Consider the following 86,240-nt stretch of genomic DNA (forward strand, 5'->3'; position numbering starts at 1 on the left):
TTTTTGCTTCGGGTGGCCTGTCGCACTTCGTCAATGACGAGGAATTCGATCACAACATCATGAAGATGCTGGCCGGTTACGACTACGACGGCCTCGCTGCGGTAGATAACCGCTCGTACCAGTCGGGCACTTCGGAAATCAAACTCTACGTCAGCGTGATGAAAGCGGTGCAGGAAACGGGCGCAGAGATGACGCTGGTGGACTACGTGCCCTGCTGGCGCACACCAGCCGGTACGGGTGAGGGTATGGGATTCATGTACTGGAAAGCGGCTGACTGATCTGGCTGGATGCAACCACTCAGTGCAGTCACTTAGGTACCCAATCAACGAGAGAGAAACACCATGAGCGATACCCGTCTGAACAGCATCATTCGCGCCTTCGAATCCGGCAAGCCCGCTTTCGCCGCGTTTTCAAAACTGGACAAGCAGAACGCCATCGAGATGAGCGACGCGCCGTACGACGGCCTCATCTTCGAGATGGAGCACAACCCCTACGACGTATCGGCGCTGGGTGATGCGTTGCAATACATGCTGAGCCGCAAGCAGATCGCCGAGTCTGGCTCGGTTGCGCCGCGTGTCACCCCGATTGCGCGTATTCCGGCCAACGGTGCGGAGATGAACCAGTCGTTCGCCAAGCAGGTGCTCGATCGTGGCGCTTATGGCGTGGTATGGCCGCATGTGTCGACCGTGGAGCAGGCCTATAACGCCGTGGCATCGTGCCGATATGCGCGACCCAAGGGTGCACCGCTGTATGAGCCAAAGGGCATCCGCGGCGACGGCCCGGCTAACGCGGCGCGCTACTGGGGTTTGAGCATGGCGGATTACTACAGGAAGGCCGACGTGTGGCCGTTGGCCCCGGAAGGCGAAATTCTGGTCGGCCTCATGTGTGAAAGCACCGAGGCGATTGAAAACCTCGACGACATTCTCGCGAACGTGCCGGGTATCGGTTTCATCCTGATCGGCGAGGGCGATCTTAGCCAGCAGCTGGGCCATCCGCGCGATTACGAGCATCCGGTCGTGGTCGACGCAATGCGCCAGATCGTCGAGACGTGCCACAAGCACAACGTCGTGGTTGGCAATCCGCACGTCAATGCGAAGAACCATAAGCGCCTGCTCGAAGAAGGCTATCGCTTCCTGATCTCGGCTCCGCTGAAGAGCTACGGCGTGGTCGGCATGGCGCGCGAGATGGCGGGGTACTAAACAATGAACGGAGCCGAAAGCCTGGTTCAGACGCTCACCGATCAGGGCGTCGACATCTGCTTCGCAAACCCGGGCACCTCGGAGATGCACTTTCTGAAGGCGCTTGAGAACCCGCGTATGCGCAGCGTCCTTTGTCTGTTTGAGGGCGTGTGCACCGGCGCTGCGGATGGCTATTACCGGATGAAAGAGACGCCGGCCTCTACGCTGCTGCATCTCGGACCGGGCCTCGCGAATGGTCTGGCCAATATCCACAATGCGAAACGCGCATCGTCGGGTATGGTCAACATCGTGGGAGAGCACTCGGCTTCGCACCTGAAGTACGATCCGCCGCTGACGTCTGATATCGAGGGCCTCGCGCGGCCGTTGAGTCACTGGGTGCGCCGTGTCGAGTCGCCGCAAGCGGTGGCCTGGGACGTTGCGACGGCGGTGAGCAAGGCAAGCGGACACCCGGGGCAAATCGCAACGCTCATTCTGCCTGGCGATACCTCTTGGCAGGATGCGGGCGAACAGGTCAAGCCGCCGCGCGCGGTTGCCAAGGCGAAAATACCGGACGCCGCGCGTATCGAGCACATTGCGAAGGTGCTGCGTTTGGGCGAACCGACACTCATCGTCCTGGCTGGTGGGTCGACACGCGGACGCGCAATCGAGCTGGCGGGCAAAATCAAGGCGGCGACCGGCTGTCGCATCGCGACGCAATTCTTCAGTTCGCGAATCGAACGCGGAGCAGGGCGCGTTACGCTCGAACGCATTCCTTATGCGGTTGGACTGGCTGTTGAGTATTTGAAGGAATTCAAGCACATCGTCACGGTCGAGACGACCGAGCCGATAGCTTTCTTCAGCTATCCTGACAAACCGAGTTTGCTTAAATCGCCCGCCACCAGCGTTCACTCGCTGGTGGAAATTGGCGAGGACGGTGCTGCTGGTCTTGAGATGCTGGTTGAAGCGTTTGGCGCAACGAATACGGCAGCGGCTTTTCAGTCACGTTCCGACGCCCCACCGCCGACCGGCGCATTGACTCCAGCGACGATTGCCCAGGCGCTCGCCGCGGCGCTGCCGGAAAACTGCGTCCTCGTCGACGAATCGCTCACCACTGGCCGCGAGACGATGGGCCTGACTGTTGGCTCTGCGCCTCATGACCTGATCAATAACATGGGCGGCTCGATCGGCTATGGCACTCCGGTTGCCACCGGCGCCGCGCTCGCCTGCCCTGAGCGGCGCGTGTTCTGCATGGTCGGCGATGGCAGCGCGATGTACACCATCCAGTCGCTGTGGACCCAGGCGCGCGAAGGCCTGAACATCACAACGATCATCTTTGCCAACAACAGCTACGCCATCCTCAAGGCCGAGTACACCAACATGGGCGCCGGCGCACCCGGTGCGCGTGCATTGGCGATGATCGATATCGATCGTCCCCGCATCGACTGGCTGGCGATGGCAAAAAGCATGGGCGTTCCGGCTGTCGCAGTCGATACGGCCGAGGCCTTCTACAAGGCCATGGCTGACTCGGTGAACGAGGCTGGCCCCTGCCTCATCGAGGTCAGGCTGTAAATCTATTCAAGCGTAAGGAGAGACATCAATGACAACGACGCGGACCGACGTGCCGACGCTGCGCACCAATCTGGCCGATTATCCGGTAACGAAGGCAATGAAAGACGGCCGTGTGAAGTCGGACCTCGTCAACCTCGACTATTGCGGACCAACGCCGGCCCATAACGGCTTCAAGGCGATGGTTCGCGAGAACAAGTTCGACGCGGGCGAACTGGCCATCGTCACCTTCCTGCAGGCCAAGGCGTATGGCAAGCCCTATGTCTTGCTGCCGACGCCGATCTCGGGACGCTTCCAGCATCATTGCGCCGGCTACAACATCGACTTCGGCGAGTTGAAGCCGAAAGATATCGAAGGCAAGAAAGTCGGTGTACGCACCTATACCCAGACAACAGCGCTCTGGATTCGCGGTATTCTGCGCCACGAATATGGTGTCGATCTCGACAAGGTGACGTGGATGACGCTCGGTGACGGGCATCTCACTGAGTATCGCGATCCGAACAACTGCGAGCGCCTGCCCGCTGGCTCGTCGATTCCGCAGATGATGCTCGACGGTGAATTAAGCGCGGCGTTGCTTGGCGAGGACATGCCGAAAGACCCGCGTGTGCGCACGCTGGTGCCGGACGCACAAGCCGCGGCCAAAGGCTGGTTTGCGCGTGAGGGCGTTGTGCCGATCAATCACATGTTTGTGGTGCACGCCGACATTTCGAAGAAGCACCCGGAGGTGGTTCGCGAACTGTACCGGATGATCGTCGAAAGCCGTGCGCTCACCGAAGGCGGTGTGCCGGCTATCTTCCCGCCGATCGGACTCGAAGCGAACCGCAAGGGGATCCAGTTGGCGATCGATTGGGCGCTCGATCAGAAGATCATTCCGCACCGACTCTCGGTTGACGAACTGTTCGACGACGTTACTGGCAGCCTTGGCTGAACGACTGCGGGGACAGCGGGTAGACGCGGGATGCATAGGTAAGCAACGGAAGCACAATGCGTCGACGAAAAGCACGGCGCAGAAGCAGTCAAGCGGTTGAGCGGTTCCACGCCGCTCACCTACGCATAATTAATGGAGGCATTTTGCTGTGTATCTAACTACGTCTTTGAAGAAACTCATGGCTTGTGCGGCCATCGGGGGGGCCTGGATTCTCATGCCGACGGGAGCAGGCGCGGCGACGAAAGGCACTTTGCTGCTCGATCGCGTGGGGCCTGTTACATCCGAGCTGTATATCTCCAATGCAGACGGTAGCGGCGAGCACAGGCTGCTTTCAACCGATGGTTTCGATTACCACGCTTCGTTTTCGAAAGACGGACAGTGGATCATATTCACATCGGAACGCGACGGTCTCGGTCAGTCCAACCTTTATCGTGTGAAGGTGGATGGCACGGACTTGCAGCGGCTCACCGATCACCCCGGCGTTTCGGATGCGGCCGTTTTTTCGCCGACGAACCCGAATATCATCGCCTTCGTTTCGTCGCGCCGAGGCGAGAAGGACTACGGTACGGTCAACATCTGGACGCTGAACATCGCGACCGGTGCCCTGAAGAACGTTACAGGTGCGCTGAAATTCGATCCGAGCAAGCCGCATAGCTATTTCAGGCCTTCCTGGTCCCCGGATGGCAAGTGGCTCGCCCTTTCTTCCGATACGGGCTCCGATTGGCGCGGCCACAATCTGCCGGTCGGCTGGGAGCGCACGCAGGAAAGCAGTATCTACCTCATCAAGCCGGATGGCTCGGACTTGAAGAAGATTGCCAGCAATCCCGGCTTCGATGAAGGTTCGCCTTCGTGGTCGCCCGATGGCAAGCACGTGGTCTTTTACGAAACGCCCGTGGAGTCGACCTGGGGCGTACACCGTCCCGAAGGAATCAATAAGGTCAGCTCGCAACTGGTATCGGTGGATGTGTCCACGCTCGAGCGAAAGGACTTGACCTCGACCCCCGGTTTCAAGGTGTTTCCGCAATACTTGAGCGATAACAACATCGCGTATCACGTGAAGGGTGGCGACACCGAAGGCTTGTACACCACAGCTGGCACGTTCCGCTCGACGGCCAACTCGGGTATCCGCTCGCCTCACTATTCGTCGGACGGCAGCAAGGTGGTCTACGAAAAAATCACGATGCGTCCGGCACATACGAATGGCACGCCGTTGTATAGCTTCGACCCGGAGTGGAACTATCGATACATCGATGTGTTCCCGCAGCTGTCGCTGGATCGGCAGAAACTGGTGTACACGGAGAAGGCAGTCAACTCTTCCATTGCCATCATGAACCCCGACTTCACTGGCTATCAGCGGATTTACGATCCTGCGAACAGCGGGCTGGATCCGGTCATGATCAAGCAGGGTCTCGCCGGTGCATTCCAGCCGACCTGGTCGCCGGATCGTCAATGGGTCGCCTTCGGCGTAGGGGACTGGTTCTTTACGCGTGGCATGGGCCCCGGCCGCATCATGCGGATCAAGACCGACGGCAGCATGAACGGCAAGCCGGAAGTCCTGACCGATGGCTCGATCAATGCGGGTTTCCCGAGCTACTCGCCGGATGGCAAGAAGATCGTCTACCGCGTCTGGAGTCCGAAGGTGCAGGGTCTGCGTATCATCGATCTGGATACGCACGCTGATACGGCCTTGACCACCGAGCCGGACAACCTGCCTGGCTGGTCGCCCGACGGTAGCAAGATCGTGTTCACGCGCAAGGAAGTTAACCCGGCGGATCCGAACAAGTTCCACTATGACGTGTACACGATCCACCCGGATGGCACGGGCCTGACCCGTCTGACGACGCCGGGCGCGAACCAGGGCCATGCTGTCTGGACTTACGATGGCCGTATCGCGTATAGCTCAGGCGTGTATGGCTTCCGCGATGAACTCGCGCTGTACGACAACAGTTTCCAGCCCGATGGCCAGAACTGGGTGATGAACGCTGATGGTAGCGATCAGCATCCGATCACCGATACGCTGTGGGAAGAAGCGATGCCGCTTTATATTCCGAACCCTTAGGGCGGATATTGGATCGGCGTGGTGAAGGCGCTGTGCGGAAGCACGGCGCTTTTTTATTCGTGGGTCAACCAGTTCTGTCGTTGGCGGAAGACGCTGCCGACCACATCTACAGGCAACGCTTATCATGTCGGTCTGGGTAACCTACAGAGACATCATCGATGAGCGACACGCGGCGCGACCTTACCGGGCATCGTAGCCAGACGGCAACGTTCCTGAGCGACTACGGCTTCTGGGCGCTAACCTTTAGCTACGTGTTGAGCCAGTTTTTCCGCAGCTACGTCGCGGTCATTGCGACTCAGGTCATTGCCGATTTCCGTTTTTCATCGGAGATGTTTGGCTGGTTTGCCGGCGCTTTTTTTCTTGTATTCGCGTTCGCGCAAATACCAGTCGGCCTGATGTTCGACCGCTATGGCGTCCGTGCGCCGACCGCAGCGCTGATGGCCATAGGGACGCTCAGTGCCGGCGTGCTGGCGTGCACCGCTGATCCATGGACCGCCATTGCTGCGCAGGCCGGCATAGGGTTGGGCTGTGCTCCCGTTTTCATGGGGCTGCTCAACTACGTGCTCAGCAGCGGCGCTGGACCGCGGCAGACAAGTGCGGTCACGACCGCCAGCGCCATTGGTATGGCGGGGGCATTGCTTGCAGCGTGGCCGCTCAGCCGGGCCACTGCTGAAGCAGGGTGGCGTACCCCCTTGCTGATTGCCGCGGGGGCGATGCTTTGCGCTACGCTCAGCGTCGTCTTGTTCGTGAAGCGCCGGGATCCTGAGTCGCATGCGTTGCGCGTCGCAGGTGCGAACGGTACACCGCGCTCGGGAGTTGGGCGCTTCTGGGCGCTGGGGCCTGCGTGTCTCGCGATGTCGGTAGGTGCAACGTTTCGCACGTCATGGGGAGGCCCCTATCTGGCGGACGTGTTCGGCTTTGACCTGTTGGCACGCGGCAACGCGATGACGATCACCAGCCTGGCCGGAATCGCCGCGTCGTTCTCCATTCCTTTGATGGTTCGGCTCTGGACGCCCAAATCCATTTCCTTGCTATGGCTGATAGCGGGGGCACTTGCGGCCGTGTTGCTCGCTGTTCTCCCTGGCGCCAGTAGCGTCCTCGGCGTGGGATTGATCTGTGTCCTGTTTTCGGTAGGTGCGATTCATCCGTTGGTCATGTCACAGGCGCGCGCGATCACACCTGCTAAGAGGCTGGGACTCGCCTTGGGTCTGCTCAATAGTCTCGTCTTCCTGGGGGTGGCGTTAGCTAGCGGCTGTTTCGGCTGGATCGCGGGACATGCAAGGCTGGCGAACGCTTCGTCCGCTCAGGTCTATGCGTTGCTGTTCGCGGTCACCGCATTGCCGCTCACGGTCGGGGCAATCGTCTATGTTTTTAGTCCTCGCACACGGGCGCCGCGCTCGGCCTGATTCATACCGCTGGGTGCAAACGTTGCCGCGCGCCTAAATCGAAGTCTGCGTTTCTGTCTGCGGCGGTTCGAGGGCGATGTCGTTGACTTTCGGCGCCCATTTACGTTGAAGCAGCACCAGCGTGCTCGTTGCGCCCATCAGCAGGAAGGCGAAGATCGCCATCATCGGCAGTAAATAGCTGCCGCCTAGATGGAGCAACCAACCTGAAAGGCTGGCCGATACGCCACCTGCGAGGCTGGTGGCAACCTGCTGTAGTCCGGTGTTCAATCCAACCGCTTGCTTGGGGATCAAGGTCAGCTTGCACAGCGCCAGATTGTTGGCTGTGACAAGGCCAAGCAGCGAAAGCGATAGCACGTTCCAGAACAACGCCATCTCGAGCGACGGCGCATAGGCACCGAGCAGCACGGTGGTTCCACCAATAAAGCCGGCAACGATGAACGCTTTACGCACAACGACGGCGTCGTTGCCACGCGCGATAATCCGGTCTGCAGCCCATCCCGCTATGGCCGCAACGATCGCGATTCCAGCAAAGCTAAAGAAGGTATAAAGACCCGATCTCTCAAGAGAAAGACCGCGTTGCTCGACCAGATAGGCTGGCATCCAGGTCATGCAATAGAAAGCGAAATAGCTGTAGCAGAAGTTATTGATCAGTCCGCCCCAGACGACAGGGCTCGCCAGCAGGTTCTTAAGGGGTACAGAGGAAGCCCGGTGTATTGCTGCCGCAAGTTGCTCCCTGGACGGATAGTCGTTTTTGACCATCAGCAACCATGGCACGAGCCAGACCAGGCCAACGAGTCCCGTCGCAACGAACATCATCTTCCACGAATACGCGACGATCATCCAGGCCGCGATCGGTGCGCCCAGCGCGGGGCCCATCTTGCCGCCAATCGAAAAGATGCCTAGTGCGGTGCCTTTTTGGGTTTCTTCGAAGTTGTTGGCCAGATAGCGATAGGTAGCGGGAATCACAACGGATTCGGCCACGCCGATGAGCAGACGCATGATGATCAGGGCGGACAGCGTTGTCACGAGGCCAGTGACTGCCGCAGCGATGCACCACAGCGTGAAGCAGATCGTGTAAGGCCATTTCACGCCGTAGCGGTCGACGAGCCAGCCCATGGGCATCTGGACGAAACCGTAGGACCAGAAGACCGCTGAATTAAGCCAGCCGCGCTCGACGCTCGTCAGTGCAAATTCTCGAACGAAGCTCTTGTCCGCCAGAGCAGCGGACAGGCTCGTACGGTCGACAAACGAAATCAGCAGTCCGAGCGCGAGGAGCACGAGAATGCTCCAGGGATTCTCGGCTGCCGGTCGTTTCAATTGATACGTCTCCATGAATTCTCTCTTTTCGACCGTGCTCAAAAAAATACACAATCTTATCGGTCGAAGCTGCTCGGACTGAGACGCGCCATGCCTGTCAGCATTATTACTCTAAAAGGATAGCAGGCAACATCAAAGCGTTCTCCAGAACGACGATTGGCGACCCGCCTGACGGGTCGCCAATGAGCGCATTCACGAGCACTGCTGACTAGAAATGAACCTCGGCTACAAACATCGGTGCCGACGTTATCGTGCCGACCGTTTCGTTAGTCGGCGATCCATACATGTGATACCAGTATTCGTAACCTACACCGGCATAGACCACACGCGGATGACCGGCAAACGAACCCAGATCAGCCAACAGCGAAGCGCGAGCGAGAAACTCTGTCGTAGTCGGCACGCCGAAGCCGTCCCGGCCTTTTGGCCCGGTCACGCTGGCGAAGCCCTTGAAGACCAAAGGCACAGGCCCCGCCTGAAACGGAACGAGCCACGAGCTCTCGATGTGCCACGCGGGGTTGAAATGCACGTCCACGCCCGTGATGCCATTGTGGTTGCTCTCGGTACGAACGCCGGCCGTGATGTTCCAGAAGCCACGCGGCACGGCGAACTCGATGGTTGGGCCGAACACCAGCATCCGGGCACGTTCGCCGTACGCGTCGTTTTTGGTGCCGAACTCGTAACCGCCGGTGATACCAAAGTCGCGGATGAAGCCGTAACCCATGTAGTGGCCGAGAATCTTGCCGGCGCTCAACTCGACCCGGCCGATGCTATAGATTTCCTGAGCTCCGCCATTGGACGGCCCACCGGCTTCCGGGTTGGCGGAGTTCGAGACAAGGTAGTCCACGTTGAATGCGTAACTACCGTATTTGAAACCGCCGATGGTCGAGAGATAACCGATGTTCTGCACAACCTTGTCTGGCACACCGGGGTAGTGAAAATCGCTGCCATAACGGTAGCCGACATACGTATCGTTCCACGAAACAGGTGGCGCGCCGAACTGTTCCGCCGATTTCAAATCCGGAGCACTGAGAGCCGCTGCACCGTTCTTGTAGGTACCAGGGGCGCGTTGGCTCTGCGTCTGCTGGTCCTGCGGGTTCTGCTGGGTCGGCTGCGCTTGCGGCGGAGCGGAATCGCTCGGTGCGGTGATAACCTCTTCCGCATGACTCACTCCGCTCAAACAGCAGAAGATGGCTGCACCGAGAAGCGGCTTGCGCAAAGCTACGGATAATTTTTGCATGTCTCCTTCCATATGGTTTTTTATCGGCTCTGCTGCTGTTTAGTCTTCTTGGAGACGAACAGAGAGGCAGATGCTCGGGGCGAAATTGTCAAAAGCCGTTCGACGTACGATTGCTACGAGAAGCTAAGGCAATAGCAGGGCTTGGCGCGGTGCGCCAGATTGAAGTGGTTGTGCGTGTCTCCGTCCAGATTGGATCTGTGTTGATATGGGCGGCGTGGTCGTTTTTCGACTCTCAATCGCGCCGCACGGCCGGCAGCTCGCCGGGTAATCCAACACAGAAAATTCTTGTTGCGGTGATGAGGATAGTATTTGAAGGTCGAGCGCGTGCCTCTACACAAAAACTAGATTCGCTTGCATTTTTTGTTGCAGCGGTCGTGGCGCGATGAGATGGATCGGTTCGAACCATATCTCACCACTCAGACGTGCAGCACGTTGTTCCCACTACCTCCACGTCATCGCGGAAACGGAACGTTCCGCGTTCATCCACTAATCGACGAAAAATGCCAGTGAATCTAGTTTTTGTGTAGGGACGCACGGCCGGGCATCCAATACTCTTATTTCTCATCAAGGGCATTCGGCCCAAGCAGTCCAATTCAAAAAGAGCAACGGAGACTTTCATGGGACGGAGCATCGCTCTTGTCTTTTCGGCGCGATGAATGCCGCCGCCAGATTCGCTCGTCTCCCCCTCGTATCTCCTGGCACATGGTGGCCCGAAGTGCCAGGCTTATCGGCGCTTTGAGCGCGTTTCGCTACACGGTATGTGGTTGGAGGAATCTGCCGATTTTTAAAAATTAGGCATACGAAGTACATAAATAACTAGACGTTAAATCGGAGACTGCATGAAAAAGCTGACAGTTTTTGTGTCTGGCGCGGTATCGGCATGTGTTTTCAATGCCGCATACGCCCAGTCGTCAGTCACGCTCTACGGCGTGATCGATAACGGTGTGGAATATCAGAACCCAGGCTCTGCCCCTGCGACGATCCGCGCCATATCCGGCGGGCTGTTTGCAAGCCGATACGGCTTGAAGGGCAGCGAGGACATCGGCGGCGGTCTTCACGTCAACTTTCAGTTGGAGCAAGGCTTCTCGGGCGCGACCGGTGCTGCGTCGAATGCCGCTGATGCCTTTAATCGTCAGGCTTGGGTGGGCCTGTCCGGGAGCTTTGGTGAGGCGCGCTTTGGGTTGCAAAATACGCCCCAATACATATTCATGAACCCCGAACTCGACCCTATGGCAGTGATGAGCATCGGGTCCCCAATGAACAATTTCAACAGCCTGACCATCCGGGTCAATAACGCGATTTCCTATTTCACCCCCACGGTATACGGCCTCACCGCGCAATTTATGGTCGCGATGCGCGATCAAACGACCAGACCGAGTGACGGATTGCAGTTCTACAACGCGGCAGTCCGCTATGTAAACGGGCCGTTTCGCGCGGCGGCCGGCTATGAGCAGGCGGCCAATGCAACCGGGACGTCTATCCTGAAGGTGTTTAACGCAGGGGCTTCGCTCGGCGTGGGCGCTGCCCGGTTTTATCTGGCCTACCACACGGAGCGCCAGACCGACGACAGCGAGAAGCGTGACGTCTATGAGGCATCGGGTTCGTACTCGTTCAGTAGCGCTGACCAGCTGTCGCTGATGTACGGCTATGCGCATGACAGAACAGGGCAGGGGAACAACGCGCAGCAGGTTGGTTTGACCTATGAGTACTTCCTGTCGAAGGCCACCACCCTCTACGCGGCCACCGGTTTCATTCAGAACCGAAACGAAGCGGACTTTACCCTCAACGGTACTTCGTATGCAGGCGTCACTGTCGCGCCGGGTTCCAACACGCGCGGCGTAACGCTTGGAATGGTGCATTCGTTCTGAGTACGCGGCGCCCGCGTCTCGAGACCGGCGCCGCCCGTGGGGGTAAGTCGCAAGTTACCCCTTCGGAAATCTATGGAAAAATATGCCCTGTTTCCGCGATCTTGCGAGACGGTTAAGATTGCGTGCTGCACGGGGCGATTCCAGCGACGAGATACGCTGAAAACAGCGGATATTCGAGCTCGGCAGAAGATCTTCAAGACCTTCGGCGGCAGGATGGCCATTGGTAAATACCCTCCTGTAACTGCCGCAGATTCGACGAGCGGTTGGCTTGAAGTCAGGTTGGAATCCGTTCTCAACGTCAGTGAACGAACGTAGAGGCGGTTTCATAAATTCCCCGGGACTGTTAGCATTTCTGCAATCGCGATCGGCGCGAACCGTCATGGTGTCGTGCAACTTCGGCCCGCGCTCGGTGCGCCACTGTGTCGTGTGCGCTTCGAAGCCGATCGCTTCAAGAGCCAAGGTGCTCTACGCCGGTATATGGCCTGCGCGGAATTCGCGTCAGAAATCTTCCGCGTGAGGCCGGAATTTCAAGGACGGCCGTACGCATCGATACGGCCGCCAAGGAGACGTTATGACATACAGTACCGTGGCAAAGTACCCGCCCAAATCTGTCCCCAAAGCGAAGCAGACAACCGTTCCGAAAGTCCGCCTGTACGTTGAGCGCCCTGAAAAAGAGAACTGGTTTGTTCACGTTGGACATGTCACCGACAGGGGCCGCTGGAAAACGGAGCCCCACGCGCATCCCGCTTATGGTCAGGTGATATTCGTTCGTAGCGGCCGCGGCGTCATGAATCTCGAGGGAAGCAGCGTGCCGTTCGAGGGCCCATGTGCCTTGCTATTGCCTACTGAATGCGTTCACGGTCTCGACTATGAAATCGATGTGGACAGATGGGTCGTGACAATCGAGGTGGCGTATCTGACCCAGGTTAACGCCAAACTTCAGGAGTTCATCTCGCTCTGGGCGGCGCCCCGGATGATTCCGCTTTCCTATTCGGCCGAGGCGGGAATCGAGTTCTGCAACCTGATCAAGAGCCTCAAGCACGAGGTCGAGTCGGACGCGGTTGGTCATGTGGTGGGCACAGAAGCATTGCTGACGAGTCTTCTGCTCATGCTGGTACGCGAAACACGCCTGGAAGAAACCGGCAACGAAGGTGCAACACGCAACGATGTCCGCCAGGTCGACCGGTTCCGCAAACTGATTGACGAACATTTCCGCGAGAACCTGCAACTGCAAGACTACGCATCAATGATGGCCGTGTCCCTAGTGCAATTGCGTGCAGCATGTGCCTCCGCTACTGAGCAAAGTCCTACGAAAATGATCCACGCGCGCATTATTACCGAGGCAAAGCGTAACCTCATTTTCGGAGACATGTCGGTGGAGCAGATCGCCTTTGGGCTTGGCTTCGCGGACGCCGCGTACTTTACGCGTTTCTTCCGGCGGGAAGTCGGACAAGCGCCGAGCCAGTTTCGCGTCGCTGCCCGGCAGCAGCCTCATCGCAAAGTCGTTTCGCAGTAAGCGAACTCATGGTGCCGTTGGAGCGTCTATGACGCCAGCACCGGACCCCCTTTTTTGCCAGCGGTGGAATCGACTCCCTTGCCCGGGTCGCCTCCCGCGGCGATTCGTTCCCATTCCGCGCGACCCCATCGTCTCAAGCCCACGTTGTAGCTGAGCACATCAAAAAAGTGCAAGTGAATCGGACTTTTGTGCAGGGACGCGTGATTGCAACTCCGATACTCTTGACCGGCACGGTCACCGCATCGACGATCTCGAGACCGATGATTGACCGTTTGCGCGCTTTGAACGAATTTTAAAAAAACACACTATGAGACAGCCTCTCCCGAGAAACAGGCTGACGCGGTACGGAGCTGCCGCGATGCTTGTTTCGCTTGCGTCAATCGCAGGAACATACAGCACGCCTAACAATGCTGCCACGTTACCGGACAGTGCAACGACAGAACTCGTCTACGTGGGCACGCAGAGGAGCCAGATCGACGCGCTAAGCCTCGACACGGCCACCGGCAAGCTGACGGCAATCGGCCCGGTTGCGGAAGGACCTAAATCGACATGGGTCGCTGTACATCCCCATCTGCCGATCCTCTACGCGGTCGATGACGACAACGCCAGAGAAGGAAGCATCACCGCATACGCGGTGGATCGCGGGACGGGTGCGCTCACGAAGATGAACGCTGTTCTCACGGGGGGAAACGGAAGCACGTATCTGGGGTGGGACGCACCCTCGATGACCTTGTTCTCCGCCAATTACGCAAGCGGTTCCGTGTCCAGCGTCTCCGTCAACCCCGACGGAAGCCTGGGCTCACTCGTGTCGACGATCAAGGAAACGGGGTCCGGGCCGAACCGTCGACAGGCGAGCGCGCATGCGCACAGCGCTGCAGTCGATCCGTCAGGTCGATATGCGCTCGTCCCCGATCTGGGTGCCGATCGTGTGTTCGTTTACGGTTTTGACCGCGCAACTCATACTTTGTCGCCAGGTGACGAGCCCAACTCACGTGCCTTCGTCGTTCCACCTGGCAGCGGCCCCCGTCACATCGCTTTCGGTATGAGCGGCGAGTTTGTCTATCTGCTGACCGAACTGAGCGCGAATCTCATGGTGCTGCGCTGGGACGCATCGCAAGGACACCTGATGTTAGTGCAATCGGTGCCGACAACCAGCCCGGAATTCCAGGGGGCGAAGAGCGGAGCCGAGCTTGCGATCAGCGGTGACGGGCGTTTCGTCTATGTGGAGAACCGCGGTGAAAATGCGCTGGTTGTTTATAGCGTCAACCCTGAATCGGGCGAGCTTTCGCTTGTTCAGCGCACGTCCGCAGGCGGTGAGAAACCATGGGGATTTGGAATCGATCCGTCGGGAAAGTGGCTGCTAGTTGCCAACCAGCAAAGCGGCACAGTCAATGCGTTCAATATTGACCCTGTGTCTGGCATGGTTTCGAACACCGGGCAATCGGTTGACGAGCCGACTCCGGTCAGTGTTGCCTTCGTGAAATAAGGTACTACATCGCGTCGCCCCTGCACGCTTTTCGCTGTGAAGAAAAAGACGGCCGCTCCGGAGACGAAGGAGGGGATCCGGAGTCCGGAGCGGCCGTGAGAGGAACAGACGACTACTTCAAAGTGAACTTGCTGCGCTTTAGAACTTGTACGTTGCGCCAACCTGCAGATAACGGCCCATGTACGTGTACAGCGACTGGTCGTAACCGGTCTGGTCAATCTGGTTGACCCACAGCGGATCGTACGGAGGCGCCTTGTTGAAGATGTTGTTCATACCACCGTAGATCGTCCAGTGCTTGAAGCCCGTGTACGCTACGTTCAGGTTGAACACGCTATAGGAGGCGGTGGAGTAGTCCAGACCCAGCGCGTCCGAGTACGGCCCGGTGTATTGCCATTCCAGATCGGCATTCCACTGGTGGAAGTTCCACGACAGGTCCGTGTTGCCCTTCCAGCGCGGGAACGAACCGCCGAACGGCTGAGCGAGCGTCAGGTCGTTACCTGCGCCATCAACCGTCGAGGCGAGGCCGCCAATGCCGTTCATCTTGAAGTGCCAGATATAAGCCCAGTCGGCCGACAGCTTGAACGTACCGACCGGGGTCGGCAACGACTGCGAGAACGTCGTTTCGAAGCCGTCCGTATCGAACGAACCCAGGTTCTCGTACGTGTTGACCATGTACGCGATCGAGCCGTCCGCGTTGAAGACCGTGGCCGACGGATCGAGTTGGGTGCCGATCGCCTTGTCGACGTGAATCTTGTACCAATCGAAGCCGATGTCAGTCGTACGCGTCGGCGACAGTTCGAAGCCGATGTTGTAGTTCTTCGTGCGTTCCGGCTGCAGATCCGGGTTGCCCTTGGTAATAACGTTTTCGTCCTGACCGTTCGGACCGATCGGCATGATGCCGATGTTCGACGAATTCGTATTCTCGAGGAATTCCGGTGCGCGGAAGCCACGGGTGTACGAAGCGTAGGTGGTCAACTGCTGGATCGGTTGGAAGCGCAGGGCGAAACGCGGCGAGAACGCACCGCCGAAGTCGCTGTAGTGGTCGTAACGGCCCGACTGGCTGAACGTCAGCATCTTGTCGATCAACGGCACATCGACCTGGTAATACACGGCCGCCACGTTACGCTCACCAGCCACTTCCTGGAGGTTCGGGTTCAGTACGTTACCGCTCAGGTAGTTGCCGCCTTCCTCGATCAGTTCGCTTTCGTGCAGGAACTGGGCACCGAGACCGAGGCCCACATCGCCGGTGGGCAGATGGAACAGGTTTGGCGTTGCCAGCGTTGCGTCGAAGGCATCGAGCTTGGAAATACCGAGGTTGTCGGCCGTCGTCAGGATGCTGTTCAGCGCACCGGGTGTAGCCGACGGATTCACGAAGTTAAGCGTGCCGTTGTTGAGCGCAGTCTGCAGGGCGTTCGGGTTGATCACACTGCCGAGCGTGTTGCTCACCGTGCTCATGGAATGGGTGTAGCCCACATTCCAGTCCCAGTCTTGCTTGCCGAGCTCGTAGCTGCCCTTCAAGCCCATTGCCGCGCGCCAGAAATTCGAATCCGTGGTCGAGCTATACGTGGTCGGGAGGTAGCCAAACAGTTCCTGCGCTACGCCGGTCGTGTTGTACGGATTGTTGGCCGGAACGGTAAAGCTGAGAGGGCTGACGGTCTTGGTGGTCGGGCTGTACGCAAGCCCGTTGCCGACCACTACAGGGCCATCGTTTGTGGTGGTCGTGTTGTTGCTTTCCCAAAGGTCGGCGTAGGCGGTCGTCGTGTCGTTGATCTTGAAGTCGGCGTGAACTTTAGCGTTGAGACGCTCGGTCATCGGCTCGATCGAAACGTCTTCAGCCGTATTCTTCAGGCACACGTTGCCGCTACTGATTGCGCCGGTTTGTGACGCAATAATGCTGTTGCCAGCCGGCACAGAAGTCGCGCAGCCGTAAGGCGTCGCTGCACCCGTGTTGGGATTCAGGAGGTATGACGGTTGCTGGATACTGCCGCCAAACGGCTTGTTGCTGAAATCCTGGTTCTCGGTCGTGTCGCGATCGGCAAGCGTATAGCCGTTCGACTTGTAATAGCTGGCGGTCGCAGTGACGTTGAAGCCATCCGACGCGAGATTACCGAAGCCGCCGAGGACGCCGAACTTGGTCGTGCCGCCGCCGCCTTGCGTGGCGCCGCCAATGCTGCCGTCGAGTTGCAGGCCCTGGAAGTCATGCTTCGTGATGATGTTGACCACACCGCCGATAGCGTCCGAACCGTACTGCGATACAGCACCCGTCTTCACCACTTCAATCCGGTCCACCACGTTTAGCGGCAACGTATTCAGGTCGAAGAACTGGTCTGAACCGTTGACGGCAAATGCGAACGGCGCGACGCGCTGACCGTCCACGAGCACCAGCGTGTATTTTTCGCTGAGGCCGCGCAGTGCGATGCCCGAACCGCCTGCAGCAAAACTGTCGGAGGTGGACTCTCCCCAGCTATTAGCCGAGTTGGCCGAGATCTGGCGCATGTAATCGGACACGTCCTTCGCACCCGAATCCTGGATTTCCTTCGAGTTGATGACCTGGACCTGATTGAACCCGGTCTTGTCCGCCTGACGGATCAGCGAACCTGTCACCTGGAACGTCTGCAGTTGCTTGACGTTCTTGCCGCCCGTCGCTGTAGCGCCCGATGCTGCCGCCGGAGCGGCTGCTGCAGCCGTGCCCGACGCCGCTGCTGCCGGCGTCGCCGGCTGGCTTTGCGCGAATGCCGGAACGGCGATCGCCGTGGACAACGCTAGTTCAGCCCAAATTATTCTTCTGATGGCAATCGCCAATGCCCTTTGCTTCATCTCACCCCTCACACTTGTCAGTAAGGCCACACGTTGTTATGCGGAGAGTGGTTTTATGGACCTCTCCCCGCGGTTCGCGGCGTCGATGCGCCGTATTCCGCCGAAACGCTGCGCGCAAGCGTCTCCACACGCACTCCATGTATGAGGTGCACGCAGCATGGATAAACCGATGGTGATATCCCCGATGTCTGTCGGACTACTAACGGTTATGTCTTGATTTGCATAGCAATTAAAATTTTTTTCGTGAGAGCGTCAGACGCCCGGGTCTATGACACGCTTGCCGACAAATGCTTGTACTTCTCTCTGCCCCAGCACCTTTTTTGTGCTTTCAAAAAGGGTGCACAGATTACGCTCATTGTCGTGCACCGCCTATGTGCGAGCTGCGCAAGCCCGTTGCTTGGGGTTTTTACCTAACACAGCCATTACAGGGTGTTGCCAGATGTAATCTAGCTAAGATACATATTTCTAAATTTGTTAGATACAAATAAAAATGTTTTACCTAGAGGAGGACGTCGGTGTGGCGTAGCAACGACAGCGGTGTGGAACCCGCTAGTCGTTGCGTTAGGGCTTCCCCTCATTTCGGATCACGCTCAAATCTTTGCCGGCTGCCCCGTCGCGCTGCCCGCTGCCTGGCCTCGTCGCGCTGGCGCCGCATTGCCGCTTGCTTGTCCTCAAAGAACTCTGCTTCGCGCTGTAACTTCTTGTACGAGTTGAGGCGTCTTAACGTTAGGCGACCTTCGTCCACGGCCTGCGTGACCGCGCAACCTGCTTCCCCGTTGTGCCCGCAATTGCGAAATGCACACTGGCTCATCAAGTGCGCGATGTCTTCAAAGGCGTCGCTCAGGCTATCGGCGCTAGCGCTTACGCCGACGCTCCGGATGCCCGGGGTGTCGATGATCACGCCGCTTTCCGGCAGCATGAACAGTGATCGGCTGGTGGTCGTATGCGATCCGCGCGCGCCCTTAGCGCTTACGCCTAGCGTCAACTGCCGTTGTGATTCGGTCAAGGCGTTCACGATGGAACTCTTGCCAACGCCAGACGACCCGACGAACACGCAGGTTTCATCCTCCGCGATCATGAGCTTGAGTTGCGTTACCCCCGGTTCGCTAAAAGTGCTTAGCACACACACGGGGATTTCCGGTCCGAGTTCCGCGATCTGTTCGAGATAGGTGTTTGGGTCCATCGCCAGATCGGCCTTGTTCAGGACAAGAACGGGTGAGATGCGGTTCGCGCGGGCCAGGAGCAGATAGCGTTCGAGTCGCGACAAGTTGAATTCGTCCGTGCAGGACGTGACGATGAACAGCTTGTCGACATTGGCCGCCAGCAGTTGCACGCGGTCCTCGCCTGTACTGCGCTGGAAACAACTACTGCGCTCGAGGATGTCGATGAATTCGACTTCACCAGTTTCAGTCGGGGTGCCAAGTATCCAGTCGCCGATGATCGGCGCTCGTTCGCTCTTCCTCGCAAAGGTCAGGTTGAATGGTCGCAGTTGTCCTCCTGCGTCGCCGGATACGACAAAGCGCAAGCCGAAGTCCTCGGTGACGCGATAGGGTTGGCCGATGCCGTAGCGTGCGGCGTGTTCTGCGAAGTGATCGTTGAAGCCCAGTTTTCTTAAGGAGTTGGACAAGATTGTTAGTTCCTGAATGATCTATAGGTCGGGCATTCGCATAGGGATGCTTCAATGCCACAGGCACACACGGTGGCGTGCCACGCTGAATGAAATAAGCATGACTAACGAGACCCGATGCGTTCGCCGCCGGAATGTATGGGACGAGCGCGAGCCACCGCGACGACTGACGCGACGCGGTTTAGGCCTGCATGAGGTCTGGAGAGCGTGCTAGAAAACGCAACGCCTGGAAGGAGGGGGATCGTGGAGCAAGCGGAATCCGTGGACTTGCGCAAGGCACGCTAGTCCGACACCAACGCTGCCGAGGCGCGGGTTATTTCGCTGGAGAAGGAAGACGCGCAACCGGCGCGTTAGATCAACGATTGCAGACCCATTAGGGCCGAGTGTCCTGCTTGGACGTTGAGGACTTGGAGGATGAAGGCTAAGACGCGCAGACGCGGTCTTGCAAAGCAGGTTGGATTCGAGCGTGGTCATGATCCCAATGCATGGAAGAATTCAGAAGAAAGTCGCCTGAAGCTGCGGTGTAAAGATCTTTCATATCCAAACCTCCTGATTGCAGTGGGTCCGCCCTGAAACAAAACAATAGCCTGACGCCAAGTGGGACCGAGTGTTGACGGTGTACGACGGCGCCTATGATATCCGAGAATAAAAATTCTGGAGGAGGAATCTTTGCATTGGGATACGAGGCTGCCCCAGCAGCCTCATTCTGATGCTTTCTCATCCCCCGCCGCAGCGAGCAAATGCGCAATAAAAGTCGCCAGCAGCGGCGGCTGCTCGCCGCTGTTCCTAAGGCCAATATAGAACTGGCGAGTTGCCCACCCGTCGAGCAGGTGGATAGCCCTAAGACCATAACGGCCGAGATAGGAAGCGGCAATCAGCTCCGGCATGATGCCAATGCCGATCTTTTCGCGGATCATGCGGCAGCGTGCTTCGTAGTTCGAAACTTCGATGCGAACATTGAGCGGTCGCGACAACCCGTCTTCAGCGAGCGACAGAAACGCCTCATATGAGTGTCGCGGAAAATAGCCGACGAACGGATAGTCCTTTGCCGCTTCGAGCGTTGTTTCGTTGTGCGTGGCGAGTGGATGGTCGAGCGGCACGACCAGCACGACACGATCGCGGTGGTAGGCAATCGAATGAATGCCTGGCGCGGGCGTGACGGCATGATAAATACCGATGTCCGAATCGGCATCGGCGATCAAGCGCGGAATGTCGTAACTGTAGCGTTCCTGCAGTTCGATCTGAACGTTGGGCTCGCTCACGTAATAACGGCTAAGCGCTTGCGGCAGGAACTGGATGATCGACGAGCGGTTCGCGGCCAGCCGGATTTTCGGCTGCCCGCTCATGCCGAACTCCGCTACCGAGTTTTGCGCCAGTTCGACGCTGCGCAAGATCGCCTTCGCGCGATGATAGAGCGCCGCGCCAGCGGGTGTCGGCTCGACGCCGCGTCCATGGCGCACGAGCAGCGTCGTGCCGAGCCGCCGCTCCAGCTCGGCGATGCGCTTGCTCGCCGCCGACGTAGCCAGATTCTCGCGTTCTGCAGCTTTCGAAAGGCTCTTCGCCTCGATGGCGGCCACCAGCATCTGGAGGCCGGGCAAATCCATTTTCATGCGTGGGGCGATCCATGGGATGACGTGGGCCGGCGTTTTCGCCACGCCCGCAAGGGTGGATGCATGATACGCGAGGTCCCCGGCTTGCCGCGCGCAGTGCGCGAGGATCAAAGCGGGAAATCGTAAAGGCGCACCGGATTGCTTACCAGTATGGCTTGTCTCGACGCAGTATCCGGCACGGCGCGCAAGAAATGCTCGATCAGTGTGCCGTCGTCCGGCATCCTTGCGGACTCGAAGTAATTGACGTGCGGCCAGTCGCTGCCCCACACCACATGATCGGGGTTGGCCGCAAGAATCGCGGCCTCGAAGGCGAACACGTCTTCGTACGGTGCCCCCGTTGCGGAAATCCGATCCGCGCCCGATATCTTGGTCCACGCGGCGCCGTCGGCGAGCAGGGCGACAAGCGTCTGAAAGCCGGCGTCATCCGTGCCGCGTGAAACATTCATGCGCCCCATGTGATCGACGACTAGCGGGATCGACAGTGCACGCAACGTGGGCGCGAGTTCCGGCAGGTCGGGCGCGTGAACCCATATCTGCGCGTGCCAGCCACGCGCTGCAAGACGCGGGGCAAGGGCGCGCAGATCGTCGAGGCCGGCGCCGTTGCGGTACACCTTCTGCCCGTGCTCCTGATAGAGATTGAAGCGGGCGCCGCGCACCCCATGCAGCGTGAGGCTGTCGAGCTCGGCCTCGGAGGTGCTGCCGTCGATTACCGCCACGCCGCGCAATCGCGTAGGGGCTTGCTGGAGTGCGTCGACGAGAGAGCGGTTATCGGTGCCGTACACGCTTGCTGTTACGACTACGCCGCGCGCGAAGCCTGTGGCATCGAGTTGTTCGATGAAGCGCGTCACGGGGTTTTCCGGTGGTGTATAGCTGCGTTCGTCGGCCAAAGGAAATTGCGTGTAAGGGCCGAACACGTGTGCATGGCAATCACACGCGCGCGGTGGAATGGCGGCCGGCACAAAGGCCGGGGGCGGCAGGGGACCGAGGCAGGGTTTCGTCATTGTGAACAGGTGTTTAGTCGGGCTGAACGGAAGGCGGGAAAGCGCAGCGCATACTTGCATGGTACGGATCGTTTGCCGCTCGAGCGTTATCTAAATGGAAACGCTGCATTCGCCAAAATGCACAGCAGCCCTATCTGGGGCGGCCACAATCTGAACAGGAGTGTGCCGGTTTTCCCGGCGGAGGTACCCCACCCATTCGAACAAAAGACGGAGACTGGCTTTGGATATTCTACTTTCGCGCTCGGCGGCCGAACGGTTGGGTGGCGCGATCGCGAACGTGCTTGGCGATACCGCTTACCGCATCGTGACGCCCGACGAGCCGCATCGCGGGCGAGCCGACATTGCGTTCATCAGCCGCGATGTGACGGGTCGCTCAACCAAGACCGACCTCACCGCGGAACTGCAAGCTTTCTACAAGGTACTGCGTGAATCGCCTCGTCTTGCATGGGTCCATACGCATTCGTCCGGCGCCGACCGGCCAATCTTCCCGGAATTGCTGCAGCGCGGTGTGACCGTCACGACATCCTCGGGGGCGAACGCGGGTGTCGTGGCGCAGTCGGCGCTCGGCGGAATGCTTGCGCTCGCGCGCCGCTTCAGCCATCTCTACGAAGCTCAACACCGTCATGCGTGGGAGCCTTTGCTTGGCGAGGCCTCGCCAAGCGACCTCGCGGGCCAGAATGCCCTCATCGTCGGCTATGGTCCGATCGGGCAGCGGCTCGCGCGTTTGCTCGGGGTTCTCGAAATGAACGTCACCGTCGTTCGCCGCGACAGCGGCGCGGGCGGAGCGGCGGGTGCAGAGACGAACGGGACTGTACGTACGATCTCGTTCGGACAACTCGACGATGCGCTTCCGCACACCGATTGGCTAATCCTCGCGTGTCCGCTGACGCCGCTCACAACACGCCTGATTGACGCACGTCGAATCGCATCGCTGCCTTCACGTGCTTACCTCGTCAACGTGGCGCGTGGCGAGGTGGTGGCGCAGTCCGCGCTCATCGAGGCCCTTGCGCGCGGCGCGCTCGCCGGCGCATGGCTCGACGTGTTCGAACGCGAGCCGCTCGATGCGGCTTCGCCGCTATGGGATTTGCCCAATGTGCTGATCTCGCCGCACACCGCAGGGCATTCGGACAGCTACTACGACGCCGTCGGCCGCATCTGGCTCGACAACCTGGCGCGCTGGCAGCGCGGCGCATCGCTCGTCAATGCGGTCCCGCCGCAGTTCGCCGTCGTCTGATCACACTGGCAGCCCACCAACTGGAGTTACCGCATGGCGTTGAGTATCGATTCGCCCCCCGCAACTCTCGACACAGGCGCGACGGCTGACGCGTTCGAGCGGGCGGTCTATCGCAAGGTCGCGCTGCGTATCCTGCCCTTGCTGGTGTTCGGCTACATCCTTAATTATCTCGACCGGATCAACATCGGCATTGCGCAGATCCAGTTCAAGTCCGACCTTGGTTTCAGCGATGCGGCCTACGGTTTCGGCGCCGGTCTGCTGTTCGTCGGCTATGTGGTGTTCGAGATTCCGAGCAATCTGATGCTCGACCGCATCGGCGTGCGCAAGACCTTCTTGCGCATCATGGTGGCCTGGGGAATCTTGTCGACGATGACCATGTTTGTTCGTACGCCGATGCAGTTTTACCTGGTGCGTTTTCTGATCGGTGTGGCCGAGGCCGGCTTCACACCCGGTATCTTTCTTTACCTGAGCTACTGGTTTCCGGCGCGGCGTCGTGCGCGCATGACGTCGATCTTCTACCTGAGCATTCCACTGGCGGCGACGCTCGGTACACCGCTCTCGGGATGGATCATGCACGCGTTCCAGGGACAACTCGGGCTGCATGGCTGGCAATGGCTCTTCCTGCTCGAAGGCATGCCCTCGGCCGTCTTCGGCGTCGTGCTCTTCTTCGTGCTGAGTGACCGGCCCGATACAGCGCCCTGGCTGGCAAGCGCCGAACGCGCATTCATTCTCGCGGATCTCGACCGTGACGAAAGCCACAAGACACGCCGCTCGAAGCACGCGCCGTTTCGCGCGATTCTGTCCGACCCGCGCGTATTCTGCGCGGGCTTCACCTTCGCGTGCAGTTTTTCGCTAGGCAACACGCTGGCCTTCTGGGCGCCGATGGTGATCCGTAATTCGGGCGTGGCGCAGGTCGTCAACGTTGGCGTTCTGGCGGGAATCCCGGCGTTCATCGGGACCATCGTGATGCTGCTGGTGGGGCGCCACTCGGACCGCACGCTCGAGCGGCGCTGGCATGCGGCTATCGCACTCGTTTGTGCTGCCGCGGCGCTTGCGATGCTGCCGCTCTTTCACAGCAACACGGTCGTGGCGATCGTCCTGCTGGCCGTGGCGTCGGCGGGTCACTATTCCTGTCTTTCAGTGTTCTGGTCGATTCCGCCGACTTACCTCACACGCGAAACCGCAGCCGGCGGTATCGCGGTGATCAACGTGATCGGCTCGCTTGGCGGTGCGTTGAGTACTGCCGCGCTGGGCTGGATGAGTCATGGCGCGGCCGGCTTCGGCAGCGGCCTGGTCGTGCTGGGCGCGATCATCGGTTGCGGTGCTGTTGTATTGCTGGTGGCGTTTCCGGCCCGGACGATCCGTTCGGCGCCGGCATGACTTAAGGCCGCACAGAAGGCCATCACACAAAACTACAGGAGACAAACGTCCATGAACGACATACACGCAACGGCCGCCGCCCCTGATGCTGTGCCGGGTATCCACGCGGGGTCATCAACGCGCCATGCGGCGCGTTCGATAGTCGGCGGCTCGATCGGCAATCTGATCGAGTGGTACGACTTTCATGTGTACACGACGTTTTCAATCTATTTCGCGGCGTCGTTCTTCCCGCGCGAGAACCGCACCATCCAGCTTCTCAGCGCAGCCGCCGTGTTCGCGCTGGGCTTCCTGCTGCGTCCAATCGGAAGCTGGATGATCGGCCTTTACGCAGACCGGCGGGGCCGGCGCGCCGGCCTCACGCTCTCGGTCATCCTGATGTGCGGCGGCTCGCTTGCGATTGGCCTGTGTCCGACCTACGTCCAGATTGGCGCCCTCGCGCCGCTGGTGTTGCTGCTCGCGCGTCTCGTGCAAGGGTTTTCTCTCGGCGGCGAGTACGGTGCAAGTTCGGTCTATCTAAGCGAGATTGCCAAGCCTGGTCGTCGCGGCTTCTACAGCAGCTTCCATTACGTCACGCTGATCATGGGCCAGTTGCTCGCCACGCTCGTCCAGGTCCTGCTGCAGGAGTTCTTCTTTTCGCGCGCTGAGCTCAACGCGTGGGGTTGGCGTGTACCGTTCATCACCGGTGCGGCGTTGGCGCTAGTCGCCTATTGGGTGCGCCGCAATATCGACGAAACGCCCGACTTTCGCAACCTCTCCGAAGCCGCCAAGGAACGCACCGGACTTTCCGAGCTGCGCAAGCACTGGCGTCCCGTGATTCTCGTGTTCGGCCTCACCACAGGCGGCACGCTCGCATTCTTCACCTACACGGTTTACATGCACAGCTACCTCGTCAACACGGTGGGGCTCTCGGCACGTGCCTCCGCGTGGGTGTCGCTATCCACGCTGACGTTGTTCATGCTTGTGCAACCGCTGTTCGGCGCGCTTTCGGATCGCATTGGACGACGGCCTCTGCTGATCGCGTTCGGCGTGGGCGGGACATTCGGTACCTGGCCGCTGCTTGCTGCACTCGCGCACACCCACAGCGAATCCACAGCCTTCCTGCTGCTTGCCGTGGCGCTGCTGATCGTATGCGGCTACACGTCGGTCTGTTCGATTGCGAAGGCGGACCTCTTTCCTGCGCGCTTGCGTGCGCTCGGCGTAGGCGTGCCTTATTCGATTGCGACCGCATTGTTCGGCGGCACCGCCGGCTATGCGGGTCTTTGGTTCAAGAGCGTCGGCTACGAACAGGGCTTCTACCTGTACGCGTCGGCCTGTATCGCCTGCACGCTGGTGGCCGCCTTATGCCTGCGCCGCAGCGATTCGCAGATGACCGCATGAAGCACGTATTCCTTTGTTCACTTCCTTTATGACCTGCAGGAGCATTCCATGAAACCGATTCCCGAATTCGACATCCCCTCGATGCGCGAACACTGTTCCGAGGAGGAGTGGCAGGTGCGCGTGGACCTGGCCGCGTGTTATCGCCTCGTCGAACACTACGGCATGTCCGACATGGCGGCCAACCATATCTCCGCGCGTGTGCCTGGCGAAGAGGCGTTCCTGATCAACGCCTACGGGATGCTGTACGAAGAAGTCACGGCGTCGAGTCTCATCAAGATCGACAACGATGGCAACATTCTGACCAAGCCTGCATTCGTCGGCGCGGACTATGGAATCAACCGCGCCGGCTACGTGATTCATGGCGCGATTCATGAGGCGAAGCACGAGCTTGTCTGCGTGATCCATACGCATAGCTGGCCGGGGATGGCCGTGTCGGCGCTCAAGTGCGGACTGCTGCCGATGACGCAAACCGCCATGCGCTTCTACAAGATCGGCTATCACGATTACTGCGGCGTGGTGCTCGATACGAGTGAGCGTGACTCGCTGATCGCGGACCTCGGCGACAACAACGCGCTGATCCTGCGCAACCATGGGCTGCTGACCGTCGGCCGCACGATTCCGGAGGCGTTCAACGCGATGCATCGACTGGAGCTGTCGTGCCGCTCGCAACTGGCGGCGCAGGCGTGCGGTGTCGAACTCAACGAAGTCTCGCCCGAAGTGCTCGAACAAACGTACATGAACTACCAGCCGCAGACGCGTCGTCCGTACGGCCTGCTCGAATGGCCGGCGTTGCTGCGCAAGCTGGACCGGATCGATCCGAGCTATCGGGAGTGAGCTGCAGAGGATGGGCGCTGCGGCGCCTATCCAAGGGTTAGTTCTGCTCCAGACGGAGAGGGACGCCCACGGTCTCTGAAGACAGGAGAGCTGCGAGCAGGTTGTCTGGATTGATCAGTCATCCGTAAGGCCGACCCGGTTCGGCTGGCGGCGCTCGATTGCCCACTTGAGCAACGCGGCCGCGCGTAGCGGTCCGTGAACGAACTTGCCGTAAGGCATGGTCAGGAACAAGGCGATCACGGCGCCGAGATGCAGCGCCAGCAAACTGGGCATCGCAGCGCTGCTACGCAGCACCATGAGTGCGAGGCCACTAAGCGCGACGATTAGCAGCAGCGCGATGAAGCCGAGATCCATCGGCTTTTGCGCGGCGTCGCCCTGGTTGGGATGGCGTTGCAGATTCAGCCAGCCAAGGCCGAGTGTACCCACAGCGATGCCAATGCCACCGACGGTGCCGAGTAGTGTCGGCAGGCTCGTATAGGCATACGGCGCCTCGAGCCGGAACACATAGTGATAGAGCGTGGCGACGCATGTCGACAGGAAACATAACGCGAAACCGTAGGCGGTCGCATGGTGGCAATGCCGGCGCGCGAGCGAAAAGCGGTCGTCCTCGTTGTTGCAGCCTTCACCGTGTCCACCACCCAGGTACCGAAGTGTTGCGACCGCGCTGGTGGCTTCGGCAAGCGCCGCGCCACTGGCCGAGCCCGGCACGGCTTCGCGCCAGAAGCGACGCACACCGATCCCCAGTGCACAGATAGCGAACAGAAAGACCGGCGCGAAGATACCGACCATCAGCGTGTGTGGGAACACATCGTAGAACGAACCACTCACAGAGGCCTGCCACAGGTTACCGCTCATCGCGAGCGCGAGGATCAGGAACAGTGCGACGCCGCCCGCAAGCGCGAGGGCGACCGCGAGGCCGTTGCGCTCGTACAGCGCCGCGAACGAACGGGGCCATGCAAACAGGCGGTACGTGCGGCCGCGCACGCTGGCCATCGTCTGCGGGACGTTGACGGCAAACTCATGCGGCGGCGCGTACTGGCACGCGTGCAGGCAGGCCCCGCAGTTGTGGCACAGGTTCGCCAGGTAATGGACGTCGGCTGTGCCGAACTCGAGGCGCCGTGTCATGGCCGGAAAGACGGCGCAGAAGCCTTCGCAGTAGCGGCACGCGTTGCAGATCTGCAGGATCCGGGCGGCTTCGTCCTCCGGCACGGAGAGAAGCGGCGCCCTTGCGACGGTCACGGCGACGGGCGACCACTCGTCGCTGGCTTGCTGGATCAGTTTTTCAAGAGCTTGCACGACTGCTTTCCTTATGTACCGAAGCGACGGCATGCGCGGCGGCGTTGGTGCCGGCGATGCGGCCGAATGCCGTGCCGATGCTCATGCCGACGCCGGCCGTATAGCCTTTGCCGAGCACGTTGCCGGCCATCATTTCGCCGGCGACGAAGAGATTTTCGCTAGGCTCGCCGCCAAAGCGAACCGCGGCCGTCTGGTCGGTTTTCAGGCCGAGATAAGTGAACGTGATACCCGGACGCAAGGCGAAGCCGAAGAATGGCGGCGTATCGAGCGGGAGCGCCCAGTGAGTCTTCGGCGGAGCGAGCTCATCGGTGCGGCAATCGTCGAGCTTCGTGTGATCGAACGTGCCGGGGCGGCAGGCGGCGTTGTACGCGTTAAGGGTCTCCATGAAACGCGCGGGGTCGAGTCCGAGGGCCGTTGCAAGTTCAGGCAAGCTGTTCGCCCGCACGCCCGGAAACACCGGCGGCATGAAGCGTCCAATGGCCTTCGCATCGATGATCGACCAGGCGGTCTGCCCCGGCTGCTGGGCGACGAGACGCCCCCAGATCGCGTAGCGCTTCGGCCAGAAGTCCTCGCCTTCGTCGTAGAACCGTTCGGCGTCCCGATTGACCACCACGCCGAGCGACACGCAGTCGACGCGCGTGCAGATGCCGCCGTCGTAGAGCGGCGCGCGTGCGTCGATTGCCACCATATGTGCCTGGGTCGGGTCGCCGATGCTGTCCGCGCCCGCGTCGATCATGAAGCGCAGCAGCGTGCCCATGTTGAAGCGCGTGCCGCGGATCAGGAAGTTGTCGGCGGGGTGTTCGCCGCGCTCGTTGACGCCCCAGGCATCGCGCAGCCACACGCGGTTCGACTCGAAGCCGCCCGCCGCGAGCACACAGCTGCGCGCCGTAATGCGTTCGCTGCCCGCCCACGCGGCCACGAAGCGCGGGCCGTCGAGCTCGATGCGCTGCACCGGCGTTTCATAGCGGATCTGCACGCCGAGTTGTTCCGCGCTGCGGTAATAGGCGTTGACGAGGGCCTTGCCGCCGCCCATGAAAAAAGCGTTGGTGCGGGCGGTGTGCAGCGCGCCCGAGAGCGACGGCTGGAAGTGCACGCCATGCTGGCGCATCCACGGCCGGCAGGTTGACGACGCGCGGATCACTAGCCGCGCGAGCGCCTCGTCCGTAAGGCCGCCGGTTACTTTCAGCAGATCCTGCCAGTATTCCTCTTCGGGGTAAGCATCGACGAGCACGTCCTGCGGCGTGTCGTGCATACAGCGCAGATTGCGGGTGTGTTGTGAATTGCCGCCGCGCCATTCGCGCGGCGCGGCCTCCAGCAACAGAACGGAAGCACCGGCTTCCCGAGCCATGAGGGCGGCGCATAGCGCAGCATTGCCGCCGCCGATGACGAGAACATCGACCATCGAGTTGTCTCCTTTGGCTCGCACTGTACGGGCGAACGCGCCGCACCGCCATGGGCGGCGGGGCAAGGGGGCTTCAGTTTTCGTGAAGGGTCGCGCTGGCGCGGAGCGCCGCGCCGGGCCAGCGCCCGGCGGCCACGATTTCGCGCGCGACATCGAGGAGCACGACACGCGCGGCGAGGCCAGCCGGCGACAGCTCGTCGTCGGATGCGCTGACGATCAGGTTGGGGCGCGTCACGTCGGTATCGAGGATCGGGATACTGGTGAGCTGGGCGTTTTCAGGGCGAGCCAGTGCGGCGCCCGGCTGGATCGTCGCGCCAATGCCGGCGCGCACGGTGTCCATGAGCATCGCGAGGCCGTCGATTTCCGCGGCTATCAGCGGTTCGTAGTGCGCGCGCCTGAAGGCGGCGCTCAGCAGCGCACGCAATCCGTGCGATCCGCTTGGCAGGACGAGCGGCAAGCGCTCCAGTTGCGCGAGCCATACCGACGCGGTGGCCGGCATGCCGGCCAGCGTCGGGTTGCCGATCACGAACAACTGCTCGTCGAGCAACGGCAGGCTGCTCCAGCGCTGAGCCGGTTCTTCCTGAAACAGAATCGCGAGGTCGATCTGACGCGCGTCGAGCATCGAGCCCAGATGACCGGACAGGCTTTCTACCATGTGCAGCCGAACTTCCGGATAGCGCTCGCGCATGGCCTGGATGAAGGGCAGCCCGAGCACGCCCGTCGTACTCGGTGCGAGCCCGACGCTGACATGCCCTGATAGGCGCGCTTCCTGCGCTGCCAGCGCGGCCGCATCCACGTGACGCAGCGCGAGTTGCGCCTGGCGCCAGAAGGCGAGGCCGGCATCGGTCGGCACCACGCCGGACGAGGTGCGCCGCAGCAGCCGAGTGGAGAGTTCGCTTTCGAGTCGGCTGATCTGCTGGCTCAACGCCGATGTGACCACGCCGAGCTCGAGCGCCGCGCGCCCCATGCTGCCGTGGGCAACCACACTGACGAAATAGCGTAACTGCCTGAGTTCCATGGGGAGGGCGCGGGTGGGGATCGGCTGATTATAGGGCGCGTCGCGTCGTTCCTAGTCAGCAATCGCCGTGACGGCCGGCCACACCCGCTCCTCAAACTGATCGGACGGAACCGGCTCGGAGTACAAAAAGCCCTGCGCAAAGTCGCAACCCACGGCGGCGAGAAAGTCGCGTTGATCTGTCGTCTCGACCCCTTCGGCGATCACCTGAAGCCCAAGCTTGTGAGCCAGCATGACCATCGCTTCGCAAAGCGCCTGGTTGCCGCCGTCGAAGCCGAGGTTCTGCACGAATGAGCGGTCGATCTTGAGATAGTCGATATCGAAGCGCTTCAGATACGCCAGGGACGAGTAGCCGGTCCCAAAGTCGTCGATCGAAATCCCCATTCCCGCATCACGGAAACTCAGCAATTTCTCGTTCAGTTCCGCGTCCAGTAACAACCCTTCGGTTATTTCAATGGCCACGCTTTGTCTGGGCATCCCTTCCTGTATGAGGTATTCGGACCACTGGATACACACCAGATTGTCTTGACGAATCTGCACCGGTGAAATGTTGACGCTGATCTGGAACGACGGATGGAATCGTTGGCGCCATTGATGCGCCTGGCGCACGGCCTGTTTGAATACCCAGTCGCCAATTGGAACGATGAGCCCCGTGTCTTCGGCCAAGGCGATGAAATCTAGCGGACTGATCGTGCCGCGTTCGGGATGCATCCAGCGTATCAGTGCTTCGGCTTTGTAGATTTCGCCCGTCGCGAGATCGACGATGGGCTGGTAATAGACCTGGAACTGTTCTGATTGCAGGGCGGTACGAAGATCGCTCGTGAGACGCCGGCGCTTTTCTGCCGCCACCTGCAACTCGGACGTGAAATAGTGGACACGGTTGCGTCCAGCGGCTTTCGCCGCGTACATGGCCTGGTCGGCATTCTTGAAGAGAACGTCCAGTTCGCTGGCGTCGTCGGGGTATAGCGTGACGCCGACACTCGCAGAAATGAAGGCCTCATCCGCGCCGAGCTTGAACGGCTCGGCGAGCTTGGCGATGACCGTCTTCGCGATCTGTTCGATGCGTCCGGTGTCGTCCAGCCCGGACAGAATGACCGTGAACTCATCGCCGCCAAGACGAGCGACCGTGTCGGTTTCACGCACGCAAGAGGTGATGCGTCTCGCCGCCTCGATCAGCAGAATGTCGCCGGTATCGTGTCCGAGTGAGTCGTTGACTTCCTTGAAGCGGTCCAGATCGATCAACATCAGGGCCATGGGCCGCCCAGAGCGATCCGACACGCCAGCTTCGTGGTCGAGACGCTCATGAAACATCTGGCGATTCGGAAGATGGGTCAGCGCATCGAAATTGGCCTGTTTCCAGATCGTTGCCTCGAACACCATCCGGTCCGACAAATCACGGCCTACCGCCAGCACGGAGTTCACCTTGCCCGATGCATCGATCTCCGGCGTGAGCCGGATATGACTGCACTGTTCCTTTCCATCCTTGCCGAGCCATCGCAGTTCAAACTGATGACTTTTGCCGGTTGTAATGGTTTCTTTGATCTTCCTCTCATAGGTCAGCGCGTTGGCGCCGCCCGGGACTTCTGAGGGCCGCTTGCCGAGCGATTCGGCGAGGCTGCGGCCCGCTGAAACACAGAACGCGGGATTGGCGTAGGTGCGGCGAAGATCGCGGTCGTAGCGCGTAATCGTGTCGGGCGAGTTTTCGATCAACGTGCGCGACTCCTGCTCGCGCGCGACCAGTTCCACTGTGCGCTCGATGACGGTTTGCTCGAGAGAGGCGTTGATCTCGTTGATCTTCTGGATTTTCTGTCTGATCGCCGCACTCATTCGTTCGAACCGCTGCGCCAGTCTGCCCAGTTCATCCCTGGCGCCAAGGTCGCTGTGTGCGTCCACCGGTATCTCTACCTCGGCGCCCGCGTCGCTGCCTGTGTCGTGCATCTTTCGCACCAGTTCCTTGAGCGGGGCGGAGATGCTGTGTGAAATGAAGTAGGCGAGAAAGATGGAAAGCAGAAACCCCGAGATGCCCACCAGGATGATCTGGTTGCGCACCGACTGTGCCTCCCCAGTCAGCTTCTGCTCCGGGATGGTACTGACCACAAACCATGGCGTTCCGGCGATGGCGGTGTACGCGGCGAGATATCGGCCGCCGCTTGTGCCCTCGAAGTCGACGAAGCCACTCGGCTCGCCGTGCGGATCGGCTTGTGTGATCTTTTCGATCAGGCCCGGCTCGGCCCTGCCGTCGGTGGTCACCGAAGTGCCGTCGGCGCCGACAATCCGCTTGTCGGTACTGGCGTCGACGACATAGATCTCCGTTCCGCTGCCCGTAGCGACGTCATCGAAAATCGCCGAGAAATGTTCGGGACGAATCACCAGAACCAGATTGCCGATCTGCTGATTGTTGCTCTTGCCGATGATGGCGCGCACCATCCCCAGGTCCTGTTGACCGGCTCCGTTGTCGTAGCTACCCCAGTAAGGCCGGCCATTGCGGTTGGGCGCCTGCTGGACCAGACGCACGACACCCCGCGTCAGTTGCGCGAACGCCTGGGTGTCCATGATCCGGTTGTTCCGGTCGAGCAGATATTTCTGGTTGATGTAATCAACCGCGCCGTAGTGCTCGAGGAGCAATCGGGTCATATCCTGGCGCGCTTCGCTTTGCTCCTTTTCATTGCCGCTCGCGACGCGGGTCAGCGCGTCCTGAACGCGATCGGAGAGCACCAGCAGACTGCTCTCCGTCTCGATCTGCTCCATGCGCAGCGAGATGTTTTTGGCGACCTGTTTGACCACCTCTTTCGAGAATATCTCCGCCTTCTGCTTGATCGCCGCGGTCGACTCTACATACGATATGTAGCCCGAAACAAGTATCGGGATCAGCGAAAGCAGGATGAACGCGGTTATCAGCCGGTAGCGAATCTCGACACGGCGCAGCAGATCTAACGAGAAGTAGGCGAATGCGTTTCGCAGCCAACCGAGCAGGGAAGTCATTTGTAGTGCATCTTCGCTTCATTCTTAACCGACTCATCCAGGAGTTTCGCCGCCTGTCCTGGCGTGATTTTGCCAAACAGCACATCCTGCATCAATCGATGCAAACGCTCGATGGAATTGGAGGGTAGAAACGAATAGTACGGGCTTCCGGTCACCGCATAGCGACTAACCGTGTTGGTGTAGTCGATAATCTTCGGATCGCTAACTGCTGTCCCCGAGACCTGCTTGAAGGGGGAGATGTTCTGGCGTTTTGTCTGCAGAATGGAAAACCCCTGCCCGGCGATAAACTCGAGAAAACGCATCGCAGCGGCCTTGTTCGGCGTCTCGGACACCGCAAAGCCGGTTTCGCTGCCGATTACCGGCACGACCCGCTCACCAGGCGCGTTCCACGGTGGGATGAATACGCCTACCTTGAAGGGGTTCCCGTGCAGTAACAGACCGGCGGCCCAACTGCCGTGAAAAGCCATCGCGACCTTGCCTTCCTTGAAAAGCCGTATGCCATCGTCGTAACCGGTCGTCATGAACGAGTCCTGGACGAAACCACGTTCGGGTATCAGCAACATCTTGGCGAAAATATCCGCTACCTGAGGGGTGTTGAGATCCAGCGTGCCGTCGCTGATCCGGTTTTTCCAGTCTGGCTCGTGCGCTACAACATTGTTGGCAAAGCCTGAACTGAAAGGGCCGTTGCCGAGCATGTTCGGAAAGCCGCCGTTCCACATGATAGGCGTAATACCCGCCCGTTTGAGCTGTTCGCATACCGCCAGGAATTCGTTGAAACTGGTCGGCAGTTCCTTGATCCCTGCCTTCGCGAACATGTCCTCGTTGTAGTAGATCAGCGTCGTCGCCACTCCACCCGCTATTCCAAAGTGCCTGGACTGGCGATTGGTCCAGTCCTTCTTGAGCGGATCGAGCATGTTGTTCCAGGCGGACGTCCTGCTCACATCGGCCAGGAGCCCTTGATCGGCCAGGTCGGCCGCGTAGGCATTCGGGTTGATACTTACCAGATCGGGCAAGTTGCCGGAGGCGACCCGCGGCTTGATGTTTTCCTCCACCGAGTTGCCGATCATGAACTGCACATCCACGTGTATGTCTGGATTCAGCTTGCTGAATTCGGCGGCAATCTGCAGCATTTCCTGCGGCCAGTCGGGAGCCCAGATCAGGGCGGTGATCGTGGTGCTGGCGGGCGCGCCCGTGCTCGAAGAAGTCTGGTCCTGCTGATGGCAACCGCACAACGAAAAAACAATCAAACAGGCCAAGATGGACAGCAAAGACGCAAACGCAGTTTGTCGCACTTGGGGTTCACTTTTCGACGTCGATCCGATCGGCACCTGATTCTTTGCAAAACAGGGCTGCTTGGGCGCCCCCTGGAGGGCTGCTACTCACACAGCATATCGGCAGTCAGCGCAGATACTTTAACTGGACGACCCGAGCCCGAATCTTGCTGGCGTCGGGCGCAGGCGGCCCGGAGAACTGTATGTGATGGGCGTTTGATACACTGACCGTATTGAGCACTATGTCCCGACTGGGCGTGCTGGTCCGATTTCCATTGTCGAAAAAGGGAGCAAATCGTGGCTGATGAGAAGATGCTGACGCAAGTTCGTGAAAAACAGGGATTTTTCGCGGCCCTGGACCAAAGCGGTGGGTCGACCCCCGGTGCCCTGAAGCTTTATGGCATCCCGGAGAGCGCCTACAGTGGCGACGCCGAGATGTTCAAACTGATCCACGAGATGCGGGTGCGCATCATCACGGCGCCCGCCTTTACCGGGGACAAGGTCATCGGAGCTATTCTGTTCGAAGCCACCATGGACGGGCAGGCTCAGGGGAAGCCGGTTCCGGCCTTCCTGTGGGAGGATCGCGGCGTCGTGCCGTTCCTGAAGGTGGATAAGGGCCTGCAGGACGAAGCGGACGGTGTCCAGCTGATGAAACCGATTCCTGGGCTGGACGCGCTGCTCGAGCGGGCGGTGAAACTCGGTATCTGCGGCACGAAGATGCGTTCGGTCATCAAGCTGAATTCGAAAGAGGGTATCGCTGCGATCGTGAAGCAACAGTTTGAACTGGGTGCGCAGATCGACGGCCACGGTCTCATGCCGATTCTGGAACCCGAGATTTCGATCAAGAGTCCGGACAAGCCGGGCGCGGAAGCCACGCTGCTCGCGGAGTTGACCAAAGGTCTCGACGCGTTGCCGGAGAGCCGTCAGGTGATGCTCAAGCTGACCATACCTGACGTACCGGACTTCTATCGTCCGCTGATCGATCATCCGCGTGTGGCACGGGTCGTCGCGCTTTCCGGCGGTTATACGCGCACCGACGCGTGTCAACGGCTCGCTAAAAATCACGGCATGATCGCCAGCTTCTCCAGGGCCTTGATCAACGAACTCAAGGTATCGATGAGCGATAGTGAGTTCGACTCGACGCTCAAGGAAGCCATCGAAGAGATCTATCAGGCCTCAGTCGCCAAGGTCTGACGCAACTTGCAGGAGGGCGCCCCTGGCGGATCAAGATCTTGGGGCGCCTCCGAAGACAATCCACATCCCATGCCACTCGCGCCGAAGCCCGCGCTTCCCGTCACAGACCGCATTCAGCAAGCCATTTCACGCTATTCGGAGAGGAAATTTTCCGAAGCGTTGTCCATCGTTCAGCCAGCACTCGACTCGACCGTAAGTGTTCCTCCAGGGCTTCGGGCTGAGGCGCTCAACATCGCTGCGGCGTGCTCGCTCGGCCTGAACCGGCTGGCGGATGCGGAAACGTATTGGCGCCAATGTATCGACCTGCAGCCTGATTTCGCTGCGGCCTATGACAGCCTTGGTACGTTGCTGATGTCGCTCAAGCGTCCTGCGGAAGCCGTGGCGATCTACAAGGAGTTGCAAAAAATTCGGCCCGGCGTTGCCGAGGTTCACCACAATCTCGGCGCGGCTCTGCATGATCTCCGCTATTTGCTCGAGGCGGAGACGGCATACCGGCAGGCAATTGCAATTCGCCCCGGCTATGCGCAGGCCCACTTCAATCTGGCCCTCGCACTTCACGAGCTTCGCCGGCTCCACGATGCCGAGACCGCATACAGGTTTGCTGTGGCGGCGCGTCCCGATTTTGTCGAAGCGCACCACAACCTCGGCAACGTGCTCAAGGAGCAAGGACGCCTTTCGGAGGCAGAGGTGGCTTACGGGCAAGCGCTGCGGCTGAAGCCGGACAATCCCGCTGCCTTGAACAGCCTGGGCGGAGTATTGCTGGGGCTCAACCGGCTCCGCGAGGCCGAACTCGCGTTTCGGCTCGCATCGACCATTCAACCCGACTATTCGGAAGCACACGCGAATCTCGGTGCTGTGATGCTCCAACTCAAGCGTCTGCCCGAAGCAGAGGCCGCTTTCCGGCAAGCTATCGCATCCAATCCGGACTATGCCGAGGCTTACCATAACCTCGGGAATGTGCTCTATGCGCTCAATCGGCTAGCCGAGGCCGAGGAGGCTTATACGCAGGCGCTTCGCTGCCGGCCGGGAATCGTGGAGGCGCATCACAACCTAGGGTGCGTGCTCGGAGCACTCGAGCGTCTGCCCGAAGCCGTTGCGCACTTTCAGCAGGCGGTCGCCTTACGTCCCGCATACGCCGAGGCTCACTACAATCTCGGTAGCACGTTGAAGCGCCTCAATCGTCTGCCGGAGGCCGAAACCGCATTCCGGCAAGCGCTCGCATTGCGTCCCAACTATCCCGATGCCAGCTTCTATCTGGGAACGCTGCTGCTGGGCACGGGACAGTACGCGCAAGGATGGGAGCTTTACGAGTCGCGCTACGAGCATCCTGGATTTGCTCACCACAATTCGCGCGTCCTGCTACGTTGCCCACAGTGGCAAGGGGACGATCTGGCAGGCAAATCCCTGCTGGTCTGGCAGGAAGACGGCCTTGGCGACATGATTCAGTTCGGCCGTTATCTCGCGCTGCTCAAGGCGCGAGGGGCTGCGACCATTGCGTTTGCGTGTGCGCCTGCCTTACGCAGGCTGATGGCCACCGTCGATGGTGTCGACGAGGTCGTGGATCATGAAACGGCGCTCTCGCAATCCGCGCGATTCGACTGCTGGACGAGCCTGTTGAGCGCACCCTGGCATCTGCGTACGACCTTGGAAACGATTCCGCCGCCGCTTCACCTGGTGCCTGAGCCGTCGATCGTCGAGCGTTGGCGCTCGCGGCTCGCAACGCTTCCGCCTGGCCGCAAGGTCGGGCTGGTGTGGAAGGGCAATCCGCAGCACCACAACGACGCGAACCGGTCGCTGCCTTCGCTGGCTACGCTGACGTCTCTCTGGAGCCTGCCTGACGTCAGCTTCGTGAGTCTGCAAAAAGGGCAGAGCGAGGGCGAAGCTCAATGCCCGCCCGCGGATCAACCGCTTCTGCACCTCGGGTCGGAGGTGGACGATCTCGCCGACAGCGCCGCGATCATCAGCCAGCTGGATCTGGTCGTGTGCGTCGATACGGCGATAGCCCATCTGGCTGGGTCCCTGGGTACGCCCTGCTGGATACTGCTTCCCACGACGGGTGTCGACTGGCGATGGATGCAGGAACGAGCAGACTCGCCCTGGTATCCGGATGTGGTGCGTCTGTTTCGGCGAGCCGAAGGGGAGTCCTGGCTCGCTACAGTCGAAAGGGTTCGGCAGGCGTATATCGAGCAGTTTGTCAGTCCTGTCCAGCAGGGCTGACCTCCGCCTCGAGCCTGGGTTGACGGAGCAGCACACCATCGCCTAGCATCCGGATTGGCGGTGCAGGCCGCTTCCGGGTCCGCGGAAAGGGTTGAACCCACCTGTTGCAGCGTGTCAGATATCTCACCATCCTTTGTGCTGGCGGTATTGCGGACCTTCGGCCATCAATGCACGAGGATCCGCCATGAACAAGCTGCCTCCCAAGGCCAATCTCGACCATCTCAAGAAGCAGGCGAAGGAGTTGTTGCGTCTTTACCGCGACGGCAACGCAACAGCGATCGCCCGCTTCGTCAATCATCTTCCCGCCGCCGCGCACCGCTCGGATAGCGAAGCGATAGCGCTTCAGCTTCGTCTACACGACGCGCAGTCCTGCATCGCGCGCGAGTACGGTTTTTCTTCCTGGGCGGATCTCGCGCTGTACGTCGAGACGAGCGCTTTCGCGCAACACGATCAGGCGGCTCTGATACGCCGCTGGCTTGGCCTCGCCTATGGTGGCGATGTCACCGGATCGTATGACGCGGCACGGCCACGCGTTGCGGTTCAGCTTCTGCAGGAACACCCCGGCCTTCTGGCCACGGACGCGTACGTTGCCTGCGCTGCGGGGCATCTCGAAGTGGTGTCGCGAATGACCGCGGCTGATCCCGGGTGGGTCAACCGCGCGGGGGGACCGCTAAGCCTCCCGCCGCTCGTCGCGGTGACGCACTCGAGGCTGGGTCAACTGCCGGAGTTCATCGAACCGCTACGCGAATGCGCCCAGCACCTTCTTGCGGCCGGGGCCGATCCTAACCAGCGTATCGGTAACCGCTTTCCACCGGCTTCTCTCGCAAAACCCAACGAGTCGGAGCCGCTGTCTGCGCTTTACGGTGCGGCCGGCGTTGTCCGCGATCTGGCGCTCACAGAGATGCTTCTGGAGGCGGGCGCGGATCCCAATGACGGTGAATCGCTCTACCACTCGCTGGAAAATCCGGACTGCACGCGCTTGCTGTTCCGGTACGGCGCGCGTGCCGCCGGGACGAATGCGCTGCGGCGAGCGCTAGATATGCCGGACCCGGCTGCCCTCGAACTGGTGCTGGCGCATGGTGGCGACGCCAACGAGCCGGCGGGAGAGGGGCCCACGAAAGTCTGGGGGCCTCCGTTGCTGCGTGCGATCGCCGTGAGCCGATCGACTCGCCATATTGCCGCACTGCTGGCGGCCGGCGCCGATCCCACCGCGCAGACGCCCGCCGGCATCAGTGCTTATCGGCTGGCGAGCCAGGTCGGTCTACCGGAAGTCGTAGCACTCCTGCGTACCTACGGAGTGCAGGAGACGCTAAGCGACGATGATGACTTCGTGGCCGCTTGTGGACGTGCTGACGCGATCGAGGCGCGTCGTATTCAGGCCCGACGTCCGGATCTGCCAGGCGCGTTGCCGGAGGACCGGCTGCGCTTGCTGCCCGATGCCGCGGCATGGGGATCGATCTCTGCGGTCAAGCTTATGGTCGAACTCGGTTGGCCGATTGCCGCGCGCGGAGGAGACTGGGATGCGACGGTGTTAAACCACGCTGTCTTTCACGGTGACGCGGATCTCACGGCCTTTCTGCTTTCTCACGGAGCTAGCTGGCGTGAGACGCAAGGCTTCGGAGACGACGTGCTCGGTACGCTTTCCTGGGCCTCTGTCAACGAGCCGGTTTTGGCGCGGAACCCGGACTGGCCAGGTTGCGCGCGCGCGCTCCTGGCTTACGGGCTTCCCAAGGTGGAGCGGGATCCGTCGAACCCGGAACGGGTAATGATCGAGGGCCGGCCGAAACGGTTTTCGGAGGCAGTGACGGAGGTCTTGCTGGAAGGTGGGGGCGTGAGCTCCGAAGCGAGCTGAGCGGGGGGAGTGATATATCGCGCTGAGTTTCGGCAATATAGCGGTGCATTCATCGCAAGGGGCGAAGAACGCAAAGCGGGGCGAAGAACTCGAAGCGCAATAAAAAAGAGCGAAGCCTCCAAAGGCTTCGCTCTCAAGCTCACGCTTACACCTACACGTCACACCGCGTCGGTCATCAACCGCAAGCGGGCGCTGCCTTCTTGCAGGCATCGGCCAGTTGCGGCGGCGGGTCCTTCTTGAATACCGTCTTGTACGATTCGAGCACGTTGGACTGCACGACGGGCAGCGATTGCACGCCGATCCACGCCGGCGGCGTCTGGCCGATCAGCGCTTTCATCATCGCCATCGCTTCGGCTACGCCCTGATCGTACGGACGTTGCGAGCCCGTTGCCTTGAGCGGGCCGCCCTTGGCAATTTCGATTGCAGACTCAAGGCCGAGGTCGACCGTTGTCATAGGCGTATTGAGGCCCTGCGCGCGCATCGACGTCAGCGTGTCGAGCGCGGGCTGGTCCCAAACGGCAAACACACCCTTCACGTCCGGATTGGCGGTGAGGAAGTCGCCGGCAACCTGACCGACCTTCGACGGGTCCGTGAAGGCGACCTGTTTGATCTTGATGTCGGGGCGATTCTTCTTCATCCAGTCGTTGACGGCCTTCGTGCGCTCCGTCGTGCTGAAGTAATCGACGCCGAAGTTCACAAGACCCACCGTACCGCCCTTCGGCACGCACGATGCAAGCACCTTCGCCGCGATCTGGCCGTTGCCCTCGCTATCCGCCGAGACCATTGCCGAGTACTCCTGCGGATGCTTGAGGCCGGTCGGCACGTTGTCCATGAACACCAGCTTGATGCCGGCCTGCGAGACTTTCTTGTACGTCGCAGCCGTCGCCGTGCCGTCGACCGGAATCGAGATGATGCCGTTCGGATGGCGCTGGATCGTGTTCTCGATGTCGGCAATCTGCTTGTCGACCTGATACTCGGCCGACGCCGTGCCGATCACTTCCACGCCGTATTTCTTCAGCGTGTCGGTGATGCCCTGCACCTGCAGTTGCGACCAGTCGAGGTTCATCGTCTGCATCGAAATGCCGACCTTGAAGTTGCCGGCCTTGACCTTGGCGGCCTCGGCATCCGTCAGCTTGACGGCATCCACGGACGCCGCCTTTTCGCCATTCGGTCCCTGCCCGACGATACCCTTCGGTCCAATCGAATTCACAGGCAGATTCGCGCATGCCTGCGCAAATGCCTGCGAACAGCACAGGGTCATGGCAGTGATTGCCGCGACACTCGCCAGCCTCGCTGCTGATCCACGACGATAGTTCATGATCTTCCTCCGGTGGTCTTGTTGTACTGCGTCTCCAGCTGTTTTTGAACTTGCCCTGCATGGCCTGCCGTGCAACGTCGCATGCACGGGAGACCCATTTACTCCGACCGCTATGTGCCTATTTGCGGGTGAACGCGACTGCCGCGACGATGATGACGCCCTTGATGACGAGTTGCAGCGACGAGCTCACGCCGAGCAGTACGAGTCCGTTATTCAGCGTGCCGATGATGAGGCTGCCGAGCAGCGTGCCCAGAATGAAGCCGCGTCCGCCGAACAGACTGCAGCCACCGAGCGTAACGGACGCGATCACGTCGAGTTCCATGCCCTGCACAACGTCGGGCCGCGCCGCATGCGAACGCGCGGACAGCACGAGCGCGGCCAGGCCGGCAAGCGCGCCCGTCAGCACGAATGCGAGCGTCGTCACGCGGCGGATGTTGATGCCCGAATAAAGCGCGGCCGTGGGATTGCCGCCGGCCGCATAAATCTGCCGGCCGAACACGCTGTAGTGCAGCAGCAGAATGCCGCCGATCACGGCGAGCAGTGTCCAGAGGATCGGCACCGGCACGCCAAAAATAGTGCCCTCGCCGAAGATCGCGATGAAGTTGTCGTTGGTGATGATCTCGGGGCGCGTCGTCGTAACCATCAGCGCCAGACCGCGTGCTGCGCTCAAGCTTCCGAGCGTGACCAGAAACGACGGAATCGAGAGGCGCGTCGTGACGAAGCCGTTGATCGCGCCGACGATCGCGCCCGTGCCGATGCCCGCAATCGCGCCGAGAATCCAGTTATCGCTGATGTGCGACATCGCGAGCGCCGCCGACATCCCCGACAAGGCCAGCGCCGATCCCACGGAAAGGTCGATCTGCCGCGCAATGATCACGAACGTCATGCCGATCGCGATGATCGAGACAAGCGCCGTTTGCCGTCCAATATTGAGGAAGTTGTCGATCGACAGGAACCACGGCGACGCAAAGCTGAACACGACCAGCAGAATCGCAAACGCGATATACAGCATGTACGGGCGATCGCCTTGCAGCAGAAGCTGCGCGATGCGCCACGTGCGTCCATGACGCGGGGTGCTCTGTTGCTCGGCGGGCATCGGCGAAGCGGAGTCGTTCATGTTGCAAGCTCTTCCATAGGCCGGGGAAGTTGAATGAGATGGTGAAGTTCCTCCGCGTGGCGAATCTGCGCGCGCTCGACGGTCCGTTCGATCGAGCCGTCCACCACGATGGAAATGCGATCGCATAGCCGCAACAGTTCGTCCAGATCCGACGACACCACTACGACGCCTGTACCCGCATGTGCCGCGTCGCGCACCACGCCGTAGATTTCTTCGCGTGCGCCTACGTCCACACCGACCGTCGGCTCATCGAGCAGCAACAGCTTCGGCCGCGGATGATTCCATTTGGCGAACACGACTTTCTGCTGGTTGCCGCCGGAGAGAAACTTCACTTGCGTCGACGCATCGGGCGCTTTTACGGAAAGCTGCTTCATCGCCGTGCGCGCCTGTTGTGCAGCGGCTTTCGCGAGCAGCCAGCCGCCACGCGAAAACTGCGGCAGACGCGGCAAGGTCAGATTGCGTTCGATCGAGTGATCGAGCACGAGCCCTTGCAGATGCCGGTCTTCCGGGACGAGCGCGATGCCGCGCCGGATGGCATCGGCGGGTCGGCGCGCGGCGAGCGGTTCGCCGTCGAGCTCAATCGTGCCTGCGTGCGTCGGCAGCAGGCCGAAGATCGTCTGCAGAATCTCCGTGCGGCCGCTGCCGATCAGTCCTGCGAGGCCGTGCACTTCGCCTTTGTGCACGGAGAAGTTCACGCCGGAAAGACGCGCATTGCTTACGTTCGATAGCGTCAGCACGGGCGCATTGTGTGCGACCTGTGAGGCGGCTTGAGCATCCACGCCAAGCCCCGGCTGCGTCACTACGCCCCCGGTGGTTTCCTGTCTGGCCTGCATCGCCGCATGACGTGGGCCGACGATGGCAGCGACCAACTGCTTCATGTCGGTCTCGGCCGTGGCGAACTGGCCGGCGTTCGCGCCGTCGCGGAACACGGTCACGCGCTGCGAGATACGAAACACCTCGTTCAGACGGTGCGTCACGTAGATCACACCAACGCCGCGCTCCGTCACCGCGCGAATCGCGTCGAAGAGAATCTGTTCTTCGCCGCCCGTTAGCGCAGACGTCGGCTCGTCGAGGATCAGCACGCGCACGTCGCCCATCAGCGCCTTGCAGATCTCCGTCATCTGCCGGTAGGCAAACGGCAGCGAGTCGACTGGCACGCGTGGATCGAGTGGAATATTGTGTTCGCGCAGAAATGCGCTGACCTGCGCCATCAGTTCGCGTTGCCTGACGAAGCCAAACCGCGTGCGCGGCTCACGCCCAAGCATCAGGTTGGCACCAACGGACAGCGATTCGACGAGACTCAGGTCCTGATAGACGACGGCGACGCCCGCCTCGCGCGACTTCGCCGGCGATTCGAACGCGACCTTCTGGCCGGCGATTTCGATCGAACCTTCGTCGTAGGTATGGACGCCGCTAAGTATCTTGATGAGGGTGGATTTGCCCGCGCCATTTTCGCCGAGCAGTGCATGCACTTCACCCGGCAGAACCTCCAGATCGACGCCGCGCAACGCCTGCACGCCACCGAATTTCTTGGTGACGCCAGTAACGCGGATCAATGGCGGTCGAGGCGATGAAGCGGCCGCGACCGCAACCGGCTCACTCATCCTGATGTCTCCTTCGTCGGTATGACGAATGCTTATGCTTCGCGATCGGGCGCGAACTGTCTTGTGATCTTCGCATCATGCATATGATGCGTCAATAACATTTAGCCCCTATTCGACCGGCATTCGGCAGGAGAATTGCGACAATTGTCGCGCTGTTTGTGATGATCCTATCGTTCTCACCGATTTGAGCTGTGAGGAAAGTTGCGCTGTCACAGGTGGCCGCGCCAAAGATATGGGTCAAGGCGCGGCGGGCCCCGTTTCGATGACGCTGGACGAAGCGTTGGTCAGAACGACTCGCCAACCATCTCTTCGCTCTTGCGCCAGAGTGCGTCGGCATTCGCAACGTCGAGAGCGTAGCGGCGAACGCCCTCGCTGACGGGCGTGATGACAACATCGTCCGCCACGACTTCGCTTACGTGGCAGTTTTCGCAATATCTGCCTCCCACGTCTTCGGCTGCCGCCACCGCCGCGGCCCATACCGAAGTCGCCGCACCCTGCGGGATCGTCTTGAACTGGAACGGTCCTTTCCCCTCCGATGCCAGCTGACTGTTGATCCTGTCCACGAGTGCAGTCAGCTGGCTCTCGTCCATATGGCGGGCCAGCTCCGTGTGAATCCCGCCAGGATGAACAGCGGCTGCCCGCACTCCGCGCGCGCGATGTCGCTGATCGAAAGCAACCGCGAAGAGGATGTTCGCGGTCTTGGAGCGGCCGTAGGCGAGAAACGACTCGTAAGGCGTACGCTCAAAGCCGGGATCGTCGAGATCCACGTCCGCGAAACGGTGCCCGGATGACGCCAGTGCGACCACTCGACCACCAGACGGAATCAGCGACGCCAGGCGATTCACGAGCACGAAATGCCCCAGATGATTCGTGCCGAATTGCGTCTCGAATCCGTCTGCGGTTTTGCCGAAGGGCGTCGCCATTACGCCGGCATTCGTAATGATGACGTCGAGCGGTTTGCCCTCGGCCAATAGCTTGTCGGCGCAAGCCCGGACGCTCTCGAGGCTTGCGAGGTCGAGTTCGACCAGGTCGATACTGCCGCCTGCCGCGGCGGCATCGCGCCGCGCTTCGGCAATCGCCAGCTCCGCTTTTGCCAGGTCTCTGGCCGCCCCGATCACGCTCGCTCCGTGCGCTGCAAGCGCCCGGGCGGTCTCCACACCGAGTCCCGCCGAAACACCGGTGACAAGAATTCGCTTGCCGTGAAGATCGACGCCTGCAAGCACGTCGTCTGTCGTTGAAGTTGCTCCAAATTTCTCAGCCATTTCCGCTTCTCCATCACAATAGCGTTGACGCCATTCCCCGTCCGGGATAAAACGGAGACTCTCTCCGCTTTTTTCAGTATATCAACCGGAGAAATTCTCCGCTTGCAAGGATTCAACCTGCAGTGAGTCACTCGACGCCAAAAGAACGAAAGCCCCGGGCCGACGCGCTACGCAATCGCGAGCGCATCCTCGAAGAAGCAAAAACGGCGTTTACGCACGCGGGAAGCGACGTCAGTCTCGATGACGTGGCACGTCAGGCGGGCGTCGGCGTAGGCACGGTCTACCGGCACTTTCCCACGCGTGAGGCGCTGCTGGAGAGTGTCTACCGTGCTGAGGTGGGCAAGCTTGCGGAGGAGGCGCGAAGGCTGACCGAGTCATTGCCTCCGCTTGATGCGTTGCGATCCTGGATGATGCTTTTCGTCGACTACATCGCCACCAAGAAGATCATCGCGCCTGCATTGAACTCAATCGTGGGAGGGTCGACGAAGCTGTTCGAATCGTCCGGGACCCAGATCAAGGACGCGATCCAGTCGCTTGTGACGCGCGCCGTGGACAGCGGCGACATTCGCGCCGACCTCGTGCCGCTGGATCTGCTGCGCGCTCTCGTGGGCGTTTCCAACGTCGCGTCTGCGCCGGACTGGCAGCAAAGCGCGAAAAGGCTGGTTGACATACTTCTGCTCGGATCGCGGCCGCCGGGCTAGTTTTTGCAGTCGACCTCGGGCGTCGGTCCGGAAATCGTCACAATAGCGGCCCACAATAGCGCACCCCCATCCCTCCGAATCGACATCAGATGAACAGATCAATGGCCGCGGCCTTGCTTATGACAGTTTGCTCCATCGCACACGCGAGTCCGGCGTCCGATATCAACAACGGATTTCTCACGGGCAAATCCTTTCAAAGCGGAAGCCAATCGATGCGTACCGCTTACGTGATTGGTGTGCTCGACGGATTCTCTTACGCTCCTGTCTTTGGCGCGCCAGATGCGAAGATCGAGAAACTTCGGCAGTGCATTGGAACGATGCATGCCGACGCGCGACAAGTGGGCACCATTGTCGATAAGTACCTTGAAGCCAATCCCGATTCGTTGAGTCTGCAGATGCAGCCGATCGTCCTGCGCGCGATGCGGCAGGTTTGCGCGACTCATGGCATGACGGTCGACTGAAAGGCTGCCGGCCAATTCGACCAGCGAACGACGCCGATCAGTCTGTGAATACGTACTGACCGGGCACTTTCCTGGCGCCTATAAAAGCAAAGCGCGGGAATAAGCGCTGGCGGACAAACCATACGTACGCGACGATCCGCGTGCTTGCGGTCGCCGGCTCGTGATTATTAGCTAGCGAGTTTGAAAACCGAGACGACTTGTACCAGCTCGTGAGACTGACTGCGCAGGCTGCTGGCCGCGGCCGCCATTTGTTCCACCAGCGCTGCGTTCTGCTGGGTCGCCTCGTCCATCTGCGTGACAGCCTCACCGACCTGAGCGACGCCCAACGATTGTTCGTTGCTGGCGGCACTGATCTCACCCATGGTATCGGTGACGTGGCGAATGGAACGGACGACTTCGGACATGGTGAGACCGGCCTGCTCGACCTGGGCCGAGCCTTGTGCGACGCGTTCCACGCTGGCGTTGATAAGCTTTTTGATTTCCTTGGCGGCATCGGCGGAACGCGCGGCCAGGCTGCGCACTTCGTTGGCTACTACCGCGAAGCCACGGCCTTGCTCGCCGGCCCGGGCTGACTCCACCGCTGCGTTCAGGGCGAGGATGTTGGTCTGGAAGGCAATGCCATCAATCACGCCAATGATGTCGGCGATTTTCCTGGAGCTGTCGTTGATACCCTTCATGGTCTCCACGACCTGGTTGACGACTTCGCCACACTGGACGGCGACTGTGGAGGTGTTCATGGCCAACTGGTTCGCCTGACGGGCGTTGTCGGCGTTCTGGCGCACGGTGGAGCCGAGCTCTTCCATGGAGGCGGCGGTTTGTTCCAGGGCGCTGGCCTGACTTTCCGTGCGAGCGCTGAGGTCGTCGTTGCCTTGCGCGATTTCGGCGCTGGCAGTGGCCACGTTTTCCGATCCGGAGCGCACGTTGGAGACAACGCGCACCAGGCTGCTTTGCATGTCTCTCAGGCTGCTGAGCAACTGGCCGACTTCGTCGGTGCTGTGATTGTCGATACGGGCGGTCAAATCGCCTTCGGCGACCTGACGGGCCACCGCGGAGGCCTTCACCAGCGGCCTGGTGATACTCCCGGAGATGAGCCACGCGCACACCACGCTCAGCAGCAGGCTGACCACTCCCAAAGCAATCATCAGCGTGCGGCTGAACTGGTAGTTGGCGTCGATCTGCGTTGCCACCGTGTCAATTTCCTCGCGCTGATGGTTCACCAGGGCATCAATTTTCGTCACGAAGAGCCGGGAGGCCGGTATGAACTTTTGCTCCAGCACCTGGTTCGCCTCGTCGGCTTTGCCCGCCTTTTTCAGCGCGTAGATCTCGTCGCGGGTAGAAATGAAAATCTTGCGCTGTTCGCCAATGGCGGCAAACAAGGACTTTTCCTCGTCCGAACTCATCAAAGCTTCTATCGACTTTTGCAACGCTCCCGACACCTTGGACGAAGCTGCGGCTTCCTCCACGAAGTAACTGGCGAGGCTTGGGTCAGCGCTCTTGGCGATCGCGGTTGTGCGGGTGACAGCGGTATTGATGTTGCGCGACCAGTCGTTGATAAGCCGCTCGGTCCGGATTGGACTGGCAACCATATCGCGGGTTGCCTGCGCCACAGACGAGAGGCGCGCAAGCCCTATGACGATGCTGATCAACGACATGATCAATACCAGCACAAAACCGGCACCCAGTCGTTTGGCGATGGGCAAGTTGGACATAAAGGTCGGCATAGTGGCTTTCTTCAATGACTAAAGGGCGAAGATGCCCATTAGCGGTTTCGGAGTTCGGTCACTACAGGTATACGGCTGAAACGGCGGAGACTGAAGGTGCTATCCATAGGGTGTTGCTGAAACTGATGTAGGGATATCCTGATGTGACGAACCATGCATGATTCGCTAACGGACACCAGTCTGGTGTATGCGTGGTCGCCGCGCGTTACGTCAACTGTTCGGCTGGTCCTTGACCGCTTCGATTTTCCCGATTTCTGCGAAAGAGATTCCCCTTTCGGCTCTATGTCTCCATCGTTGACGAATATACACTCGGGCCAGAGTCAAACGAGAACGACGATGGAGACGCGCCTTACCGCAAGCAGCCCCAGCTTGGTGATCCCCCTGTCCTTCGACCAACCGCACTCAGCGAACGCGTTCAGCAACCGCCTGGATCTTGTTGTTGTCGAACGGCTAGCAACTGCAACAAGCGAGCGCAACTGAACCAGCAGGATAGTCGGCAGACCTGATTTTCTTTGAACCGGATTCGGGAGAGCGTGGCATCTCCGTGCGAGTCGCTGATGGCACGCGCTCCCACCTGGATCTGAAATTGCCGGCAGCATCAAATCGCCGTAGTCAGGTTTACATTGGACCGGCGATTAAAATAGTAGTACTACATATATAGGAGATGTGATGAGGAAGGTTCTGATTGGGATGTTTGCAATGACAGCGGCGGCGTCGGCGATTGCGCAAAGCAGCGTCACGCTGTATGGCATCGTAGACAACGGGATCGCATACGAGACCGGTATGCCGAAGGGGCACGTGTTCGGCGCAGAGAGCGGGGGATGGGCCCAGTCGAGATTTGGCCTCAAGGGCGCAGAAGATATCGGCGGCGGTACCCAGGCCATTTTCCACCTTGAGTCTCGCCTCAACACAGTCAACGGTAGCTTTGCCAACGGCAGCTTCTTCGAGGGGCAGGCGACCGTCGGTTTGCATAACGACACGTGGGGTCAAGTGAAGTTAGGCAATATGGGCTCGGCTGAAATCAGCCAGTATTCGGGCGATGTCGATCCTCAACAGACCGAGAAATATGCGATCGGTACACTGGTGCGTGGCCGGATCTTTTCGCAGGCGGGTAACGGCATAGAGTATCTGTCGCCGCTGGTAGGCGGATTCACGGTGCAAGGCCAATACGACCTGACAAACTCGACGAAATGGAACTCCGGAAGTCCGGGAAGCGCGCCGGGCCAGTTGGGAACCTCAAGCGGCTTGGGTAGTGCGCAGGGGAGAACGGACGGCATCAAGCTTTCGTATCAGACCGGCAGCCTTTTCTGGCAGGCGACATACGATGAGGTGCGCGATCCTAACGGCCAGTTCAGCAATGTGTACCTGGCCTCGCGCTCGATCCTCACGGGTGGAACGTACGCAATTGGCCCGGTCGTAGCGTTCATCGGCTATCAGCACCTCAGCGCACCCGATGCGTCCAATGCCGGATACTATGGGACGGCCACTCCAAGCACGCTGCCGGCAGGCACATCGCTGCCGACAGCGGTCAATCACGAGTGGCTTGGGGCGATCTGGCACACGACGACGGCGCTTTCGGTCACCGGTGCGGTTTACCACGCCAATGCCAACCGGGGTAATGGCAACGCGACGCTATACACACTGGGTACGAACTATTCGCTGTCGAAGCGCACGCTTCTGTATACCGAGCTCGGTTACGTCCGCAACAGTTCGACGTCCAACCTTGGGCTCGACAGTGGGCTGTACGGTGCGAACAGCAACGACGACCCGACGAACAGCAACGCGTCCAGCACCAACCCGAACTATGGCAAGAGCCAGTTCGGCGTAATCGCAGGTGTCGCCACCCAGTTCTAGGAGACACGCAAGGGTTCATGTCGCGGTGGCGGTCACATCTGGTTTGCCTGACGGAAAACCCTTTCCGTCAGGCGTTTTGCCGCGTATTCGCCCCATGAAGATGGCGACACCGCTGACGCGGGCCGGAATGGGAGAAAATTCCTGAGGTGTTTTTGATGTGTTTCCGCTGCCCCGGCGATGGTTCCTGGGACTATGCTTGGCCTATAAATGGAGAGAGACACTGTGCAAGGCAGTTTATCCGGCGTTGCGCGAGCGATCGCATTGGGGCAAGCAGGTGAAATCGAAGCCACCCAAGGCCACCGCAGCAATTGCATTCCGAGCTGATAAGAGATGGATCAGTTCAAGGAACTACGGCTTTTTGTCGAGGTTGCCGAGTCGGGCAGCATAAGCCGCGCCGCGGAGGTCGTGGACCTTTCCATCTCTGCGGCAAGCCGGTACCTGATCGCGCTGGAAACCCGGCTTGGCGTCCAGCTCGTGCGCAGGACGACACGCAATCTTTATCTCACGCAAGCTGGGGCAGAGTTCCATCGACGTTGTAAGTCCATACTCGCAGATCTGGGTGAAGCCGAGTCCGTTATCAAGGAGGCGACAGTTCGACCGAGTGGCGTACTGCGTGTTACGGCATCGCTCTCGTTCTGCATGCTGCACGTTGCACCGATGCTTCCGGAATTTACAGCGCGTTATCCAGACATTACGGTAGATGTGGTGGCGGCGAATCGCTACCACGACATCATTGAAAATGGCATCGACGTCGCCATCCGTACCAAGGTTCTTGAAGCAGACAGCAACATAACGGTAAAGCGGCTTGCCTCGACCCGGCGAATATTGGCCGCGGCTCCTTCGTATCTCGAAGCAAATGGCTCGCCACGCCTTCCCGCGGAACTGACCCGGCACAAGGTATTGAATTACGCACTCGCCGACAATCCGCGCGAGCTCGCGTTTTGCCGAACGGGCGAATCAGTTCTCGTCAAGGTCAAGCCTCTCCTCGAATCCAACGACGGCCAGATATTGCGGGTCGCGGCCCTCGACGGCATGGGCATCCTCGTGCAGCCCAAGTACATCGTCTACGACGACCTCAAAGCCGGCCGCCTCGTCCCTGTGCTGAATGACTGGGATTTGCCGCGGCTGACGATCAACATTGCCTTTCAGACACGCGCGCATATGCCGGTGAAGGTTCGGCTGTTTATCGATGCACTCGTCGAGCGGTTTCAGCAGAACGAGTACGAGCGTCACTGGACAGCGTAATAGTCACGTGGCCAGGGTAATCCCGGCTGCTGTTTCCCAGTTTCCCATTCATCGCGAAAGAGATTCCCTTTTTAGCTCTGTTTTGCCGGCTGCGGGGAATATAGACTCGTCTCAAAGCGGTACGAAAACATTGAAGGAGACGCTCCATGCAATCTGCAGCACCCTCTGAATCGCCATCCCCATCGCCGTATTTCGATGAAACGCACTCGGCCGACGTCGTCAACGCGCGCATGGCGCCGAATGTCGACGAACGGCTGCGGCAGGTCATGACAGTTCTGGTCAAGCATCTGCATGCAGCGGTGAAGGAAATCGAGCCGACGCATGAAGAATGGTTCACCGCCATCCAGTTCCTGACTGAAACCGGTCATATGTGTACCGACTGGCGCCAGGAGTACATCCTGCTGTCGGACATCCTGGGCGTCTCGATGCTCGTCGACGCGATCAATCATCGCCGGCCGAGCGGAGCGACGCCCAACACGATTCTCGGCCCGTTCTATGTTGCGAATTCGCCGGAGTACGAAAACGGCGCCAACATCTGTCTCGACGGAAAGGGCGAACCTCTGGTCGTAGCTGGGCGTGTGACGGACATTGACGGCACATCGATTCCGAACGCGAAGCTCGAAGTCTGGCAGACCAATGACGATGGCTTCTACGACGTGCAGCAAAAAGGGATTCAGCCCGATTCGAATTTGCGTGGCGCATTTACTTCGGATGCGGAGGGCCGCTACTGGTTCAAGTCCGTCAAGCCGCGTCACTATCCGATTCCGTCGGACGGCCCGGTCGGCAAACTCCTTGGTGCAATGGGGCGCCACCCGAATCGCGCGGCCCACCTCCATTTCATTGTGACCGCGCCGGGCTACGAGCCCGTCATTACCCACATCTTCACGCCGGACTGCCCGTACCTTCCTGAGGACGCGGTCTTCGGCGTCAAGCGTGAACTCATCGCCGAATTCAACAAGGTTGACGACCCGGAAGCCGCCAGGCGTGTCGGGTTCTCATCACCGTTCTGGTCTGTGTCGTGGGACTTCACGCTCGCAACGTCTACCAGGCCCACGCGGCCAACCCCGTAACCGTTTGGCACGCGGGAGCGTGTGCCGTCGACGAACCGATGAAACTGAGAAACAGGAGTACTACACATGAGCGCGAAGAAAATTGAACTGCTGGCGGCGTACTGGACCATTGCGGGCGATGTCTATCCGTGTGGCCCGGTCGAAGTCAGCCCGTTCCCGCTGCGAGATCGTTGCGAAGCGGCATCGCGTGCTGGCTGGAGCGGCGTCGGCCTCATCCTCGATGACCTCGAGCATAGCGTCGAGAAATACGGGCTCTCTGGCGTCAAGCGTATTCTGGACGACACCGGCATGAAGTACTTCGAGCTCGAAATTCTCATGGACTGGTACCTCGATGGCGAGGCGCGTGTCAAATCGGATAATTTCCGTCGCCGTGTCATCGAGCTGGGCGGCGAGCTTGGCATGCGCAATCTGAAGATCGGCGCGAGCCCCTTCGATGAAAGTCCGGCCGACTTTGCGCGCATGACCGACGAATTCGCGAAACTTTGCGAAGACGTCGCGACGGTTGGCGCGACGGTTGCAATCGAGTTCATGCCTTTCTCCCCCATCCGAAACATCGGGGAAGCGCTGAAGATTACTGAAGGTGCCGACCAGCCCAACGGTGGCCTGATGGTCGACCACTGGCACGTCGCTCGCGGTGGCAGCCCCTATAGCGAAGTTGCCAAAATCCCGGCGCGCTTCATCACCGGTGTGGAACTGAACGACGTAGCCGCGCAGATCAAAGGGACGCTGTTCGAGGACTCGAGCTTTAACCGTCAGCTTTGTGGCGAAGGTGCAGGCGACTGTCCTGCCTTCATTGATGCTCTGCAACACGCGGGGTGCACGCTTCCTTACTACGGCGTGGAGCTTATCTCCGAGACGCACCGGAAGTTGCCGCTCGACGAGATGGCGAAGCGCGCCTATGACACTACCGTCGCTCAGTTCTCGGCAAAGAGCGCGGCTTCCGTCTGACGCGCCTGACCTTAAACCCACAAAGTACTTCTGGAGACTCACATGATTCGAATCGCCGTACTCGGTGCTGGCCGCATTGGTCGCATTCACGCTGGCAACGTCGCCGCGAGCCCGAACGCAAAACTGGTCGTCGTCGCGGATCCTGTTGAGAAGGCCGCGACCTCGCTTGCGGAAAGACTTGGCTGTGAAGCGTCGACGGATGCCTCGGCCGTGCTCGATCGCGATGACATCGATGCTGTGGTCATCGGCACGCCGACGGATACCCACATCACATTCATGTTGAAAGCCGTGGCGAACGGCAAGGCTGTGCTGTGCGAGAAGCCTATCGACCTCGACATGGAAAAGTCGCTCGCCGCGGCTAACACGGTCGAACGCCTCGGCGGCCGTGTGATGCTCGCGTTTAATCGTCGCTTCGATCCGACGTCCCAGGCCTTCCGCAAGGCGATCGATGCAGGCGATGTCGGCGAAGTGCGCCAGGTCATCATCTCCAGTCGCGATCCGGGCATGCCGCCGCGCGATTACGTCGAGCACTCCGGCGGGATCTTCCGCGATATGGTGATTCACGATCTCGACATGGCCCGCTGGCTGCTGGGCGAAGAGCCGGTCGAAGTCATGGCAACCGCAAGCCGGCTCGTCGATCCGTCGCTGGAAGCGCTCGGCGACTTCGACACGGTGATGGTGCAGCTTCGCACCGCGTCGGGCAAGCAATGTCACATCAATTGCTGTCGCGAGGCGCTGTACGGCTACGACCAGCGTATGGAAGTGTCCGGCTCCAAGGGCATGCTTCTGCAGGAAAACCTTCGCCCCTCGACGATCCGTCGCTGGACGAAGGACGCAACCGATGTTCGCGAACCGCTCCTGAACTTCTTCCTCGAGCGCTATGAAGCGGCTTACAAGGCCGAGCTCGAAGCATTCGTCGAAGCGCTGCGTACGAATTCGCCCCTGCCGACCTCGGTGCAGGACGGCCTCAAGGCATTGCGTCTGGCTGAGTGTGCGCTCGAGTCCGCGGTGTCGGAGAAGACGGTCAAGGTGTAACGGGAAATCCGGAGGAGATAAGACATGACACGAAAGATTGGTGCCAACGAAACGTTAGGCGTGGCGTGCCTCGGTATTACGCATCCGCACACGTCCGGTCGGGTCAAGGCGATCCAGCGTCGTACCGACGCGAAGATGCTCGGCGCGTGGGACACCAGTCCGCTGCTCGAGCCATTCGTGGATGCGCTCGGTCTGGAAGTGCGCACGAAAGACGATATGCTCGCTGACGACAACGTGCACGTGGTGCTCGTGCACTCGAAGAGCGAGAAGATGGCCGACCTGACCATTGAAGCACTCGAGGCCGGCAAGTCGGTGCTGTGCGAAAAGCCCGCAGGCCGCAGTTCCGCGGATGCCAAACGGATTGTCGAGGCGGTCGAGCGTACCGGCGGTCTCGTGCAGGTGGGCTATTGCTGGCGCTTTGCTCCGTCGGTTGACGCCATGCAGGCAGCGCTGAAGAGCGGCCGCCTCGGCAAGGTCGTCCAGGTGCGTGCGCACGGCGGTTGTTCGCATGACGAGGCAGGCACGGCTCACATGACCCAACCGGGCGACATCGGCGGCGCTGTCTTTGTCATCGGCTGCCATCTGGTAGACCGCATTCTCCTGCACTTTGGCTTGCCGCGATCCGTCAATGCCCGCATCACGAAGTTCCCGAACTTCCATGGCGACGAGTCTCGCGAAGATGCTGCGGGCGCTGTGTTGAACTACGAAGACAAGATCGTCGTCATCGACTTCATGTCGTGGGACGTGCTGCCTTGGACGGAAAGCTGGGACATCACGGCGTACGGCACCGAAGGCATCATGTCCTCCCGTTCGCTGCCGTCGAGCTACAAGATTTACGACGCGGGTAAGGGCGCCCATCCGGAAGGATGGACCGAATGGCAGGAAACGAGCTTCCCGGAAATCTGGGCCACGAAGAAGACCGAATATTCCCCCGACATTGCTGAAATCGGCAATCCGGTTTACTTCGACCGCGAATCGAACGCGTTCTTCGACGCGCTTCGCAACGGTACCCCGTCGGTTGTCCCCGCCACACAGGCATACAACATCAGCCGCGTCATTGAGTCGATGTTTGCTTCTTCGAAGCAGGCCGGAGCCGAGATCTTTATCGACTAGGAAGGAAAACGGCCGGTCTCTTTTCGGGGCCGGTCAGTAGAAACTGGCTAACGATAGTCAGACGTTAACTATGTAGTCCTTATCAGGAGACAAAACGATGAACATGATCAAGAACGTTGCGGTGGCTTTGGCCGCTTCGATTACATTGTCCGCGGTGTCGGTATGCGCTTACGCCCAGGACAAAGGGGTCATTGGGATTTCCCTCCCCGACAAGACGGAGTCGCGGTGGATCACCGATGGTAAGAGCATGGTCGACGCGCTGAAGGCGAAAGGCTATTCCTCGGATCTCCAGTACGCCAACTATGACGTGCCGACGCAGGTCAACCAGGTCGAGAACATGCTGGCCAAGGGCGTCAAGGTGCTCGTGATTGCCCCGATTGACGGTAAGACCTTCTCCGACGCGCTGGCGCTTGCGCAACAGAAGGGCATCAAGGTTATCTCGTACGATCGCCTGATCAGCCAGACCAAGAACGTCGACTACTACGCCACGTTCGACAATTATGGTGTGGGTGTTCTGCAGGCGCAGAGTATCGTTGCCGCCTGGCAGAAGAGGGGCAGCAAGACGCCTTTCGACATTGAGGTATTCGGCGGCTCGTCCGACGACAACAACGCTCATATGGTCTACGCCGGCGGGATGTCGGTGCTCAAGCCATATATCGACAGCGGCAAGTTCGTGGTTCGCAGCAAGCAGGTGGAATTCGACAAGGTTGCTACGCGCAACTGGGACGGCGCTACGGCGCAGTCGCGTATGGATAACCTGCTGAGCGCTTTCTACGGCAACAACCGGCTCGATGCCGTTTGGACGCCGAACGATGCCATCGCGATCGGTGTGATCTCGTCGCTCAAGGGTGTCGGCTATGGCACACCGCAACAACCGATGCCGATCGTCACGGGACAGGACGCCGACCTGCAGAACGTCAAGGGCATTATCCGCGGCGACCAGACGACCACGGTATTCAAGGACACGCGCAAGCTGGCCAGCATCACGGCCGACATCGTGGACGACGCGCTGACCGGAAAGCCCGTACCTGTGAACGACACGAAGAGCTACAACAACGGGGCCAAGATCGTTCCGACCTACCTCGTGAAGCCCATCCTCGTCGACAAGGACAACTGGCAGCCGGAACTGGTCACGAGCGGGTACTACACGCAGGCGCAGTTGAAGTAACAAATCGCAGGCCAATGAGGGTGCCGGCGGCGCATTTGCAGCCGGCACCGAACAGAGGTCTGTTGCAGTTGATCGACCTGAGGAGTACGACGATGGAAACCATTCTGGAGATGAGCGAAATTCAGAAAAGCTTTGGCGCGGTCAAAGCCCTGAACAACGTCAATCTTAAAGTCCGAAAAGGCGAGATTCACGCCATATGCGGCGAGAACGGCGCGGGTAAGTCGACGCTGATGAAGATCTTGAGTGGCGTTTATCCGCACGGCTCTTTCGCAGGAAATGTGGTCTACGACGGTGAAGATCGCGCGTTCTCGGATATCTCAGACAGCGAGCAGGTCGGGATCATCATCATCCATCAGGAACTCGCACTCGTGCCCATGCTCTCGATTACCGAGAACATCTTCTTGGGCAACGAGCAGTCGAAGCGAGGCGTGATCGACTGGCAAGACTCCCGGTCCAAGGCAAAGGAACTGCTATCGAAGGTCGGTCTGACTGACTCTCCCGATACGCCCGTAGGCACGCTCGGCATCGGTAAACAGCAGCTGGTCGAAATTGCCAAGGCGCTGTCGAAAGAGGTCCGTCTGTTGATCCTCGACGAACCCACGGCAAGCCTCAACGAAAAGGACAGCGATACGCTGCTCAATCTCCTGCTGGAGCTGAAGGCGCGTGGCGTGACGTCCATCATCATTTCGCACAAGCTCAACGAGATTTCACGCGTTGCCGATGGCATCACGGTCATCCGCGACGGCTCCACGGTCGATGCGCTCGACTGCAAGGCGGAAAGTGTGAGCGAAGACCGCATCATCAAGGCGATGGTCGGCCGTGAGATGTCGGACCGCTACCCGAAGCGTGTGCCGAAGATCGGCGACGTGATCTTCGAGGTCAGGGATTGGCGCGTACAGCATCCAACCCAGCGGGACCGCGCTGTCATCAAGGGCGTCAATCTGAAGGCACGAAAAGGCGAAATCGTGGGTATCGCCGGTCTGATGGGATCCGGGCGTACCGAGCTTGCCATGAGTGTTTTTGGCGGAACGTACGGGCAGGACATTTCCGGAACCGTGCTCATGCACGGAAAGCCGGTAGACGTTTCGTCGGTGCAGAAGGCCATCAAGGCAGGCCTTGCGTATGTGACGGAAGACCGGAAAGGAAACGGTCTGATCCTTGACGACAACATCCAGCGAAACATCACACTGGCGAACCTCACGGGCGTGTCGAAACTCGGGGTTATTAACGAACACGAGGAAATGACGGTTGCGGCAGATTTTCTGAAGAAGCTCCGTATCCGCGCCCAAGGGGTAACCCATGTGGTCGCCAATCTGTCCGGCGGCAATCAGCAGAAAGTGGTGCTCAGCAAATGGCTGTTTTCGGGGCCCGAAGTACTCATTCTGGATGAGCCCACGCGAGGCATCGATGTGGGCGCGAAATACGAAATTTACAGCATCATCAATCAGGCGGTTGAAGCGGGCAAGTGCGTGGTCATGATTTCTTCGGAAATGCCGGAGCTTCTTGGCATGTGCGACCGCGTTTATGTGATGAACGAAGGCCGCTTTGTTGGCGAGTTCACCGCGGAGGAAGTCTCGCAGGAGAAGATCATGCGGGCAATCATGCGAAATGGAGGCATCTAAAATGCGTAAGGTACTTTCGCCGGCGGCGCCGCAGGAAGCCGGAGTTGAAAAAAGCGAAATCGTTCGCGCGTTCAAGCGGGGCGCGAGTGAATACGGACTGCTGATTTCGCTCATCGTCATCATGGCATTCTTCCAGGTGTCGACGAACGGTGTGTTGATGCAGCCGCTCAATCTGACGAATCTGGTGCTTCAGAACAGTTATATCGTCATCATGGCGCTCGGTATGCTGATGGTGATCGTCGCAGGCCATATCGATCTCTCGGTCGGTTCGACCGCCGGACTGGTGGGCGCGCTCGCGGCGGTTCTGATGGTGCAGTTCAATGTCAACTACGTGCTGGCCACTGTCATCTGCATCATCACCGGCGCGCTGATCGGAGCCATTCAGGGTTACTGGATTGCGTTCTGGCGGATGCCGTCGTTCATCGTCACGCTGGCCGGCATGCTAGTGTTTCGCGGCCTCACCAACCTCGTGCTTCAGGGCCAGTCCATTGGGCCTTTCCCGGACGCGTTCGCTACGGTCAGCTCCGGCTTCATTCCCGACGTTTTTCACGGCCAGAATCTGCACATCACGTCCATCCTGCTTGGAATTCTGGTGGGCGTGCTCTTCTTCGTGATCGAGCTTCGGCACCGCGCGAGCGCAACGAAATACGGTATGACCAGCGGATCGTTTTCGATGTTCATCGCGAAGAACGTTATCCTCACCGGCCTGATCGTCTTTCTCTGCTACATCCTCGCGTCGTATCGCGGTCTGCCGACGGTTCTCGTCATCATGGGCGTGCTGATTGGTGTTTACACATTCATCATGAATCGCACCACCATTGGCCGTCGTATCTATGCAGTGGGGGGCAACGCGAAAGCAGCCAGATTGTCGGGGGTCAGTGTTCCTGCAGTCAGCTTCATGACCTTCGTGAATATGGGTGTGCTGGCGGCGTTGGCCGGTCTCATCTTCGCGGCTCGCCTGAACAGCGGCACACCGAAAGCAGGTACGGGCTTTGAACTCGATGTGATTGCTGCGTGCTTTATTGGCGGTGCGTCTGCTTCTGGCGGTGTTGGGAAGGTGGTCGGTGCGGTCGTGGGCGCTTTCATCATGGGCGTGATGAACAACGGGATGTCCATTATGGGCATTGGCGTCGACTATCAGCAGGTGATCAAGGGGATAGTGTTGCTCGCGGCGGTTTTTGTGGACGTCTACAACAAGAACAAGGCTTGAGCATTGTGTTTCGGAGGTGCCGTCAGATGACGTGCACCTGGACCTGGAAAATTTCAGCGGGCAAGTGGGCAGTCGATCTATGTGGGCAAGTACCCGCAGGGACGCTCGCGCATGGTTTCCCAAGGCATTGGAAGTTAATACGGAATCGACATGATCAAGCACATCGTTATGTGGGATGTTCGCGGTGATACACCCGAGCAAAAGAAGGAAACGGCTCAGCTTGTAAAGAGTGCCTTCGAAAGTCTCACTGGCAAAATCCCGGGGCTCACAAAGCTGGAGGTCGGCGTGGACGTCAGCGGAGTCGATTACGCCTGTGACGTCGTGCTCTACACCGAGTTCGAGAGTCATGAGTCGCTTGAAGCGTATGCGGTTCATCCCGAGCATATCCGCGTTAAGCAGATCGTCGGAGATAGTCGTATTGCCAGGCATCAGGTGGATTACATCTGAGCCCGAACGCTGTTTCCCATAACGAGGAAATCCAGATCTTATGTACGACTTTACGTATACGACGCCTGCCTCCCGGGTGATTTTCGGCGCAGGCAGCATGAAACTCATCCAGCAGGAAGTTGAGACGCTGGGAGCGCGCAGGGCGCTGGTTCTGTGCACGCCGGAGCAGCGAGAGCAGGCCGAGATCGTTTCCTCTCTCCTCGGCCCCTCGAGTGCCGGCGTTTTCGACGGCGCGCAGATGCATGTGCCCATTGAAAACGCCCGACGTGCTCGCGAGCATGCGAAGTCGGTCGACGCCGACTGCGCGGTAGCCATTGGCGGCGGCTCGACCATTGGCCTTGGCAAAGCCATCGCGCTCGAGTCGTCGCTGCCGATTATCGCGATTCCGACGACGTATGCCGGTTCGGAGATGACGCCGATATACGGCATAACCGAAGGGGGACTCAAGCGGACCGGGCGCGACGCAAAGGTACTTCCGAAAACAGTGCTCTACGATCCGGAGCTATCGCTCGGTTTGCCGATCGGCCTTTCGGTGGTGAGCGGCTTGAACGCGATTGCTCACGCTGCCGAGGGCCTGTATGCAAAGGATGGAAACCCCGTCATGTCGCTGATGGCTGAAGAGGGAATCCGCGCGCTCGCTAAAGGTCTGCGTGGCGTGAAAGCGAGCAGCACGAACAGAGAAGCGCGCAGTGAGTGCCTCTACGGGGCGTGGCTGTGCGGGACGGTTCTCGGCAGCGTAGGAATGGCACTTCATCACAAGCTTTGCCATACCCTTGGAGGCACCTTCAATCTGCCGCATGCGGAGACGCATGCGATCGTTCTTCCGCATGCACTCGCGTATAACAGCATCGTCGCAGATGACGCAATGACACGTATTGCGCGGGCACTCAACGTGGATGTCGCCGCAGATGGACTGTACGAACTGAGCCTGGAACTCGGTGTGCCACGCGGGTTGCGTGAGATTGGACTGAGCGAGTCCGATCTTGATCAGGCATGCGAAGTAGCCTTGTCGAATCCCTACTGGAATCCGCGTCCAGTGGAGGCTGTTCCCCTTCGAGCGCTGCTCCAGCGCGCCTGGGAAGGCGCTCGGCCTCGGCCTTGAGAAACGGTTTGCGACAGACGCGAGTGCATAACTTCAAAATATCCACGCAGTAAAGGTGGTATGTCACCCCGGGGATAAGTTCATGAGGATGACCGTAGGCAGAAAGCTTGCCGCAACGTTCGGCGCAGTTGTAGTCGTTTCGCTGGTTGGAAACACGATCTCCATCATCAACTTCCTCCGGCTCAATCAGGCGAACGGTTGGAACGTTCGTAGCTACCAGGTCCTGCGCACCAGCGATGACATGTTGACCAATATGATCAAGATGGAAGCGAGTGTGCGTGAATTCGTCGCGTCCGGAACCGAACCATTGCTGGAGCCGTACAACGCAGGGAGTGAGCAGTTTGACAAGGCGCTGAACGTGGCTCGCTCGTTGACAGCCGACGATCCCGACCAGCAACAAAGACTCAAAACCTTGAGTGAGATGCGCACAAAGGTCAAGGAGATCGACGAGAAACTGATCGGGCTGCGCAGAGACGTAACCGCGGGTCAACAACCCTGGAATGCGTTGTCGGACTATTTCAGGCAGGGGAATGACAAGCCGTTCATGGGTCACTATAGGAAGGTCGCGGCCGAATTCGACAGCGCTGAGCAGATGGAACTCGACAGACGCTCTAACGAGGTCGCAGCGTTAGCCTTGGCAACAAAGCTCGTGCTTGCGGCGGCGGGTGCGATGACCGTGCTTCTTGCGGTTGCGCTGGGAATCTGGATTACCCGCGGGATCGTGCGATCGCTGGGCGGAGAGCCAGCCGATGCAGCGGATGTTGCGGCGCGCATTGCGCAAGGTGACCTGTCGGTTGCAGTGCCTGTGGCGCCGAACGATCACGCTAGCCTGATGGCGTCGCTGGAGTCTATGCGGCAGCAACTCAAGTCGATCGTTGCGGGTATCCAGTCGTCAGCCGAGTCGATCAAGATTTCTGCCGGAGAAATTGCGCAGGGAAATATGGATCTCTCCCAGCGTACGGAGGAGCAGGCAGCATCGCTCGAGGAAACCGCGGCGAGCATGGAGGAACTGACTTCGACGGTGCGTCAGAACACGGCAAATGCGAAACAGGCGAACGCGCTGGCGGGAGGAGCCTGTGCAGTCGCGATGCGCGGAGGTGAAGTGGTGCATCAGGTGGTCGAAACGATGCAGTCGATTTCACGGAGCTCGGATAGGGTCGCCGAGATTATTTCGGTAATCGAAGGGATTGCGTTTCAGACCAATATTCTCGCGCTCAACGCAGCGGTCGAGGCGGCCCGGGCCGGCGAGCAGGGCAGGGGGTTCGCGGTCGTCGCGGGCGAAGTCCGGACGCTGGCGCAGCGCAGCGCGAGTGCTGCGAAAGAAATCAAGGAATTGATTCACGATTCGGTCCAGCATGTGGCCGAAGGCTCGGAGCAGGTCGAACGGGCTGGCGCAACGATGCATGACATCGTGAAGGCGGTACGCGAGATGACTGACATCATGAGCGAAATCGCAACGGCTTCTGAAGAACAGGGTACCGGAATCGAGCAGGTGAACAACGCGGTCGGTCAGATGGACGAGGTGACACAGCAGAACGCGGCGCTCGTGGAGCAGGCATCGGCGGCCGCGCAGGCCATGTCCGAGCAGGCGACAGCGCTGCGGGACGCAGTCTCGGTCTTCAAAATCGAAGCTATGTCCGCTTCTGACCTAAAGGATACCCGCCGACCGATTGGAGAAGCCTGGGAGTCCGTAACCGGCTAGGAGCGCAGATGCGCGGCTACGGATGGCGCCTCGCCGCAAAGCATAGCAAAGTTATCGGGTGGCGTGATAGAACATTCTGCTTCGAATTTACCCTGATTTAAGAGCATGCTGTGTAGTGGCATTGTTGGCTCTGTTAAGTCGTCAGCGACAAGCTGACGTTACGGACTCCTGTCTCGAGTGTGACGCTCCATAACGTATCAGCCGCTTCCATGCGGTTTGATTGGCGTTGCTTCGTCCGGTTGCGACAGGCTCTGTTTAGACAGTAAAACAACAATCGTCCACCAGATGAAAAAATCAACTATCGCCCTCGTCGCGCTCGGCACATTAGCCGGCGCCGCACACGCACAAAGCAGTGTCACCCTGTACGGCATTATCGACGAAGGGTTCGACATGATCACCAACAACAAAGGCGGCCACCAATACCAGTTAGCCGGGAGCGTGATGCAGGGCAACCGGTGGGGGCTGACCGGCGCCGAGGACCTCGGCGGTGGCATGAAGGCGGTATTCCTGCTCGAAAACGGCTTTAACGGCAACAGCGGCGCGCTGAGCCAGAACGGCCTTTTGTTCGGCCGCCAGGCCTGGGTTGGCCTCGCGACTCCGTACGGCACGGTCACCCTCGGTCGCCAGTACGACTCGGTTTTCGATTATGCGGCTCCACTCGCAGCCGGGCAGTTGGGCGGCGGCGTCTACGGCGCGCACCCGGGCGACCTCGATAACTCGAACATCGATTACCACGATAACAACACCATCAAATATGCCAGCCCGAACTATTCGGGCCTGAAATTCGGTGGTACGTACAGTCTCGGCGGTACGGCTGGAAACTTCACCAACAACCAGATCTGGTCGCTCGGCGCTTCGTATAACCGGGGGCCGGTCGCCGTTGGCGCTGCCTACCTGAACGCGCGCAACCCGGGCACCGGCATGTTTAGCACTGCCGCTTCGAGTCTGCCCGAAACCTTGATGACGCCGATCTACTCCGGCTTCATGAGCGCAAACACGTTTCAGTTGATCGATTTCGGCGGATCCTACAAGTTGGGGTCGGCGACGCTCGGCGTCACGTATACGAACGCCAAGTTCATGAATCTGGGTAGTAATCCGATGCCGACCGGCGCCAAGGGTCCGGCCGGTGGCTACGCGACGGGTAGCACGGCGACCTTCAATGACGTGCAGGTCAATTTCATCTATCGGATCTCGCCCGGATTGCAGTTGCTGTTGGCATCCGACTACGTCGATCGCAATTCGCTCACGGAGCGGAACGGAAAATCAGTCGAAAGCGGGAAGTATCTGCAATACGACGCGGCGCTCGACTACTCGCTGTCCAAGCGTACCGACGTATATGTGATGGCGCTCTACCAGCGTGCTATCGGCGACGACTCTACCGGCGGTCCGGCAGTCGCTGCCATCACCGATACCACCGCCATTTCGTCGAACGGCAAGCAGTTGGTCGGACGCGTTGGCATTCGCCACAGGTTCTAGGAGCACAAGCTTCGCGCACGCCCCGACCGGCAGTCGCTGCCGGTCGGGGCGTGATCGCTTTTAAAGACCAGGGATGGCGTGCTACCAGGTCCAGCGAGCGCCGGCATTGCCGGTAATCGTGCGCTGATGTTGGCCACCGAGATTCGTGAGATAGCTGGCCGTCGCATACACGCTGCCATGCTTCGTCAGTTGCGCGACGAGCCCCGCGCCGATCTGACCGGCGGTCTGGCCGACCTGGGTGCCCAGTGTCGTCGTGCCGCTAAAAGTCGTCTCGTCGTCTGCGCCGAATGAGCGCAGCACGCTCACACGCAGGTAAGGCTTCCAGGCGATTCCGTTCGCATCGAATGCCCATTGCAGCCGTGCGCCAACCCGGGCGAGAAACGTGTTGCCGTTATTCCACGTCACGTCGGAGACTCCGTCGTTGAACCGGTCAAGCGACAGCCATTGCCACACCAGTTGCGCCTGCGGCTCCAGCGTCAGCCCGTAGCCCAACGCGATCGGCAGCCCCGCCTCGACCGAGCCCGTGAACGCGTTGCCGTCCGTCGAACCGCTCACGCCGTCGTTCGAAAGTGTGCGCACGGTCAGGGCGCTACCCATCATCACTGCGTCCGTGTACCAGCCGCCCGGACCCACGTGCGTCCAGTAGCCGCCGAGATTGTACGCATTCACCTGAAGCGTACCGACGCCCAGATCCTGTTGACCCAGTGCAAAGCCGTTCACGTCGCCTACCGCGCGCGAAAAGCCGAGGAAGAATCCATAGTGATTGCTGTGGCCGCTGGGGCTGTTGTCCGCATATAGCTCCTGCCCGATCTGCATCCCCCATACCGTGCCGTCGAAGGACGGCGCCACGTCGCCTTTCTGCTGCAGGTCGCTGTAGCCGCCCCAGACACGCGCCCACGATGCAGGCGCCTGGCCGTTCCCGGTCAGCAGCCCCTGTTCGCCCTGGCGATCGTGGAACGTATCGATCTGCTCCAGCCCGAGTTGGCGGGCGACGGCCGGCGCTTCTGTGTACAGCGGCACTTCCTGCCGGTAGACCGGCACCTCTGCGGCGCCTGGGGCCGCAGAGGCGACGGCCTGCGCGATGGAGAGCGGCGTGCCCTCCGCGACGATGGGCGATGGGGGCGTTGGAGCCGGCTGACCGGGCTGACTCGGCTGACCCGGTTGCGATGCCAGCGGCTGCGGTTTCGGCGGCACCGTGTTGCGCAGATACCAACTGTCGCTCGTCCCCGTCGACGTACCGCCTTTCGCGAGGTAATACGTGTAGGCGCCCGCACTGACCGATCCACCGGACAGCGTGAAGGCGCTCGCGGCCGTCGTCGCGCCATTGGCCGCCTGCACGACCTGGATTCCATCTGTGGGAGTCAGCGCACCAGGGCCGCCGACATTCGTCACCCTCAGCGTGCTCGTGCCGCTTGCCGCGCCGCCGTTGATCACGAGCTTGTCCGACGCTGCGCCATCTCCGGCCAGATAGGTGTTTAGCGCGATCGTTGCGTTCTGACCGACATAGTTGCCCGCGACCGTCAACGTATTGCCGATGCCGCTGCCACCGAGTTGCACGAGACCCGCATTCGTCAGATTGCCGTTGATCTGGAAGTTGCCGGTTGAACCGCTCAAAAGATTGGTGAGTGCATTCGCCACGGAAATCGTGCCGCTATTCGTCACGTTGCCCGTCACGCTGCCGTAGCCGCCAAGCGTTGCGCCCGACGCGACCGTGACCGGGCCGCCGCCGGACAGCGCCGCCGATGAGCTCGTTCCGTCGCCGACGATAAGCGTGCCCGCATCCACATTCGTTCCGCCGGCATAACTGTTCGCACTGTTAAGCGTCAACGCGCCGGAGCCGAGCTTCGTCAGCGAGCCAGCGCCCGTGATGTTCTGCGTGATCGTCGAGTCGTAGCCCTGCGTGTCGATCGTGCCATTGTTCGAGGTGATCGAGAGAGCACGGCTCGACGCGAGATTAAACGCGCTGTCGAGCTGAAGCGTGCCGCCGTTGAACGTCAAGCCGCCGGATGACGCGCCAAGCGCATTGTCTGCCGCGACGGACAAGGTGCCTTGCGTGATGGTCGCGCCGCCCGAATAGGTGTTGCCGCTCGACGCAGCCGGGGACAAGCTCAGCGTGCCCGCGCCTGTCTTCTCCACTGCGCCCGCGCCGCCGATCAGTCCCGTGTAGGTGCCCACGCTGTCCTGCTGAAAGCGCACAAGGCCATTATCCGTCACGGAGAGTGGCAGGTTCGACGCATTGGCCTGCAGGGTCGCGCCGCTGTTGACGGTCGCGATAACCGATGCCGTCGTCGTGCCGAGCGTGCCTGTCAGGTTCAGCGTGCCGCTCTGCACGAGGGCGTTCGAAAACGTGCCGGTACCCGCCCAGGTCCACGCGTCGCCTGCCATCGTCAGGCTCTGGAAGTTGACGAATGCGTTCGACGCGGTGCCTGAGCCTTGCAGGTTGACGACGTTCGTACCGCCGCCCCCATCGGCGGTGCCGATGATCTGCGAGCCGGTCTGCAGGTTCAGGGTGACATTGCCGTTGCCGCCCTTGATCGCAGTGCCGCCGCCTCCCTGGATCAGCCCGGCGTTCGTGATCGTCGTATTGCCGTTGGTCGAGCGTACGCCAATGCCGTTATTGCTGATGATCTGTCCACCCGTCTGGTTCGTGATCGTCGCTGTGAACGATGTACCGAGGGTGTTCGACACGACCGCGTCGACGCTTCCGCTGCTCGTCGCGGTACCCGTGGTCTGGATCTTGCCGCTGTTGATCAGCGTGTCGTTGTTGCCCTGCATGTAGACAGCCGGGCTGTCCTTGCCGCTCGAGGTCAGCGTGCCGCTGTTGTTAATCGTGCCGCTGCCGCCTAGCAGCGACGCGGCGCGCGCGTTGCTGCCCGTCGTGGAGACTGTCCCTGTGTTGGTGAGGGTGTTGCCCGAAGCGCCTGCGTTGCTTTGCCCCCACGCGGCTGTCATGCCATACGAGTTGTTTCCTGTCGTTGTGATCTTGCCGTTGTTGATCAGCGCGTTGTTGTTGCCGTTCGCTGCGAGACCGTCGTTGTAGGCACCCGTCGTGGAGATCACGCCTGTCGTGCCGTTGGTGATCGTATTGCCGTTGTTCATGCCGATCAGTACCGCACCGCGGTTCGCGACACCCGTGCCGTTGCCTGACAGGGAGAGCGTGCCGTTGTTGGTGATCCCGCTGGAGGAGTCAACCGCGAATGGCGTTGGCGTTCCCGGCAATGAGAAACTGCCGGTCGCCGTTGAATCGATGTTGATGGTGACGTTGGTGCTTCCCGTCGCGGCAACGACGGATGAGATGCCTGTGCCAGAGCAGGTAACGGTGGTATTACTGACCGGCGCTGTCGCCGAACAGGCGGCATCAGCGCCCACCGGCATCGCGCCGGTAAGGATTGCCATCCCGCCAAAGCCGAGACTCCACACGTTCCTTTGCATAATTTCGCCCGCTTTAAATGAGCGTTGTCGATGCAGACCGATGCGTGGCTTTGTTTATATCATCTATTTACAAAATATCAACAAGACCGGCTGAATTGGATTTCATAAAGAGTGCGAAGGAGACGCAATGAAAATTCATAAAAAGGAGCTATCTTTGTGCATGACAACATAATCAGGTAACCGAAATTATTACCGATACGAGGCGACTTGGCGGAATGGGCGATCGCCTTACTGGCGCGCGATCAGGAGGGAGATCGGGAGAGAAACTGACTATACCGTGCACACCCCCGCTCGTACCCGGCCATTGTGCGATGCCGCGTGCCTCAGAGCGGGTCCACGCTTAAAGCGAAAACAAAAGAATTTCATAGCGAACCACCTGCCGTACGCGCTTCGAATGCCCGGACAACGGCCGCCATGTCTTCCTCGCCAAAGCCCAAGGCTTCGGTTTCGCCATAGAGTGAGAAGCATGTTTCCATGAGCGGTGCTGCGACGGCCGCCTCGCGGGCCGCCTCGACGATCAGCCGACTGTTTTTCAGCACGTCGGAAATGCCGGCTTGGCGAGCGAAGTCGCGCTGTACCAGCTTGGCGGCCTTGATGCGCGATACATCGCTCGCCATCGGACCGGCACTGAGGATGGCAGCGAAACGCTCCATATCGAGACCATGGCGCTCGGCAAAATGCGCAGCTTCGGTCAGGCCGGTGACCATCGTAATCAGAAAGACGTTCACCGCGAGCTTCATGCGCAGGGCTGACGGCACCGGGCCGCACTCGAAACATTCCCGGCACATCGCAGCCATCAACGGGCGTACCGTAGCGACGTCCTCGTCATCCCCCGCGAGCATGGCGACAAGCTGTCCCGCTTCGGCCGGCTTGCGTGAACCCGAGACCGGCGCCTCCACATAGTGACCACCGGCTGCTCGGATGTCGGCCGCCAAAGCCTCCGAAAACCCCGGCGACACCGTTCCCATGGCGACCAGCCTGCGTCCTGCGACACGCGCAACAAATTCGGGCGTGCCTCGGCCGAGTACGGCATCGATGGCCGCACCGTCGGCCAGCATCAGGATGATCGTGTCGCACCTCGCGAACACGTCGGCGACGTTCTGCGCTACCGTCGCGCCAGCTCGCGACAGAGGTTCACATCGTTGCGCCGACCGGTTCCACACCATCAGCGCGATGCCGGCGCGCAGAAGATTGTTTGCCATCGGCTCGCCCATGGTGCCGATGCCGATGAAGCCAATTGCCTTCAATGTATTCATGGCCTGCTCCCTTTTTAGTTGCCCATGATTCTGATCAACAGCTACCATTTCGTCTAACGGATATATATGAAGTAACACTTCAAGGATTCAGATAGATGAGGCCACATTTCGATATCGAAGCGCTGCGTACCATGGTCGTCGGTACCGAACTGGGCAGCTTCGCGCGTGCGGCTGTTCAGCTCGGGCGGTCGCAATCAGCCGTCAGCATGCAGTTGAAACGCCTTGAGGAGCAGGCGGGCCACATCCTGTTCCAGCGCAACGGCCGCGGACTTGTGCCTACCGAGGCGGGTGAAACACTGCTCGCGTATGCGCGGCGGATCGTTGACATGCATGACGAAGCAGGCGCGACGTTGGGTGCGACGGTTGCGGCGCCGGCTATCCGGCTGGGGCTGCCACAGGATTTCTTCGAGGACGTCATGCCCGATGCGATCGCCCACTTTTCGAAATTGCAGCCCAACGTGCACGTCGAGGTCCGCGCAGGGCGCAACTATGCCTTGGAGGAAGAGGTCAGGGCAGGACGGCTCGATATTGCGCTCGCGTTTTCGGAAGCGGGGCGCTCGAGGGCGGGTGACCTGCTGGCATCCATGCCGATGTTCTGGTTCGGCCGGGAGGATGCCGCGGAGGTAGTGCGCGGGTATCAGGACGGTCTTCCGCTCGTGCTTTTCAATCACCCGTGTCTGTTCCGGCAGGCCGCGCTTCAGGCACTGGATGCGGCCGCGGTCCGCTGGCGTCTGTCTCTTACTACGCCAAGCCTGTCCGGCTTGTGGGCCGCAGTCCGCTTTGGCCTCGGCGTGACTGTCCGGACGATGCATGGCATTCCTGATGGAATACGACGGCTCGATTCTGCGCTACCGCGATTGCCGGCGCTTGAGTTGCGCATTCTCACCGGTGCGGATATATCTCCTGCAGCGTCGGAATTCGTGAGCGTTCTCGAAACGGTCACTCGTAAAAGGCTGATAGCCAAGTCTTAGGTAGCGTATTGCTAGTTCCATTTTAGTTGGGCTTTCTTACCTTTAACGGAGACCGCATCGATGTCCACTGTCATGATTGTCGGGGCGGGTCCAACCGGCTTGACCCTCGCCTGTGAGCTTGCCGTGCGAGGAATGCCGTTCCGGATCATCGATTCTGCCGAAGGTCCTTTCGCCGGCTCACGCGCCAAAGGTGTACAACCGCGCACGCTTGAAGTGTTCGACCGGCTGGGCATCGCCGATGAGATTGTGAGTTCGGGTCTTGTCGGCTTGCCCTATCGACAGTACATGGCCGATGGCGGTTTTCGCGATGTGCCGCGTCCCGTGCCTGCCCAACGGCCCGATGTGCCTTGGCCGTCATCCGTCCTGATCCCTCAGTGGCGCACCGAAGCCGCGCTACGCGGCCGCCTCGAAGCGCTCGGCGGCCGCGTCGAATTCGGAACGGCTCTCATCGACGCTGAAGTGGCCAACGACGTCGTGCGCGCGAGACTCCAGCACGCCGGAGGCACTGACGAAGTCGACGTGGCCTGGCTGGTGGGTTGCGACGGCGGGCGCAGCACCGTGCGGCACATCGCCAAGTTGGGTTTTCTCGGCGAGACGCATGAGGACATGCGCATGCTGGTCGGCGACCTGCATGTCGAAGGGATAGACCGCGCACACTGGCACGTGTGGCGTCCTGAAGGCGGAGGTTTTCTTGCGATGGCGCCGCTGGCCGGCACCGACGCATTCCAGTTGCAGATCGCAATCGGTCCGAAGTCGCCCGATTCCCCCACCCTGGAGAACTTCCAGCAACTGGTCGGGCGTTACACGGGCCGCAGCGACATCCGCCTGTCGAGGCCCGACTGGACTTCGCTGTGGCGCGCGAACGTGCGCATGGTTGAGCGGTATCGCGCCGGGCGCATTCTGGTAGCCGGCGACGCAGCGCATGTGCATACACCTGCGGGCGGGCAAGGCATGAACACCGGGATACAGGACGCCTTCAACCTCGGCTGGAAGCTGGCGGCGGTGCAGCGGGGCGCCGACAGTGCGTTGCTCGACAGTTACGAGGCCGAGCGGTTGCCGGTAGCGCGACATGTACTCGAACTTTCGACGCGGCTGGCCGCCACGACGCTGTCTTCGAACACGCAGGGCCTTGTCGCTCCATCGGAGGACACGTCCCAACTCGGCATCAGCTATCGGGAGTCGACGCTTTCGCACGAACTACGCTCGGCACCCGGCAGCCTGCACGCTGGGGATCGTGCGCCAGATGCACCGGGTTTGGTCGATCGTGAGGGTAGGTCATTGCGGCTGTTCGATGTCTTCCGCGGACCTCGGGCCACGGTGCTGACGTTTGGCGAAGGGTGGGGGGCGGTGCTTGACGCAGGCCTCGCTGTTGCCGCCGACGCTGTTCACGCGGTCCGTGTGTTGTCGCCCCGCGCTTCGATGCCTGAGGACGGCGGCGTGCCGACGCTCGTGGATTCGCTCAACCACGCAAGCACGATCTGGGAACCCGGCACAGGAGCGATCTTCGCGGTGCGTCCAGATGGCGTGATCGGTTTTGCTGATGACCGGCGTGACCCTGTTGCACTTGTGACCTGGCTACGCCTGGCCGGATTGGCGCGATAAATCGGTGGCTGGCGCCCGAAGTCCAGCAGGCAAATCGGTGAACCGCCGACCCAGCGAACGACCACCTGTTGCCGGCACCTGCCTGACCCAAGCGCAAACTCAAGCTAGCTTCGAATAGATGCGCGTGTTTCGCAAACTGCCGTCCGGAGCGCGCCGTTCCTGCCGCAACACGCCTTCCAGTTGCATGCCGATGCGTTCACAAACTCGAATGCTTCTTTCATTCAAGTCGTCGCAGATCGCTTCAACTCGCTTTGCGCCGAAATTGGCAAAAGCATAATTTGCCAGGCCGTTGGCGGCTTCACTGAACAGCCCGCGTCCCACATGCGATGACCTTCCCCAGAAGCCAAGTTCAAAAGCTGGAACAGTCCATCTTGGCCGGTGAAGACCGCCGCTGCCCACAACCATGCGCGACGTCCTGTCGATAAACAAAAACGGAAAGTCTTTTCCGGCCTGAAAATTTGCGGAGCTCGCAAGGCAAAACGACTCGGAGGTCTCGATTGATGGTGTTTCGAGCGCCCATGGCAACGACGCTGGAAAGCGCCTCAGTTCCGTCAGCGCGTCGACGACCGCGTCAAACAAGTCGGGACCATCACCAGACCGAGGACACCTGATCACGAGGCGGTCTGTTTCAAATGACGTAGGTAGAGTTGGAGAGGTCAATGTTGTCGAGGACGTCGGCGGAATGATGGTGCATTAAATTGTCGGCGATCGGGGTGGGCTTGTCGACGGTTGTGTGTGGCTATCTCTGCGACTGTCGGGCGGTCCCTGCCGACATGCTATCGGTCGCATGCGATCCGAAAGGGTCTTTCGGGTTTGCCGAAACCCGACATTCAACGTGTTACCGTTCCTCTCGACTGGGCTGTGATAGCCACCGACGCCGCCGTTCGAAATACCAGGGGGAAAATCTATGACCGATCCGGCCCATGGCCCGTCCAACTTTCGCCAGCAGCGCACAGTAGGCATCGCTGGCATCGCGGCCGCCTCGCTTCTTGCCTCGGTGCTCTGGTTTGGTATCGACTATCTGATGTCGCCCTTGCCGGGCATGGATAGTCTCGACGCCCGGATGCTGCTGACACTTAAATGCTGGTGTGTTGCCGTGCTGTTCTGCCTGGTGACGGGTGTCGAAGCAGTGGCGCATGAGCGGTTGACCTCACCCGCGTTCGATCCGCTGGCGGGCTTCGAGACACGCAGGTTGCGCGTCAACCAACGATACCTGCAGAACACGGTAGAGCAGATCATCGTGTTTGCGGCGTCGCTTTTCGGTCTGGCCGCCTACTCTCCCGACGGCTCGGCGATGCGCGCGATCGTAGCGACAACCGTGGTCTGGATCGCCGGGCGGGCCGCGTTCTGGGTCGGCTATCATCGCAGCGCGGCGCTTCGCGGGCTCGGTGCGCCGGGCATGGCGGTCAGCATGATCGTGCTGCTTTATGTCGCGAGCCGGTTTGGACGTGACATCGCAGGGACGGTGGGGGCGATTGTGCCGGTTGTTGTATTTTTCGCCATTGAAGCAGTGTTGTTTTGGGGGACGCGGCCGGTCGAAAATGATTGATTCAATAGATTCGGATGATCCGGCTTGCTGAGGCTAACGCTGGGTGAGCGGTCTAAATAGTATTTCGATCGGACTATGAGTTCTCACGAACAGAGATCACTTGGCGTGACGCCCGCGCACGCCTCGTCTCCCGTCATCAATTTAGCAAGCCGTAGACCGCAACGCCGTTCGTCGCACCTACATAAACTTTCCCATCCGCGATCATCGGTGTGATGAACTTGTTGCCCGGACCGAACTGATCCCGCGTGCCGGCCTGATTGCTGTTGTACAACTCGTGCGCGAGATTGGTGGCATCGTAGGCGTGCAACGCGCCGACTGTGCCGTTTTCCGCCGCCCACACAATACCGTTACTCGTACCGTTCGCGGAAATGGCCGGCGTGGCGCCGGGATAAGCGAACGTTGTCGGGCTTTGCGACGACGGCGTGGTGGCAAGCAACGCGTTGGTAACGGGCAGCGCCTTAAGCGCATCGGTCTGTCCTCCGTAATAAACCACATTGTTGAAATACGCCGGCGAACCCCAGATGCCGCCGGTCAACACACCGGTGATCTCCTGCCAGATGTTGTTGGTCGTTGAATTGAACTTGCCCATGTTGTCGCGATCCACCACGTAGATATGGGTATCCTTGCCTGCTCCGACAGCCAGATGCTTGACGGTTCCGTCCGAGGCGGTTTGATCGGGCAGCAGCATCGCCCCACCCGAGCCGAAGTCGTTATCCGCAGCGGCCTGGGCCACGACGTCGTACATGGCAAAGTAATCGGTTGCGACCAGTGCAGGGGTGGCAGAGAGCTTGATAAATGCATCACCGAGATCGCCATCGACTGGAAATCCCTGTGCATTGAGCGTCGGGTTGAAGGTGCCGTTGCCGTCGATCAAATAGACGGACGTCCCATCCGATGCCATGCCCGAGCCCGCCATCCAGACCGATCCCTGGCTGCCGTTCGGGGTAACGGGCAGCGCACCCGTTTGCTGCAACGTATCCTCGCTGTACGCCATGAGCCAACCGTTGTAGTTCCCGGACATGCAGTGGGCGGTCCAGCCCATGTAGATGGTGCCGTTGACCAACGTCAGTGCAGCGCGCACGGTGTGCAGGGAGGGCGTGAAGGTAAGGACGCCATTCGCACCTTCTGCGCCGCTTCCCGGATACGTTGCGGCGATTTCGGTCGGGCCACCAAACAGTTCCGCACCTGTTGCAAGATCGATCGCGTGAAGGCGGTGATGGACGTTCCCGCTGGCGTCCGTGCTCATGGCCACGGCATATAGCGCGCCATTCGGGCCGCGTGAGCGGTCGATGACCGGCGTCGAAGTGATACCAATTTCCGGTGTGATATCCGTGCAGCCCGGATCAGGACTCGAGGTTTCACCCGCAGCGGCCAGCGAGATCTGCCACAGCGCGTTACCGCTATCGGCGTCGTAAGCGTAGACGCTGTCGTGCTCTGTCACAACATAGACAACATTGTGCGCGGCCGTGCCGATCATAAGATTCGTTACGAATAGAGGCTGCGCGTCGACTTTGCCGTCCGCCGGCAGGAAGCGCAACTTGCCGAACGTCGTCGAGTTGACGTTGGCTAGCGTGAGCGTTGTTTCCGCAAGCATCTGACCGGTTCGCGCGAGGTCGTTGTGGTGCATGAGAACGTCGGTCGGGTAGGTTTGCGCAGTTGTCGGTGTCGAGCCAGTAGTTGTGCCCCCGGGTGTAGTCGTGCCCGGCGTACCAGGCGCAGAAGTGGTTCCGGAGGTACTGCCGGCGCTGCCCGAACCGGTGGCGCTCGGGCTGCTACCCGAACCGCCGCCGCACGATCCAATGCCCGAGGCGATTAGCAATCCGACGCAAATCTCCAATAGGTGACGCCAAAAGGTGGAAGAAAAAGCCGGCCTGCGTTGTAGAGATTTCATGGCGATTCTCCAGCGGCTTTTGAGCGGTCCACAGCACGTCATACCCACAGCGCGCGCAAATGGCCACGGGGTTAATGTCAGACGAATGGCATTGCTGAACCACCCGCTGAATTCGTAAGGTCAGTTGTCGCGCAGGACATTGTTCACACGTTTAGGTTCGGGTCAATCTACGACAGCCGCCGACGATGCACCCGCCAATACTTCGCAGCATTGAGACAGGCGTAGGTTTGCGAGCGCCCGAAAGGTCGCGTTGGATTAGCGCTGGCCTGCCGGTCCTGTAACTGCTACCGGCCAAGGAAAGGATGAAAGACAGGCAACCGTCCTGTGCGCGCGGGACGACCGCTCGAGGTGAGCGAAAGCCGGCGACTTCCTGCCGCCCCCGGGCACGCGTGTTGCGCCCACTACGACACGGCGGCGAGACTGTCGCACCACGATTGCGGAGGAGCAAATCATGAGACAGACTGTTTTAGGCGTGTTCGATAGCTACGCTGACGCGCGCTCGGCACAACGGACATTGGGCGAGGCTGGCGTAGCTCAGGCCGATATTGCCATCTATGCCAAGTCAGATGACGCACCGGTCGAAAGTGGCCCGCGTGTTTATGCACCAGGCAGCGGCGATCTGCGCCATCACAACGCAGTGTTCGATCAACTCGAACAATTGTTTGCGCGGCTGTTCAAAAGCGGCCAATATCCGCCGGAAACTGAGGATTACAGAGAATTGATCCGCCGCGGTGGAGCGATCGTCAGCGCCGACGTTTCCGAAATGCAAGTAGACCTGGCTCGCGATTTGATGCGTCGCACCGGCGCAGCCGACATCGAAGAGCGTGCCAAGGTATGGCGAAATGGTTCCGCAGGAACGAGCGAGGAGCCTTCGCCCGGGCGGCCCATAACGCAGAGCGCTGCCGATTATTCTTCGGCGGGGGGGAGGATGGTTGGCGGGATGCAGCAGGTAACGACTCGTACGGAGGGGCTCGGATCGACTGCGTCCGTGCAAAGCGGCCAGCAGATGACGGGTGTACCCGACGTCGGGCTCGCCCGCCCGCCCGAGGATGCGTTCGCGGGCGTCAAATCTCCGCGTGCAGCGTACTCGCCCGAGGACAGCACGAGCGGGATAAAGACGGAGGAGACAGCGGGGACGGACCTCCTGGGCGATCCCGTCGCCGGCATTCCGATGGACGACACGCCTTATGTCGATGAACTGCGGGAAGAATACGACGCCCATTACGCGAGTACGGGTGCGTCATACGACGAATATCAGCGGGCCTACGCACACGGAGCCACGCTTGGAAAAGATGAGCGGTATCGCGGACATGACTGGCAAGGGGTGGAAGCGAACGCTCGCGAGGACTGGGAGTCGCGCTACCCGGAAAGCGGGTGGGAACGATTCAAGGCTGCCGTGCGGCACGGCTGGGACCGGGTTACAGGCGGCTGATGTATTGATCGGGACCGCGGGGAGCGGGGACGGTAACAGGTTTACCCCGTTACTGCTTCTCCGGCATGACCGATGAGTGATGACTTGTGATTAGCCATTGCGCTCCATCCCAGTGATAGGTGTAAGTGTAACGGGCCTGAACAACCACTCCGGTTCTTGCGAAGGTGAATGTGTAAAGCCCGGCATCCACAGCGGAATTGCACCCCAGCTCAATGTAGCGAAAGTCAATCTTTCCGGATGGACGATCCTGTAGAAAATGGCGGAAATAGTCCTCTTTCTCCGCCACCGTTAAGCGCGGCTTGTTGGATACCGTGGGGAGAAGAATGGACCGCTCCGCATAGTTGGCGACCACGGCGTGTGGATCACCGGTTTGCAGCGACTGATTCCATCGATCGAACAACGCCGCAATTTCTTGATCCGATGTGACCTTGCAGCTTTCCGTATGCCCCGCCGCAGCATTGGTTGACATGCCTTGGTTCGTGGCGCACCCGGCGAGCACGACCGCCAGGATAGCAATGGTAAATAGCTTCATGGCGGCACTTCTCCTGTCGGGCAGTGAGAGGAAGGCACAACGCTTGAAGTATGGTCCGTCCCGTGTGCGTTAGCCACATCTGATTGATGGCTCGTGCCCGGTCGCTGGCGGGTGGCGACCGGCGGCACGTTACGGGAAAAACGGCCGTTCGAACGTTCTGGTGAATACCGGAACGAGCGTCGCTTTCTGGGCGACATGAACCGGACATCGGTGACGCATTGCCCAGCAATTTCAGCCCAGTTTGTACGCAGCCATCTTCGTATAGAGCGACTGGCGGCTAATGCCGAGACGCCGCGCGGCTTCAGCGCGATTGCCGGCCGCGAGTCGCAACGCGCGTTCGATTGAGGCTCGCTCCAGGCGTTCAATGGCTTCAGGCAGCGGCAAATCGAGCAGCGCGCCGGGCAGATCGCTGGCTTCGATCTGCGGTGCGGTTAGAAACGCGAGGTCGTCGTCGGTGGCAAGCGGGCCACGCGCGAGTGCGGCGACACGCTCCATCGCATTTTTCAGCTCGCGCACGTTGCCCGGCCACGTATGCGCGAGCAGACGTCGCTCGGCGCTCGCACCGAGCGTGCGCGAGATTCCGGAGCGCTGCGCGGCGAGCGCCAGAAAATGCGCGGCGAGCGCGAGGATATCGTCGGGGCGTTCGCGCAACGGCGGCAGATGAATCGGGATCACGTTGAGCCGGTAGAACAGATCCTCGCGGAATCGCCCCGCGGCGACTTCGGCACCGAGGTCGCGATGCGTCGCCGCAACGATCCGTACGTCGATCGGCGTGCTGAGGTTGCTTCCGAGCGGCGTCAACTCGCGCTCCTGAATTACCCGCAGCAGTTTCGCTTGCATCGGCAAGGGCAGATCCCCAATCTCGTCGAGAAACAGCGTGCCGCCGTTCGCCTCGACGAAGCGGCCGACGCGTTGCACTTGCGCTCCCGTGAACGCCCCCTTCGCGTGACCGAAGAGTTCGCTTTCGAGCAGTTCAGTGGGAATAGCCGCGCAATTTATCGCAACGAAGGGACGCAGGCGGCGCGCCGACGCGTCGTGCAGGACGCGCGCCGCCACCTCCTTGCCTGTGCCGGTTTCGCCACTGATCAGCACAGTCGAATCCGTGGCGGCAGCACGGCCGATCTGCTTTTGCGCGTCGCGTAATGCATCGCTGCTGCCTAGCAGGCGCGGCGCGGTGTCGTCGCCCCACGCCTCGTCAGACGCAACCTGGGTGGCGGTGAACGAGCTTTGATTCGATGCTGCAATCTTGCGCATCAGCTCTGCAATTGCGTCACGTCCCACCGGTTTGGTCAGGTGTTCGAATGCACCGAGACGCATCGCGTGAATGGTATTGTCGCTGGTGGCGAATGCGGTCAGCACGACAACCGGCAGGGTCTTGCGCTCGGGCATGGCGCGCAACTGTTCGAGCAGCTCGATGCCGCTCATATCCGTCATCCTGAAGTCGAGGAATGCGCAGTCGATAGGCACGCCGCTCGCGAAACACTCGAGTGCCTGGCGACCTCCGCTTGCCTCGATGACGGTATGGCCCAGATCGCCAAGGGTTTCGGCGAGACTCTCGCGGAACGCGTCATCGTCGTCGACGATCAGGATGTGCGGCATGGCAGCTCGATCACAAAACAGGCGCCGCGTGGACGCACGGCATAGAAGGCGCGGCCGCCATGCGCCACGGCAATTTCCCGCACCACGGCGAGACCCAGCCCCGAACCGCCGGCGTGGCCGGTCACGAATGGCTCAAAGATGCGCTCGCGCTCGGCGGGTGGCACGCCCGGTCCGTCGTCGGCGACTTCGATGCTCAAGGTATCCGCATGCTGCGCCGCGCGCAACATGACGTGGCCCCCAGCGGGTGTATGGCGCAGTGCGTTTAGAATCAGATTGTCGATAGCGCGTGCCAGTTGCGCCGCGTCGAAACGCGCCTCGTGCGGCAGGTCCTTATTCTCGTCAAGGACGAGCGCGATGCCGGCCTGCGTCGCGGCATCGAGATACAGCTCGATACGCTCAGCCAACCATTCGCGCAGCACGACCGGTTGCGCGTCGATGCGGACCGGTTGCGTGAGCGCAAGCAAACCGGACAGCTGCGTTTCCACGCGCTGAATCTGTTCGAGGATCGACGCAAGCGCGCGGTGCTGGCGCTGCGCGTCTCCGGCCAGCGCGTTTTCTGCTTTGAGCCGCATCGCGCCGATCGGATTACGGATCTCGTGCGCGATTTGCGCCGCCAGCCGGCCGAGCGCGGCAAACCGTTCGGCGCTCGCAAGCCTCCTGTCGAGGTCGCCCGTTCGATGCTGCAGTGCCGTGGTGCGCGTACCGTAAGCGTTAAATGCGGCGACGATCTTGTCCAGGTCCGGCTCGCCGGTGGGCTCGATCGGAGTGAAAGGCGCGTGCAGATCCGCTGGCTCGCTCAGGCTCTTCTCGACGCGGGCAAGATTGCCGCGCCAACGGCGCAGCAGTATGCCCAACGCAATCGCAATTCCGATGATTACAGCGAGCAGGACAGCAAGCGCGGTGACGAGGGTCTTGCCATACGGGCCGAGCGGCGGCCGCACGCGTGTGAGCGTCCACGCGAGCAGGCCGGCGCGATGCGGCACGGGACAGGCCGAAACGATGACAGCGTCCTGCCGTCCTTCGACAAACCCGGACGCTGCCTGGCCGCCCGTCACCCCACGCAGCGTGCGCAGAATCAACGGCGTTTCGGCTTCCGGAATATCTCGCTTGATGCCGCTGCCCTCGTAGGTCGGAAAAGCGTAGGCGTCGAACGTGCCACGCGCGCTGTCCGTCGGACGCCAGAAGCCGCCTTCGACGCCTGGCATCTGCGCGAGCACCACGTCAAGAATCGCATGCATCAGGTCTGTGTTCGGCGCGCCTTGCGCATCGGAGCTTCGGTCTAAGGAAAAGTCATAGCGGGAGGCGACTGCCTCGCAACCGGCCTGCGCCTGTTGACGCGCAACGCCGATCTGCCGCTCCAGATTGCCTTGCGCCATGAACCAGACGAGGCCGATGAGGAGCGCGCACATCACCGCAACCAGCAGCCAGAAAACCACAAGTTGGCTGGCGAACGAGAGACGACGTCGGGTTGCGGGCATAAGCCGGTAGCGAAAGGGAGGACTTCAAGAGTAGCAAAAAACCGGCCACGCAAAGCGGGGAGGATGAGCCACGCCGGCTGGCAGGGTAAACGTCACGGCGCTTTCGGGCACCGCCTGCTGTCGACTTTGCGGACAGCGGCTGTCCAGTAACGCGACACCTGCTGACGTGGGCTCGTGCGCAAGGTTGGCCGGGAATTGCATCGGCGGGTGGAATGGGGGTTGCACAAGTGCCGGCTCCGGGCGTGTCAATGCCGGAAAAGGCGTCGTGATGACAGTGCAGGCGGCGGGCGCCGCGTTGAGCCCGGCGCCTGGCGGTTTGCTCGCGCGTCACTTTGGCTATCCCGCGCCCTTCATCGCCCTTGGGGCGATTTCAACCGGCTCGCTTGTGTTGTGGCTCTACTGCGGCGCAGGGCTCAGATACTTCCATCGTGGAGCGGCACCGCCTCTAAACGCCAGCCAGCGCCGGCAGCTCGACCTCGTACGACACGCGCGCGTGCCGGCTGTTCATCTGCGGCTGACGTGTCACGTGATTCAGAGGCGGTGCGCTTTCGACGTGCATCGGTAGGCGCGCTGGACAGCGAGCTTTTTTCTTCTCGAGAATGGCCTGGCTCAGAAATACAGCGCTATACGCTTTCAGCAAATGCGGATGGTGCGCTTCGATGTACGTAGCAATTTGCGCCTGCTCATCGTCGATCCTGGCTAGTGACGCCAGCGTGCTCGCGTCCCAACGGAAGCGCAGGCCGAGTTCATCGAATGCGCTGTTATAGGCGCACAGTTGCGCCTCGACTTCCGCATCATGCGCGCGCTCGCGAACATCGAACTGGGAGGGGTTCATGGTCGTCTCCTTGAGGAATAGGCACGACCAAGAATAGGCTGGCGCATCAATAAACAATAATTAAAGTTATTTGGATAAACGATAACTCATTGCTTATGTGTCGGCTCCCGGTACTGCAGCAACCAAATTCGGTGCCTGGACAGTCGCGTTGCCTTTCTCACAAGCCCACAGCCAGCAGCCGCAAAGCCATCCATTAGGTATGCCTAATACAAACCATAAAATGTTTTAACTTTCACTTATTGTTGTTCTCGCGCAGCATCCCTCAGACGCGCTCTACGCCAAACATCTTTCCAGTTGTCGTTGTGATCGACGGTAAGGGTTTTCGTTAGCGCAATTTCGTCTGGCCGACCATTGGCGCTTCATTGCCCACAGGCAAACCGGCCATGAAGCGATTCGATCACGTAGGTCCAACGCGCCGTTCGAGCGCGACGGAATATACAGGAGACGAAAGACATGGGACATTCCAACGTACCCGGAGGAGGCCGCACGGCCTTCTGGCATCACCGCTGGATGCAACTGGCGATCGGCGTCGTGTGCATGGGGCTTGTCGCGAATCTGCAATATGCGTGGACACTGTTCGTTGTACCGATGGACAACGCCCACCATTGGGGCCAGGCGGCAATCCAGACCGCGTTCACAATCTTCATCGTCACCGAAACCTGGCTTGTGCCCGTCGAGGGTTGGCTCGTCGACAAGTTCGGGCCGCGCCCGGTTGTGATCGGCGGATCGCTGTGTGCGGCGCTCGGCTGGATCATCGACGCGCATGCGAGCAGTCTCGCCGAGCTATACGTCGCGGCAGTGATCGCCGGCATCGGTGCGGGTTGCGTCTACGGCACCTGCGTCGGCACGGCACTCAAATGGTTTCCGGACAAGCGCGGTCTCGCAGCCGGTTTGACCGCGGCAGGTTTCGGCGCCGGCGCGGCCGTCACCGTAATCCCAATCGCGAACATGATCCAGCGCTCAGGCTATGAGCACACGTTCATGTTCTTCGGCATTTTCCAGGGCGTCTGCATTCTGCTGCTCGCCACCATGCTGGTACGGCCGAAGCCGCCCGCAACCGCGGTCGCGACCAAACGCGTGGTCGCAAGCAAGATCGACTACACGCCCGGCGAGATGATCCGCTCGCCGCTCTTCTGGGTGCTGTACCTGATGTTCGTGTTCGTCGCTGCCGGCGGCATCATTGCGACCGCGCAACTTGGGCCCATCGCGAAGGAATACGGCTTCGCCAAACTGCCGGTGAATCTGCTGGGCATCACGCTGCCGCTGCTCACGATGACGCTGTCGATCGACAACTTGTGCAACGGCTTCACGCGTCCGTTGTGCGGTTTTCTGTCGGACCGCATTGGCCGCGAAAACACGATGTTCATGATCTTTCTCGGCGAAGGTCTCGCGCTGCTGGGACTCATGCAGTTCGGCCATAACCCCTATGCATTCATGTTCTTCGCCGCTGCCGTGTTCCTGTGCTGGGGCGAGATCTTCTCGATCTTCCCGGCAACCTGCGCGGATACGTTCGGCAGCAAATACGCCGCGGCTAATGCGGGAACGCTCTATACCGCGAAAGGTACCGCGTCGATGCTGGTGCCGATCGCGTCGGTGCTGTCGGCAAATGGCGGCTGGAGCACGGTGTTCATTTCGGCGGCAGTGATCTCGATCACAGCGGCTGTGTCCGCGAAGTTCATCCTTGCCCCCATGAGAAAGCGCTGGATTGAAAACTCTGGCGCGACGGCCGGTGTGGTCATCGCCGAAGCACGACTGCAGCCATCGCCTGGCGGTTCGCCTAAATAAACCACGACGTGAGCGCGCCCTCACGACGAATCCCACAAAGCCCCGTGACCAAGGAGACATATCATGGCAGAAGCCGATAGGCCCGCAACAGAAGCGACCCCGAAGCAGGAGACAGCCGAGACGACCGATGGATTTCATCTCGTCATCGACGCGCTGAAACTGAACGACATCAGCACCATCTTCGGCCTTGTCGGTATCCCGATCACCGACCTGGCGCGGCTGGCGCAGGCGGAAGGGATGCGTTTCATCGGCTTTCGTCACGAACAGCACGCGGGTAACGCAGCGGCCATTAGCGGCTTCATGACGCAGAAGCCGGGCATCTGCCTGACGGTGTCGGCACCGGGCTTTCTCAACGGCCTCACGGCGCTCGCCAACGCGACCACCAACTGCTTCCCGATGATCCTGATCAGCGGATCGAGCGAGCGCGAAATCGTCGATCTGCAGCAGGGCGATTACGAAGAAATGGATCAGTTGAACGCGGCCAAGCCGTACGCGAAGGCCGCATATCGCGTGCTGCATGCCGAAGACATCGGCATCGGTGTGGCGCGTGCGATTCGTGCTGCGGTGTCGGGCCGCCCCGGTGGCGTGTATCTGGACTTGCCAGCCAAGTTGCTCGCACAAACGCTGGATGCCGTGAAGGCGCAGCAGTCGCTGGTCAAAGTGGTCGACGCCGCGCCACGTCAGTTGCCGGCGCCGGAATCGGTCAAGCGTGCAATCGACGTATTGAAGAGCGCGAAGCGTCCACTGATCCTGCTCGGCAAGGGGGCGGCGTATGCGCAGGCTGACGCGGAGATCCGCGCGTTCGTCGAGCAAAGTGGCATTCCGTATCTGCCGATGTCGATGGCCAAGGGCCTGTTGCCCGATACGCACGAGCAATCGGCGTCGGCGGCGCGCTCGTTCGTGCTGCAGGAAGCGGATGTCGTCGTGCTGATCGGCGCGCGTTTGAACTGGCTGCTCTCGCATGGCAAGGGTAAAACGTGGGGCGCAGAGCCGAAGAAGTTTGTTCAGGTTGATATTTCGCCGACCGAGATCGACAGCAACGTCGCGATTACCGCACCGGTGATCGGCGATATCGGCTCGTGCGTGGCGGCACTGCGAGCAGGCCTCGAGGCGGGATTTTCGAAGCCGAGCGACGAATGGACCGGCGCGATCGCCGAGCGCAAGAGCAAGAACCTAGCAAAGATGGCCGCCACGCTCGACAAGAACCCGTCGCCGATGAATTTCCACAGTGCGCTGCGCGCGATCCGCGATGTACTGAAGACGCGCCCGGACATCAACGTCGTCAACGAGGGCGCGAATACGCTGGACTACGCGCGCAGCATCATCGACATGTACGAGCCGCGCAAACGCTTCGACTCGGGCACGTGGGGAATCATGGGCATCGGCATGGGCTTCGCGATCGGCGCGGCGGTGACGAGTGGCAAACCGGTTGTCGCGATCGAAGGTGACAGCGCGTTCGGATTCAGCGGCATGGAACTCGAAACCATCTGCCGTTATGACTTGCCTGTTTGCACGATCGTATTCAACAACAACGGCGTGTATCGCGGTACCGACGTGAACCCGACGGGCGGCAAGGACGTCGCGCCGACCGTGTTCGTGAAGGGCGCGCGCTACGACAAGATGATCGAGGCATTCGGAGGTGTCGGCCACCATGCGACCACGCCGGAAGAACTGACCCAGGCGCTGCTTGAAGCAATCGCATCGGGCAAGCCGACCTTGATCAATGCCGTCATTGATGAAGCGGCGGGCACCGAAAGCGGCCGCCTGACCAATCTGAATCCGCAAAGCGCGGCTATGAAAAAGTGATCCAGAGTAACTACGGAGATACCAAAGTGACCAAACCTCTTGAAGGCATCAAGATCATCGACTTCACCCATGTTCAGGCTGGCCCGGCGTGCACCCAGTTGCTCGCCTGGTTCGGCGCCGACGTGATCAAGGTTGAACGACCGGGTTCGGGCGACGTGACGCGCAATCAGCTGCGTGACATCCCCGATGCCGACGCGCTGTACTTCACGATGCTCAACAGCAACAAGAAGTCGCTGACGTTGGACACGAAAAAGCCCGAAGGCAAGGAAGTACTCGAAAGACTGATTCGCGAATCAGACGTGCTAGTCGAAAATTTTGGGCCGGGCGCGTTGGACCGGATGGGCTTTTCGTGGGAACGCCTGAACGAACTCAATCCGAAGATGATCGTCGCTTCTGTGAAGGGCTTCAGCGACGGCCATCACTACGACGACCTGAAGGTCTACGAAAACGTCGCGCAATGCGCAGGTGGTGCAGCATCCACCACCGGCTTCTGGGACGGTCCGCCGACCATTAGTGCCGCCGCACTCGGCGACAGCAACACCGGCATGCATCTGGCAATCGGCATTCTGACCGCGCTGCTGGGGCGCGACAAAACCGGTAAAGGCCAGAAGGTCGCGGTGTCGATGCAGGATAGCGTGCTGAACCTGTGCCGCGTGAAGTTGCGGGACCAGCAGCGGCTGGAGCGCGTGGGCTATCTCGAGGAATATCCGCAGTATCCGCACGGCGAATTCAGCGATGTCGTGCCGCGTGGCGGCAACGCAGGCGGCGGTGGTCAGCCGGGCTGGGTGCTCAAGTGCAAGGGCTGGGAAACGGATCCGAACGCGTACATTTACTTTACGATCCAGGGCCATGCGTGGGAGCCGATCTGCAAGGCACTCGGCAAACCCGAATGGATCGATGATCCGGCCTACAAGACTGCCGAAGCACGTCAACCGCATATCTTCGAGATCTTCGGAACCATCGAAGCCTGGCTGGCCGACAAGACCAAATTCGAAGCGGTCGACATCTTGCGCAAGTTCGACATTCCGTGCGCGCCGGTGCTGACGATGAAAGAACTCGCCAACGATCCGTCGTTGCGCGCGAGCGGCACGATCGTCGAAGTACCGCACAAGAAACGCGGCTCGTATCTGACGGTCGGCAGTCCGATCAAATTCTCGGATATGAAGCCGGAAGTCACCGCGTCCCCCTTGCTCGGCGAACACACGGAGGAAGTACTGGCGAGCCTTGGCTACAGCAAGCAGGACATCTTCAACCTGCGCGAAGTCAAAGCGGTTTAACGGTGCAAGGCAGGCCCATTTTGTATGGTTGGGCCTGCAGATACGGCGTCCCTGGTGGCGCCGTATCCGATTCAAGGGTCTGCGGTTTTACGTTGGGGGGAGCGCTATGCAAACAGCTATCGACTTTCAGCAACTCGTCAATGCAATCGGCGACGCGATTATCATTTCCGATGCCGGCGGCAGCATCACATTGTGGAACCCCGCGGCCGAACGCATGTTCGGCTTTACGCAAAGCGAAGCGCTGGGAAACTCACTGGACCTGATCATTCCGGAACGCTTGCGCGGCCGCCATTGGGACGGCTATCACAAGACCATGGCAACGGGCGAAACCCGCTATGGCAACGACGTACTGCGCGTTCCCGCCACGCACAAGGACGGGCGGGCACTGTCGATTGCGTTTACGGTTGCGTTGCTGCATTCGCCGCAGAATGAGCTTACCGGTATCGTCGCAGTGATCCGCGACGAAACCAGCCGCTTTCGGGAGGATCGCTTGCTGCGCAAGCGCCTTGCGGAACTGGAAGGGGGCGTGGGTGCGTGAGTGGGGACTCGGGAGATTGTGGGGCATGTAGAAATGCTGGGGAACCGGCTATACCCGTTGCGCCATCATCTATTGGAATCGGTACGTGTTTTCGACGATATCATCATATTGTTAGCTGGCAGTCCAATGCGAAATCCTCTTCTGGCGGCGGTCCCTCTTCTTACCGCAATCGGTTTGCGCTACCACCATCGTCGTTCATAGGTCTGACTTAAGGGATCGGATACGACTGACCGACGAATCAGGTTACAAGCCGCACGGAGTCCTCACAATATCGGCATCCAAACATCAAAGATTCGCTGCCATACGTTCTGCGCGAATTCTTGCAAACCGACGATGGGCATCTATAATTTTTGGACCGAGCAGATTCTGCCGGTCCTGTCTGTGTTGACTGAAGCCTCATACCGCCAGACT

Annotated in this window: 64 protein-coding genes and 1 pseudogene (1 of these 65 running past the window's edge); 41 read left to right on the top strand and 24 right to left on the bottom strand. The window is 60.2% G+C overall.

What is annotated here, in order from left to right; all coding sequences use genetic code 11:
* The 6 genes from P3T17_RS10055 to P3T17_RS10080 form a co-directional block, all read left to right on the top strand.
* Positions 1 to 278, top strand: the 3' end of a protein-coding gene (locus P3T17_RS10055; RefSeq protein WP_429287193.1) for a protocatechuate 3,4-dioxygenase. The gene continues 709 nt to the left of window position 1, outside the view; 278 of the gene's 987 nt are visible here — the last part of the coding sequence; the start codon falls outside the window, past its left edge; the stop codon is at positions 276 to 278.
* 63 nt (positions 279 to 341) lie between these two features.
* Complete coding sequence (locus P3T17_RS10060) at positions 342 to 1,199, top strand: HpcH/HpaI aldolase family protein (RefSeq protein WP_429406339.1); 858 nt, start codon at positions 342 to 344, stop codon at positions 1,197 to 1,199.
* Positions 1,200 to 1,202: 3 nt separating this feature from the next.
* Positions 1,203 to 2,747, top strand: a complete 1,545-nt coding sequence (locus P3T17_RS10065; protein WP_429406341.1) for an acetolactate synthase large subunit — start codon at positions 1,203 to 1,205, stop codon at positions 2,745 to 2,747.
* Positions 2,748 to 2,775: 28 nt separating this feature from the next.
* On the top strand, positions 2,776 to 3,672 hold the full coding sequence (locus P3T17_RS10070; RefSeq protein WP_429406343.1) for a phosphate ABC transporter substrate-binding protein: 897 nt from the start codon (positions 2,776 to 2,778) through the stop codon (positions 3,670 to 3,672).
* 214 nt (positions 3,673 to 3,886) lie between these two features.
* A complete protein-coding gene (locus P3T17_RS10075) occupies positions 3,887 to 5,731 on the top strand; it encodes a hypothetical protein (RefSeq protein ID WP_429406345.1) in 1,845 nt (614 codons plus the stop codon).
* A 158-nt stretch (positions 5,732 to 5,889) separates the two neighbouring features.
* A complete protein-coding gene (locus P3T17_RS10080; RefSeq protein WP_429406346.1) occupies positions 5,890 to 7,137 on the top strand; it encodes an MFS transporter in 1,248 nt (415 codons plus the stop codon).
* Positions 7,138 to 7,170: 33 nt separating this feature from the next.
* Here the strand turns inward: P3T17_RS10080 and P3T17_RS10085 are convergent, their stop codons facing one another.
* Both P3T17_RS10085 and P3T17_RS10090 read right to left on the bottom strand, forming a co-directional pair.
* Entirely contained in the window at positions 7,171 to 8,469 is a 1,299-nt protein-coding gene (locus P3T17_RS10085; RefSeq protein ID WP_429406347.1) for an MFS transporter, read from the bottom strand.
* 193 nt (positions 8,470 to 8,662) lie between these two features.
* Positions 8,663 to 9,691, bottom strand: a complete 1,029-nt coding sequence (locus tag P3T17_RS10090) for a hypothetical protein (RefSeq protein WP_074267224.1) — start codon at positions 9,689 to 9,691, stop codon at positions 8,663 to 8,665.
* Between the two features lie 839 nt (positions 9,692 to 10,530).
* Between P3T17_RS10090 and P3T17_RS10095 the strand changes: the two genes are divergently transcribed.
* From P3T17_RS10095 to P3T17_RS10105, 3 genes are all read left to right on the top strand, one after another.
* Positions 10,531 to 11,559 carry a porin gene (locus tag P3T17_RS10095; protein WP_429406349.1) on the top strand — a complete coding sequence of 343 codons (1,029 nt, stop codon included), beginning with the start codon at positions 10,531 to 10,533 and terminating at the stop codon, positions 11,557 to 11,559.
* Between the two features lie 586 nt (positions 11,560 to 12,145).
* A complete protein-coding gene (locus tag P3T17_RS10100) occupies positions 12,146 to 13,075 on the top strand; it encodes a helix-turn-helix domain-containing protein (protein ID WP_429406351.1) in 930 nt (309 codons plus the stop codon).
* A 358-nt stretch (positions 13,076 to 13,433) separates the two neighbouring features.
* On the top strand, positions 13,434 to 14,561 hold the full coding sequence (locus tag P3T17_RS10105) for a lactonase family protein (protein WP_429406353.1): 1,128 nt from the start codon (positions 13,434 to 13,436) through the stop codon (positions 14,559 to 14,561).
* A gap of 138 nt (positions 14,562 to 14,699) precedes the next feature.
* Here P3T17_RS10105 and P3T17_RS10110 read toward each other — a convergent pair whose 3' ends face one another.
* The 4 genes from P3T17_RS10110 to P3T17_RS10125 form a co-directional block, all read right to left on the bottom strand.
* On the bottom strand, positions 14,700 to 17,378 hold the full coding sequence (locus P3T17_RS10110) for a TonB-dependent receptor (protein ID WP_074267228.1): 2,679 nt from the start codon (positions 17,376 to 17,378) through the stop codon (positions 14,700 to 14,702).
* Positions 17,379 to 17,952: 574 nt separating this feature from the next.
* Positions 17,953 to 19,005, bottom strand: coding sequence for a ribosome small subunit-dependent GTPase A (gene rsgA, locus P3T17_RS10115; RefSeq protein WP_429406355.1), 1,053 nt, complete (start codon positions 19,003 to 19,005; stop codon positions 17,953 to 17,955).
* A gap of 701 nt (positions 19,006 to 19,706) precedes the next feature.
* Positions 19,707 to 20,615: a LysR family transcriptional regulator gene (locus P3T17_RS10120; protein ID WP_429406357.1), complete on the bottom strand. Its 909-nt coding sequence runs from the start codon at positions 20,613 to 20,615 to the stop codon at positions 19,707 to 19,709.
* A gap of 107 nt (positions 20,616 to 20,722) precedes the next feature.
* On the bottom strand, positions 20,723 to 21,676 hold the full coding sequence (locus P3T17_RS10125; protein WP_429406359.1) for an amidohydrolase family protein: 954 nt from the start codon (positions 21,674 to 21,676) through the stop codon (positions 20,723 to 20,725).
* Positions 21,677 to 21,836: 160 nt separating this feature from the next.
* On the opposite strand from P3T17_RS10125, the gene P3T17_RS10130 reads away from it, so the two are divergent.
* From P3T17_RS10130 to P3T17_RS10145, 4 genes are read left to right on the top strand one after another with little or no spacing between them, the layout of a single operon-like run.
* Positions 21,837 to 22,850, top strand: coding sequence for a D-2-hydroxyacid dehydrogenase (locus tag P3T17_RS10130; protein WP_429406360.1), 1,014 nt, complete (start codon positions 21,837 to 21,839; stop codon positions 22,848 to 22,850).
* Positions 22,851 to 22,883: 33 nt separating this feature from the next.
* The gene (locus P3T17_RS10135) at positions 22,884 to 24,230 is read left to right on the top strand and encodes an MFS transporter (RefSeq protein ID WP_083611599.1); all 1,347 of its coding nucleotides are present in this window, start codon (positions 22,884 to 22,886) and stop codon (positions 24,228 to 24,230) included.
* Between the two features lie 51 nt (positions 24,231 to 24,281).
* A complete protein-coding gene (locus tag P3T17_RS10140) occupies positions 24,282 to 25,607 on the top strand; it encodes an MFS transporter (RefSeq protein ID WP_429406362.1) in 1,326 nt (441 codons plus the stop codon).
* Positions 25,608 to 25,655: 48 nt separating this feature from the next.
* Complete coding sequence (locus P3T17_RS10145) at positions 25,656 to 26,441, top strand: class II aldolase/adducin family protein (protein WP_429406363.1); 786 nt, start codon at positions 25,656 to 25,658, stop codon at positions 26,439 to 26,441.
* A 114-nt stretch (positions 26,442 to 26,555) separates the two neighbouring features.
* Here P3T17_RS10145 and tcuB read toward each other — a convergent pair whose 3' ends face one another.
* The 5 genes from tcuB to P3T17_RS10170 all read right to left on the bottom strand — a co-directional run bounded on the left by tcuB (position 26,556) and on the right by P3T17_RS10170 (position 34,368).
* The gene (tcuB, locus tag P3T17_RS10150) at positions 26,556 to 27,737 is read right to left on the bottom strand and encodes a tricarballylate utilization 4Fe-4S protein TcuB (RefSeq protein WP_429406365.1); all 1,182 of its coding nucleotides are present in this window, start codon (positions 27,735 to 27,737) and stop codon (positions 26,556 to 26,558) included.
* Positions 27,724 to 29,139, bottom strand: coding sequence for an FAD-dependent tricarballylate dehydrogenase TcuA (gene tcuA, locus P3T17_RS10155; RefSeq protein WP_429406366.1), 1,416 nt, complete (start codon positions 29,137 to 29,139; stop codon positions 27,724 to 27,726). The genes tcuB and tcuA overlap by 14 nt, the downstream gene beginning before the upstream one ends.
* 73 nt (positions 29,140 to 29,212) lie before the next feature.
* Positions 29,213 to 30,157, bottom strand: a complete 945-nt coding sequence (locus P3T17_RS10160; RefSeq protein ID WP_429406368.1) for a LysR family transcriptional regulator — start codon at positions 30,155 to 30,157, stop codon at positions 29,213 to 29,215.
* Positions 30,158 to 30,208: 51 nt separating this feature from the next.
* Positions 30,209 to 33,136: a bifunctional diguanylate cyclase/phosphodiesterase gene (locus tag P3T17_RS10165; RefSeq protein ID WP_429406370.1), complete on the bottom strand. Its 2,928-nt coding sequence runs from the start codon at positions 33,134 to 33,136 to the stop codon at positions 30,209 to 30,211.
* Complete coding sequence (locus P3T17_RS10170) at positions 33,133 to 34,368, bottom strand: ABC transporter substrate-binding protein (RefSeq protein ID WP_429406495.1); 1,236 nt, start codon at positions 34,366 to 34,368, stop codon at positions 33,133 to 33,135. The genes P3T17_RS10165 and P3T17_RS10170 overlap by 4 nt, the downstream gene beginning before the upstream one ends.
* 336 nt (positions 34,369 to 34,704) lie before the next feature.
* On the opposite strand from P3T17_RS10170, the gene P3T17_RS10175 reads away from it, so the two are divergent.
* The 3 genes from P3T17_RS10175 (at position 34,705) to P3T17_RS10185 (ending at position 39,670) form a co-directional block, all read left to right on the top strand.
* Positions 34,705 to 35,601, top strand: coding sequence for a fructose bisphosphate aldolase (locus tag P3T17_RS10175; RefSeq protein ID WP_074267236.1), 897 nt, complete (start codon positions 34,705 to 34,707; stop codon positions 35,599 to 35,601).
* Positions 35,602 to 35,670: 69 nt separating this feature from the next.
* Positions 35,671 to 37,818: a tetratricopeptide repeat protein gene (locus tag P3T17_RS10180; RefSeq protein ID WP_429406372.1), complete on the top strand. Its 2,148-nt coding sequence runs from the start codon at positions 35,671 to 35,673 to the stop codon at positions 37,816 to 37,818.
* 184 nt (positions 37,819 to 38,002) lie between these two features.
* Positions 38,003 to 39,670, top strand: coding sequence for an ankyrin repeat domain-containing protein (locus P3T17_RS10185; protein WP_429406373.1), 1,668 nt, complete (start codon positions 38,003 to 38,005; stop codon positions 39,668 to 39,670).
* Between the two features lie 175 nt (positions 39,671 to 39,845).
* On the opposite strand, the gene P3T17_RS10190 is transcribed toward P3T17_RS10185, so the two are convergent.
* The 4 genes from P3T17_RS10190 to P3T17_RS10205 form a co-directional block, all read right to left on the bottom strand.
* The gene (locus P3T17_RS10190) at positions 39,846 to 40,988 is read right to left on the bottom strand and encodes a substrate-binding domain-containing protein (RefSeq protein WP_429406375.1); all 1,143 of its coding nucleotides are present in this window, start codon (positions 40,986 to 40,988) and stop codon (positions 39,846 to 39,848) included.
* A 118-nt stretch (positions 40,989 to 41,106) separates the two neighbouring features.
* Positions 41,107 to 42,105 carry an ABC transporter permease gene (locus tag P3T17_RS10195; protein ID WP_074267240.1) on the bottom strand — a complete coding sequence of 333 codons (999 nt, stop codon included), beginning with the start codon at positions 42,103 to 42,105 and terminating at the stop codon, positions 41,107 to 41,109.
* The gene (locus P3T17_RS10200; RefSeq protein WP_429406377.1) at positions 42,102 to 43,709 is read right to left on the bottom strand and encodes a sugar ABC transporter ATP-binding protein; all 1,608 of its coding nucleotides are present in this window, start codon (positions 43,707 to 43,709) and stop codon (positions 42,102 to 42,104) included. Before P3T17_RS10200 ends, P3T17_RS10195 begins: the two co-directional genes overlap by 4 nt.
* A gap of 284 nt (positions 43,710 to 43,993) precedes the next feature.
* Complete coding sequence (locus P3T17_RS10205) at positions 43,994 to 44,971, bottom strand: SDR family NAD(P)-dependent oxidoreductase (RefSeq protein WP_429406379.1); 978 nt, start codon at positions 44,969 to 44,971, stop codon at positions 43,994 to 43,996.
* 122 nt (positions 44,972 to 45,093) lie between these two features.
* On the opposite strand from P3T17_RS10205, the gene P3T17_RS10210 reads away from it, so the two are divergent.
* Complete coding sequence (locus P3T17_RS10210; RefSeq protein WP_429406381.1) at positions 45,094 to 45,672, top strand: TetR/AcrR family transcriptional regulator; 579 nt, start codon at positions 45,094 to 45,096, stop codon at positions 45,670 to 45,672.
* Between the two features lie 101 nt (positions 45,673 to 45,773).
* A complete protein-coding gene (locus P3T17_RS10215) occupies positions 45,774 to 46,133 on the top strand; it encodes a Rap1a/Tai family immunity protein (RefSeq protein ID WP_074267244.1) in 360 nt (119 codons plus the stop codon).
* A 167-nt stretch (positions 46,134 to 46,300) separates the two neighbouring features.
* Here the strand turns inward: P3T17_RS10215 and P3T17_RS10220 are convergent, their stop codons facing one another.
* Complete coding sequence (locus P3T17_RS10220) at positions 46,301 to 47,854, bottom strand: methyl-accepting chemotaxis protein (RefSeq protein ID WP_429406383.1); 1,554 nt, start codon at positions 47,852 to 47,854, stop codon at positions 46,301 to 46,303.
* A gap of 669 nt (positions 47,855 to 48,523) precedes the next feature.
* On the opposite strand from P3T17_RS10220, the gene P3T17_RS10225 reads away from it, so the two are divergent.
* The 13 genes from P3T17_RS10225 (at position 48,524) to P3T17_RS10285 (ending at position 63,846) form a co-directional block, all read left to right on the top strand.
* Positions 48,524 to 49,708, top strand: coding sequence for a porin (locus P3T17_RS10225; protein ID WP_429406385.1), 1,185 nt, complete (start codon positions 48,524 to 48,526; stop codon positions 49,706 to 49,708).
* Positions 49,709 to 50,038: 330 nt separating this feature from the next.
* The gene (locus P3T17_RS10230) at positions 50,039 to 50,953 is read left to right on the top strand and encodes a LysR family transcriptional regulator (RefSeq protein ID WP_429406387.1); all 915 of its coding nucleotides are present in this window, start codon (positions 50,039 to 50,041) and stop codon (positions 50,951 to 50,953) included.
* Positions 50,954 to 51,099: 146 nt separating this feature from the next.
* A complete protein-coding gene (locus P3T17_RS10235; RefSeq protein WP_429406388.1) occupies positions 51,100 to 52,023 on the top strand; it encodes an intradiol ring-cleavage dioxygenase in 924 nt (307 codons plus the stop codon).
* A gap of 66 nt (positions 52,024 to 52,089) precedes the next feature.
* A complete protein-coding gene (locus P3T17_RS10240) occupies positions 52,090 to 52,971 on the top strand; it encodes a sugar phosphate isomerase/epimerase family protein (protein ID WP_429406390.1) in 882 nt (293 codons plus the stop codon).
* 42 nt (positions 52,972 to 53,013) lie between these two features.
* Positions 53,014 to 54,006 (top strand): inositol 2-dehydrogenase, encoded by a 993-nt coding sequence (iolG, locus tag P3T17_RS10245; RefSeq protein ID WP_074267249.1) that lies wholly within the window; start codon positions 53,014 to 53,016, stop codon positions 54,004 to 54,006.
* 24 nt (positions 54,007 to 54,030) lie between these two features.
* Complete coding sequence (locus tag P3T17_RS10250) at positions 54,031 to 55,119, top strand: Gfo/Idh/MocA family protein (RefSeq protein ID WP_429406392.1); 1,089 nt, start codon at positions 54,031 to 54,033, stop codon at positions 55,117 to 55,119.
* Between the two features lie 97 nt (positions 55,120 to 55,216).
* Positions 55,217 to 56,287 carry a multiple monosaccharide ABC transporter substrate-binding protein gene (gene chvE / locus P3T17_RS10255; RefSeq protein WP_074267251.1) on the top strand — a complete coding sequence of 357 codons (1,071 nt, stop codon included), beginning with the start codon at positions 55,217 to 55,219 and terminating at the stop codon, positions 56,285 to 56,287.
* 92 nt (positions 56,288 to 56,379) lie between these two features.
* Positions 56,380 to 57,909, top strand: coding sequence for a multiple monosaccharide ABC transporter ATP-binding protein (gene mmsA / locus P3T17_RS10260; RefSeq protein ID WP_429406497.1), 1,530 nt, complete (start codon positions 56,380 to 56,382; stop codon positions 57,907 to 57,909).
* A 1-nt stretch (position 57,910) separates the two neighbouring features.
* On the top strand, positions 57,911 to 59,119 hold the full coding sequence (mmsB, locus tag P3T17_RS10265) for a multiple monosaccharide ABC transporter permease (protein WP_074267253.1): 1,209 nt from the start codon (positions 57,911 to 57,913) through the stop codon (positions 59,117 to 59,119).
* Positions 59,120 to 59,269: 150 nt separating this feature from the next.
* Positions 59,270 to 59,566 carry a Dabb family protein gene (locus P3T17_RS10270; RefSeq protein ID WP_429406394.1) on the top strand — a complete coding sequence of 99 codons (297 nt, stop codon included), beginning with the start codon at positions 59,270 to 59,272 and terminating at the stop codon, positions 59,564 to 59,566.
* Positions 59,567 to 59,606: 40 nt separating this feature from the next.
* The gene (locus tag P3T17_RS10275) at positions 59,607 to 60,668 is read left to right on the top strand and encodes a maleylacetate reductase (protein WP_429406396.1); all 1,062 of its coding nucleotides are present in this window, start codon (positions 59,607 to 59,609) and stop codon (positions 60,666 to 60,668) included.
* Positions 60,669 to 60,756: 88 nt separating this feature from the next.
* Positions 60,757 to 62,370 (top strand): methyl-accepting chemotaxis protein, encoded by a 1,614-nt coding sequence (locus P3T17_RS10280; RefSeq protein ID WP_429406499.1) that lies wholly within the window; start codon positions 60,757 to 60,759, stop codon positions 62,368 to 62,370.
* Positions 62,371 to 62,655: 285 nt separating this feature from the next.
* Positions 62,656 to 63,846 carry a porin gene (locus tag P3T17_RS10285; RefSeq protein ID WP_429406398.1) on the top strand — a complete coding sequence of 397 codons (1,191 nt, stop codon included), beginning with the start codon at positions 62,656 to 62,658 and terminating at the stop codon, positions 63,844 to 63,846.
* 81 nt (positions 63,847 to 63,927) lie between these two features.
* Here P3T17_RS10285 and P3T17_RS10290 read toward each other — a convergent pair whose 3' ends face one another.
* Positions 63,928 to 66,945 (bottom strand): autotransporter outer membrane beta-barrel domain-containing protein, encoded by a 3,018-nt coding sequence (locus tag P3T17_RS10290; protein WP_429406400.1) that lies wholly within the window; start codon positions 66,943 to 66,945, stop codon positions 63,928 to 63,930.
* On the opposite strand from P3T17_RS10290, the gene P3T17_RS10295 reads away from it, so the two are divergent.
* Complete coding sequence (locus P3T17_RS10295) at positions 66,896 to 67,372, top strand: hypothetical protein (protein ID WP_429406402.1); 477 nt, start codon at positions 66,896 to 66,898, stop codon at positions 67,370 to 67,372. The two genes, P3T17_RS10290 and P3T17_RS10295, sit on opposite strands and share 50 nt — an antisense overlap.
* A 268-nt stretch (positions 67,373 to 67,640) precedes the next feature.
* Here P3T17_RS10295 and P3T17_RS10300 read toward each other — a convergent pair whose 3' ends face one another.
* Entirely contained in the window at positions 67,641 to 68,612 is a 972-nt protein-coding gene (locus P3T17_RS10300) for an NAD(P)-dependent oxidoreductase (protein WP_429406404.1), read from the bottom strand.
* 17 nt (positions 68,613 to 68,629) lie between these two features.
* Here P3T17_RS10300 and P3T17_RS10305 point away from each other — a divergent pair, with 17 nt between their 5' ends.
* Positions 68,630 to 69,505 carry a LysR family transcriptional regulator gene (locus P3T17_RS10305; protein ID WP_429406406.1) on the top strand — a complete coding sequence of 292 codons (876 nt, stop codon included), beginning with the start codon at positions 68,630 to 68,632 and terminating at the stop codon, positions 69,503 to 69,505.
* 60 nt (positions 69,506 to 69,565) lie between these two features.
* Positions 69,566 to 71,107 (top strand): FAD-dependent monooxygenase, encoded by a 1,542-nt coding sequence (locus tag P3T17_RS10310; RefSeq protein ID WP_429406408.1) that lies wholly within the window; start codon positions 69,566 to 69,568, stop codon positions 71,105 to 71,107.
* Between the two features lie 99 nt (positions 71,108 to 71,206).
* On the opposite strand, the gene P3T17_RS10315 is transcribed toward P3T17_RS10310, so the two are convergent.
* Positions 71,207 to 71,722, bottom strand: coding sequence for a GNAT family N-acetyltransferase (locus tag P3T17_RS10315; protein ID WP_429406410.1), 516 nt, complete (start codon positions 71,720 to 71,722; stop codon positions 71,207 to 71,209).
* 292 nt (positions 71,723 to 72,014) lie between these two features.
* Between P3T17_RS10315 and P3T17_RS10320 the strand changes: the two genes are divergently transcribed.
* Positions 72,015 to 72,656, top strand: a complete 642-nt coding sequence (locus P3T17_RS10320) for an MAPEG family protein (RefSeq protein WP_429406412.1) — start codon at positions 72,015 to 72,017, stop codon at positions 72,654 to 72,656.
* 136 nt (positions 72,657 to 72,792) lie between these two features.
* On the opposite strand, the gene P3T17_RS10325 is transcribed toward P3T17_RS10320, so the two are convergent.
* Positions 72,793 to 74,547 (bottom strand): pyrrolo-quinoline quinone, encoded by a 1,755-nt coding sequence (locus tag P3T17_RS10325; RefSeq protein ID WP_429406414.1) that lies wholly within the window; start codon positions 74,545 to 74,547, stop codon positions 72,793 to 72,795.
* Between the two features lie 451 nt (positions 74,548 to 74,998).
* Between P3T17_RS10325 and P3T17_RS10330 the strand changes: the two genes are divergently transcribed.
* Complete coding sequence (locus P3T17_RS10330) at positions 74,999 to 75,979, top strand: hypothetical protein (protein ID WP_429406416.1); 981 nt, start codon at positions 74,999 to 75,001, stop codon at positions 75,977 to 75,979.
* Between the two features lie 49 nt (positions 75,980 to 76,028).
* On the opposite strand, the gene P3T17_RS10335 is transcribed toward P3T17_RS10330, so the two are convergent.
* The 3 genes from P3T17_RS10335 to P3T17_RS10345 form a co-directional block, all read right to left on the bottom strand.
* Positions 76,029 to 76,511 carry an SgcJ/EcaC family oxidoreductase gene (locus P3T17_RS10335; protein ID WP_429406417.1) on the bottom strand — a complete coding sequence of 161 codons (483 nt, stop codon included), beginning with the start codon at positions 76,509 to 76,511 and terminating at the stop codon, positions 76,029 to 76,031.
* A gap of 231 nt (positions 76,512 to 76,742) precedes the next feature.
* Entirely contained in the window at positions 76,743 to 78,110 is a 1,368-nt protein-coding gene (locus P3T17_RS10340; RefSeq protein ID WP_429406419.1) for a sigma-54-dependent transcriptional regulator, read from the bottom strand.
* Positions 78,095 to 79,588 (bottom strand): sensor histidine kinase, encoded by a 1,494-nt coding sequence (locus P3T17_RS10345; RefSeq protein WP_429406421.1) that lies wholly within the window; start codon positions 79,586 to 79,588, stop codon positions 78,095 to 78,097. The genes P3T17_RS10340 and P3T17_RS10345 overlap by 16 nt, the downstream gene beginning before the upstream one ends.
* A 232-nt stretch (positions 79,589 to 79,820) precedes the next feature.
* Here P3T17_RS10345 and P3T17_RS10350 point away from each other — a divergent pair.
* Positions 79,821 to 80,006: pseudogene (locus P3T17_RS10350) on the top strand (MFS transporter); the annotation flags it as partial.
* Positions 80,007 to 80,033: 27 nt separating this feature from the next.
* On the opposite strand, the gene P3T17_RS10355 reads toward P3T17_RS10350, so the two are convergent.
* The gene (locus P3T17_RS10355) at positions 80,034 to 80,423 is read right to left on the bottom strand and encodes a hypothetical protein (protein ID WP_429406423.1); all 390 of its coding nucleotides are present in this window, start codon (positions 80,421 to 80,423) and stop codon (positions 80,034 to 80,036) included.
* Between the two features lie 453 nt (positions 80,424 to 80,876).
* Between P3T17_RS10355 and oxlT the strand changes: the two genes are divergently transcribed.
* From oxlT to P3T17_RS10375, 4 genes are all read left to right on the top strand, one after another.
* The gene (gene oxlT, locus P3T17_RS10360) at positions 80,877 to 82,208 is read left to right on the top strand and encodes an oxalate/formate MFS antiporter (protein WP_429406425.1); all 1,332 of its coding nucleotides are present in this window, start codon (positions 80,877 to 80,879) and stop codon (positions 82,206 to 82,208) included.
* Between the two features lie 63 nt (positions 82,209 to 82,271).
* Positions 82,272 to 84,014: an oxalyl-CoA decarboxylase gene (oxc, locus tag P3T17_RS10365; RefSeq protein ID WP_429406427.1), complete on the top strand. Its 1,743-nt coding sequence runs from the start codon at positions 82,272 to 82,274 to the stop codon at positions 84,012 to 84,014.
* Positions 84,015 to 84,040: 26 nt separating this feature from the next.
* On the top strand, positions 84,041 to 85,291 hold the full coding sequence (gene frc / locus P3T17_RS10370) for a formyl-CoA transferase (protein WP_074267272.1): 1,251 nt from the start codon (positions 84,041 to 84,043) through the stop codon (positions 85,289 to 85,291).
* A 106-nt stretch (positions 85,292 to 85,397) separates the two neighbouring features.
* Positions 85,398 to 85,829, top strand: a complete 432-nt coding sequence (locus tag P3T17_RS10375; protein WP_429406429.1) for a PAS domain-containing protein — start codon at positions 85,398 to 85,400, stop codon at positions 85,827 to 85,829.
* Positions 85,830 to 86,240 lie beyond the last annotated feature (411 nt).

It is taken from the genome of Paraburkholderia sp. GAS82 (genome assembly GCF_050436285.1).
In the GTDB taxonomy this organism is placed as follows: domain Bacteria; phylum Pseudomonadota; class Gammaproteobacteria; order Burkholderiales; family Burkholderiaceae; genus Paraburkholderia; species Paraburkholderia phenazinium_B.

Excerpts from the sequence above, each read along its gene's own strand:
- P3T17_RS10060 (WP_429406339.1), top strand. The coding sequence starts at position 342 with ATGAGCGATACCCGTCTGAACAGCATCATTCGCGCCTTCGAATCCGGC.
- P3T17_RS10065 (WP_429406341.1), top strand. The coding sequence starts at position 1,203 with ATGAACGGAGCCGAAAGCCTGGTTCAGACGCTCACCGATCAGGGCGTC.
- P3T17_RS10070 (WP_429406343.1), top strand. The coding sequence starts at position 2,776 with ATGACAACGACGCGGACCGACGTGCCGACGCTGCGCACCAATCTGGCC.
- P3T17_RS10075 (WP_429406345.1), top strand. The coding sequence starts at position 3,887 with ATGCCGACGGGAGCAGGCGCGGCGACGAAAGGCACTTTGCTGCTCGAT.
- P3T17_RS10080 (WP_429406346.1), top strand. The coding sequence starts at position 5,890 with ATGAGCGACACGCGGCGCGACCTTACCGGGCATCGTAGCCAGACGGCA.
- P3T17_RS10085 (WP_429406347.1), bottom strand. The coding sequence starts at position 8,469 with ATGGAGACGTATCAATTGAAACGACCGGCAGCCGAGAATCCCTGGAGC.
- P3T17_RS10090 (WP_074267224.1), bottom strand. The coding sequence starts at position 9,691 with ATGCAAAAATTATCCGTAGCTTTGCGCAAGCCGCTTCTCGGTGCAGCC.
- P3T17_RS10095 (WP_429406349.1), top strand. The coding sequence starts at position 10,531 with ATGAAAAAGCTGACAGTTTTTGTGTCTGGCGCGGTATCGGCATGTGTT.
- P3T17_RS10105 (WP_429406353.1), top strand. The coding sequence starts at position 13,434 with ATGCTTGTTTCGCTTGCGTCAATCGCAGGAACATACAGCACGCCTAAC.
- P3T17_RS10110 (WP_074267228.1), bottom strand. The coding sequence starts at position 17,378 with ATGAAGCAAAGGGCATTGGCGATTGCCATCAGAAGAATAATTTGGGCT.
- P3T17_RS10120 (WP_429406357.1), bottom strand. The coding sequence starts at position 20,615 with ATGAAAATGGATTTGCCCGGCCTCCAGATGCTGGTGGCCGCCATCGAG.
- P3T17_RS10125 (WP_429406359.1), bottom strand. The coding sequence starts at position 21,676 with ATGCAAGTATGCGCTGCGCTTTCCCGCCTTCCGTTCAGCCCGACTAAA.
- P3T17_RS10135 (WP_083611599.1), top strand. The coding sequence starts at position 22,884 with ATGGCGTTGAGTATCGATTCGCCCCCCGCAACTCTCGACACAGGCGCG.
- P3T17_RS10140 (WP_429406362.1), top strand. The coding sequence starts at position 24,282 with ATGAACGACATACACGCAACGGCCGCCGCCCCTGATGCTGTGCCGGGT.
- P3T17_RS10145 (WP_429406363.1), top strand. The coding sequence starts at position 25,656 with ATGAAACCGATTCCCGAATTCGACATCCCCTCGATGCGCGAACACTGT.
- tcuA (WP_429406366.1), bottom strand. The coding sequence starts at position 29,139 with ATGGTCGATGTTCTCGTCATCGGCGGCGGCAATGCTGCGCTATGCGCC.
- P3T17_RS10160 (WP_429406368.1), bottom strand. The coding sequence starts at position 30,157 with ATGGAACTCAGGCAGTTACGCTATTTCGTCAGTGTGGTTGCCCACGGC.
- P3T17_RS10165 (WP_429406370.1), bottom strand. The coding sequence starts at position 33,136 with ATGACTTCCCTGCTCGGTTGGCTGCGAAACGCATTCGCCTACTTCTCG.
- P3T17_RS10180 (WP_429406372.1), top strand. The coding sequence starts at position 35,671 with ATGCCACTCGCGCCGAAGCCCGCGCTTCCCGTCACAGACCGCATTCAG.
- P3T17_RS10185 (WP_429406373.1), top strand. The coding sequence starts at position 38,003 with ATGAACAAGCTGCCTCCCAAGGCCAATCTCGACCATCTCAAGAAGCAG.
- P3T17_RS10190 (WP_429406375.1), bottom strand. The coding sequence starts at position 40,988 with ATGAACTATCGTCGTGGATCAGCAGCGAGGCTGGCGAGTGTCGCGGCA.
- P3T17_RS10195 (WP_074267240.1), bottom strand. The coding sequence starts at position 42,105 with ATGAACGACTCCGCTTCGCCGATGCCCGCCGAGCAACAGAGCACCCCG.
- P3T17_RS10200 (WP_429406377.1), bottom strand. The coding sequence starts at position 43,709 with ATGAGTGAGCCGGTTGCGGTCGCGGCCGCTTCATCGCCTCGACCGCCA.
- P3T17_RS10205 (WP_429406379.1), bottom strand. The coding sequence starts at position 44,971 with ATGGCTGAGAAATTTGGAGCAACTTCAACGACAGACGACGTGCTTGCA.
- P3T17_RS10215 (WP_074267244.1), top strand. The coding sequence starts at position 45,774 with ATGGCCGCGGCCTTGCTTATGACAGTTTGCTCCATCGCACACGCGAGT.
- P3T17_RS10220 (WP_429406383.1), bottom strand. The coding sequence starts at position 47,854 with ATGCCGACCTTTATGTCCAACTTGCCCATCGCCAAACGACTGGGTGCC.
- P3T17_RS10225 (WP_429406385.1), top strand. The coding sequence starts at position 48,524 with ATGAGGAAGGTTCTGATTGGGATGTTTGCAATGACAGCGGCGGCGTCG.
- P3T17_RS10230 (WP_429406387.1), top strand. The coding sequence starts at position 50,039 with ATGGATCAGTTCAAGGAACTACGGCTTTTTGTCGAGGTTGCCGAGTCG.
- P3T17_RS10235 (WP_429406388.1), top strand. The coding sequence starts at position 51,100 with ATGCAATCTGCAGCACCCTCTGAATCGCCATCCCCATCGCCGTATTTC.
- P3T17_RS10240 (WP_429406390.1), top strand. The coding sequence starts at position 52,090 with ATGAGCGCGAAGAAAATTGAACTGCTGGCGGCGTACTGGACCATTGCG.
- iolG (WP_074267249.1), top strand. The coding sequence starts at position 53,014 with ATGATTCGAATCGCCGTACTCGGTGCTGGCCGCATTGGTCGCATTCAC.
- P3T17_RS10250 (WP_429406392.1), top strand. The coding sequence starts at position 54,031 with ATGACACGAAAGATTGGTGCCAACGAAACGTTAGGCGTGGCGTGCCTC.
- chvE (WP_074267251.1), top strand. The coding sequence starts at position 55,217 with ATGAACATGATCAAGAACGTTGCGGTGGCTTTGGCCGCTTCGATTACA.
- mmsA (WP_429406497.1), top strand. The coding sequence starts at position 56,380 with ATGGAAACCATTCTGGAGATGAGCGAAATTCAGAAAAGCTTTGGCGCG.
- mmsB (WP_074267253.1), top strand. The coding sequence starts at position 57,911 with ATGCGTAAGGTACTTTCGCCGGCGGCGCCGCAGGAAGCCGGAGTTGAA.
- P3T17_RS10270 (WP_429406394.1), top strand. The coding sequence starts at position 59,270 with ATGATCAAGCACATCGTTATGTGGGATGTTCGCGGTGATACACCCGAG.
- P3T17_RS10275 (WP_429406396.1), top strand. The coding sequence starts at position 59,607 with ATGTACGACTTTACGTATACGACGCCTGCCTCCCGGGTGATTTTCGGC.
- P3T17_RS10280 (WP_429406499.1), top strand. The coding sequence starts at position 60,757 with ATGACCGTAGGCAGAAAGCTTGCCGCAACGTTCGGCGCAGTTGTAGTC.
- P3T17_RS10285 (WP_429406398.1), top strand. The coding sequence starts at position 62,656 with ATGAAAAAATCAACTATCGCCCTCGTCGCGCTCGGCACATTAGCCGGC.
- P3T17_RS10290 (WP_429406400.1), bottom strand. The coding sequence starts at position 66,945 with ATGAACAACGGCAATACGATCACCAACGGCACGACAGGCGTGATCTCC.
- P3T17_RS10305 (WP_429406406.1), top strand. The coding sequence starts at position 68,630 with ATGAGGCCACATTTCGATATCGAAGCGCTGCGTACCATGGTCGTCGGT.
- P3T17_RS10310 (WP_429406408.1), top strand. The coding sequence starts at position 69,566 with ATGTCCACTGTCATGATTGTCGGGGCGGGTCCAACCGGCTTGACCCTC.
- P3T17_RS10320 (WP_429406412.1), top strand. The coding sequence starts at position 72,015 with ATGACCGATCCGGCCCATGGCCCGTCCAACTTTCGCCAGCAGCGCACA.
- P3T17_RS10325 (WP_429406414.1), bottom strand. The coding sequence starts at position 74,547 with ATGAAATCTCTACAACGCAGGCCGGCTTTTTCTTCCACCTTTTGGCGT.
- P3T17_RS10330 (WP_429406416.1), top strand. The coding sequence starts at position 74,999 with ATGAGACAGACTGTTTTAGGCGTGTTCGATAGCTACGCTGACGCGCGC.
- P3T17_RS10335 (WP_429406417.1), bottom strand. The coding sequence starts at position 76,511 with ATGAAGCTATTTACCATTGCTATCCTGGCGGTCGTGCTCGCCGGGTGC.
- P3T17_RS10340 (WP_429406419.1), bottom strand. The coding sequence starts at position 78,110 with ATGCCGCACATCCTGATCGTCGACGACGATGACGCGTTCCGCGAGAGT.
- P3T17_RS10345 (WP_429406421.1), bottom strand. The coding sequence starts at position 79,588 with ATGCCCGCAACCCGACGTCGTCTCTCGTTCGCCAGCCAACTTGTGGTT.
- P3T17_RS10355 (WP_429406423.1), bottom strand. The coding sequence starts at position 80,423 with ATGAACCCCTCCCAGTTCGATGTTCGCGAGCGCGCGCATGATGCGGAA.
- oxlT (WP_429406425.1), top strand. The coding sequence starts at position 80,877 with ATGGGACATTCCAACGTACCCGGAGGAGGCCGCACGGCCTTCTGGCAT.
- oxc (WP_429406427.1), top strand. The coding sequence starts at position 82,272 with ATGGCAGAAGCCGATAGGCCCGCAACAGAAGCGACCCCGAAGCAGGAG.
- P3T17_RS10375 (WP_429406429.1), top strand. The coding sequence starts at position 85,398 with ATGCAAACAGCTATCGACTTTCAGCAACTCGTCAATGCAATCGGCGAC.